Here is a 114269-nt window from a genome sequence, read left to right as displayed (position 1 = left end):
GCTCGCTACAGCGGTCGGCTCAACGCGCACCTGCCCCGGGCCACGCGCCTGCTCGTCGTCAAGGCCGACGGCAGCGTGCTCCTGCACTCCGACGGGGGTTCGTACAAGCCGCTGAACTGGATGAGCCCGCCGTGCACGCTCGCGGTGTCGGAGCCGTCCGCGGAGGCCCTGGTGGCCGGCGTCACGGCGGTGTGGACCGTCCAGCACCAGAAGTCGGACGACCGCCTGGAGATCGACCTGTTCGAGGTGCTGCACGACTCCGCGCACGAGCTGGGGGTGGACCCCGGGCTGGTCAAGGACGGCGTCGAGGCGCACCTGCAGGAGCTACTGGCGGCGCAGATCCTGCTGCTGGGCACCGGGCACACGCTGGTGCGTCGCGAGTACCCGACGGCCATCGGCCCGGTGGACATCCTGGCGAAGGACCCGGCGGGCGGCACCGTCGCCGTCGAGATCAAGCGGCGCGGCGACATCGACGGCGTCGAGCAGCTGACGCGCTACCTGGAGCTGCTCAACCGGGACCCGCACCTGGCGCCGGTCCGCGGCGTGTTCGCCGCGCAGGAGATCAAGCCCCAAGCCCGTGTGCTGGCCACGGACCGGGGGATCGGCTGCCTCGTGCTCGACTACGACACGATGCGCGGCGTGGACGACAGCAGCACCCGCCTCTTCTAGGACCCACCTCACACCGCGTGGCTCTTGAACGTGTTCAGTTGAACGTGTTCAACTAGGTGCATGAGCGACGACACCAAGGCCCTCGTCCGGTCCACGGCCCTCCGGTTGTTCCGCGAGCGCGGCTACGCGGCGACGACGATGCGGGCGATCGCGCAGGAGGCGGGGGTCGCCACAGGGAACGCGTACTACCACTTCGCATCGAAGGACCACCTGGTCCAGGAGCTGTACCTCGACGTGACGCGGGAGCAGGCGGCGGCCGCCCGCGTGGTCCTCGCGCAGGGCGGAGACCTGACGGCGCGCCTGCGCGGAGTGATGCTGGCTGCGGTCGACGCGTTCGCGGAGTACCACGCGTTCGGCGCCGAGTTCGTGACGGTCGCCATCAGGCCGGGATCGGCCGCGAGCCCCTTCTCGGCCGAGTCGAGCGAGTCGCGTGACCTGAGCCAGGCTGTCTTCCGCGAGCTGGTCGAGGGTGCGTCGCCCGCCGTCCCGACCGGCCTGCGCGAGGAGCTGCCCGAGCTCCTGTGGCTGGCGCAGCTCGGGGTCACGCTCTTCTGGGTCTACGACAGCTCACCGGGCCAGCGGCGGACGCGGACCCTGGTCGAGGGGATCACGCCGCTGATCGGCCGGCTGGTCAAGCTGTCGCGGCTGCCCGTGCTGCGCGGTGCGTCCGAGGACGTGCTGGCACTGGTCCGGGCGGTCAAGGCATGAGCGGGCCGCACCCGGCCGCCGCGCACGACCTGCCGGCGTTGCGGTCATGAGCGGGCTGTCGCCGGTCGCTGCCGACGTCGTGCGGGTGGTCGTGGGGCTGGGCACCGTCGTCGTCCTCCCGCTCGGGTTGCGGCTGCTCGGTGACCGGGCCGTGCCGCGGTCGCGGTCGCTGGTGTGGCCGACGGTCGGGGTGCTCGCGGCGGTGAGCGTGTGGCTCCCGGCGGGCGCGTTCGCCGCGCTGCTCGCGGTGCCGTTCGCGCTGGCCGGCGTCGTCCTGGCCGCGTGCGCGCTGCGCGTCCGGTCGTTCTCCACGGCGGTCGCGCTGGCGACGCCGCTGGTGGGCGCGGTCGCGCTGGTCGCGGAGCGCGCCGGGTGGGGGCTGCTCGGGTTCGACGGGGACTACCTGGCGCTCACGGTTCCGCACATGCTCTTCGCGGGATTCGGTGCGTGCCTGGTGGTCGGACTCGTCGCCCACGCAGCGAGCACCGTCCCGACCCGGGTCGCGGCGACGGCCGCCCCCGCCGGCGTGCTCCTCGTGCTGGTCGGCTACTTCGTCTCGGACGCCGCCGAGCTGGTGGGCGCGGTGGTCCTGACGGTCGGGCTCTGGTGCGCCGCGGCGGCGACGGTGGGGCTCGTCGGATCGCGTGCGGCGCGTGCGCTCCTGCGGGTGGGTGCGGTGACGATCGTCGTGTCGATGCTCCTCGCGCTCTGGTGGGCGGTCGGCGAGGCGACGGGGCTCGCGCACCCGAGCCTGTCGTGGATGGCCGCGACGCACGGTGTCGCGAACGCCCTCGGCTTCGTCCTGTGCACGCTGCTCGGCCTGCGGCTCCTGCCGAGGCCCACCGAGCCGTCCGGGCTGACGTACACCGAGGTCGGTGCCACGCAGGCAGGTCCGCTCCCGGACGGCTACCGGCACCTGCACGTGCGGCACCTGCTGATGCCGGGCGCGACGGCGCTCGACCTGGGAGCGGTCGGCGACGCGCTGCTGCGCTGGCAGGTGCACGAGGCGGCCCTCGTCGAGGTGTTCCCCGACGGTCCGGAGGCGGTCCCGGGGCTGCGGGTCCTGAGTCGTCCCGGGGCCGGTCCGGTGCACCTGTCGGTCCCGTGCGAGGTGGTCTGGGCCGAGCGCACCGCGGACCGCGTCGGCTTCGGCTACGGCACGTTGCCGGGCCATCCGTTCCGTGGCGAGGAGGCGTTCGCCATCGAGCGCGATGCCGCGGGGGACCTGTGGTTCGTCGTGACCGCCTTCTCCGTGCCGGACCGGTGGTGGGTGCGGCTGGCCGGCCCGTTGACGGTGGCCGGTCAGCACCTCTACCTGCGGGTGCTCGCGCGGGGCGCTCGTCGGATGACCGCCGTGCGGCACCTCGGGGCGGTGTCGTGAGCGCGTCGGACGTCCGGGGTGCGGGCGCGATCGCCGCGCTGTGCCTGCGCTGTCTGGTGGTGCTCGTGGCCGTCAACCCGCTCGCCCTGCTGGTCCTGCTCGCGGTCTCCGGGGACACCGAGACCGCGACGCACATCCTGGCGTACCTGCCGTACGTGCTCCTGGTGGCGGCCTTCCCGGTCGCGCTGGTCGGGTTCCCGGCGGGCCTGCTGACGGCGCACCTGCTGGCCGGCGTCCCGAAGGAGCGGGTCCACGTCCTGGTGTTCGCCCTGGTCGGCGGGATCCTGTCGCCCGCCCTCTGCGCGTGGTGGGGCCTGCTCGGCATGCCCGCGTGGGCCTGGATCGTCGCCGCAGCCGAGGGTGTCGTCGGAGCCGGTGGCGCCCGCTGGTGGACCGGGCGGGTGCGCGCCGGTCGGCAACGGTGGAGCGAGGAGCAGGGAGCGGCCCTGCCATGGGGAAGGATTGGCCCGTGAGCACCGACACCCCTCTTGTCCTGCGCGGTCGGATCGTCACCCCCCGCGGGGTGCTCGACGACGGGGTCGTGGTCGTCGACGGCGACACGATCGTCTGGGTCGGTCCGGCGGACCGCCTGCCGCGGGGCTGGGCCGCGCCCGAGCAGAGCGGCACCACGATCCTGCCGGGCCTGGTCGACCTGCACTGCCACGGGGGCGGCGGTGCGAGCTTCCCGGACGCGGTCGACGCCGCCGACGCCCAGCGCGCCGTCGACGAGCACCGTCGGCACGGCACCACGAGCCTGGTCGCGTCCCTGGTCACGGCCCCGCCGGAGGTCCTGCTCGCCCGGACCGCCGTGCTCGCGGGGCTGGCGGACGCGGGGGAGATCGTCGGCATCCACCTGGAGGGACCGTTCCTGTCGGCGCACCGGTGCGGCGCGCAGAACCCGGCCGACATGCTCGACGGCGACCCGGAGCTGGTCCGCAGCCTCGCGGAGGCGGCGCACGGGCACCTGGTCACCATGACGGTGGCGCCGGAGGTCCCGCGGGCCGACGAGGTCGTCGCGGCCCTGGTCGACGTCGGCGCGGTGCCGTCCGTCGGGCACACCGACGCGACGGCGGAGCAGGTCGACGAGGCCGTGGACCGCGGGTTCGACCTGCTGGCGTCCCGGTCCAACGGCCGGCTGACCGCGACGCACCTCTTCAACGGCATGCGGCCGCTGCACCACCGCGACCCGGGCCCGATCGCCGCGTGCCTCGCCGCCGCCGCGCGCGGGGAGCTGGTGGTCGAGCTCGTGGCGGACGGCACGCACCTGGCCGACGGGACGGTCCGGTCGGTGTTCGACCTGGTCGGTGCCGGCTCGATCGCTCTGGTCACGGATGCGATGGCGGCCGCCGGGATGCCCGACGGCGAGTACCGCCTAGGCCCGATGGCGGTGCGCGTGGCGGACGGGGTGGCGCGGATCGCCGACGAGACCGGCGCGATCGCCGGCGGGGTGGCGCACCTGCTCGACGTGGTGCGGAACGTCGTCGCTGCCGGGATCCCGCTCGAGGACGCCGTGCTCGCCGCGGCCACGGTGCCGGCCGACGTGCTGGGACGTCGTGACCTCGGCGCGCTCGCCGCGGGCCGACGCGCGGACCTCGTCGTCACCGACGCCGACCTGGCGCCGCTGCGCGTGCTGCGCGGGGGCGCCTGGGTCTAGCGGGGCTCGAGCACGACCACCGGAGTCACGGTCGTCCGCGTCGCGGCGTAGGCGTCGAGCTTCGGGTTGATCGCGGTCCAGACCGCCCACAGCCGGTCACGCTCCGCGCCCTCGGCAGCGCGGGCACGGACCGGCCGGGGCTCCTCGCCGTCGAGACGGACGACCGCCTCGGGCTGCGCCTGGAGGTTGAGCCACCACGCAGGGTGTCCTTCGATCCAGCCGTTCATCGCGAGCGTGACCAGGACGCCCTCGGTGCCGTCTTCCAGGTAGCCGAGGATGACGCTTCGCTCCTGCCCGGACGTCCGCCCGGTCGTGGTCAGGCGCAGGGCGCCGTAGCCGCGCTTGTTCGACGGAGCCCAGAGGAACCGGCCGCCGCTGATGCGGTAGAGACCGCGGTGCACGCGCCACGCCACCCGGATGAACCACTTCGGGGGGAGTGCCGGCGCGGGGGTCGTCATCGGCTCACGGTAGCGGCCGCCCCCGCAACGATCCGAGGCGGATCTCGCCGACCAGGACCAGGCGCACGTCGTGCACGCCCTCCGATGACGGCACGGCGAGCTCGACGCTCGACCAGTCGTACCGCCCTCCGCTCGGCGAGGACGCCGTCCCGAGCGACCGCCACCCGCGCCCGTCGCGCACCTCGGCCCGCACGGAACCGCCCTGCGCGACGGTCAGCTCGACGTGGCCGACCCCCGTGAGGTCGACGTCCCGGAACACCACCCAGCCGGTGCGTCGGCCCCGCGTGACCTCGAGGGCGTCGCCGGTCTCGCGGGTGTGCTCCGCGAACGTCACGTCCTCACGCTCGTCGTGGTCGATCGCCCGCACCCACGCGTCCAGCGTGCGGGGCGGGACGGGCTCCCCGGCGACCACCACCTCGACCACGAGGGGCAGGTCTGCCGACGACGGTCCCGCGTGCAGCTCGTACCGACCGGGCTCGACGACGAACCGGCCGCGGGTGACGTCCCAGACCGCGAACGCATCGGCGGCGACGTCGAGGGTCACCACCGCGGCCTGCGCGGGTTCCAGCCGGACCCGCCGGTGCGCGACGAGCCGGCGGTGCGGCACCGCGAGCCGGTGCCCCGGGGCGGCCGCGTACACCTGGACCAGCTCGTCGACGGGCCGGTCGCCGGTGTTCCGGACGGTCACGCGGACCGATCCGTCCGCGTGCTCGATCGCCTCGTAGACCACGGTGGTGTAGCTCCGTCCGTGCCCGAACGCCCACCGCGCGGGCCGTGGCGCGTACCAGTGCGTGAGCCCGGCGCCGATGACGTCGTAGTCGAGCAGGTCGCCGGCGTCCTGCTCGGTCTCCGGCCAGGCCTGTGCCAGGCGGCCGGTCGGCTCGGCGTCGCCGCGGAGCACGTCCGCGACCCCGTGCCCGAGCTCCTGCCCGCCGTGCGCGGTCCACACGACGGCGGCGGCGTCGTCGCCGAGCGCGCCGAGCACGTACGGGTACGACGAGACGACGACGAGGACCGTCGACGGGTTGGCCTCCAGCACCGCGCGCGCGAGCTCCGCCTGCGACTCGGGCAGCCGCAGGTGCGGGCGGTCCTCGGTCTCGCGGCCGAGCAGGTGGGGGTCGTTGCCGACCGCCAGCACGACGACGTCGGCGTCGCGCGCCGCGTCGACCGCGCGGGCGGTGCCGGACCGCACGGTGCGCAGCGTGAACCGCTCGGCCGTGGCCGCGGAGGGGGCGTCGGCCACGAGCACGCCGCCGTCGCGCTGCACCATCAGCCACCGGCCGGAGCCCGCGTGCTGCAGCGAGACGGAGCCGTCGTCGTGCCGGTGCGCCCGGAAGCTCTCCTGCGCGACCCACCCGTGCACGCTCGGGGCGTCGGCGCGCAGGATCCAGCCGGCGCCGGTCCACAGCAGTCCCGTGGTCGCGGCGCGCAGGGTCAGGATGCCCTCGCCCCAGTCGGTGAGGTCGTGGTGGGCCGCCGTGCGGGCGGTCGCGACGAGGGCGCCGTCGGCGCCCACGTCCACGTAGGCGCCGGTGGTGCGGGACCGCAGCGCGACGGTGTCCGCCCCGGTCACCACGTGGGCCGGGGCGAGCGCCTCGGCGATCGAGACCGTGTAGGGCGGGGTGCCCGAGTACCAGTCGGTGAGGACCTGGTCCGCGTGCGGTCCGATGACGGCCACGCGGGCGCCGGGCCGCAGGGGGAGCACCCCGTCGTTCTCCAGCACGACGACGCCACGCGCCGCGGCCTCGAGGGCGAGCGCGCGGCTGGTGGGCAGGTCGAGGTCGGACGCGGTGACAGACGCCCACGGGTCGAGGTCGGGGTCCAGCTCGCCGGTCGCCAGGCGCAGCTCGAGCTGGCGCAGCGCGGCGCGGTCGACGTCCGCCTGGTCGAGCAGCCCGCGCTCCAGGGCGGCGCTCAGGTGCGCGATCGTGCGGGAGGAGTCGGCGTCGTGGTCGGTGAACGAGTCCACCCCGGCACGGACGGCGGCGGCAGCGGCCTCGACGTGGTCGTCGTAGTACCGCTCGCCGACCACCAGGTTGGTGGGCGCGCCGGCGTCCGAGACGACGAGCAGTGACGCCGTCGTCCACCCGCGCACCTCGTCGAGCAGCTCGCGGGCGACGTGGTTCGGGCGGCCGTTGACGAGGTTGTACGAGGGCATCACCGCGCCGACGACGCCGGCCTCGATCGGTCCGCGGAACGCGGGCAGCTCGTACTCGTGCAGCACCCGGGGGGACAGCTGGGCGCTGGTGACGCTGCGGTCGGTCTCGTTCCCGTAGGCGACGAGGTGCTTCAGGGTCGGCACCGTGCGCCAGTAGGTCGGGTGGTCGCCGCGCAGGCCGCGGGCGTACGCGGTGGCGAGGTGCGCGGTGAGGTGCGGGTCCTCGGAGAACCCCTCCTCGTTGCGACCCCAGCGCGGGTGACGCAGCGGGTTGACCACCGGCGCCCACACGTTGAGCGAGACCGTGGGGTCGGCCGCGTGCTTGGCCCTGACCTCCGTGCCGACCACGGCGCCGACGCGTTCCAGCAGGTCCGCGTCCCAGGTGGCGGCGAGCCCGACGGGCTGCGGGAAGGTGGTCGCCGTCCCGAGCCACGCGACCCCGTGCAGCCCTTCGGTGCCCGTGCGGAACGGTCCCAGACCGACGCGGGGGACGGGGGCGGCGTGCTGGTGCAGCAGGGCGAGGCGCTCGGCGGGCGTGAGCTGGTCGAGCAGCTCCTGGGCGCGGGCGGCGAAGGGCCGGACGGGGTTCTGCTGGTCGGCCACGGGTTCCTCGTCGTCGAGTGGTGGGGGCAGGGCACGAAACGTTTAAGCCTGGAAACGTCGAACCGATTCGATGATGGTTCGACCGCGCGCGACCAGGCATCGTGCGGCATTCATGGTGCTTGACGGCCCTGTTTGTCGCAAGTGCCGATCCATGGCCCCCAGGTCTTGCCTCCCCCGGAGCATGGCCATAGAGTCTCGCCGTCGAACCGCTTCGACGCGATCTCCACGAGGAAGTGAAGGGACGCAGATGAACGCCACGCCTACTTTCGGCCGGCTGGGCGACCACGCGGTCGACCGCCGCCGGTTCCTGGGCCTGATCGCGACGGGCGCGGCCGTCGTCGGGATCCCCGGTCTCCTGACCGCCTGCTCGACCGCCCCGCCCCCGGCGGCGAGCAACTCCGCCGCGGCCGCGGGCGACGTGATCCCGAAGTACATCCCGGTCACCTACATCGACCCGGACTACCCGAGCGTCAACGGCTCGGTGCCGGGGTACGAGGCGATCCCGGACGAGCTCGTCCAGTCCGTCAAGGACGCGCCGGGCACCGGGGTCGTCTACACCGCGATGACCCCGCTGTGGGGCACCATCCCGCCCAGCAAGGGCAACAAGTACTACGAGGCCGTGAACGATCTGCTCGGCTCCGAGCTGCAGTTCCAGATCACCGACGGCAACGTCTATGGCGACAAGCTGGCCACCGTGCTCGCGTCCGCCAAGGACGTCCCCGACTGGGTGTGCGTCCCCACCTGGAACCTGCCGCCGCGGTTCGGCTCCGAGATCGTCGGCAACGTGTTCCAGGACCTCACGCCGTACCTCGCGGGCGACAAGGTCACGCCGTACCCGAACCTGGCCAACATCTCCTCGGACGCGTGGAAGTTCTGCGTCTTCAACGGCAAGCTCTACGGCCTGCCGTTCCCGGGTGAGGTCATCACCGACGCGATCTTCTACCGCCGCGACGTCCTCGACAGCCTCGGCATCACCCCGGACGTCAAGAACGGGCAGGACCTCCTGGACCTGGCGCTCGAGCTGACGGGCGGCAGCGTGTGGGGCGCCGAGGACCTGTGGAACTCGGCCGCGATCATCCACGCGGTCCCGCCGAAGTGGAAGCTCGACGGCGACAAGCTGGTGCACCGCGTCGAGACGGACGAGTACCGCGCCGCGCTCGAGTGGAACGCGGCGCTGTTCGCCAGCGGTGCCGTCCACCCCGATGCCGTCGCCGACCAGTCCGGCGAGGCGAAGGCGCGGTTCCAGTCCGGCAAGTCCCTCATCGCCAACGACGGTGTCGGCGGCTGGCACGAGGCCATGCGCGACAACCTGGCCAGCAACCCCGCGTACTGGCAGCAGCCGTTCGACCCGTTCGACGCCGACGGCGGCACGCCCGTCCTCTGGAAGGGCAACCCGGCCAACATCTTCTCGTTCATCAAGAAGACGGACGACGAGGCCAAGATCAAGGAGCTCCTCGCGATCGCCAACGTGCTCGCGGCGCCGTACGGCACCACCGAGTACGACACGATCAACAACGGCGTCGAGGGCGTGCACTACACCCGCGGCGACGACGGGCTCCCGGTGCCCACCGAGCTGGCGGCCACGGAGCTCCAGCCGACGTACATCTTCCTGGTCGACCCCCCGATCTCCGAGACGCACGTGCAGTACCCGGGGTACGTCAAGGCGGCGTCGGAGTGGAAGGCGAACGCGGCCCAGTACGCCACCGACCCGCTGTTCTACGCCCAGCAGATCGTCGAGCCGCAGCAGTACGCGTCGATCGGGCAGCCCTTCGTCGACCTGGAGAAGGACATCTCCCGCGGTCGCAAGGACATGAGCGACCTCGACGCGGCCGTCGAGACGTGGAAGGCGTCCGGCGGCGAGGAGCTCCGGGCGTTCTACCAGGACATCCTGGACCAGCAGAGCTGATGTCCTTGTCCGAGCTGGTCCGGCGCCGCCCCCCTGTGACTCCCGGGGAGGCGGCGCCTCCGGCGCCTCTGCCACCACGCAAGATCGGGTGGCGCGTCCGCCTGAAGCGCGACCGGTCGCTGCTGCTCATGGTCACGCCGGCCATCCTGCTGCTCGGCGTCTTCGCCTACGTCCCGATGCTCGGCAACGTCATCGCGTGGCAGAGCTACTCGCCGTACACGGGGTTCCTGCACAGCCCGTACGTCGGCTGGGTCAACTTCGAGCGGGTGTTCACCAACCCGGCGTTCCTCAACGCGGTCGAGAACACGCTCGTCATCACCGCGTTCCAGCTGGTGTTCTTCTTCCCGATCCCGATCTTCCTGGCGATGCTGCTCAACAGCGTGATCACGCCGCGGACGCGCACCACCATCCAGGCGATCGTCTACCTGCCGCACTTCTTCTCGTGGGTGCTGGTGGTGACCGTGTTCCAGCAGATCTTCGGCGGCGCGGGACTGATCAACCAGACCCTGCGCGACCACGGTCTGGGCAACGGGTTCGACATGATGACCAACCCCGACACGTTCCTCGTCCTGATCACCATGCAGTCGGTGTGGAAGGACGCGGGCTGGGGGATCATCATCTTCCTCGCCGCACTGAGCACGGTGCCGCCCGAGCAGTACGAGGCGGCCGCGGTGGACGGGGCGAGCCGGTGGCGCCGCATGTGGCACGTCTCGTTGCCCGCGCTGCGGCCGGTCATCATCCTGCTGCTCATCCTGCGGCTCGGCGACGCGCTGACCGTCGGGTTCGAGCAGCTCATCCTGCAACGCGGCGCGGTCGGCGCCGACGTCTCCGAGGTCATCGACACCTACGTCTACTACCAGGGCGTCGTCTACGGGGACTGGAGCTTCGCCGCCGCGGCGGGGCTGGTCAAGGGAGTGGTCAGCCTCGCGCTCGTGCTGGGCGCGAACAAGCTGGCGCACGTGTTCGGTGAGTCGGGGGTGTACAAGCGCGCATGAGTACCCAGACAACGGTGAGCTCCGCACCTGCTGCACGGCGGCCGCGCCGCTCGAAGCACCGCCCGGCGTGGGAGGGGCGCCCGTCCATCGGGGGCCAGACGCTCAAGACGATCGTGCTCACGTGCGTCGTGCTCGCGGTCCTCTTCCCGCTGTACACGGTCATCCTCACCAGCCTGTCGACGCAGGCCGAGACCATCCGCGTCGGCGGCCTGGTGACGGTTCCCGGTGAGCTGACGATCAACGCCTACACGCAGATCCTGGGCGGGGGGATCGTCACGCGCGCCGCCCTGGTGAGCACGTTCATCACCGTCATCGGCACCGTCCTGTCCACCACGGTGTCGGTCATGGGGGCGTACGGGCTCTCGCGGCCGGGCTCGTTCGGGCACCGCCCGATCCTGTTCATCTTCCTGATCACGATGTTCTTCGGCGCGGGCCTGATCCCCACGTACCTGCTGGTCAGCTCGCTGGGGCTCATCAACAGCTACTGGGCGCTGATCCTGCCCGGCGCGGTGTCGGCGTTCAACGTGCTGATCCTGCGCAACTTCTTCATGGGCATCGACATCGCCATCCTCGACGCCGCCCGCATCGACGGCGCGGGGGACTGGCGGATCCTGGGCCGGATCGTGCTGCCCATGTCCCGGGCCGTGATCGCGGTCGTCGCGCTGTTCTACGGCGTCGGCTACTGGAACGCGTTCTTCAACGCGATCCTCTACATCAACGACAACGCCAAGTGGCCGCTGCAGCTGGTGCTGCGCTCGTACGTGCTCCAGGGCGTGACGCTGCCGGGCAGCGGCGTGGGCCAGGTGGACGTCGCGACCGGCGCGGTGACCGGTCTACCCATCAAGATGGCGGTCATGGTCCTCGCGATCGTCCCGATCCTCATCGTGTACCCGTTCGTGCAGCGGCACTTCACCAAGGGCGTGATCTTCGGCGCGATCAAGGGATGACGTCGACCGTGAGCTCGTTCGAGGCACTGACCCGGGAGCGCGGTCTGCTCTACGGGGGCGACTACAACCCGGAGCAGTGGCCGCCCGAGGTGTGGCGCGAGGACGTGGCTCTCATGCGCGCGGCGGGCGTCAACCTGGTGACGGTCGGGGTCTTCTCGTGGGCGACGATCGAGCCGAGCCCGGGCGAGCTGCGCTGGGAGTGGCTCGACGAGGTGCTCGACCTGCTGCACGCGGGCGGGATCGCGGTCGACCTGGCGACGCCGTCCGCGTCACCGCCGCCGTGGCTCGCCCGCCTGGACCCGACGACGTCCGCCGTCGACGCCGCGGGCGCGCGGATGAGCGTGGGGTCGCGCAACCAGTTCTGCCCGGGGTCGGTGGTGTACCGCGAGCACGTGGCCTCGTTCGTCCGGGCGCTCGTGGACCGCTACGCCGGCCACCCCGCGGTCGCGATGTGGCACGTCGGCAACGAGTTCGGGCAGGCGTGCTTCTGCGACCTGTGCGCCGACCGGTTCCGCACCTGGTTGGAGGTCCGCTACGGCGACCTCGACGTCCTGAACCGAGCCTGGGGCACCGCGTTCTGGAGCCAGCGGTACGGCGACTGGCAGGAGATCGTGCCGCCGCGCGCCGCACCGTACGTGCACAACCCGACGCAGCTGCTCGACTTCCGCCGGTTCACCTCGGACCAGCTGCGGGACGTGTACCGCCTGCAGGCCGACATCATCCGCGCGTCGTCGTCGGCTCCCGTGACGACCAACGCGATGGGCTTCTTCCCGCTGGTCGACCAGTTCTCCTGGGCGGACGACCTCGACGTCGTGGCCGACGACCACTACGGCGACCCGGCTGACCCGTCGTCCCCGGCGCGGGCCGCGCTCACCCACGACCTGACCCGCGGCGTCGGCGGCGGCCGCCCGTGGGCGCTGCTCGAACAGGCGGCAGGGGCCGTGAGCTGGCGGCCGCACAACGTGCCCAAGCCCGCCGGCGGCATGCTGCGGGACTCGCTGCGCGCGGTCGCGCACGGGGCGGACGCGGTCTGCTACTTCCAGTGGCGGGCCTCCGCCCAGGGCTCCGAGCGGTTCCACTCCGCGATGCTCCCGCACGCCGGCCCGGACACCGACCTGCATCGCGCCGTCCGCGAGCAGGGTCGGGTGCTGGGCCGGCTGCGGTCGGTCGTCGGCACCCCGGTGGACGCGCGCGTCGCGCTGGTCTTCGACTGGCCGTCGCTCTGGGCGGGCGAGGCGGACTCGGTGCCGAGCACGCACCTGCGCGTCCCGGACCAGCTCGCGGCGTACCACGAGCCGTTCTGGCGGGCGGGCATCGCGACCGACGTCGTCCCGCCGGGGGCCGACCTCGACCGGTACGACCTGGTGGTCGTCCCGCTGCTGCACCTCGTCTCCGACGCCGACGCCGCGAACCTGGCGCGTGTGGCCTCGCGGGGCGGCACGCTGCTGGTCGGGCCGTTCAGCGGGATCGCCGACGAGGACCAGCGCGTGCGGCAGGGCCGCTTCCCGGTGCCGTGGGCGAGCGTGCTCGGGGTGTCTGGCGAGGAGCATCGTCCGCTGCCTCCGGCCGGCGTCCCGGTGCACTCCGAGCGCTACGGCACCTTCACCGCGTCCGTCTGGTCGGAGCACCTGACGACGGACGGTGCCGACGTTCTCGCCACCTACGCGGGCGCGGGCCTCGGCGGCCGCCCGGCGATCCTGCGGCACGGCAGCGCCTGGTACGTCTCGACCGTGCCGCCCGCACCCGTGCTCGCCGCGGTCGTGGCGGACTGCGTCGCGGCGGCGGGCGTGCTGCCGCCGGTCCCGACCGTGCCGGAGGGGGTCGAGGTCGCGCTGCGCGGAGACCTGCTCTTCGTGCTCAACCACGGGGACACCGAGGCCGAGCTGGCGTGGACGGGCCGCGACCTGCTGATGCAGAAGGACGTCGACGGGGTGCTGCGGCTGCCGGGGGGCGGCGCCGCCGTGCTAGTGAGGCGGGGGAGCGGTGCTGCTCCGCGTGGTCAGGACGGGCGCGAGGAGGCGGGTCTCGGCGGGCTGGTCGCCGGTGAGCCGGCCGATCGCCATGTCGACCGCGACGGCGCCGATGGTGTGCGCGGGCAGGTCGACGGCCGTCAGGGGGTCCGTCTGGCCGAGGGCGACGTCCTCCGGGCAGACGGCCACGACGGAGATGTCCCGGGGGACGTCCTTGCCGCGGGAGCGCAGGGTCTCGAGCACGGCGGGCAGGGCCACCTCGTTGTGCACGATGACGGCCGTGACGTCCGGCAGCGCCGCGAGCACCTGGTCGACGGCCTCGATGGCGCCGCTGTGAGAGGACTCGCAGGTCTCGAACACGGCGTCGAGACCGAGGCGCGCGGACTCCTGGGTGAAGCCGCGCACGAGGCGCGCGGCGTAGGTGGTCCGCCGGCTGAGCACCGCGCGCGGCGAGCCGATGAGGGCGATCTGGCGGTGCCCGAGCCCGGCGAGGTGGGCCACCGCGGCCCGGCCCGCGGCCTCGAAGTCGAGGTCGACGCAGGAGAACCCGGTGGCGTCGCGGGGCAGACCGATGAGCACGGCCGGCTGGCGCTGCTTGCGCAGGATGGGCAGCCGCGGGTCCTCGGCCTCGACGTCCATCATGATCACGGCGTCGACCATGGAGCCGGCCGCGACCCGCTCGATCCCGTCGTGGTCGTCCTGGGTGAGCAGCAGGACGTCGTGCTTGAACGACTGCGCGCGCGTGACGACGCCGGTGACGAACTGCATGATCACGCCGACGTTGACGTCGACGCGCAGCGGCGCCATGAGGGCGAGGACCTGGGTGCGCTGCGACGCGAGCGCCCGGGCGCCCGCGTGGGGTCGGTAGTCGAGCTCGCGGACGGCGCGCTCGACGCGGGCCCGGGTCTCGGCGGAGATCGGTCGCTTGCCGGAGAACGTGTAGGACACGGTCGACACCGAGACTCCCGCCACGCGTGCCACGTCGTCGATCGTCGCCATCTCGTCATCCCCTCGTCGACACCCGCCGGGGCCACCCTAGCGAGTCGAACCGCCGTCGAAACGACGGACGTGAGTACACCATCCTGGACAGTGTTCACGCTGCCCTTTAACGTAATACCAGCATCGAAACGCTTCGATGAAGGAACCGGTCCTCTGACCCACGACGCGAAGGCGCCACGATGAAGTTCACGGACGGCTACTGGCAGCACCTCCCCGGCGTCACGGTCCTGCGGCCGCGCGAGATCGCGGACGTGGTGGTGGGCGAGGAGTCCCTGACCGTGTACGCGTCGACGGTGCCGCTCACGTCCCGCGGGGACACGCTCAACAAGGCCCTCGTCACGGTGTCGTTCCACAGCCCGATGGACGACGTGATCGGCGTCCGCATCGAGCACCACCGCGGCAGCGTCGACCGGGGGCCGTCCTTCGCCCTCTCCACGACCCCCGCGGACGTCAAGGTGGTCGAGGCGGAGGACGTCGCGGACGGTGTCGCGACGTTCCGCGCCGGGGCCCTGACCGCGCGCATCTCCACCCGCGGCGCCTGGAACGTGGAGTTCGAGGCCGACGGCCGGGTGCTGACGTCGTCGACCGCCCGGTCCGTCGGTGTCGTCACGGACGCCCGCGGCGACGCGTACGTGCACGAGCAGCTCGGCCTCGGAGTCCGTGAGCACGTCTACGGCCTCGGCGAGCGCTTCGGTGCGTTCGTGAAGAACGGCCAGTCGGTCGACATCTGGAACGAGGACGGCGGTACCGCGAGCGAGCAGGCGTACAAGAACGTGCCGTTCTACCTGTCCGACGCGGGCTACGGGGTGTTCGTCGACCATCCCGGGCGCGTCTCGTTCGAGGTCGGCTCCGAGGCCGTGTCCCGGACGCAGTTCTCGGTCGCCGGGGAGTCGCTCCAGTACTACGTCATCCACGGCCCCACGCCCAAGGACGTGCTGCGCCGCTACACCGCGCTGACCGGCCGCCCGGCGCAGGTCCCGGCCTGGTCGTACGGCCTGTGGCTCTCGACGTCGTTCACCACGCAGTACGACGAGGCGACCGTGATGTCGTTCGTCGACGGCATGGCCGAGCGCGGGCTGCCGCTGAGCGTCTTCCACTTCGACTGCTTCTGGATGCGGGCCTACCACTGGACCGACTTCACGTGGGACCCGGCGACGTTCCCCGACCCCGAGGGGCTGCTGGCGCGTCTGCACGCCAAGGGTCTGAAGGTCTGCGTCTGGATCAACCCGTACATCGCGCAGCGGTCGGCCCTGTTCGACGAGGGCCGCGCGGCCGGCTACCTGGTGACCCGGGCCGACGGCACGGTCTGGCAGACGGACCAGTGGCAGTCCGGCATGGGGCTCGTCGACTTCACCAACCCCCACGCGGTCGCCTGGTACCAGAGCTACCTGCGGCGGCTGATGGCGCAGGGCGTCGACTCGTTCAAGACCGACTTCGGCGAGCGGATCCCGACGGACGTCGTCTGGCACGACGGCTCCGACCCCGAGCGGATGCACAACCACTACACGCACCTCTACAACCGCGCGGTCTTCGACGTGCTCGAGGCCGAGCGCGGCGAGGGCGAGGCCGTGCTGTTCGCCCGGTCGGCCACCGCGGGGGGTCAGCAGTTCCCGGTGCACTGGGGCGGCGACAGCGAGTCGACGTTCGTCTCGATGGCGGAGACCCTGCGCGGTGGGCTGTCGCTGGCGTCCTCGGGCTTCGGGTTCTGGAGCCACGACATCGGCGGCTTCGAGGGCGAGCCCGACGCGGCCGTGTTCAAGCGCTGGCTGGCGTTCGGGCTGCTCTCGTCGCACAGCCGCCTGCACGGCTCGGACTCCTACCGGGTGCCGTGGGCGTTCGACGAGGAGGCTGTCGACGTCGCGCGGCTGTTCACCCGACTCAAGCTCTCGCTCATGCCGTACCTCGCGCGGCTGGGCCAGGACGCCCACACGTCCGGGGTCCCCGTGATGCGACCGATGGTGCTGGAGTTCCCCGACGACCCGGGCGCGGCGACCGTCGACACCCAGTACATGCTCGGCGAGAGCCTGCTCGTCGCCCCCGTGTTCACCGCGGACGGCGACGTCGACGTGTACGTCCCGGAGGGCACGTGGACGTCGCTGCTCACGGGTGACCAGGTGACCGGTCCGCGCTGGGTCCGCGAGCGGCACGGCTACCTCTCGCTGCCGCTCTACGTCCGGCCGGACAGCGTCCTGCCGGTCGGCGCGCGGTCGGACCGGCCGGACTACGCCTGGGCCGACGGCGTCACGCTGCGCCTCGTCGAGCTCGCGGACGGGCACCGCTCGGTCACGCGGGTCGGGGACGCCAGCTTCGTCGTCACCCGCGAGGGGTCGGCGGTCCGCGTCGAGGCGCGAGGCACGGCCACGCCGTGGTCGGTCGCCGTCGCAGGCGGTCCGACGGTCGCGGCCGACGCGGGCCAGGACGTCGTGACGCTGACGATCGGGGAGTGAGCGCGGGGCGTTAGGGTGACCGCACTGTGAGTGCCCCTCCCCAGCGCCAGCGCATCCTCGACAACGCCCTGCGCATCCTCGCCGACAAGGGCACGACGGGGTTGACCGTCCGGGCCGTGGCCGCGGCCTCGGACTGCTCGACCACGGGCATCTACACGTACTTCGGCGGGAAGACCGGTCTGCTCGACGCGATGTACGCCGACGGCTTCGCGCTGTTCGGCGCGTACGTGGCCGAGCCGGACGCCCTGCCGGACCCGGTCGAGCGCCTGCTGGTGTCGTGCCGGCGGTACTGGGACTGGGCGCTGGCGCACCCGACGCAGTACCAGCTGATGTTCGTGACCGCGCAGGTGGGTCTCGTGCCGACGGAGCCCTCGCTCCGGATCGCGGAGGGGACCTTCGCGGACCTCGTCGCACGCGTCCGTCTCGTGCGTGCCGACCTCGCGGACGCGGACCTCGAGGACGCCGCCTACCAGCTGTGGGCGCTCCTGCACGGCTACGTGATGCTGCAGCTGTTCGCGTCGGGCTCCGATGCGGCAGCAGCGGCGCAGCGCCTCGACCGCGGCGTGCTCGCGCTGCTGCGCACCGACCGCCTCGGGGTCGCGCCGGGCTGACGTCAGCCGGCCGGGGCCTCGTACGCGTGGAACCCGGTGAGCTCCGCGGCCTCGATCACGTGACCGGCGCCCGCGGCCGTCAGCACGGTGCCCGCGGACGACTCCGGCACGTCGAGCACGGTGTCGAGCGCGTAGACGGTGAACCACAGCTCCCACCGCTCACCCTCCAGCGAGCAGGGCCCGAGCATGTTCACGGAGCCGACGCTGTTCTTGACCATCGTGCCGACCTCCGGGTTCTCGCCCGCGGGCAGGTCCTGCACGTCGGTGGGCAGGTTCGCGACCGCCCAGCGGTTGAGCGGGCCGCCGCCCTCCGCGGTGAACGTGACGACGACGCTCTTGGTCTCGGCCGGCAGCCCGTCCCAGTGCAGCTCCGGGCGGATGTTCGGGCCCGTGCAGCCGTGCCCGCTCAGCTCGATGCTGCGGGGGAGGTCGCCCCCGTCGGTGAAGTCGTCGCTGGCGAGCACGAGCTCGCCGTCCGTCTCCCGCGGCTCCCATCCCGGCCAGACGCGCGGCGGGTCGGCGGATGCGGAGGGCTCCGGGTCGACGGCGGCGGGCTGGCTGCAGGCGGCGAGGGCCAGCGCCGACGCGACGATCAGCAGGGCGGGTCGGGAGGTGCGCACGAGATCTCCAGGAGGTCGGGTCGACACGGCGTAACAATGTTACGGACTGTAGTGGCCGGGCTGTCGTGCCGGCACGGAACCGTGTATCGTATCGATTCGATCTTCTCCACCCCGACCGTTCGGTTCGCGCATGGTTGCGCTCCCACGGTCACCGTCGACCTCCGACCGACCGAAGGAACCACCCCATGACGACCTCGCGCCCCTCCGGACGCCAGTTCCCCTCCGACTTCCTCTGGGGCTCGGCCACCGCCTCGTACCAGATCGAGGGTGCGTTCGACGAGGACGGCCGCGGCCCGTCCATCTGGGACACGTTCTCCCGCACGCCCGGCAAGGTGCTCGACGGCGACACCGGCGACGTCGCGGCCGACCACTACCACCGCGTGCCGCAGGACGTCGCGATCATGAAGGACCTCGGCCTGCAGGCCTACCGGTTCTCGATCGCGTGGCCCCGGGTCCAGCCGAGCGGGTCGGGTGAGTTCAACCAGGCCGGTCTCGACTTCTACGTCGACCTCGCGGACCGTCTCATCGCCGCCGGCATCAAGCCCGTCGCGACGCTCTACCACTGGGACCTCCCGCAGCCGCTCGAGGACGAGGGCGGCTGGGCCAACCGGCAGACGGCTCTCCAGTTCGGGGAGTACGCGCGCAAGCTCGCCGAGGTCCTGGGGGACCGGATCCACCTCTGGACCACGCTCAACGAGCCGTGGTGCTCCGCGTTCCTGGGCTACGCGTCGGGCGTGCACGCCCCCGGTGTCACGGACGACGCGACCGCGCTCGCCGCGGTCCACCACCTCAACCTCGGTCACGGTCTGGCCGGCCGCGCGATCAAGGACGTCCTCGGCGAGGACACCCCGATCTCGGTGACCCTGAACCTGCACGTCACCCGCGCCGCGTCCGACGCCCCGCAGGACATCGAGGCCAAGCGCCGCATCGACACCATCGCCAACGAGGTCTTCCTCGGCCCGATGCTGGACGGCGAGTACCCGAAGGCCGTGTTCGCCGACACCGAGCACATCACCGACTGGTCCTTCGTGCAGGAGGGCGACCTCGAGATCATCAAGGTGCCGCTCGCGCTGCTCGGCGTGAACTACTACTCCACCGGTCGGGTGCAGCACGGCACGCCCGCCGGCGGTGACGGCACCCCGGGCCCCGACGGCCACCGGTCGTCGGCGAACAGCCCGTGGGTCGGCGCGACGAGCGTCGAGTGGCTCGCGCAGCCCGGCCCCCACACCGCGATGGGCTGGAACATCGAGCCGCAGGGCCTCGTGGACCTGCTCCTCGAGATCCGCGACCGCTACCCGAGCCTGCCGATGGCCATCACGGAGAACGGCGCCGCCTTCTACGACGAGGTCAGCGCCGACGGCCGCGTGCACGACGCCGACCGCGTCGCCTACCTGCACGACCACATCGACGCCGTCGGCGAGGCCATCGAGCGCGGTGCCGACGTGCGCGGCTACTTCGTGTGGTCGCTCATGGACAACTTCGAGTGGTCCTACGGGTACGACCGCCGCTTCGGCGTCGTCCGCGTCGACTACGACACGCTCGAGCGCACCGTGAAGGACTCGGGCCTCTGGTACCGCGAGCTCCTGCGCACGAAGACGATCCCGACCCCGGAGTCCGCAGCCCTCTGACCTCCACGCGACGGCCGAGCCCTCACCCGGGAGCTCGGCCGTCGCGCTGTCCCCACCCGTAGCGTCCGAGCACGTGGCTGCCGCAGCGCTCACTTCCTCGGACGCCCCCGCGACACTCCGCGAGCGTCCGAGCACCTGGTTGCTGTGGCGCTCACTTCCTCGGACGTCCGCACTCCCGCCGGTCCCAGTGCGCACGAGTGCGGACGTCCCGCGGGTGGTGGGGGAGGATGGTCGGGTGGGACGACGATCGACCAAGCGGCCGTACGGGGCCGAGCACGTCGAGCTCGACGTCGACCGGGCGACCGGCGGCCGACGCTCGGAGTCGGCGGGCGACGGCGAGTGGACCGTCCAGCAGGTCCGCGGCTCCGACCGGGAGTACCGGTGCCCGGGGTGCGACCAGCTGGTGAACGCCGGGACCGCCCACGTCGTCGCGTGGCGCACCGACGGGCTGTTCGGCGAGGCGCTCGACGACCGTCGCCACTGGCACTCCTCGTGCTGGCAGGCGCGCGCACGTCGCTCGCCGACGCGCCGATGAACGCCGGAGAGCGCGCGCCGCGGCTCGTCGCCACCGACCTGGACGGCACGCTCCTGCGACCGGACGGCACGGTCTCGGCGCGCACCGCGAGGGCGCTGGTCCGCGCGGCGGAGGCCGGCGTCGACGTCGTCTTCGTGACTGCTCGACCACCGCGCTGGCTGATGGACCTGGGCTCGCACGTCGCCGGCCACGGGGTCGCGATCTGCCTGAACGGGGCCGCCGTGCTCGAGGTGTCCACGGGACACGTGCTCTCCGAGCGCGGCATGTCGCCGGACCTCGTCGCCCGGATCGCCGACCGCGTCCGGTCTGCCTGGGGTGGTCCCGACGAGGTGCACCTCGCCACCGAGAGTGCCGCCGGGTTCGCCCACGAGACCCGGTTCCGGTCCCTCCACCCCGTTCCGGCCGGGAGCCCGTCGGCCGACCGGATCGAGGACGTCCTCGGCAGCTCGACGTGCAAGCTGCTGGTCCGCACCGCGAGACCGCCCGGTCCCCGCTACGCCGACGAGCTCGCTGCCGTCGTCGGTGACCTGGCGATCGTCGCGGACTCCGGGGCGCACGGGCTGGGGGAGGTCTCCGGCCCGGGGATCACCAAGTCCGCGACCCTCGCCGACTGGGCGGCGGCACGCGGGATCGACCCGGGGGACGTCTGGGCGGTCGGCGACGCACCGAACGACCTGTCGATGCTCGGCTGGGCCGGCACGTCGTTCGCCGTGGCCAACGCCCACCCGGCCGTCCTCGCGGCGGCGACCCGGCGGTGCGCCTCGAACGCCGATGACGGCGTCGCGGACGTGCTGGACCTCGCGCGTGCGCTGACCGACGGCGTCCTAGGCTCGTCCCGATGACCACACCCACGTCCGACCCCAGCCTCATCCGGTCGCTCACCGTCCTGCCGGCGGTGCGCCAGGACGTCGAGCTGCACACCGCGGACGGGCTCACGCTCGTCGGCGAGCTCGCGCGGCCCGCCGACGCCGCACCCGCAGCCACACTCGTGACGCTCCACCCGCTGCCGACGCACGGCGGCTACATGGACTCGCACGTCTATCGCAAGGCGGCGTGGCGGCTGCCGGCGCTCGCCGACCTCGCGGTGCTCCGGTTCAACACGCGCGGCACCGCCAGCCCGCGCGGGACCAGCGGCGGGGCGTTCGACGGGGGCGTCGCCGAGCGGTTCGACGTCCATGCCGCGATCGAGTTCGCCGAGTTCCACGACCTGCCGAACCGCTGGCTGGTCGGCTGGTCGTTCGGCACCGAGCTGGTCCTCATGCACGGCCGCGACCCGTCGATCGAGGGCGCGATCCTGCTCTCGCCGCCCCTGCACCGCGCCACGGACGCCGACCTGGACGCCTGGGCCGCGTTCGGCAAGCCGCTCGTGGTGCTGGTCCCGGAGCTCGACGACTACCTGCGCCCCGAGGAGGCCCGCCGCCGGTTCGCGCGCGTCCCGCAGGCCGAGGTCATCGGCGTCGACGGCGCGAAGCACCTGTGGGTCGGCGAGTCGGCGGTCCGACGGGTCCTCGACGAGATCGTCGCGCACGTGCTGCCGGACCACCCGGTCCCGCTGCCCACCACCTGGAACGGCCCGAGCACGACGGCGGAGGACGACGCATGAGCCTGCACACCTACCGCGCCGACGGCGACGGGCTGCCCCTGGTCCTCCTGCACGGGTTCCCGCTCGACCACCGCATGTGGGACGAGGTCGCGGACCTGCTGCCGCCCGGCCGCCCGGTGCACGCCGTGGACCTGCCGGGCACGCCGGGCCACGCGACCGACCTGCCCGAGCCCGCGCTGGAGGCCTCCGCCGACCTGGTCGCCGACGCGCTCGGCGCGGCCGGCGTCGAGCGCGCCGTGGTCGCCGGCCTCTCGATGGGCGGCTACGTCGCCCTGGCCCTCGTCGAGCGGCACCCGGACCTGGTCGCCGGGCTCGCGCTCGTCGACACCAAGTCGACGGCGGACGCTCCGGAGGCGCACGCCAACCGGTTGCGCATCGCGGACGAGGCGGAGTCGACGGGTTCGGTCGACCCGGTGCGGCCGATGGCCTCGTCGCTGCTGGGCGAGACGACGAGGGCTGCCCGACCGCAGCTCGCCGACGAGGTCGCCGCGTGGATCGACCAGCAGGAACCTGCGGGGATCGCCTGGTCGCAGCGCGCCATGGCCGCGCGCCCTGACCGTTCCGACGTGCTGAGAGGCTTCCGCGGACCCGTCGCCGTCGTCGTCGGCGACGAGGACACGGTCACCCCGGTCGAGGCGGCCGAGCACCTCGTCGCGACCGCCGTCGGCGCCCGTCTCGTCGTCGTGCCGCAGGCAGGTCACCTCTCCGCGGTCGAGCAGCCGGCCGCGGTCGCTGCCGCGCTGGCCGACCTCGCCGCCGCGACCGACCTCACCTGAGCGGACCGGCCGACGCCGGCACCGGAGCCCGGACGTGCAGGCGGCGCGTCAGCACGCGGGTGAGCGCCGACCGACACCACTGGAACGGCCGACCCGGTCGGGCGAGGTGCGACAGCCGCGGCGGCGCCCGAGCTCAGCGCTGGAGCACGCGCGCGAGCGCCTCCGACATGTCGAGCGACTCGCCGTCCTTGCCACCGGCACCGATCACGAGCGGGGGAGCGGACGGCTCCGGGGTGACGCCACGGAACCGGGCGGCGAGGCTCGACGGCGTCGTGAGGACGTAGAACTTCCCGTCGGTGTCGATCGCGACCGTCTCGTCGCGCCGCAGGTACCACCCGACCAGCGGCGTCTTGTAGCGGGACCGACCGTCGTAGCTGCGTGCCGAGAGAGGCTCGGGGCTCGGCCCGACCTTCAGCGCCCGGCGCAGGAACGCGTCGATCAGCTCCTGCGCCTGGGCGGACTCGGCCCGCTGCCTGCTGGCGAGCAGCTCTCCGTGCGCCTCCGCAGCCGCCCGCCGTTCCTCGCGCCAGCGGGCAGCCTTCTCGTCGGTCACGGTCGCCTCTGTGTCTGTCGGGCGGAGCCCGTCAGCGGCTCGACGCGGCGGCGTCGTCCTTGGCGGGCTGGTCGCCCTGGACATCGGCAGCCGGGCCGGCGTCCTTGACGTCGTCCTGCGCGGCAGCGGCGTCGTCCGTCGCCGGTGCGTCGTCCTTCGCGGGCTCCTCCGCCGGTGCCTCCGCGACGACCGGGATGGCGGCCGAGACGGGTGCGGGCCGCGACTTCGTCGGCCGCGTGGCCGGCCGGGCCGGCTTCCCCGCGGGCGCGACGGGCGCCTTCTCGCCCTCGGTGTCGGGCGTAGCCGCTGCCGGAGCCGGCTTTCGCTCCTGCGCGGGTGCACCCTCCGACGCAGCCGCCGGAGCGGACTTTGCTGCGGGAGCGGACTTCTCCGGCGCGGACTCCGTCTGCACCGGCGCGGACTTCTGCTCCTGCTCGAAGGCGGCCTCCGCGCGGCTGGCCCGCTCGAGCGTCGCCCGGTCCGGGTTGTGCCCGAGGAGGTTGCGCAGCTCGTCGAGGTAGGACGTGATCGACTCGCGCTGCCGGTTGAGGTCCTCGACCTGCCGCGTCGCGGTCGTGCGCTCGCGCTCCGACTCGATCATCGAGTCGGAGATCTGCTTCTCGGCGTGCTCGCGGGCCTCGGCGACGACGCGGTCGGCGTTCCGGCGCGCGTTGGAGAGGAGCTCCTTGGCGTGCTGCTCGGCGTCCGTCCGCACCTTGTCGGCCTGCGCCAGCGCCTTGGCCACCCGCTGCTCGGCCTCGGCCGCGTGCGCCTCGGCGTCGCGCACCAGGCGCTCCGTCTCGGCCCGCGCGGTCTCGTGCCGGTCGGCGTCCTCGCGCTCGGCGGCCTCGCGGCGCGACGCGATGCCCAGCTCGGCGTCGGCCAGCTGCTGCTCGGCGTCGCGGATCAGCTCGTCGGCGCGCGCCTTCGTCGAGGACGTCACCTCGGCCGCCGACCGGCGCGCCTCGGTGATCGCCCGCTCGACCTCGAGGCGCGCGCGCTCGCGCAGCTCGGCGGTCTCGCGCTCGGTCGCTGCCCGCAGCTCGGAGGTCTCCCGCTCGGTGACCTCCTGCAGCTCGGCCGCCTCGCGCGTCGTGAGGTCGCGCAGGTGCGACGTCTCCTGGGCGGCGCGCTCGCGCAGCTCGGTGGTCTCGCGCTCCGCCTGCGTGCGCAGGTCGGCGGCGTACCGCTCGGCGTCGCCGCGCAGGCCGAGGACGGTCTGCTCGGCGTCGGCCCGCTGGGCGGCGAGCTCGTCGGACGTCGTCGCGCGCAGCTCGCCGGTCTCCCGGTCGGCCTGCGCGCGGACGAACGCCGCGTACTGCTCGGCCTCGACGCGGAGGGCGGCGACCTCGGACGCCACCCGCTGCTGGAGCGCGGCGGAGTCGCGCTCGGCGGCGGCGCGCAGGCCGTCCGCGTACTCCTGGGTGTGCACCCGGAGCGAGGTGACGTCGTCGGCGGCCTGCTGGCGGGCTGCGGCCACCTCGGCCGCCACGTCGCTGCGCTGCTGGGCCACGTACCGGTCCACCTCGACCCGCGCGGCGGCGAGCTCGCCCTCGACCCGCTGGCGCAGCTCGGTGGTGTCCGCGTCGGCGCTCTGGCGCAGGTCCTGCGCGTACCGCTCGGCCTCCTCGCGCTGCGCGGTCGTCTCGGTCTCGGAGCGCGACCTGAGCTCGCTCGCGGTGCGCTCCGTCGCGATGCGCAGCTGCGTGGCCTCGTGCTCGACGCTCGCGCGCAGCGTGCCCAGCTCGCGCTCGAGCGAGCTGCGGCGCTCGCTCTCCTCGGTCGTGATCGCGCTCTGGATGCGTGCGGCTTCGCGCTCGGCCGAGCCGACGAGCTCCTCCGCGCGGCGCTGCGCGGCCAGGAGCGTGCTCTCGGCCTCGGCGGCGGCGGTCGTCTTGACCTCGTCGGCCTCCCGGCGTGCGGTGGCGACGACCTCGGCGACCTCGTTCTCCGCGCGGGCGCGCAGCTGCCCCGAGGCAAGCTTGGCGCGGGCCAGCGCGTCGGCCGCCTGCGCGTTCGCCTGGGAGACGACGTCCGACGACTGCTCCTCGGCGGACCGCAGGAGCTGCTCGATGCGCGAGCCCAGACCGGAGTACGTGGGCCGCTCGGCCTCCCGCAGCTGGCGGTGCGCCTCGGACAGCTCGCCGGCCACCTGCATGGCCCGTCCGTCGAGGGACTCCACCTGGGCGCGGGCGTCGGCGAGAGCCTTCTCCAGCCCGGCGATACGGGCGTCGACGGCCTCGCGTTCGTAGCCGCGGAAACTGACGACGGGGAAGGGGGTCCGGGCGTCGGGCACGAGCAGTCCTCCTGGGCACTGTGGCTCCGTGGAGCGGCCTCGGTCGAGGCGCTCGTCGACTTCCGGAGCCCGCCGGTCAGGATACGCGTGTTCACGGCACCGCGGACCTGCGCGTCCCCAGGTATGCACGCTCGGGCGGATCCGTCCATTCGCTCCCGGTTCGGCCGTGCGGAGCCCCTCTGCCTATCCTGGGGTCCCCCGCCCCTGGAGGATTCTGCGTGCTCAAGCGACTGACCACCGCCGCCGTCGGCGTCGTCGGACTGGTCGTCATCGGTCTCGGCATCGCGTCCGCGACGGTCTGGCGAGCTGACGACGTCCTCGTCGCGACGACGTCCGGCGGCTCGCACACCCTGGTGACCGATCCCGGCGTCCTGGAGCTCGGCGGCGACCCCGTGACCGTCAAGGTGAGCGTGCCGGACGGTGGCAACGTCGTCCTCGCGGTCGGTCGGGACACGGACGTGGCGGGGTGGGTCGGCAGCGACGCGCACGGCCAGGTCACCGGCCTGACGGGCTGGCACTCGCTCGCGGTCGACGACGTCGCCGCACCGGAGCCGACGGCGGCGCCCACGGACGCGGTCCCGACGGAGCCCGCCCCGGCGGACGCCGCGACCCCCGCCCCCACCGAGGAAGCCACCGACGCACCCGTGACCGTCGCCGACCCGACCGGGTCGGACCTCTGGGTGGCCGAGGTGACGGGGACGGGCTCGGCCGAGCTGGTCTGGCCCGCGCAGGAGGGCCGATGGAGCCTGCTCGCCGTCAGCACGGGGGAGTCCGCCCCGACCTTGGCGATGGAGTGGCCGCGCGTCGTGACGACGCCCTGGCTGTGGCCGTGCGTCGCCGTCGGGACGTTGCTGGTGCTCCTCTCGACCTGGCTGCTGCTGCGCGACATGCGTCGTCGCCGCGCGGGACTCGACGAGCCGCGCTGGCACCCGGTGAGCACCGGTGCGACCCCGGTGGTCGTCGTCGGCGGCAACGTCGACACCATCCCCGTCCTGACCCGGCGCCAGATGCGCGAGGCCGCGCAGGGGCACGCGCCCAGGCCGCGGTCGGGCCCTGTCCCGCTGGTCTCCGAGCCCGCACACACAGCCGCACCCGCGTCGTCCGCGCCGGCCCCCGCCCCCGCACCCGCGGAGCCGTCCCGCGCGCCGGTGCCGACGGCCGCGTCCGCGACCACCGCGGTGGGCGCCGGGACGAGCCGCCGTGCGCTGCGCCCGTCCACGGGGGCGATCCCGGTGACGCAGGCGAGCCCCGCCGCGCCGGGCTGGACACCTCCGCCCACGTCCACGTCGGGCGCCTACGCACCGGGCACCTCCACCTCCAGCCGCACACCGGGCACCCCCCCGCCGGCGCCCGGCGGACCGAGCGGCGTGCCCGCCGGTCCCGCCCGCCCGGGCAGCGCGCCGGGAGGGTACGGAGGCACTGCCGGTCGGCACTTCGGCGCACCTGGCGGAGCGAGCAGTGCCCCCGGTGGGCCGAGCAGTGCGCCCGGTGGGCCGAGCAACGCCCCCGGCGGGCAGCCCAGCGCGCCCGGCGGGCCGAGTGGTGCACCCGCAGGGCCCGGCCGCCCGACGGACCCCGTGTCGGCAGCGCCGCACGGCCGGCCGTCGTGGGTCCGGGGGACCGCAGGTCCGCCTCCTACCGCTGCACCCGTTGCTGCGCCGTCGCCCGTGACGGGACCGGAGCGCAGCGGTCCCGCCGGCTGGTCGGCGGTCCCGCCGCCTCCCGGCACCCGGGTGCGCCCCGGCTCGTCCGCCGGACCTGACTCGTCGGTGCACGCTGGCCGGCCCACGTGGGTGCGGCCGACGGCGCAGGAGCCGCCGTCGGCGGACGACCCGGCGACGGCGGGCTCTCGGGCGGACGCCTGGCGCCGCGCCTGGGGGTTGCCGCCGACCGAGGGCGCCACCGACGGGAACCACACGGACACGGACACGAGAGGAGAGCAGCGATGACGCGCACGCCACGCTCCCGCAGGCTCCTCGTCGGCGCCGGCAGCGCGCTCGTGCTCGTGCTGACCGCCTGCGCCACGCCGCTCCCGCAGGCCGAGCCCGAGCCGGTGCCGGCCGTCGCGCCGGCGGCCACGACGGTGGTCCAGTCCCAGGACGTGCTGACCGACGTCGGAGCCGTCCTCGCCTCCGCCGACGCGGCTCTCGACCCGGCCCAGCTGCCGCCGCGGGTGGAAGGTCCCGCGCTCGCGGTGCGGAGCGCGGAATACATCCGCGCGACGGCGACCGCCGGCGCGAAGCCGCCGACCGCGCTCCCCACGGACGAGCAGGCGCTGATCGTGCCGCAGACCGACGTCTGGCCGCGCACGCAGCTGGTCGTCACCAAGCAGCCCGACGACCTCCAGGCGCCCCGCATCCTCGTGATGCAGCAGAACGCCCCGCGCGAGCAGTACCGGTTGTGGGGCTGGGGGCGGATGGGTGCGGGCGTGCAGATGCCGCCGACGGCAGCGCCGGAGACCGGCAGCCCCGTGCTGGCCCCGGACGCGACCGGGCTCCTGGTGACCCCGGCTGAGGCGCTGCAGCAGTACGCGGACGTCCTGGCGAACGGCACGGCCTCTCCGTACGCGGCGACGTTCCAGGCGGACACGTTCCGGACCAGCATCGAGGCGGCGCGCGCGGCGACCGTGGCCGGGGTCCAGGCGGCGGGGTCGGCGACCGAGACCTACACGCCCGACGCGGCACCGGTGGTCACGCTCCAGACGGTCGACGGTGGCGCGATCGTGGTCGGCCAGCTCATCACGGTCTCCACGGTGACGCTGACGGTGGCGGGCGGGACGATCCCGATCTCCGACCCGTTCTACGCCGCGCTGACCGGCAAGCAGAGCGCTGGCAGCAACTTCGTCCGCGCGTTCACCGACGTGCTCGTCATGTACGTGCCCCCTGCCGGCAGCGGCGCTCTCGTCCAGCTGCTCGCGGCGGAGCACGCCGTCACGTCGGCGACCGCCGAGTGACCGACCGTCCGACTGCTCTCCCGACCCGCCGACCCTGACACAGGCCACGAAGGAAGAACGCCGCATGTCGCAGCCCACCGGACCCCGTCCCCGCCTCGACGTGCGAGGTGCGGTCGACCTGTCCACCCTGAACCGTCCCGCCACGCCCCCTCCGGGGAGCCCGGGCGGGCTGCCCTCGCCGGGCGCGTACGTGGTGGACGTCGACCAGACGACGTTCCCCGACCTGGTGCAGAGCTCGACCCAGCACCCGGTGGTCGTCGTGCTGTGGTCGCCACGCAGCGAGGCCAGCGCGACGGTGGCCGCCGACCTCGCGTCGCTCGCCGACGAGGACGCCGGCCGGTGGCTCCTGGCCCGCATCGACGCTGAGGCGAACCCGCAGATCGCCCAGGCGTTCCAGGCCCAGAGCGTGCCGACCGTGGTCGCGGTGCTCGCCGGCCAGCCGCTGCCGCTGTTCCAGGGGTCGTACCCGCGCGACCAGGTGCGCGCCGTCCTGGACCAGGTGCTCGCGGCCGCCGAGGCGAACGGGATCACCGGCCGCGCCGCGCCGAACGCGGATGCCGATGCCCCGGCCGAGCCCGAACCCGAGCCGGAGCTGCCGCCCCTGCACCAGGCGGCGTACGACGCGATCGAGCGCGACGACCTGGCGGCGGCGACCGCCGCGTACGAGCAGGCGCTCAAGGAGAACCCCCGCGACGCCTTCGCGCGCGCGGGCCTGGCACAGGTCGGTCTGCTCGACCGGACGCGTGACCTCGACCTGCAGGCGGCACGCACGGCAGCCGCCCAGGACCCTGCCGACGTCGACGCGCAGCTCGCGGTCGCGGACCTCGACATCCTCGGCGGCAAGGTGGAGGACGCGTTCGGCCGGCTGGTCGACGTCCTGCGCACGACGTTCGGCCCGGATCGCGAGCGGGTGCGCGTCCGCCTCGTCGACCTCTTCGAGGTCATCGGCGGCGAGGACCCCCGCGTGATCGCCGCGCGGCGTGCCATGGCGAGCGCGCTGTACTGACCGGTACGGGCAGCCCCGCATCTGCGCAGGTCGCAGCCCTGAACGGGACGTGACCCGCGTCACCGGGCGCGGATTTGCCCTTCCGGCCCAGGCCTGCGTAATCTTCTCGATGTCGCCCGGCAGGGAGGAACGGACACCGCGGATCGAACCGCAGTGGCTGGTCCCCCGGAGCGACATCCTCGGACTCTTCGACCGGCGGCCAGATCGTCGGTCTCCTGGAGTGTCCGGACGCGGAACTCAGGTTCCTGCCCAGCTGAATCTCCTCTGACCAGGAGGTTTGACGGGGAAGGGCTGCTCCGCTAAGTTAGAACGGTTGCCTCCGGACAGGTTGAAAGGCCTGGAGGGATGCGCGTCTGTTCCTTGAGAACTCAACAGTGTGCCAAATAGTCGATGCCATATGGCTCGCTATCTGATGATGCTTGCGCCCGTTTGGGTGGGGGTGTTGGAGGGTGGTGGGTCTTGGTTGAGATAGGTTCCGTTGTCTCCACCTCCGTGGGGTGGCGGGGCCAAAATTCAGCCGAATCTGAACGGTCCTTATCGGGACCATTTCGTGTGTCGGTTGCTTCGCTGCCTTTGGGTGGTGGGGTGCCATGTAGACATTTACGGAGAGTTTGATTCTGGCTCAGGACGAACGCTGGCGGCGTGCTTAACACATGCAAGTCGAACGGTGATGGCCAGCTTGCTGGTCTGATCAGTGGCGAACGGGTGAGTAACACGTGAGCAACCTACCCCAGACTCTGGAATAACCATGGGAAACGATGGCTAATACCGGATACGAGACACACACGCATGTGTGGTGTCTGGAAAGATTTATCGGTCTGGGATGGGCTCGCGGCCTATCAGCTTGTTGGTGGGGTAGTGGCCTACCAAGGCGACGACGGGTAGCCGGCCTGAGAGGGCGACCGGCCACACTGGGACTGAGATACGGCCCAGACTCCTACGGGAGGCAGCAGTGGGGAATATTGCACAATGGGCGCAAGCCTGATGCAGCGACGCCGCGTGAGGGATGACGGCCTTCGGGTTGTAAACCTCTTTCAGCAGGGAAGAAGCGAAAGTGACGGTACCTGCAGAAGAAGCGCCGGCTAACTACGTGCCAGCAGCCGCGGTAATACGTAGGGCGCAAGCGTTGTCCGGAATTATTGGGCGTAAAGAGCTCGTAGGCGGTTTGTCGCGTCTGCTGTGAAAACCTAAGGCTCAACCTTGGGCTTGCAGTGGGTACGGGCAGACTAGAGTGCGGTAGGGGTGACTGGAATTCCTGGTGTAGCGGTGGAATGCGCAGATATCAGGAGGAACACCGATGGCGAAGGCAGGTCACTGGGCCGCAACTGACGCTGAGGAGCGAAAGCATGGGGAGCGAACAGGATTAGATACCCTGGTAGTCCATGCCGTAAACGTTGGGCACTAGGTGTGGGGCTCATTCCACGAGTTCCGTGCCGCAGCAAACGCATTAAGTGCCCCGCCTGGGGAGTACGGCCGCAAGGCTAAAACTCAAAGAAATTGACGGGGGCCCGCACAAGCGGCGGAGCATGCGGATTAATTCGATGCAACGCGAAGAACCTTACCAAGGCTTGACATACACCGGAAACTTCCAGAGATGGTTGCCCCGCAAGGTCGGTGTACAGGTGGTGCATGGTTGTCGTCAGCTCGTGTCGTGAGATGTTGGGTTAAGTCCCGCAACGAGCGCAACCCTCGTCCCATGTTGCCAGCGGGTTATGCCGGGGACTCATGGGAGACTGCCGGGGTCAACTCGGAGGAAGGTGGGGATGACGTCAAATCATCATGCCCCTTATGTCTTGGGCTTCACGCATGCTACAATGGCCGGTACAAAGGGCTGCGATACCGCGAGGTGGAGCGAATCCCAAAAAGCCGGTCTCAGTTCGGATTGGGGTCTGCAACTCGACCCCATGAAGTCGGAGTCGCTAGTAATCGCAGATCAGCAACGCTGCGGTGAATACGTTCCCGGGCCTTGTACACACCGCCCGTCAAGTCACGAAAGTCGGTAACACCCGAAGCCAGTGGCCCAACTCGTAAGAGAGGGAGCTGTCGAAGGTGGGACTGGCGATTGGGACTAAGTCGTAACAAGGTAGCCGTACCGGAAGGTGCGGCTGGATCACCTCCTTTCTAAGGAGCATCTGGCAGCCACACGCACCTGTCATGGGTGGTGGAGGGTGTCCAGGCCCGTTGTCCCTGCCGAACGAGTGGGGGACGGTGCTCGAGGGTGGAACATCGACTGTGGCCGGCTTTCGAGCTGGTGGCGACTTAGTACGCCAGGGCCTTCGGGTTTCTGGGTGGGAACGGATCGTTGCTGGGGAGGGGTCGGCTGGGCACGCTGTTGGGTCCTGAGGGAACAGCCGAAAGGTTGCTTCATCAGGGTCGCTACGCACGCATGTCGCACCTGAGGGTGTGGGGTGGGTGCGGGTGGCTGCGGGCTGGTACCGCTCAGACGAACCACCCACGCACTGGTGCGCAAGCGCTGGGGTGTGGGTAGGCGCTGGGGTGAGGGTGCTTGTTCCGGTCGTAGCTTGAGAACTGCACAGTGGACGCGAGCATCTTTTTTGAATGATTTTTGTGGTCAAGTTTATAAGGGCACAGGGTGGATGCCTTGGCACTAGGAGCCGAAGAAGGACGTTGTAGCCTGCGATAAGCCTCGGGGAGTTGGCAAACGAACCGTGATCCGAGGATGTCCGAATGGGGAAACCCCGCACGAGTCATGTCGTGTGACCCGCACCTGAATATATAGGGTGTGTGGAGGGAACGGCGGGAAGTGAAACATCTCAGTACCGCCAGGAAGAGATATTCCGTGAGTAGTGGCGAGCGAAAGCGGATCAGGCCAAACCGTGTACGTGTTCAAGCCGGCAGGCGTTGCGTGCACGGGGTTGTGGGACCTTTCAGCTGGTTCTGCCGAATCAGCAGGGAGTCAGAAAGTCGCGTCATAGTCGAAGGGCATTGAAAGGCCCGGCACAGAGGGTGTGACCCCCGTAGACGAAATGGCGTGGCCTCCCGAAGGGGATCCCAAGTAGCTCCGGGCCCGAGAAACCTGGAGTGAATCTGCACAGACCACTGTGTAAGCCTAAATACTACCTAGTGACCGATAGCGGACAAGTACCGTGAGGGAAAGGTGAAAAGTACCCCGGGAGGGGAGTGAAATAGTACCTGAAACCGTGTGCCTACAATCCGTTGGAGCCTCCCTAGCAGGGGTGACAGCGTGCCTTTTGAAGAATGAGCCTGCGAGTTAGTGGTACGTGGCGAGGTTAACCCGTGTGGGGAAGCCGTAGCGAAAGCGAGTCCGAATAGGGCGATTCAGTCGCGTGCTCTAGACCCGAAGCGGAGTGATCTAGCCATGGGCAGGTTGAAGCGCGGGTAAGACCGCGTGGAGGACCGAACCCACCAGGGTTGAAAACCTGGGGGATGACCTGTGGTTAGGGGTGAAAGGCCAATCAAACTCCGTGATAGCTGGTTCTCCCCGAAATGCATTTAGGTGCAGCGTCACGTGTTTCTTGCCGGAGGTAGAGCTACTGGATAGCCGATGGGCCCCACCAGGTTACTGACGTTAGCCAAACTCCGAATGCCGGTAAGCCAGAGCGTGGCAGTGAGACTGCGGGGGATAAGCTCCGTAGTCGAGAGGGAAACAGCCCAGACCACCAGCTAAGGCCCCTAAGCGTATGCTAAGTGGGAAAGGATGTGGAGTTGCACAGACAACCAGGAGGTTGGCTTAGAAGCAGCCACCCTTGAAAGAGTGCGTAATAGCTCACTGGTCAAGTGATTCCGCGCCGACAATGTAGCGGGGCTCAAGTATACCGCCGAAGCTGTGGCATTCACATATCAGCTCAGCGCACCTTCGGGTGTGTTCAGGCGTGTGGATGGGTAGGGGAGCGTCGTGTGGCGAGTGAAGTCGCGGGGGAACCCAGCGGTGGACGCCACACGAGTGAGAATGCAGGCATGAGTAGCGAATGACGGGTGAGAAACCCGTCCGCCGAATGATCAAGGGTTCCAGGGCCAGGCTAATCCGCCCTGGGTAAGTCGGGACCTAAGGCGAGGCCGACAGGCGTAGTCGATGGACAACGGGTTGATATTCCCGTACCGGCGAAGAACCGCCCATACCGAGCCCGGTGATGCTAAACGCCCAAGACGTCGCACCGTCCCTTCGGGGACACCGTGGCGTGGAGCGCGTGACCCGAACCGGTAGTAGGTAAGCGTATTAACAGGGGTGACGCAGGAAGGTAGCCAAGCGTGGCGATGGTAGTCCACGTCCAAGGTCGTAGGGCGAGGTGTAGGCAAATCCGCACCTCATATAGCCTGAGAGCTGACGGTGACCGCGAATGCGGGAATCTGGTGATCCTATGCTGCCAAGAAAAGCCTCGACGCGAGGTTCTAGCCGCCCGTACCCCAAACCGACTCAGGTGATCAGGTAGAGAATACCAAGGCGATCGAGAGAATCGTGGTTAAGGAACTCGGCAAAATGCCCCCGTAACTTCGGGAGAAGGGGGGCCTGAAGCGTGAACCGACTTGCTCGGGGAGCGTGAAGGGCCGCAGAGACCAGGGAGAAGCGACTGTTTACTAAAAACACAGGTCCGTGCGAAGTCGCAAGACGATGTATACGGACTGACGCCTGCCCGGTGCTGGAAGGTTAAGAGGACGGGTCAGCCGCAAGGCGAAGCTCAGAATTTAAGCCCCAGTAAACGGCGGTGGTAACTATAACCATCCTAAGGTAGCGAAATTCCTTGTCGGGTAAGTTCCGACCTGCACGAATGGCGTAACGACTTCTCCGCTGTCTCAACCGCGAACTCGGCGAAATTGCACTACGAGTAAAGATGCTCGTTACGCGCAGCAGGACGGAAAGACCCCGGGACCTTTACTATAGTTTGGTATTGGTGTTCGGTGCGGCTTGTGTAGGATAGGTGGGAGACTGTGAAGCCGGCACGCCAGTGTCGGTGGAGTCAACGTTGAAATACCACTCTGGTCGCTCTGGATATCTAACCTCGGTCCGTGATCCGGATCAGGGACAGTGCCTGATGGGTAGTTTAACTGGGGCGGTTGCCTCCTAAAATGTAACGGAGGCGCTCAAAGGTTCCCTCAGCCTGGTTGGCAATCAGGTGGCGAGTGCAAGTGCACAAGGGAGCTTGACTGTGAGACTGACAGGTCGAGCAGGGACGAAAGTCGGAACTAGTGATCCGGCGGTGGCTTGTGGAAGCGCCGTCGCTCAACGGATAAAAGGTACCCCGGGGATAACAGGCTGATCTTGCCCAAGAGTCCATATCGACGGCATGGTTTGGCACCTCGATGTCGGCTCGTCGCATCCTGGGGCTGGAGTAGGTCCCAAGGGTTGGGCTGTTCGCCCATTAAAGCGGTACGCGAGCTGGGTTTAGAACGTCGTGAGACAGTTCGGTCCCTATCCGCTGCGCGCGCAGGAAACTTGAGAAGGGCTGTCCCTAGTACGAGAGGACCGGGACGGACGAACCTCTGGTGTGCCAGTTGTTCCGCCAGGAGCACGGCTGGTTAGCTACGTTCGGAAGGGATAACCGCTGAAAGCATCTAAGCGGGAAGCCTGCTTCAAGATGAGGTTTCCATGCCCCCTTGAGGGGTGAGAGGCTCCCAGCTAGACCACTGGGTAGATAGGCCGGATGTGGAAGAGGGGACTAAAGACCCTCGCAGCTGACCGGTACTAATAAGCCGACAACTTCACCACACCATTCAATGCGTGTACGCGTCCACTGTGCGGTTCCCGAGTAACGAACGGGAACCCGTTTGACAACTCGATAGCGTTACGGCGGTCATAGCGAAGGGGAAACGCCCGGTCCCATTCCGAACCCGGAAGCTAAGCCCTTCAGCGCCGATGGTACTGCACTCGCCAGGGTGTGGGAGAGTAGGACGCCGCCGGACATCATTCAGGAAGAGCCACCCCTACGGGGGTGGCTCTTTCTGTTTCCCCCAAAACACGTTTTGTGCGCGCAACGTCGGGCGTATTGATCACCAGGAATCACCGCAGTGTCGTCCCCGTTCCGCGTCGTCGGTGCGGCCGTTTGGTCGCCGTCCGGCGCCCGGGGCCGGGGATGAGACGATGGGGCGGTCGATCGCGACGAGGAGAGCACACAGATGAACAGCGAGAATCGTGCCGGGAGCACACCTGACGGCCGTGGCCGGTCGGGTGGGGCGGACCGTGGTCGACCCGACGGCAGCAACAGCTCAGCACGAGGCTCGCACGGCGGTGGCGGAGCCCCCCGAGGCGGATCGTCCGGGGGCAGCGGTCGTCCGCGGTCGTCCGGTTCGTCGCAGGGTGGTGGCCGCGCGTCGGGTTCCTCGTACAGCTCCGGCGGCGACCGGGGATACCGGCCCTCGTCCGGTGGTCGTCCGCCCGGTGACGACCGTGGCTTCCGTCCGTCGTCTGCCGGACGCGCTGGTGACTCGCGCGGTGGGGAGCGGTCTGCGTCGGGCGGCGACCGCCCGTCCTACGGCAACCGGTCCGGCGGAGACCGGCCGGGTGACGGGCGCAGCGAACGACCGGCCTACGGTGACCGCAGTGGTTCTGGCGACGGTCGTCGCGATGGCGCGCGTCCGTCCTCCGGGGATCGTGGCAGCTACGGCGCCGGCAGGTCGGGCGACCGTCCGTCGTACGGCGACCGCAGTGGTGGACGGGACCAGGGTCGCGGCGCTGAGCGTCCGTCGTACGGCGATCGGTCTGGTGCCCCTCGTTCGTCCTACGGCAACCGTCCCACCGGCGACCGTCCCTCGTACGGCAGTCGGCCTTCGGGTGACCGCCCCTCGTACGGCAGTCGGCCCGCCGGTGACCGGTCCTCGTACGGTGACCGTTCGGGCTCCGGTGAGCGTGGGCGCACCGATCGCCCGTCGTATGGAAGCCGCCCTGGTGGAGATCGTCCCTCTTCCGGCGGTCGCCCCGGCGGCGACCGTTCGGGCGGTGGTGGGCGTTCGTCCTACGGCAACCGTGGCGGCGGCGAGCGTCCGTCGTACGGCGACCGGTCCGGTGGCGGCGATCGTGGCCGTGGCGGCGACCGCTCGGCGCCGGGTGGCGACCGTCCGTCCTATGGCAGTCGTCCTTCTGGTGGGGACCGACCCTCCTACGGTGATCGCCCGAGCGGTGGGGACCGCGGTCGCGGCGGTGAGCGGCCGTCGTACGGCGACCGTTCCGGCGGTGAGCGGTCCGGCTACGGCACCCGTCCGTCTGGCGGTGACCGTCCGTCCAGCGGAGATCGCTCCGGAGCCGGCGATCGCCCCTCGTACGGCAACCGTTCGACCGGGGGTGAGCGGCCGACCTATCGCGACCGGTCGGGTCGCTCGTCTGGTGAGCGGCCGTCGTACGGCGACCGTTCCGGCGGTGCACGGTCCGGCTACGGTGACCGGCCGTCCGGCGGCGACAGGTCGTCGTCCGGGAACCGGCCGTCGGGCGGTGGCCGCCCGTCGGGCGACCGTCCCTCGTACGGTGACCGGTCCGGTGGCGAGCGTTCCGGCTACGGAGATCGCCCCGCGTACGGCGGCGACCGTGACCGTGGTGCCGCTCGTCCGTCCTACGGTGACCGCCCCGGCGGCGACCGTCCCGGTGGCGACCGCAACCGCGGCAGCGAGCGACCGTCGTACGGTGGTGGCGCCGGCGGGGGGCGTCCGGGTGAGGGCGACCGTCGCTCGTCCGGCGACCGGCCGAACCAGGGGAGTCGTCCGGCCGGTGAGCGCGGCTCGACGGAGCGGCGACCCTCGAGCGACCGGCCGTCGTCGAGCGGGCAGCGTCTCTCGTCGGCAGATCGTGGCGAGCGGAGCAGCTACTCTCGCCCGCCGGCCGGCGGCAATCGGGCCGATCGCCCGGCGACCGGTGATCGTCGGCCCCCGTCCGGCGGATCGGGCCGAGACGACCGGACCGGCTCGAGCCGGGGCCACAGCGCGGGCTCGGACCGTCGAGAGAGCGACGACCGTCGGCTCACGCGTCCGCCGCAGGACGAGCGCGCCGTCGCCCCCGAGATCCCGGATGACGTGGTCTTCAGCGACCTCGACCGTTCCGTGCGTGGGCGTCTGCGCACCCTGAGCAAGGACAACGCGGACGGCGTCGGTCGCCACCTGGTGATGGTGGGTCGGCTGCTCGACGTGGCGCCCGAGCTCGCGTACGAGCACGCCCAGGCTGCGGTCCGGCGGGCCGGACGCGTCGACGTCGTGCGTGAGGCGGCCGGCCTGGCTGCGTACCGCACGGGTCGGTACGCCGAGGCGCTGCGTGAGCTGCGCACCGTGCGGCGGCTGAACGGCTCGTCCGAGCACCTGGCGATCATGGCCGACTGCGAACGCGGCCTCGGCCGGCCCGAGCGTGCGCTCGCGCTGGCTCAGGAGCCGGAGGCCGAGACGCTCGACGCGGAGGCGAAGATCGAGCTGGCGATGGTCGTCAGCGGCGCACGCCTGGACCTCGGCCAGGCCGAGGCTGCCGTGGCGGCCCTGTCGACCCCCGCTGTGCGGGCGGGCACCGGGATCGTCTCGATCCGGGTGGCTCAGGCACGCGCGGCTGCCCTGGAGGCGGCCGGACGGTCCGCCGAAGCACTCGCCGAGCTCGCGCCCTACACGCAGGACCAGCTCGACGAGGCCGCCGGTGACGTCGAGCTGGAGGACGAGGTGGTCTCGTTCGACCTGAGCGAGTTCGACGCCGACGGCGAGTACGACGAGGAGGCGCCCGAGGCGGAAGACAGCGTCGACGTGGCGTCCGGCTCCGACGAGGAGTCCGACGCCGAGAGCGGCGACTCCGAGGATGACGGCGACGACGACTCTGACGAGGAGTCCGACGACGTCACCGACGACCTCGCCGGCGACGACCTCGACGAGCGCGGTGTCGCGATCGATCACGCTGCCGACGCGTCGGTCGTCGAGTCGGTCGATGCTGACACCAGCAATGACGTCGGTGGCGTCGACGAGTCGGTCGTCTCTGACGATGCGGATGTCGTCGACGAGTCGGTCGCGAGCCACGGTGCAGGCGATGCCGACGGTGCGGATGCGGTCGCCGACGTGGTGGACGACGCGGACGGGGACGACGCGCGCGTGCAGGTCGAGCCGGACGTGACTGGGTCGGACGAGGCGGAGGGCGGTCGGTGACGGGCGGTCTCGTCGGCTCGCAGACGCCGCTCGCAGACCGGTTCGACCTCGCGCTCGTCGACCTGGACGGGGTGGCCTACCGCGGACACGAGCCGATCGACGGCGCGGCCGAAGGTCTGACGGCGGCGCGGGTGCGCGGCATGCGGCTGGTGTTCGTCACGAACAACGCGTCTCGTGAGCCGGAGTCGGTGGCGGACCAGCTCACGGAGCTGGGGATCGCGGCGGAGCCGTCGGAGGTCATGACGGCCGCGCAGGCGGCGGCGCAGCTGTTGCTGACGCGGCTGCCGCGCGGGTCGAAGGTGCTGGTCGTCGGCGGTGCCGGTCTGGTCACGGCCGTGCGGAACGCGGGGTACGTGGTCGTGGAGTCCGCGGACGACGAGCCCGCGGCGGTCGCGCAGGGCTTCGCTCCGGAGGTGGGCTGGCCGCAGCTGGCGGAGGCGGCGTACGCCGTCGGGCGCGGTGCGTGGCACGTGGCGTCGAACCTCGACTTGAGCCTGCCGACGGCCCGCGGTTTCGCGCCCGGGAACGGGTCGCTGGTCGGCGCCGTGCAGGCTGCGACGGGCGTGGTGCCCGACAGTGCCGGCAAGCCGTCGCCGACGATGTACGACATGGCTGTGGAGCGGGTCGGGGCGCGGGAGACCCTCGTCATCGGCGACCGTCTGGACACGGACCTGGCCGGAGCGCGGGCGGGCGGCTACCTCGGCCTGCACGTGCTGACGGGCGTCAGCTCGGCGCGCGACGACGTCCTGGCCGTTCCGGGGGAGCGCCCGCACCTGATCGGCGCCGACCTGCGGTCCCTCCTCGTCGCCCACCCGGAGCCGCAGCAGGCCGCGGAGGGCTGGTGGACCGTGCGCGGTGCGTCGGCTCGCGTGCTCGACGGCAGGCTCGAGCTGGGTCGCGCGTCGTCGTCGGACGTCGAGGACGAGGTCGACGTCGTGCGGGCGGCGTGCGCGGCAGCCTGGGCTGCGGTCGATGCAGGCGTCGAGCTCGACCCGACCTCGGTCCCCGAGCTGGCGACCGGGCTTGACCACGGCTGACGCGGCGGTCCCTGTGTGTGGCGACAGGATGCTGTCCGCTGCGACAGGTAGCGTGGGCGCGTCCCGTGGCGCGATCAGCGCCCAACGGCTCGTGCGGTGATCGTTCCGCGGACCGTGCGGACACACGACCATGTCGGGAGGCGACGCAGTGAGCGAGACGGACATCACCGGGTCGACGTCGGACGACGCCGTCGACCAGGCGCTGTCGGCGCTGGCTGGCCTCGAGGACCAGCCGTTGCGTGACCACGTCGCGGTCTTTGACGCGGTCCACGGCGCCCTGCAGGACCGGCTCGCGGACGCGGAGGGCTGACCGGCGGTGACCACACGCCTCGACACGGAGCTGGTGCGTCGCGGTCTGGCCCGATCGCGTCGTCACGCCGGAGAGCTGATCGCGGCCGGCCGGGTGACCGTCGACGGCTCGGCCGTGGCCCGCAGTGCCGTGCAGGTCACGGACGACCGGCAGGTCTCGGTGGTGGCCGACGAGACCGACCCCGGCTACGCCTCGCGTGCCGGGCACAAGCTGGCGGGTGCGCTCGACGCGCTCGGTGCGGACGGGCCGGTCGTCGCCGGACGGACCTGCCTCGACGCCGGCGCGAGCACCGGGGGCTTCACCGACGTGCTGCTGCGTCGCGGTGCCACCCGGGTCGTGGCCGTCGACGTCGGGCACGACCAGCTGGTCGACGCGCTGCGCGACGACTCGCGGGTCGAGGTCCGGGAGGGCGTCAACGTCCGGACGCTGCGGCACGGGGACGTCTCGCCGGAGCCGAGCCTGGTCGTCGCCGATCTCTCCTTCATCTCGCTCACCCTCGTCCTCCCCGCCCTGGCTGCCGTCGCGGCCCCCGACGCCGACCTGCTGCTGATGGTCAAGCCCCAGTTCGAGGTCGGGCGCGAACGGCTCGGGGCCGGCGGGGTCGTGCGAGTTCCCGGACTGTGGGTCGACGCCGTCGTCGGCGTCGCCCGTGCGGCGGCCGAGCTCGGCCTCGCGGTGCGTGACGTGGTCCGTAGCCCGCTGCCGGGACCGAGCGGGAACATCGAGTTCTTCCTGTGGCTCGATCGACCGGCCGGGACCGGCCCGGTGCAGGTGCCCATCGATCGGATCACGGCCGCCGTGCTGGCCGACGGAGAGGTCGCCCCATGAGCCGGCGCGCTCTTGTGGTGACCCATGGGGGTCGCGAGGAGGCCGTCTCGGCCACCCGCGACGCCGTTCGCGAGCTGGAACGCGCGGGCGTCGAGGCTGTCCTGGCCGCGGAGGACGCCGACGCGTCGGACCTGCCGACGTTCGAGCTCGCCATCGTGCTCGGCGGCGACGGGACGATCCTGCGGGCGGCCGAGCTGACGCGCGGGACCTCCGTGCCGTTGCTGGGAGTGAACCTCGGGCACGTCGGGTTCCTCGCCGAGAGCGAGCGTGAGGACATCGGCGAGGCCGTGCGTCGGCTGACCGCGGGGGAGTTCGACATCGAGGAGCGCGGCACCCTGGACGTGCGGGTCAGCCGCCCCGACGGGAGCAGCGGAACCGGGTGGGCGCTGAACGAGGCGGCGCTGGAGAAGGTCGACCGGTCTCGCATGCTCGAGGTGCTGCTGGAGGTCGACGGCCATCCGCTGTCCTCGTTCGGGTGCGACGGGGTCGTCGCGGCGACAGCGACGGGCTCGACCGCGCACGCGTTCTCCGCCGGCGGACCGGTGGTGTGGCCCGACGTGGACGGCATGATCCTGGTCCCGATCTCCGCGCACGCGCTGTTCGCACGGCCGCTCGTCGTGGGCCCCCGCAGCAGGCTCGCGATCGAGGTGCTCGACCGGTCACCGGCTGCAGGACTGGTGACGCTCGACGGGCGGCGACGTCTCGAGGTGCCCCCGGGCTCGCGGGTGGAGGTCACGCGCAGCGACATTCCCGTACGGCTCGCGCGGCTGACGCCCGCGCCGTTCACCACCCGTCTGGTGAACAAGTTCGGGCTGCCGGTCGACGGGTGGCGCGGCCGCCCGAGCGCACCTCGACCGTCCGCACGACCTACGCCCCCGGAGGTGCCCGCGTGATCGAGGAGATCCGCATCGACAACCTCGGCGTCATCGGCCGGGCGCACGTCGAGCTGGGGCCGGGCCTGACGGTCCTGACGGGCGAGACGGGCGCCGGCAAGACGATGGTGCTCACGGCGCTGAACCTGCTGCTCGGCGGCAAGGCCGACCCGGCGACGGTGCGCGTCGGGTCGACGTCCGCGGCGGTCGAGGGACGCGTCGTGCTGGGCGCGGGTGGCGCGGCGCTCGAGCGTGCCGCGGAGGCCGGCGCCGAGCTGGACGACGACGGCAGCCTCGTCCTGCTGCGGACCGTCGGCGCCAGTTCCGACGGCACGGCCGGACGGTCGCGCGCGTACGTCGGTGGGCGGTCGGTGCCGCAGGGCCTGCTCGCCGAGCTCGCCGACGAGCTGGTCACCGTGCACGGCCAGGCCGACCAGGCTCGGCTGCGGTCGCCGGCGGTGCAGCGCGAGGCTTTGGACGAGTTCGTCGGGGCTGCGCATCGCGACGTGCTCGCGCGCTACCGCGCCGCCTGGGCGGAACGCGGACGTGTGGACGCGGAGCTCACGGAGCTCGTCGACCAGGCGCGGGACCGGACGCGCGAGGCCGAGCTCCTGCGGCTCGGGCTGGCCGAGGTGGAGCGGGTCGACCCCCAGCCTGCCGAGGACGTCACGCTGGCCGAGGAGGTCGACCGGCTCTCGCACGCGGAGGACCTGCGGACGGCCGCGGCGGGTGCGCACGCGGCGCTCGTGGGCGAGGACGGGGCGGACGAGGGTGCTGCGGCGGTCGGCACCATCGAGCAGGCACGCCGGCTGCTCGAGCACGAGGGCACGCACGATCCCGCGCTCGCCGCGCTGGCCACGCGGATCGCCGAGGCCGGGTACCTGCTGGCGGACGTCTCCACCGACCTGGCCGCCTACCTGGAGGACCTGCAGGCGGACCCGCTGCGCCTCGACGCCGCGCAGCGCCGTCGTGCCGAGCTGGGCACGCTCACGCGCAGCTACGGCAGCACGGTCACCGAGGTGCTGGCCTGGGCCGACACCGCGGGACGCCGCCTGCTCGACCTCGACGGTGGCGACGAGCGGATCGCGGAGCTGCGCGAGGCCCGCGGCCGGCTCGACGAGGAGCTGGGGACGCTCGCGGAGAAGCTGACGAACGGTCGGCGCGGCGGTGCCGAGCGGCTGTCCGCCGTGGTCTCCGAGGAGCTCTCGGGGCTGGCGATGGGCGGTGCCGAGCTGAGGGTCGTCGTCGACCCCGCGGACGAGCCGGGACCGCACGGTGCCGACCGGGTCGAGATGCTGCTCGTCCCGCACGCCGGTGCGCCCGCGCGACCGCTGGGCAAGGGCGCGTCCGGCGGTGAGCTGTCCCGCGTGATGCTCGCCATCGAGGTCGCGCTCGCCACGGCTCCCGGGGCCACGCGGCCGGGCACGTTCGTGTTCGACGAGGTCGACGCGGGCGTCGGTGGCCGCGCGGCGATCGAGGTCGGGCGGCGGTTGTCGGCCCTCGCGCAGGGCAGTCAGGTGCTCGTCGTGACCCACCTCGCGCAGGTCGCGGCGTTCGCCGACCACCACCTCGTGGTCACCAAGTCGACCGCGAACGGGGTCGACGTGGTCACCGAGTCGGACGTGCGATTGGTCACGCGCGACGAGCGTGTGCGCGAGCTCGCCCGCATGCTGTCGGGTCAGGAGGACTCCGACGCCGCGCGGACGCACGCCGCCGAACTGCTCGAGCTCTCGTCCGTGGGACGATGAGCGGCGATGAGAGCCTCCCTGCGCAAGCGCACCGCCCTGCCCGAAGCCGGCGTCGTCGCCGGTCCGGCACGTGTCGACCCTCGGACCAAGGGGCTGACCAAGCGGCTGCGACCCGGTGACATCGCGGTCATCGACCACCTCGACCTCGACCGGGTCTCCGCCGAGGCACTCGTGGCGTGCCAGCCGGCTGTCGTGCTCAACGCGGCGCGATCGACGTCAGGTCGCTATCCCAACCTCGGCCCGGAGATCCTCATCGAGGCGGGCATCCCGCTGATCGACGACCTCGGTGCAGACGTCATGGCCATCACCGAAGGGCATCGGCTCCGGATCGTCGAGGGCGCCGTGTACGACGGGGAGACGCTCGTCGCCGAGGGCGTGCTGCAGACCGAGGCGAGCGTGGCGGCGGCGATGGAGGAGGCCCGCGCCGGCCTCTCCGTGCAGCTCGAGTCGTTCGCGGCGAACACCATGGACTACCTGCGCCGCGAGCGGGACCTGCTCCTCGACGGCATCGGGGTGCCCGACATCTCGACCGAGATCGACGGTCGGCACGTGCTCATCGTCGTCCGCGGCTACCACTACAAGGAAGACCTCGTCACGCTGCGCCCGTACATCCGCGAGTACCGTCCGGTGCTCATCGGTGTCGACGGGGGAGCGGACGCGATCCTCGACGCCGGGTGGAAGCCCGACCTCATCGTCGGCGACATGGACTCCGTCTCCGACCGCGCCCTGATGTGCGGCGCGGAGGTCGTCGTGCACGCCTACCGCGACGGCCGCGCACCCGGGCTCGCGCGCGTGGAGCAGCTCGACGTCAAGCACGTCGTCTTCCCCGCGACGGGCACGAGCGAGGACGTCGCCATGCTCCTCGCCGACGACAAGGGCGCCGAGATCATCGTCGCCGTCGGCACGCACGCGACGCTCGTGGAGTTCCTGGACAAGGGGCGCTCCGGGATGGCGAGCACCTTCCTCACGCGCCTGCGGGTCGGCAGCAAGCTGGTCGACGCGAAGGGTGTGTCGCGGCTGTACCGGAACCGGATCTCGAACCTCCAGCTCACGCTCCTGGTCCTCGCGGGGCTCCTCGCCCTCGGCGTCGCGCTCGCCTCGACCGCGGCGGGGCAGACCCTCATCGGACTCCTGGGCGCCCGCATCGACGACATCACGTCGTGGGTGAGCGGTCTGTTCGGATGACCGCCCCCGCCCGCCCTCAGCACCTGGTCCCGGCCTCCGCCGGTGACGTACTCGACGGAGACCTCGCACAGTGATCGACTTCCGGTACCACATCGTCTCGCTCATCTCGGTGTTCCTCGCGCTCGCCGTCGGCATCGCCCTGGGCGCCGGCCCGCTCAAGGAGACGATCGGGGACACGCTCACCGGTCAGGTCGAGCAGCTGCGTGGGGAGAAGGACGCCCTGCGGGCCGAGCTCGACACGACGGCGGGCGCCCTGCAGGACGCCGAGACGTACATCGATGCCGCAGGACCCCAGCTCCTCGACGGCTCCCTCACCGACCGCCGCGTCGCGGTCATCGCGCTCGGCGAGGTCGACGAGTCGATCCGGACCGCGATCGACGAGCGGCTCGCGGAGTCGGGTGCGAGCGTCACCGCGCACGTGACCCTGACCGAGACCTGGGCCGACCCGGACGCGCGGACCTTCCGCCAGGCCCTCGTCGGTCAGCTGCTCACCTACCTCGACCCGGTCCCGGCCGACGACGCCGGCGTCGAGGGGGAGCTCGCCTCCGCCCTCGTGCAGGCGCTGATCACGTCCGACCCGAGCAACCCGGACGTGCTCTCGGACGACGCCTCCGTGCTGCTGCAGCTCCTGTCGTCGAGCGAGAGCGACAGCCCGCTGGTGATGGTGGCGGACCAGGTCACCGTGCCCGCCGACGCGATCGTCGTCATCGGGGTGCCCTTGAAGCCGCTCGCCGAGGACGCGACGCCGACGGCGGTGCCCGCCGAGTCGGTCGACGCCCAGCTCGCCGTGCTGAGCGCCGCCCAGGAGCTGTCGTCGGGCGCCGTGCTCGCCGACGGGCCTCGCGGAGAGGGCAGTCTCACCGACGCCGTGCTCGCCGACCAGGACCTGGCATCCACCCTGACGACGGTCTCGGGCACCGAGGTGGTCACCGGACAGGTCAACGTTCCGCTCGCCCTCGCAGGCCGGATCGCGGGCACCAACGGGCACTACGGCTTCGGCGAGGGCGAGACGCCGCTGCCCGCGGCCGTCCAGCTCGCTCCCGTCGACCGCACGCCGCGGGTGCCCGAGGGCACGGGTGCGACCGCCGGGACCGAGGGATGACGGTCGGTCTCCCGCGGCGCATCCTGTCCGGGGTCGTCGCGAGCGGGGTCACCGCGGTCGTGCGCGGCGTGCTCGACGCCCAGGCGCCGGGTGGCCAGGCGCGGTGGACCCGCACGAACCACCGGGGCGAGCCGATCAGCCTGCTCGAAGGGCCGGCGGTCGCCGCAGGGCTGCTCGCCGGAGGCCTCGTCGGGGCGCCCTCGACCCGCGGCGCGGTGGCACTGACCGTCGCGACCGCGTCGGGTGCTGCGTTCGGCCTCGTGGACGACCTCGGCGAGGACACGTCGACGCGACGCAAGGGGCTGCGCGGTCATCTCGGTGCTCTCGCGCGCGGCGAGCTCACCACGGGCGGCCTCAAGGTGCTGGGCATCGGCGCGGGCGCGCTGGTGGCGGCCGCGGCGGCGACACCCGTCCACCGACCCGACGGCACCCGCCGTTCGACGGTCGGCTGGCTGGCCGACGTCGCCGCGTCCGGCGCTCTCGTCGCCTCGAGCGCCAACCTGCTGAACCTGCTCGACCTGCGGCCGGGGCGTGCCCTCAAGGCGGCGACGCTCGTCGCGGCCCCGCTGGGCCTCGGACCCGGCGCTGGCGCCGGCGCAGGTGCCGCGGTGCTCGGCGTCGTGGGTGCCGCGATGGACCAGGACCTGGCCGAGGCGGACATGCTCGGTGACGGCGGCGCCAACGCGTTGGGCGCGACCCTGGGCACCGCGGTCGTGCTGAGCGCTCCCCGTCCGGTCCGGCTGGCGGCGCTCGCCGTCGTCGTGGCCCTGACGGTGGCGAGCGAGAAGGTCAGCTTCACGCGCGTGATCGAACGCACCCCGGGCCTGCGGGAGGTCGACAGCTGGGGGCGGCGTCCCGTCGACCCGCCGGCGGGCCGGTCCGCGTGAGCCCCGCGGCGCGGCGCACGCTCGCCGGCCTCGGGGGGGCCGCGGTCATGATCGCGGCCGTGACGGTCCTGAGCCGCGTGCTCGGGTTCGCGCGGTACCTGGTCCAGGCGTACGCGTTCGGCGGCGAGGGGAGCATCGGCGGCGTCTACAACGCGGCGAACACCCTGCCCAACGTGCTCTTCGAGGTCGCCGCCGGCGGTGCGCTGGCGGGTGCCCTCATCCCCGTCCTGGCGCTGCCCGTGTCGCGCGCCCTGCGCAAGGACGTCGACGCGATCACGTCGGCGACGTTCGGCTGGACGCTGCTCGTGCTGGTGCCGCTCGGAGCCGCGCTCGCGGCCTGCAGCGGGCTCATCGCCTCCGTGTGGCCGAAGCTCGACCCCACCGAGACGGAGCTCTTGCAGTACTTCGTCGCCGTCTTCGCCGTCCAGGTGCCGATGTACGGCATCGCTGTCCTGCTCTACGCGGTCCTCCAGGCCCACAAGCGGTTCTTCTGGCCGGCCTTCGCCCCGGTGCTGTCGTCGCTGGTCGTCATCGCGACCTACCTGGTCTACGCGGCGCTCGCCGACGGGGAGTTCGACGACCCGACGGCCGTGACGCGATCCGCCTTCGCCGTGCTGGGCTGGGGGACCACCCTCGGCGTCGCGGCGATGTGCTTCCCGATGTTCGTCCCGGTCCACCGGCTCGGCGTGCGGATCCGGCCGACTCTGCGGTTCCCGGCAGGGGTGGGTCGCCGGCTGGCCGTGCTGGCGTTCGCCGGCGTCGGCTCCCTCGTCGCGCAGCAGCTCTCCGTCCTGGTGGCGCTGATCGTCGCGTCCGCTCGCGGCAGCGTCGGCACGTGGTCGATCTACTTCTACGCCCAGCAGGTGTACCTCCTGCCGTACGCCGTGCTCGTCGTCCCGCTGGCCACGTCGACGTTCCCCCGGCTCGCCCAGCGCGCTGCCGCCCGGGAGCACGACGCGTTCGCCCGGATGGCGTCCGGCACCCTGCGCGCCGTCCTCGCCGCGGCCGCGCTCGGCGCCGCAGTCCTCGTCGCGGTCGCGCCGGCCGTGACCGACATCTTCCTCACGTTCGCGAGCGACGGCCCGGCCATGCAGGCGATGGCCACCACGATCACCTGGCTCGCACCCGGGCTGCTCGGGTTCGCGCTGATGTTCCACGCGTCGCGGGCGTTGTACGCGCTCGAGCGTGGCCGGTCGGCGATCACCGCCAACGTCGTGGGCTGGGGCACCGTCGTCGTCGCGACGCTCGTGCTCGCCGCGGTGCAGGCACCCGCGGGCGACGACCCCCCGGGGACCCTCCTCGCGCTCGCGCAGGCCAGCTCGCTCGGCATGCTCCTCGGCGGTCTGCTCGCGGTGGTCCTGCTGCGCCGTGCCGCGGGGCGGTCCGCGACGGCGGGCCTGGCGCGCACAGCGGTCGTGCTCGTCGTCGGTGCCGGGGTCGGCGCACTCGCCGGCCGGTGGGTCGTGGACGCCGTCGCGGAGCTGGCGGGGCACGGGCCGGTCACGGCGGTCGGCGCGGCGGCCGGTGGGGCGGTGATCGCGGCGTTCGTCGTCGCCGGCGCCGTGCTGGCCGGCGACCGCGCCACGCTCCGGGACTTCCGGACCATCGAGGCCCAGCCGAGGCCCCCGGAGTCCGTGCCCGTCACGGATCCGGCGAACCCCGGCGCGCCGCTGTCCTGACGGGCGACGTGTCCGGACTCACCCCGTCCGGCTCTCCGGCATCGGGCGTTCGTCGGGTAGGTTGGAATCCCGTGACAGAGCGCGCGCATCGACTCTCCGGGCGGTCGGAATCCACGACCCGGCACATCTTCGTCACCGGGGGTGTCGCCTCCTCCCTCGGCAAGGGTCTGACGGCGAGCAGCCTCGGCCGACTCCTTCGCTCCCGTGGCCTTCGCGTCACGATGCAGAAGCTCGACCCGTACCTGAACGTGGACCCGGGCACCATGAACCCGTTCCAGCACGGCGAGGTCTTCGTCACCGAGGACGGGGCCGAGACGGACCTGGACGTCGGGCACTACGAGCGGTTCCTCGACGTGAACCTGGTGGGCTCGGCCAACGTGACCACCGGCCAGGTCTACTCGCAGGTCATCGCCAAGGAGCGTCGCGGCGAGTACCTCGGGGACACCGTGCAGGTCATCCCGCACATCACCGACGAGATCAAGACCCGCATGCGTCAGCAGGCGGAGGACGACATCGACGTCATCATCACGGAGATCGGCGGCACCGTCGGCGACATCGAGTCGCTGCCGTTCCTCGAGGCGGCCCGTCAGGTGCGCCACGACCTCGGCCGCGACAACGTCTTCTTCCTGCACGTCTCGCTGGTGCCGTACATCGGCCCGTCGGGCGAGCTGAAGACGAAGCCGACGCAGCACTCCGTCGCCGCGCTGCGCAGCATCGGCATCCAGCCGGACGCCATCGTCCTGCGGGCCGACCGCGAGGTGCCCGAGGCCACGAAGCGCAAGATCGCGCTCATGTGCGACGTGGACGTCGAGGGAGTGGTCACGGCCAAGGACGCGCCGAGCATCTACGACATCCCGCGCGTGCTGCACTCGGAAGGGCTCGACGCGTACGTCGTGCAGCGGCTCAGCCTCCCGTTCCGGGACGTCGTCTGGAAGGGCTGGGACGACCTGCTGCACCGCGTGCACCAGCCTGCCCACCGCGTCGAGGTCGCTCTCGTCGGCAAGTACATCGACCTGCCCGACGCGTACCTGTCGGTGACCGAGGCCCTGCGCGCCGGCGGCTTCCACCACGACACCAAGGTCGTCATCCGCTGGGTGACCTCCGACGACTGCCAGACGCCCGAGGGTGCCCGGCTCGCGCTCGAGGGCGTCGACGCCGTGCTGGTCCCCGGGGGGTTCGGTGTCCGGGGCATCGAGGGCAAGCTCGGCGCGCTGCGCTGGGCCCGCGAGAACCTGGTCCCGACGCTCGGCATCTGCCTCGGCCTGCAGTGCATGGTCATCGAGTACTCCCGCACGATCCTCGGCCTCGACGGTGCGTCGTCGTCCGAGTTCGACGCGGACCCCGCGCACCCGGTCATCGCCACGATGGCCGAGCAGCTGGCGATCGTCGGCGGCGAGGGTGACCTCGGCGGCACCATGCGCCTGGGCGCCTACGAGGCGCTCCTCACGCCCGGGTCGGTCGTCGCCGGGGCGTACGGCGCGACCAAGGTCTCCGAGCGCCACCGGCACCGCTACGAGGTGAACAACGCGTACCGCGACAAGCTCGAGGAGGCCGGCCTGGTCATCTCCGGCGTCTCGCCGGACACCTCGCTGGTCGAGTTCGTCGAGCTGCCGCGCGACGTGCACCCGTACTACGTGTCCACGCAGGCGCATCCGGAGTTCAAGTCGCGGCCCACGCGGGCGCACCCCCTGTTCGCCGGGCTCATCGAGGCCGCTCTGGCCCAGCGCGGCGACGAGTCCTGATGGGGGAGCCGCTGGCTGACCTCGTTGCGCCGCGACCTGTCGTGTCGCACGAGGTCATCCACGGGGGCAGGATCTTCGACCTCGTCGGCGACGTGGTGGACCTGGGCGAGACGCAGGTGCTCCGCGAGTACGTGGCGCACCCCGGTGCCGTCGCAGTCATCGCGCTCGACGACGAGGACCGCGTGCTGCTGCTCTCGCAGTACCGGCACCCGGTGCGCTCCGTGCTGTGGGAGCCGCCCGCCGGCCTGCGTGACGTGCCGGACGAGGAGCTCGTCCTGGCGGCGGCACGGGAGCTCGCCGAGGAGGCCGACCTCGTCGCCGGCGCCTGGTGGCGGCTGGTCGACTTCTACACGACGCCGGGAGGCTCGGACGAGCGGATCCGGGTCTTCCTGGCGCGTGACCTGCGGCCGGTCGCGCACGGCGATCGGTTCACGCGGACGGACGAGGAAGCCACCATGGTGCCGGTGTGGGTGCCGCTCGACGACGCCGTGGACGCCGCGCTGTCCGGTCGCCTGCACAGCCCGACCGCGGTCACCGGCGTGCTGGCCGCGGCGGCCGCCCGCGCCCGCGGGTGGGCGACGCTGGAGCCTGTGACCCTCTGACCTCGGCCGCCGTCAGCGGCTCGTCGAGCGGCGGTACTGGTAGTTGGCCAGCGGGACGAACACCACGATGAAGATCGCCGACCAGATCAGCGTGTAGAGCTCGGCGTTCTGCAGGGGCCAGACGTCCGGCGTGGGCACCCCCTCGGGGATGTTGCCGAACAGCTCACGGGACGCCTGGGTCACCGCCGACACCGGGTTCCACTCGGCGAAGGTCTGCAACGCCGGCGGGAGCGTCTCCAGCGGGACGAAGGTGTTGGCCACGAACGTCAGCGGGAAGATCACGATGAACGTGGCGTTGTTGAACACCTCGACGCTGGGCACCAGCATGCCGAGCCACGCCATGATCCACGAGACCGAGTAGGCGAAGACCAGCAGGAGCAGGAAGCCGAGTGCCGCCTCGGCCGGCGAGCTGTGGATGGCCCAGCCGACCAGCAGCCCGGTCAGCGACATGACGATGAGCACGAGGACGTTGTTGGCGACGTCGGAGATCGTGCGGCCCGTCAGCACCGCCGAGGGGGCCATCGGGAGCGACCGGAACCGGTCGATGATGCCCTTCTTGATGTCCTCGGCGAGGCCGGCGCCCGTGATGGTGGCACCGAAGATGACGGTCTGGGCGAAGATCCCCGCCATGAGGAACTCCCGGTACGCGGCGGGGTCCGTCCCACCCGGCACCGCGATCGCCCCGCCGAACACGAACGCGAACAGCAGGACGAACATGATCGGCGACAGCGTGGTGAAGACCAGCAGGTCGGGGACGCGCTTGATCTTGATGATGTTGCGCTTGGCGACGACGTAGGAGTCCGAGAAGACGGTGGGCGCGGCCATCAGGCACCTCCGGTCGAGGAGCTGTCGGCCGCGGCGTGCCGACCGGGAGGGGGTGGCGTCTCGGTGGGAGCGTCCGGTGGGACCGGCTCTTCCTCGCTCGGGTGCCCCGTCAGGGACAGGAACACGTCGTCCAGGGTGGGCCGGCGCAGCCCGACGTCGTCGATGCCGATCTGCGCGTCGTCGAGGACGCGCAGCGCCTCGGTGAGCACCTGCGCGCCGCCGCTGATCGGCATGAGGAGCGTCCGCCGGCCCTCGTCCAGCGCAGCCTTGCCGACCCCGAGCGGTTCGAGCAGGTCCCGGGCGGCCAGCAGGGTCTCCGGGTCCCGGACGGTGAGCTCGAGCCGCTCGCCGCCCACCTGCGTCTTGAGCTGGTCGGCCGTGCCCTGCGCGATGATCCTGCCGTGGTCGATGACCACGATGTCGTCGGCCAGCAGGTCGGCCTCCTCGAGGTACTGGGTGGTCAGCAGGAGGGTGGTCCCGCCGGCGACGAGCCCTTGGATCACCTCCCACATCTCGGTGCGCCCCCGCGGGTCCAGGCCCGTCGTCGGCTCGTCGAGGAAGATGATCGGCGGGTCCGCCACGAGGGCACCCGCGAGGTCGAGCCTGCGGCGCATGCCGCCCGAGTACGTCTTGGACGGCCGGTCCGCGGCGTCCTCGAGCCGGAACGACGCGAGCAGCTCGCGCGCCCGCTCCCGGGAGCGCTTGGCGCCCAGGTGGTACAGCCGGCCGATCATGTCGAGGTTCTCGAAGCCGGTGAGGTACTCGTCGACGGCGGCGTACTGCCCGGACAGGCCGATGCGCCGGCGCACGTCCCGGGGCTTGGCCAGGACGTCCACGCCTGCGACGGTCGCGGAGCCCTCGTCGGGCCTCAGCAACGTGGTGAGGATGCGGACGATGGTGGTCTTGCCCGCGCCGTTGGGCCCGAGCAGGCCCAGCACGGAGCCGGTCGGCACGGCGAGGTCGACCCCGTCGAGGGCCGTGACGGTCTTGTAGCGCTTGACGAGTCCCGTTGCGGTGATCGCGTCTGCCATGGGTCGAGGCTAGGAGAGACCTCCGACACCCGACCAGGACATACCCAGAGAAGTCGCTACACGCTGTCGCGGGTGCGCAGGCTCCCGACGAAGAACGTGACCGCGGAGGCGAGCACCGCAGCGCCGAGCATGTGCAGGTTGACCAGGCCGATCGGCAGGCCGCTGAACAGCTGGACGTAGCCGATGGCGCCCTGGGCGAGCGTGACGGCGAGCAGCGTGTAGCCCATCGCCTCCGGACGACCGGTGACCCCGCGGCGGTGCAGGAGGACCAGCACGACGACGAGCACGGCGACGAACGCCCAGACGGAGGCGGCGTGCACCTTCGACATGGCCCACGGGTCGACGGCGAACCGGTAGCCGACCTCCTCGTCGCCCGAGTGGGGTCCGGCGCCCGTGACGACGACCCCGAGCACGAGCACCACGGCCGCCAGGACGCTGAGCACGCGCACCAGGAGCCGGGTCGTCCGGTCGACCAGCGGCACGGCCGGGCCGTCGCCCTCCCTCGTGCGCACGACCAGCCACGTGGAGAACGCGACGAGCGCCATCGAGATGAGCAGGTGGCCGCCGACGATCGCCGGGTGCAGGTCGACGAGCACGGTGATCCCGCCGATGACCGCCTGGATCAGCACCCCCACCACGGGGACCAGGCCGAGCCGGCGGTACGACCAGGGGCGGCGACGGTCGAGGACCACCAGCACCGCGACGACCGTGGCGACGGCCACGAGCAGGCCGCTGACCGTGCGGTTGCCGAACTCGATGAACGGGTGGATCGACGTCGCGTCGTGGAACCGCGGGGTGAACTCGCCCGGCTCGCACTGCGGCCACGTCGAGCAGCCCAGGCCGGAGCCCGTGAGCCGCACGGCGCCGCCCGTCACGATGATGAGGATCTGGCCGACGAGGTTGGCGACCACGGCGGTCCAGGTCCACCGGTCGCGGAACCGGTCCAGGGTCGACGGGCCGGTCTCGAGGGCGGGGGACGAGCTCACAGCGACCAGCCTACGGTCCGGTCCGTCGGCGCCCGACCGCCCGGCGCGCGAGGCTCGTCACAGCGGGAGGTCGAGCGTCCCCGTCGCCGCGAGCGCGGTCAGGGCGAGCCCGAGGACCACGGCGAACGCGCTCGGCACGAACACGTGGGGGAGCCACGCGACGTGCCGGCGCATCCGGCGGATCTCCTCGCTGGTCATCTCCCGCGGCGGCTCGGCGAGCGCGGCCGCGGGATCGGTCCGTCCGGCCGCCGTCCACGCGGCGTCGATGCGCGGCGCGGAGACCGGCAGGTCACCGAGCCGGAGGTCCCTCCCGACGGCGGACCACGCCTCGATCTGGCGCATCCGGGGGTAGTACCGCACCTGGTGACGCTTGGTCATCGCCTCGATCAGCCAGAACGCCGCACCCGTCGCGGCGGCGAGCGCGAACAGCGCGTAGTGCTCCTGCTGGAACCCGAGACCGATGCCCGCCAGGCTCAGGGTCACCGACCAGCTCTTGACGGTCAGCAGGCGTCCGTCGAACTCGGCGACGGTGCGTACGAGCGCGGCGTACTCGGCGGCCAGCGCCGCCTGGAACGAGGCGTCCTGCGCAGCGTCCATCGGCTCACGGTAGCGGTCAGTGCCAGCGGAACAGGCGGCTCGCGCCCCACCCGAGCGCGGCGGTCCAGCCGACGAGGACGACGACCGACCAGGGGGGCAGGACGCCGTGCAGCAACGTCTCGCGCATCGCCTCGCCCAGCGCTCCGGAGGGCAGCAGCAGGGCGATATGGGCCATCGGCCCGGGCAGCTGGCTCGCCGGGATGACGACGCCGCCCGCGACCGCCAGGACGAGCAGCAGCAGGTTCGCGACGGCGAGCACCGCCTCCGCGCGCAGGGTCCCGGCGACGAGCAGCGCGAGCGAGGTGAACGCGGCGGTGCCCAGGACGACCGCGACCAGGGCCAGCGGGATCCCGGCCGGGTCGGGGCGCCACCCGAGCAGCAGTGCGGTCAGGCCGATGACGACGACCTGGACGAGCTCCACGACCAGCACGCCGAGCACCTTGCCCGCGAGCAGCCCGCCGCGACCGAGCGGGGTGGTGGAGAGCAGCCGCAGGACACCGTTGCGGCGGTCGAACGACGAGGCGATCGCCTGCGACGTGAAGGAGGTCGTCATCACGGCCAGGGCCAGGACACCGGGCGTGAGGAAGTCGATCCGGCTGGCGCCGCCGGTGTCGAGGTCGATCCCGGTGGCCTTCGTCAGCCCGACGAGGACGAGCACCGGCACGATGATCGTCACGAGCAGCTGCTCGCCGTTGCGCAGGATGGCGCGTGCCTCGAACGTGGTCTGTGCGACGACCCGCTGGCGGGTGCTCGCGGGCGCGTTCATCGCAGGTTCCGTCCGGTCAGGTCGAGGAAGACGTCCTCGAGGGTGCGTCGTCCGACGGTCAACCGCGTGGCCAGCGCGCCCTGCGCGGCGAGCCAGGCGGTGACCGCGGCGACCGCGGCGGGGTCGACGGCGCCGGTGACGGTGTAGGACCCGTCGCGCGGCTCGGTCACGAGGAAGTCCGCACCGAGCGCGGCGCGCAGGTCGAGCCCGGGCGCCGTCTCGAGCCGGAGCGTCCGGTCCTCGGCCGAGGACACGAGCGACCCGACGGAGCCCTGCGCGATGACACGGCCGTGGTCGACGACGACGACCTGGTCGGCGAGGTCCTCGGCCTCGTCCATGAGGTGCGTCGTGAGCACCACCGCGACGCCCTCGTCGCGGAGCTCGCGCACCAGGTCCCAGACCGCGTGCCGGGTCTGCGGGTCCATCCCGGCACTCGGCTCGTCGAGGAACACGACCTCGGGCCGGCCGACGATCGCCGCCGCGAGCGCGAGCCGCTGTCGCTGTCCGCCGGAGAGCCGCCGGACGGTGGTCCGGGCGAACGACCCGAGCCCGAGCCGCTCGGTCAGCTCGCCCAGGTCCCGCGGGTCGGCGTACATCCGGGCGACGTGCGCGAGCATCTCGTGCGCCTTGACGCCCGTCGGGAGCCCGCCGTCCTGGAGCATCACGCCCACGCGGGGGCGCAGGTCGCGAGCCTGCGTCAGCGGGTCGAGGCCCAGCACGCGCACGCTGCCGCCGTCGGGTTCCCGCAGGCCCTCGCAGCACTCGACGGTCGTCGTCTTGCCGGCGCCGTTCGGGCCGAGGACCGCGGTCACCTGGCCGTGCTGGGCGACCAGGTCGAGCCCGTCGACGACGGCGCGGCCGCCGTAGCGCTTGACGAGCCCGGAGATCTCGAGCGCGGGGGAGTCGGGCACGAGAGGGAAGTCTAGGGCGCCCGCAGTCGTCTTCCGGTGTGAGGGACGCGACGTCGGCGAAGGGTCACCTTGCTTGCGGGGATGGATATTGACAACAAGGATGTTGCCAATATCGCGGCCCTGTTCTGTGCGCTCCCGTGCGCGGCCGTTGACACGTGGTGGACGACCCGGCCGAGACCCGACGGAGGTGTGCATGAACGCGACGCTGCCCGCGATCGACCGCACCCTCGCGGACACCACCACGCCGGACTCCGACGCCGGGACCCGCCAGCGCGTGCTGCAGATCGTCGCGACCGCCGGCCCGGTGTCCGCCGCCGAGCTCGCCGCGCAGCTCGACCTCGCACCTGCCGGGATCCGTCGGCACCTCGGGGTCCTCGAGGCCACGGACCAGATCACCGTGCACGACGGGACGAGTGGTCCGAAGGGCCGCGGACGGCCCGCCCGGCGGTACGTCGTGAGCAGCCGCGGCCAGGCCGCGCTCTCCCACCGCTACTCCGAGCTGGCCAGCCAGGCGCTGCGCTTCCTCGCGGAGACCGCCGGACCGCAGGCCGTGCAGGGCTTCGCGGAGCAGCGCGTCCGCGACCTGGAGGAGCGGCACGCCCAGGCCGTCGCCGCCGCCGGGGACGACGTCGCCGAGCGCGTCCGCGTGCTGGCCGACGGGCTCACCGCCGACGGGTACGCCGCCTCCGCGCGGCCGGTCCCCGGCGGCATGGCCATGCAGCTGTGCCAGGGCCACTGCCCGGTCCAGGACGTCGCGCACGAGTTCCCGGCACTGTGCGAGGCCGAGGCGCGTGCGTTCTCGCGGCTCCTCGGCGTGCACGTGCAGCGCCTCGCGACGCTGGCCGGTGGCGGCCACGTCTGCACCACGAGCATCCCTCTGACGACCAGCTCGACCCCCCACGCCCCTGCCCACCCCGTGCTCTCCGTGGAAGGACAATCAGCATGAGTGCACAGACCGACAGCACTGCGGCCGCAGCAGCGCCGCAGATGACCCAGGACGAGGCCATCGCCTCCATCGGGAACTACAACTACGGCTGGCACGACGCCGACACCGCCGGGTCCGTTGCGACCCGCGGCCTGTCCGAGGCCAAGGTCCGGGAGATCTCCGCGCTCAAGAACGAGCCCGAGTGGATGCTCAAGACGCGCCTGAAGTCGTTGCGCCTGTTCGACAAGAAGCCCATGCCCTGGTGGGGCTCGGACCTGTCGGGCATCGACTTCGACAACATCAAGTACTTCGTGCGGTCCACGGAGAAGCAGGCCACCAGCTGGGAGGACCTGCCCGAGGACATCAAGAGCACGTACGACCGCCTCGGCATCCCGGAGGCCGAGAAGCAGCGTCTTGTCGCCGGCGTCGCCGCGCAGTACGAGTCCGAGGTGGTCTACCACCAGATCCAGGAGTCGCTCGAGGAGCAGGGCGTCATCTTCCTCGACACGGACACCGCGCTGCGCGAGCACCCGGAGATCTTCGAGCAGTACTTCGGCTCGGTCATCCCGCCCGGGGACAACAAGTTCGCGTCGCTCAACACGGCCGTCTGGTCGGGCGGCTCGTTCGTCTACGTCCCGCCGGGCGTGCACGTCGAGATCCCGCTGCAGGCCTACTTCCGGATCAACACCGAGAACATGGGCCAGTTCGAGCGGACGCTGATCATCGCCGACGAGGGCTCGTACGTGCACTACGTCGAGGGCTGCACCGCGCCGGTGTACTCCAGCGACTCGCTGCACTCCGCGGTCGTCGAGATCATCGTCAAGAAGAACGCCCGCGTGCGGTACACGACCATCCAGAACTGGTCGAACAACGTCTACAACCTCGTCACCAAGCGGGCGACCGCGGCCGAGGGCGCGACGATGGAGTGGGTCGACGGCAACATCGGCTCCAAGGTGACCATGAAGTACCCGGCCATCTACCTGCTCGGTGAGCACGCGCGCGGCGAGACGCTGTCCATCGCGTTCGCCGGTGCGGGCCAGCACCAGGACGCCGGCGCCAAGATGGTGCACGCCGCGCCGCACACCTCCAGCTCGATCGTCTCCAAGTCGGTCGCGCGCGGCGGTGGCCGCACGTCCTACCGCGGTCTGGTGCAGGTGCTCGAGGGCGCCCACCACTCCGCGTCGAACGTGCTGTGCGACGCACTCCTGGTCGACCAGATCTCCCGCTCCGACACCTACCCGTACGTGGACGTCCGCGAGGACGACGTGTCGATGGGCCACGAGGCGACCGTGTCGCGCGTGAGCGAGGACCAGCTGTTCTACCTGATGTCCCGAGGCATGGCCGAGACCGAGGCCATGGCGATGATCGTGCGCGGGTTCGTCGAGCCCATCGCGCGTGAGCTGCCCATGGAGTACGCCCTCGAGCTGAACCGCCTCATCGAGCTGCAGATGGAAGGGGCCGTCGGCTGATGACGACCACCACAGACTCCTTGTCGACGGACCACACCAAGGCAACCGCCGACGGGAGCCACTCGCACGGGGTCGGGCCGCTGCCCGAGGCGTCCCGCGCATCGCGTCCCACGTCGTTCGACGTCGCCGACTTCCCGGTCCCGAACGGCCGCGAGGAGGAGTGGCGCTTCGCACCGGTCGCCCGGCTCGCGCCGCTCTTCGCCGCGGACACCGACGGCGTGCTGAACGGCCACGGCGTGCTGACGACGGTCGTCGAGGCGCCCGAGGTGCAGGTCGAGATCGTGGACCGCGACGACGTGCGGCTCGGCAAGGCCGGCGAGCCCGGTGACCGGGCCGCCGCCGTCGCGTGGGCCTCGTTCCCGCGCGCCACGATCGTCACGGTCCCGAAGGAGGCCGTCGCCTCCGAGGTGACGTCGATCCGCATCGAGGGCGTCGAGGGCGCCGGCACGCACGAGGCGTCGCTGGAGCCGAGCGCGACCCACCTGCTGATCCACGCCGAGCCGCTCTCGCAGGCCGTGGTCGTCATCGACCACGTCGGTCACGCCGCGCTCACCGAGACGGTCGAGATCGTCGCCGACGAGGGTGCGCACCTGACCGTCGTCACGGTGCACGACTGGGCCGACGGCTCGGTCCACGCGTCCTCGCACCGGCTGCGGATCGGCCGCGACGCCACCGTCAAGCACATCGCGGTGACGCTCGGCGGCGACGTCGTGCGGATCACGCCCGACGCCGAGTTCGTCGGCGAGGGCGCCAGCGTGAAGATGCTCGGCCTGTACTTCGCCGACGCGGGCCAGCACCAGGAGCAGCGCCTCTTCGTCGACCACGCGGTGCCCAACTGCATCTCGCGGGTCACGTACAAGGGCGCCCTCCAGGGCGAGGGCGCGCACACGGTGTGGGTCGGTGACGTGCTCATCCGCGCGGCTGCCGAGGGCACCGACACGTACGAGCTCAACCGCAACCTGGTGCTGTCCGACGGCGCGCGCGCCGACTCGGTGCCGAACCTCGAGATCGAGACCGGTCTCATCGAGGGTGCCGGCCACGCCAGCGCGACCGGCCGGTTCGACGACGAGCAGCTCTTCTACCTGCGCGCCCGGGGCATCCCGGAGTCCGACGCGCGTCGGCTCGTGGTGCGCGGCTTCTTCGCGGAGCTCATCCACGAGATCGGCGTCCCCGACATCGAGGAGCGCCTCATCGGGGCCATCGAGCGCGAGCTCGAGAAGTCGATGAGCGTGCTCGACTCGCTGTCCGAGGACACGGCGGGCACCGCTCACGTCGAGGGTTCCGAGGTGTCTCTCACGACGGAGCGTGCATGAGCGCCCAGCTGGCCTGCTACGACGAGGACGTGCCCGTCGAGGGCACGCTCCGCGTCGAGCTGGAGGCCGAGCACGGCACGGTCGAGGTCGCGCTGGTGCGCGACTCCGCCGGTGAGCTGCACGCCATCAGCGACATCTGCTCGCACGGTGCCGTCTCGCTGTCGGACGGCGAGGTGGAGGACTGCACGATCGAGTGCTGGCTCCACGGCTCGCGGTTCGACCTGCGCACCGGCAAGCCCACCGGGCCGCCCGCCGTGCAGCCCGTCCCCGTCTACCCCGTGACCGTCGACGGCCAGCGCGTGCTGGTCGACGTCGACGCCCCGCTCTGAACTGACTCTCTGAACTGCCCTGGAAGGAACAGCATGTCCACCCTGGAGATCCGCGACCTGCACGTCAGCGTCGAGACGAAGGAGGGCGCCAAGCCCATCCTGCGTGGCGTCGACCTGACCGTCGCCAGCGGCGAGACCCACGCCATCATGGGCCCGAACGGCTCCGGCAAGTCGACGCTGGCGTACTCGCTGGCCGGCCACCCGAAGTACCAGATCACGTCCGGCACCGTGACGCTCGACGGTGAGGACGTCCTCGCCCTGTCGGTCGACGAGCGCGCCCGCGCCGGCCTGTTCCTCGCCATGCAGTACCCGGTCGAGGTCCCCGGCGTCAGCGTGTCGAACTTCCTGCGCACCGCCAAGACGGCGATCGACGGCTCCGCGCCGCCGCTGCGTTCGTGGGTCAAGGACGTCCGCACCGCCATGGACAACCTGCGCATGGACCCGACGTTCGCCGAGCGCTCGGTCAACGAGGGCTTCTCGGGTGGTGAGAAGAAGCGCCACGAGATCCTCCAGATGGAGCTCCTCAAGCCGCGCTTCGCCATCCTCGACGAGACCGACTCCGGCCTGGACGTCGACGCCCTGCGCGTCGTGTCCGAGGGTGTGAACCGCGTCAAGGCCGGCGGCGACGTGGGCGTGCTGCTCATCACGCACTACACGCGGATCCTGCGCTACATCACGCCGGACTACGTGCACGTGTTCGTCGACGGCAAGGTCGCCGAGGAGGGCGGGCCCGAGCTGGCCGAGCGCCTCGAGAACGAGGGCTACGACCGCTTCCTGACGAGCGCCACCATCCTCTGAGGACGACAGTGACCAGCACCCTCGACGACGCAGCCCGGACGCTCGACGCGACCGAGCTCGCGGCCGTGCGCGCGGACTTCCCGCTGCTGTCGCGGACCCTGCGCGGCGGGCGGCCGCTGGTGTACCTCGACTCGGGGGCCACCTCGCAGAAGCCCGAGGTCGTCCTCGACGCCGAGCAGGACTTCTACGCGCAGCGGAACGCCGCGGTGCACCGGGGAGCCCACCAGCTCGCCGAGGAGGCCACCGAGGCGTTCGAGGACGCCCGGGACCGGGTCGCGTCGTTCGTCGGGGTGTCGCCGGGGTCGCTGGTGTGGACGTCGAACGCGACGGCCGGGATCAACCTCGTCGCGTACGCGATGTCGAACGCCTCGCTGGGACGCGGGGGAGCGGCCGCACGGCGGTTCGCGCTCGCGCCCGGCGACGAGATCGTCGTCACCGAGGCGGAGCACCACGCGAACCTCGTGCCGTGGCAGGAGCTCGCGATCCGCACCGGCGCCACCTTGCGGTGGCTCGGGGTGGACGACGACGGGCGCATCCGCGTCGACGAGCTCGACACGGTCGTGACCGAGCGCACGAAGGTGCTGGCGTTCACGCACGCGTCGAACGTCACCGGGGCGATCACGCCGGTCGAGGCGTTCGTCGAGCGGGCCCGCGCGGTAGGCGCTCTGACGGTGCTGGACGCCTGCCAGTCGGTCCCGCACCTGCCGGTGGACCTCACGGCCCTGGGCGTCGACTTCGCGGCGTTCTCGGGGCACAAGATGCTCGGCCCCACGGGCGTCGGTGCGCTGTACGGGCGGCGTGAGCTGCTCGAGGCCATGCCGCCGGTGACCACCGGTGGGTCGATGGTCGAGGTCGTCACCATGGAGTCGACGACGTACGCGCCGCCGCCGCAGCGGTTCGAGGCCGGCACGCAGATGGTGTCGCAGGCCGTCGGGATGGGCGCCGCCGCGTCGTACCTGCAGGAGCTCGGCATGGGCGCGGTCGCCGCGCACGAGGCGCACCTGGCCCGGCTGCTGCTGGACGCGGTCGCGTCGGTGCCCGGCGTGCGGGTGATCGGCCCGACCGACACGCGCGACCGCCTGGCGACCGTCTCGTTCGTCGTCGACGGCGTGCACGCGCACGACGTGGGCCAGGTGCTCGACGACGCCGGGGTGGCCGTGCGGGTGGGCCACCACTGCGCGCAGCCCCTGCACCGCCGGTTCGGCGTAGCGTCGACCTCGCGCGCGAGCGCGGCGGTCTACACGACCGACGAGGAGATCGAGGTCTTCCGGGAAGCACTGACGGGGGTCCGGGCGTTCTTCGGTCTGGAGGTGTCATGAGCACGGGATCGATGGAGCAGCTGTACCAGCAGGTCATCCTCGACCACGCGAAGTTCCCGCACGGCAAGGGACTGGGCGCGGCGGGGGACCTGCACCTGCACACAGGCGAGTCGCACCAGGTGAACCCCACCTGCGGCGACGAGGTGACCCTGCAGGTGGACATCGACAGCACAGGCGAGCACGGCGTGATCATTCGTGACGTGCGCTGGGACGGGCAGGGCTGCAGCATCTCGCAGGCCTCCGTCTCCGTGCTGCACGACCTGGTGGTCGGCAACGACCTCGCCACGGTGGACCAGATCGGCGGCACGTTCCGCGCGCTCATGCAGACGCGCGGCGCGGGCCTCGACGACGACGCCGAGGAGACCCTCGGCGACGCGACCGCCTTCACGGGCGTCGCCAAGTACCCCGCACGGATCAAGTGCGCCCTGCTCGGCTGGGCGGCGCTGACCGACGCACTCATCAAGACCGGCGCACGGGAGAGCTCATGAGCACCGACACCCCCACACCGACCACGGTGGCCGACGTCGAGGAGGCCCTCCGCGACGTCATCGACCCCGAGCTCGGCATCAACGTCGTCGACCTCGGCCTGATCTACGGCGTCGTCATCGACCAGACGAACACCGCGGTCATCGACATGACGCTGACGTCCGCGGCCTGCCCGCTGACCGACGTCATCGAGGACCAGTCGGCGTCCGCCCTCGACGGCATCGTCGACGGCTTCCGCATCAACTGGGTGTGGATGCCGCCGTGGGGCCCGGAGAAGATCACGCCCGACGGTCGCGAGCAGATGCGGGCGCTCGGCTTCAACATCTGAGTCAGCCTCATCCGAAGGCCCCGGTCAGGACACTGACCGGGGCCTTTCGGCTGTCTGTTTCGGCCATGCGCGGGCATCCGCCGTTGTAGCGTTCGAGCGCGCGCCACCGTGTGACCGAGGCACCTGGTCGTGGGGCGGCACCTCGACTCGCCGCATCCCGCGCGGACCCCGCGACCCATGATGGGAATCACGTGAAGCTCACCGCCCGCTCCGCCTCGGCTGTCGCAGCCGTCGTCCTTGCGTCGTCGATCGCCCTGACAGGTGCGTCCGCCACGCAGGCCGCCGACGAGGTGCAGGCCGCTGACACGCCCCCGGTCTTCACCCTCTCGGCGCCGACGGTCCAGGCCGGCAAGAAGGTCGTCCTCTCCAGCGACGGGTGGAGTGACCTGACGGGTGAGGACCTCCAGCCGACCGACATCTACCTCATCTCGGCTGCCGAGGGGGCGATCGCGTCGAAGGTCACCTCCACCGGCGCAGGGCCGTGGTCCTACACGCTGACGATCCCGGGGGAGAGGCGCGACTACGAGTACGACGGGTGGCCGCAGGAGTGGGACGTCTGTGTGAGCCGCAGGTCGGAGGGCTCCACCGTCTCCGGCGGGTGCCGCACGCTCACTGTCACGGCTCCGCCCATCCGGCTCGTGGACGTGTACCGGTTCTGGAGCCCCGTCCACGGGAACGCCCACATCTACACGACGAACACCGACGAGGTGGCGCACATCCGTGCCACCGACCCGAGCTGGGTCTACGAGGGTCAGGCGTTCTCCACGGTGGCGGTGTCCGCGGACGGCTGGTGCACCGTCGGCCCGCCCGTCTACCGGTTCTACTCCCCGGTGGTCCAGTCGCACTTCTACACGCAGAGCTTCGAGGAGAAGCAGCACCTCGTGACGTCCGACCCCAACTGGACCTACGAGGGCATCGCCTACTGTGCTCCGGACTCGCCGAAGCAGGGTTCGGTCCCGCTCTACCGCTTCTGGTCGTCGGCGTTCGGCAAGCACTTCTACACGGCGAACCAGGCCGAGGCCGATCACCTGAAGGCTGTCGACCGGAACTGGTCGTACGAGGGCATCGCGTACTACGTGTGGCCGCTGGGGACCGGGGGACGCGTCTAGCAGCTGGTCGTCAGAGCTGGTCGGTGGCGAACGTGTCGCAGGCCTCGAGAGTGCCCTGCTCGTAGCCGGTGGTGAACCAGCGCTCCCGCTGCTCGCTGGAGCCGTGGGTCCACGAGTCGGGGTTCACCCCGCCGCCGGACTGCTCCTGGATGTTGTCGTCGCCGACGGCGGCCGCTGCGGCGAGCGCGTTCTGGAGCTGCTGCTGGGTGATCGGCGCGAGGTAGGCGACGCCGGTGTCGGGGTCGACGGTGGACGCGGCCTGGCCGGCCCACATGCCGGCGTAGCAGTCCGCCTGCAGCTCGACGCGGACGGAGTCGGAGTCCGCGCCGGTGCCCTGCCGGTTCGCCTCGTCCATGACGCCGGTGATGTTCTGGATGTGGTGCCCGTACTCGTGGGCGATGACGTACTGCTCGGCCAGGGGGCCGTCCTCGGCGCCGAGCTGGGCGAGCTGGTCGAAGAACGAGACGTCGACGTAGATCGTGGCGTCGGGCGGGCAGTAGAACGGCCCCGTCGAGCTGGACGCGTTGCCGCAGCCGGTGGCCACGGCGTCGGTGAACGTCACGGCGTCCGGCTGGCTGAACTGGCCGCCGGCGGCCGCGAGGGTTGCGCTCCAGACCGTGTCGAGCGAGTCGAGGGTTCCGCTGTAGAGGCAGTTGCGGTCGGTGTTCGCCTGCTCCGCGGAGCACACGCCGACGGTCTCGCCCGTCTGGCCCGCGGGGTCCTGGACCGCACCGGTGCTCCCGGAGAGGTCGACGCCGGTGAACAGGTAGATGGCGAGGACGAGGAGCCCGACCGCACCGCCGCCGACCGCCACCTTGCCGCCGCCGCCGCCCTTGCGGACGCGACCGCCACCGAAGCTGCCACCCTCCTGGAATGTCACCGGGGAACCGTAGCGGCGCGAGGGCGTGCGCGCGCGCCGAGCGTCAGTTTTCGCCCAGTCCCCGGGCCGCGAGGGCGTCGCCGGTGGCACGGGCGTGCGCGACCATCCGCACGGCGGCCGGCACGAGGATCGCGCGCGGCTCGCGGTCCAGACCCCTGGCGCGGGCGGCGTCGCGGGTCTCCAGCGACATGCGCGCCAGGACCGGGATGGTGCGCAGGAACAGGCCGACCGCCAGGGCGAACGTGTCGGGGGACAGGCCGATGTGCCGCAGCGGCCGGGCCAGGCGAGCGAGGGCGTCGAGCAGGGTGTCGGCGCGCGTCGTGGCCGTGACGACGGCGGCGAGCAGGACGAGGGCGACGAGGTCGACGGCGACCTCGACGGCGGTCGCCCAGCCGCGCGCCCACCACTGGTAGGTACCGATCAGTGCGGCGGTGACCAGGGCGGGGACCAGGCCGCGCGTCGTGCGGTGCCACGGGATGCGGGCGACCAGCTGGGCCAGCAGGGCGACGCCGAGGAACACGAGGGCGGAGGCGGGACCGCGCACCGCGACGACCGCGATGGCGAACCCCGCCAGGAATGCGAGCTTGAGGCCTGCCGGTGCGCGGTGGATGACGGTCGTGCCGGGGTGGTACAGCCCGAGGGGGCCTGCCCACGGCGGCCGGATCGGCCCGCTCACGCGCCAACCTGCATGAGTGCGCGGTAGTGGGCGACGGCGTCCCCGGGATCGCCGTCGAAGACCACCGCACCGTCGTCGACGACCAGCACCCGGTCGGCCCGCACGGCGGCGTCGAGGTCGTGGGTGACCACGACGACCTGCTGCTCCAGGTCGGCCAGGAGCGCGTCGACCACACCACGCCACCGCAGGTCGAGGAGCGTCGTGGGCTCGTCGCACACGAGGATCGCCGGCTCGGTCGCGAGCACCGACGCCAGCGCGAGCAGCTGCCGCTGCCCCCCGGACAGGGCGTGCACGGGGACCTCCGCGCGGTCGGCCAGCCCGAAGCGGGCGAGCGCCGCCCGTGCGGCGACGTCCCGCTCCGCCGGCGTCATCGGCAGGCGGCGCAGGGACAGGGCGACGTCCTCGACCGGAGTCGGCATGACCAGCTGGGCGTCGGGGTCGGTGAACATGAACCCGACCGTGCGGCGCACCGCGGCCCCGTCCCGCGCGGTGTCCAGTCCGTCCACGCGGACGGTGCCGGACGACGGCAGGACGAGGCCGTTGATGAGCCGGGCGAGCGTGGACTTGCCCGACCCGTTGGCGCCGACGATCGCGACCCGGTGCTCGACGAGCTCGAGGGTCACCGGCCCGAGCAGCCGGACGACGCGGTCCGCGCCGCCGGCCGGGTCAGGGCTGTAGGCGGTGACGAGGACGTCGTCGAGCGCGATCATCGAGGTCAGCGGCGTGAGCGGAGCATGTCGGGGAACGCCTTGAAGATCGCGACGGCGACGGCGGCGGCGGCGAGGTTCTTCAGGACGTCGCCGGGCCAGTAGACGACGTCGATGGCGACGGCCTCGCTTAGCGTGATGCCCAGGCGCACCATGAGACCGGTGATGCCGGCCGGGTGGATCGTGAGGAAGCTCGCGCCGAGCCCGGCCACGACCAGCAGGGGGTACCGCCAGGCCGACGGCGCGCGACCGACACCCTCACCGAACCGTGCGGACAGCCAGTCGGCCAGCGCCGACGACCGCAGCCGGTCGGCGCTCCGGACGGCCAGTCCGGCGAAGACCCCGGCGAGCGCGGCGCCGAACGGGAAGGCGAGGAGGTACCCGACGGACGGCCCGGCGAGCACCGCGACCCCGCCGACGCCCCCGGAGAAGATGGGCAGCCCCGCCAGCCCGAGTGCCACGTAGAGCAGGGCAGCCAGGCCACCGCGGCGCCAGCCGAGCACCAGCCCCGCGAGGATCACCGCGAAGGTCTGCAGGGTGATCGGGACGCCCGACGGCGTCGGGATGCCGGGCAGGATCGCGCACACCGCGATGAACGCGGCGAACGTCGAGATCAGCGCGACGTCGGTGGCGACCGACGAGCGCGCGATCGGGGCCGGCAGAGCGAGAGCGGGTGCTGCGGCGGTCTCGTTGTCAGGTGCGCTGGTCATGGCTACCCCTTGATCGTCGTGGCTGGCGCGGGCGATCCCGCTGGATCGGGGGTGCACCTGTTGCGAGCGGCTGCACCGTGCGACCGGACGCCACGCTAGCCGGAAGTAGACTTGCTGGCGTTTGTGCCCGCGGCCAACGCCAGCGCGGCGAACTCGGAGGAAACCGTCAAGTGATCACTGCCCAGGCTGTCGAGCTGCGCATCGGCGCACGAGTGCTGCTCGAGGAGTCGTCGTTCCGCATCGCGGGCGGCGACCGGATCGGTCTGGTCGGTCGCAACGGCGCCGGCAAGACCACGCTCACCAAGACCCTGGCGGGGGAGACGCAGCCCACGGGCGGCCAGATCGTCCGCTCGGGCGACGTCGGCTACCTGCCGCAGGACCCCCGCACGGGTGACCTCGAGCAGCTCGCCATGGACCGGGTGCTGTCGGCCCGTGGGCTCGACGAGGTCGTGCGTGCCATGCGCGCCACCGAGACGGCGATGGCCAGCGAGGACGACGCCGTCCGGGAGAAGGCGATGGACCGCTACTCCCGGCTCGACTCGCGGTTCAACGCGGCCGGCGGGTACGCCGCCGAGAGCGAGGCGCACCGCATCGCGTCGAACCTCGGCCTGGACGAGCGCGTGCTCGGCCAGACCATCGGGACCCTCTCCGGTGGTCAGCGCCGTCGCGTCGAGCTCGCCCGCATCCTGTTCTCCGGCGTCGAGACGTTGCTGCTCGACGAGCCGACCAACCACCTCGACGCCGACTCGATCATGTGGCTGCGCGACTACCTGAAGACGTACTCGGGCGGGCTGATCGTGATCTCGCACGACGCCGACCTGCTGCGTGCGGTCGTGAACAAGGTCTTCCACCTGGACGCCAACCGCTCGCAGCTCGACCAGTACGCCCTCGGCTGGGACGCGTACCTGCAGCAGCGCGAGACGGACGAGAAGCGCCGCCGCCGCGAGCGGGCCAACGCCGAGAAGAAGGCCTCCGCCCTCATGGCGCAGGCCGACAAGATGCGCGCCAAGGCCACCAAGACGGTCGCCGCGCAGAACATGGCCCGCCGTGCCGAGCGTCTGCTGTCCGGGCTCGAGGAGGTCCGCGCCTCCGACAAGGTCGCGCGGCTGCGGTTCCCCGAGCCGGCCGCCTGCGGCAAGACCCCGCTGACCGCCGCAGGGCTGTCCAAGACGTACGGGTCGCAGGAGGTCTTCACGGACGTCGACCTGGCGATCGACCGGGGGAGCAAGGTCGTGGTGCTCGGCCTCAACGGCGCCGGCAAGACCACCCTGCTGCGGATCCTGGGCGGCGTCGAGAAGTCCGACACGGGCGAGGTCCGCCCGGGGCACGGGCTCAAGCTCGGGTACTACGCGCAGGAGCACGAGACGCTCGACCTCGAGCGGACCGTGGTGGAGAACCTGAAGTCCTCGGCCCCCGATCTCACCGAGACCCAGGTGCGGTCCGTGCTCGGGTCGTTCCTGTTCTCGGGCGACGACGCCGACAAGCCCGCCCGGGTGCTGTCCGGCGGCGAGAAGACCCGTCTGGCGCTCGCGTCGCTCGTCGTGTCCAGCGCCAACGTGCTGCTGCTCGACGAGCCGACGAACAACCTCGACCCGGCGTCGCGCGAGGAGATCCTCGCGGCCCTGCGCGGCTACGCCGGGGCCGTGGTCCTGGTGTCGCACGACGAGGGCGCCGTCGCGGCGCTCGACCCGGAGCGGGTGCTGCTGCTGCCCGACGGCGACGAGGACCTGTGGAGCCCGGCCTACCTGGACCTGATCGCGCTGGCCTAGCGGCCGTCCTGATCGCCCAGCTGGGCGTCGATGAGTGCGTCCTCCGCGTCCTCGTCGCGACCACCGCGGCGCCGCGGCACGTCCGGCGCCGCCGGCGCGCGACGAGGTCGCGGCGTGTCCCGGGTGGGCCACAGCTCGACGCCGTCCACCGACACGGGTGCCGGCGCAGGTTCCGGTGGCTCGGCGTCGGACGCGATGCGGGCGTCCTGCAGCTCGCGACGCGCACCGAGGCTGAACGCGACGAGCCCGCCGAGCGCGAACGTCCACCACTGGAACGCGTACGACAGGTGCGACCCGGGGTCCGTGCTCGGCGCGGCCAGGGTGCCGGGGACCGGGACGACCGCCGGGTCCTCCGCGGTCATCGCGACGTACGCCCCGTAGGTCTCGCCCTCGACGCCGCCGGCCGCCAGGACCTGCTCGGCGGAGATCGCCTGGACCTGCCTCGCGGGGGCGTCCCGGTCCGACGCCGGCTCGTCGTGACGCAGCCTGGCGGTGAGGGTGATCGTGCCCTCCGGCGCGGCCGGTGGGGTGACGTCGACGCTGCCGTCCGAGCCGGGCGGGACCCAGCCCCGGTCGACGACGAGCACGGAGCCCGCCTGCGTCGGGTCGGCGGCGGTCCCGGCGGACGCGTCCTCGACGACGAACGGCACCAGCACGTGGTACGCCGGGGTGCCGTCCACCGGCCGGTTGCGCAGCAGGACCGTGCCGTCCGTCGCGTAGTGCCCGACGACGGTCACGCGCTGCCACAGGTCGTCGTCGGTGAGCGGCGCGTCCGGGGTGGGCAGGACCGTGTCGAGGGGCACCGGGTCGGCCGACCAGTTGGTCTCCACGACGGCGATCGCGCCGTCGCGCCACACGTGCCGACCCCACTGCCAGAAGCCCAGGAACGTGCACACGACCGCCAGGGCGACTCCCACGAGCACCAGCAGCGTGGCGCGACGAGCAGCCGGGCTCATGACCGGGGTGCGGACTCGAGCTCCGCCGCAGGGACCACGCTCTGCAGGAACCCGCGCACGTCGAGGAACTGGCTCAGGTGCTCACGGTGCTCGTCACAGGCCAACCACACCTTGCGCCGGTCCGCGGTGTGCAGCTTCGGGTTGTTCCAGAGCAGTCCCCACGTCGCCTCCGCCCGGCAGCCGCGGCTGCTGCAGACGAGCTCGTCCACGGCATCCGGGACGGGGCCGAACAGGCTCACTCTCGATCGTCCGAGCTGTCGGAGGAGCCGATGCCGCCGGCGGTACCGCTGCCCGGACCGATCTCGCGCGGCGTCATGAACGTCCCGTCCGAGTCGCGGCGCTCGCGGCCGGCGTTGGCGAACAGCACCGCGGAGTACGGCAGGACGACCGCCGCGACGATGAGCAAGAGCGACGCCCACATCGGGATCCGGCCCCAGGACAGCACCGCACCGGCGAAGCAGACGATGCGGACGCCCATCTGCACCAGGTAGCGCTTCTGCCGGCGGGCCAGGTCGTCGGTGAGCGGTTCGGGTGCGCTCGTGATGCTGTGGACCTCCTCCGCAGGGAGGTCCGGACGCCGACGGATGCTGCTCACCACGTGATTCTAGTCCGCCCCGGCTGTGGTGACGCTGAGGAGCCGTGTTGTGCAGGTCCCACAACGCGGCGCGACGAACATGGGCGCGGACCCTGCCGCGACGCACGGAGGACGTCGGATAGCGTCGTGTCCCGTGCCTGAGACTTCCGACAACACAGCCCAACCCCGCAGCGTCCTGGTGACGGGTGCCAACCGTGGCATCGGGCGTGCCATCGCCGAGCGGTTCGTGGCGAACGGCGACAAGGTCGCGACCATCTACCGCGCCGGCGACCTGCCGGACGGAGTCCTGGGTGTGGTCGGTGACGTGCGCGACACCGCCAGCGTCGACGCGGCGTTCGCCCAGATCGAGGCCGCGCACGGGCCGGTCGAGGTGCTCGTCGCCAATGCCGGCGTCACCCGCGACCAGCTGCTGATGCGGATGACCGACGAGGAGTTCTCCGAGGTCCTCGACGTCAACCTCACCGGCGCCTTCCGGTGCGCGCGCCGCGCCAGCAAGGGCATGATCAGGCTGCGCCGCGGACGCATCATCTTCATCTCCTCGGTCGTCGGCCTGTACGGGTCGGCCGGCCAGGTCAACTACGCGGCGTCCAAGTCGGCACTCGTCGGCATGGCCCGCTCGATCACCCGCGAGCTGGGCGGACGCGCGATCACGGCGAACGTCGTCGCCCCCGGGTTCATCGACACCGACATGACGCGCGCCCTGCCGGAGGACAAGCAGAAGGCGTACCGCGAGTCCATCCCGCTCGGCCGGTTCGCCCTGCCCGACGAGGTGGCCGGCGTCGTCGAGTTCGTCGCGTCGGACGCGGCGGGCTACATCTCCGGGGCGGTCATCCCGGTCGACGGCGGCCTCGGCATGGGCCACTGACACTGACTTCGTACGGCGACACACAGAACGGAACACTCATGGGTCTGCTCGACGGCAAGAAGCTCCTGGTCACCGGCGTCCTCACGGACGGCTCGATCGCCTTCCACGTGGCGCGCCTCGCGCAGCAGGAGGGCGCCGAGGTGCTGCTCACCTCCTTCGGCCGCCAGTTCCGGCTGACGCAGGCGATCTCGCGACGCCTCCCGAAGGAGGCGACCGTCCTCCAGCTCGACGTCACCGACGCCGACGACCTCGCGGCGCTCGCGGACCGGGTGCGTGAGGCGGGCTTCGAGTCGCTCGACGGCGTCGTGCACTCCATCGGGTTCGCGCCGCAGTCCGTGATGGGTGGCAACTTCCTGGCCGGGGAGTGGGACGACGTCGCGACCGCGCTGCAGGTCAGCGCGTACTCGCTGAAGTCGCTCGCGGTCGCCACCCAGCCGCTGCTGAGCTCGGGCGGCGCGATCGTCGGCCTCACGTTCGACGCCCGCTACGCGTGGCCGGTCTACGACTGGATGGGCGTCGCCAAGGCGGCGTTCGAGTCGACCTCGCGCTACCTGGCCCGTGACCTCGGTCCGCACGGCATCCGCGTGAACCTGGTCTCCGCCGGCCCGATCCGCACCACGGCCGCCAAGTCGATCCCCGGCTTCGAGGCCATGGAGGGCGGCTGGCCCGAGCGCGCGCCGCTGGGCTGGGACGCGTTCGACCCCGAGCCGACGGCCCGCGCGGTCGCGGCCCTGCTGTCCGACTGGTTCCCCGCGACGACCGGCGAGATCGTGCACGTCGACGGCGGGTACCACGCGATGGGGCTGTGACGCTCTCGCAGGGGCGAAGGTCACGACGGAGTGGGACGCTGAGCCGGTGACGTCCGAGACCGGCCCCCGGCGACTCCTGCTCCTGCGCCATGCCAAGGCGGAGCACCCGGACGCGATCCCGGACATCCAGCGCCCGCTGTCGCTCGTCGGCCGCAAGCAGTCCACCACGGTCGGCGCCGCCGTGGCTGCCGACGACCTCGTGCCCGACCTCGTGCTCTGCTCGAGCAGCGTGCGAACCCGGCAGACGTGGGACCTGGTGCGCTCGACGCTCGGCGCCGAGCCCGACGTCCGGTACCTCGACGACCTGTACTACGCGGGATCGAGCGCCCTGGTCGAGCTGGTGCGGGCCGTCCCGGCGGACGTGTGGACGGTGCTCGTCGTCGGTCACGAGCCGACCATGTCGCAGGCGGCCGTCCTGCTCGCCGGGCCGGACTCGGACCCGGGGACGCTCGAGCGCGTCCGGCACGGCGTACCGACGGCCAGCTGGTCGCTGCTGGAGGTCGGCGCCTGGGACGCCGTCGCGGCCGGGACGGCTGCCCTGCGCAGGCTCGCGGTCCCTCAGTAGAGGCGGCGTACGACCTCGGTCCGGTCGAGGTCGCCGGCGAGGTCCGTGCTGGCCGTGACCAGGTCGATGCCGCCGACGAGCGGCCGCTCGACCAGGCGGCGGACCTCGGGGTCGGCGACGGTCTGCGTGAGCCGACGGGCGATCGCCGCACCGTCGACCACCTCGAACGGGCGACCGTGGAACGCGGCCGTGCGCTCGGGCGCCGGCGCGGTCACGCCGAGGGCGTTGTGCCGACGGACGAGCTCGACGAGCACGTCGCCGAGCCGACTCTGCCGCTCCTGCCAGTCCGGCGCCGCGAGCGTGGCGGCCAGCGCGGACCGCAGCGGCCCGGTCGAGGCGAGCCGGGCCAGCGCGGTCCCGAGCCACTTGTCGTAGGGCGCGTAGCGACGCTCCTGCAGGAACGCGAGCTGGACGGCCGTGCGGCACACGCGAGCGGTCACCAGGCGGGACCCGAGGTCGTCGCCGGCCATCCCCGCGCGTGGCGCCAGGTGCTCGTCCTGCCCGATCGCGGTCCAGGCCGCGGCCTGCTGGTACAGCCAGACGTCCTGCGGGTAGTAGTGCAGCCGGTCGCGCACCGCCTCGAGGCCGAGGTCGTCGTGGAAGACGGCGCCGGCGGTGAGCGAGAGGAGACGCTGCTGCGGGACGACCAGCCAGTCCGCCGCCGTCATCGGGCCCCGCGGGTCCACCGGGCCGAGGAGCCGGCGCAGCAGCGCATCGAGCGTGAGGATCTCGACCCGGTGGTCCACCGGACCGGTCGCGACCGCGTCGCCGAGCCCGCGGGTGCCGTCGACGGCGGCCGGGGCGGCGCGGGTGGACCAGCCGCCGACCTCGTGGGGGAGCCGGTGCCGCAGCTCCTCGTGCAGGTCGGCTGCCTGGTCGCGGTGGTCGTCGGGGGACAGGAGCACCTGCAGGCGAGGTCCCCAGTCGTGGTCGGTCGATGTCGCGTCGTCGAGACCGAGCACGTCCGAACCGGGGCCGACGAGGGCAGCGGTGTGTGCGAGCCCGCGCTCGGCCAGGACCGGGCGGACGTCGTCGTAGAGCATCCGCGCCAGCTCGAGGCCGGGCACGAACGCGGTCACGGCAAGAAGACCGGCAGGTCGAGGACGGCGTCGAGACGGTCGCGGACGACGGCGTCGGCGGCCTCGCACAGCAAGGGCTTGGCGTTGAAGGCGATCCCGAACCCGGCCGCCACGACCATGTCGATGTCGTTCGCGCCGTCCCCGATGGCGATCGTGCGCTCCATCGGGATCCCGACGGAGGCGGCGTACTCGCGCAGCACCACGGCCTTGGCCGCGCGGTCGACCACCGGGCCGCTGACCTTGCCCGTGAGGCGGCCGTCGACGACCTCCAGCGCGTTCGCACGCGTCAGGGTGATGCCGAAGGACGCGGCCAGAGGCCGGACGATCTCGATGAAGCCGCCGGAGACGAGCCCCACGGGCCAGCCTCGGGCGTCCAGCTCCGCGACCAGCTCCCGGGCACCGGGGGACGGCTCCACGGCGGCGAGGACGTCGGCCAGGACCGACTCGGGCAGGCCGGCGAGCGTCGCGACGCGCTCGTGCAGGGACGCCGCGAAGTCGATCTCGCCGCGCATCGCCCGCTCGGTGATCTCGGTGACCAGCACCTCGGAACCGGCGTGCGCCGCGAGCAGCTCGACGACCTCCCCGGTGATGAACGTCGAGTCGACGTCCATGACGACGAGGTGGGGCTGGTAGGTGCTCACGAGACGGGAGGGTAGTGCCGCACGCGGGGCGCGCGTCACGACCGCTCACTCCGCGATGACGGTCCCCTTCGGCACGACGGTGATGCCGGACTCGGTGACCGTGAAGCCGCGGGCGCGGTCATGGTCGTGGTCGAGGCCGATCCGGACGCGTTCCGGGACGCTGACGTTCTTGTCGATGATCGCGCGGTGGACCTGCGCGTAGCGGCCGATGTGCACGTCGTCGAAGAGCACCGAGTCCGTGACCTGCGCCCACGAGTGCAGCCGGACGCCCGGCGAGAGGACCGAGCCGGACACCGTCGCACCCGAGACGAGCACACCCGGTGAGACGACCGAGTCCACGGCGTGCCCGAGCCTGCCCGCACCGGCGTGGATGAACTTGGCGGGAGCCAGGCTCGTGTACCCGCTGTAGAGCGGCCACTCGTCGTTGTAGAGGTTGAACACCGGCTCGATGGAGATCAGGTCGATGTTCGCCTCGTAGAACGCGTCGATCGTCCCGACGTCGCGCCAGTAGTCGCGGTCGCGCGGCGTGGAGCCGGGCACGTCGTTGCGCAGGAAGTCGTAGACACCGGCGGTGCCGCGCTCGACGAAGTAGGGCGCGATGTCGCCACCCATGTCGTGGCGCGAGCCCACGTTCTCGGCGTCGGCGGTCACGGCGGCCACGAGGGCGTCCGCGTTCGCCACGTAGTTGCCCATGGACGCGAGGATCTCGCCGGGGGAGTCGGCCAGGCCGACGGGGTCGGTCGGCTTCTCGAGGAACGCCTTGATACGGGTGGGGTCCGTCGGGTCGACCTCGATGACGCCGAACTGGTCGGCCTCCTCGATCGGCTGCCGGATCGCGGCGACGGTGAACTCGGCACCGGAGGCGATGTGGGCGTCGACCATCTGGGAGAAGTCCATGCGGTACACGTGGTCGGCGCCGACCACGACGACGATGTCGGGACGCTCGTCCTCGATGATGTTGAGGCACTGGTAGATCGCGTCGGCGCTGCCCAGGTACCAGTGCTTGCCGACGCGCTGCTGCGCCGGGACGGCCGCGACGTAGTTGCCCAGCAGCGGCGACATGCGCCACGTCTTGGACACGTGCCGGTCGAGGCTGTGCGACTTGTACTGGGTCAGCACGATGACGTGCAGGTACCGCGAGTTGATGACGTTCGACAGGGCGAAGTCGATCAGCCGGTACAGACCCCCGAAGGGCACCGCCGGCTTGGCACGGTCGGCGGTGAGGGGCATCAGTCGTTTGCCCTCCCCACCTGCGAGGACGATAGCGAGGACGCGCGGCGCTGCCATGGGACGACCCTAGGCCCCCGACGCGGTCCCAGCGAGGCGTGCGGCCGCTCAGGCGCTAGCGTGTCGGCGGGAGAACCGGTCGTCCGTGCCGGTCGGCGAGGGGATGGTTGAAGTGCGTGTCGACCTGCTGACCAGGGAGTACCCGCCGCACGTCTACGGCGGGGCCGGAGTGCACGTCGCGGGGCTGACCCGTGTGCTCGAGCGGACGATCGACGTGCGCGTGCACTGCTTCGACGGTCCGCGCGACGCCCCGGGGGTGCTCGGGTACTCGGTGCCCACCGAGCTCGCCGGGGCGAACGCCGCGCTGCAGACGTTCGGGATCGACCTCGAGATGGCCGACGCGGTCGGCGCGGTCGGGACCGACGGAATCGCGTCGGACCTGGTGCACTCGCACACCTGGTACGCGAACCTGGGCGGTCACCTGGCGGGTCTGCTGCACGGGCTGCCGCACGTCGTGAGCGCCCATAGCCTCGAGCCGTTGCGTCCATGGAAGGCCGAGCAGCTGGGCGGCGGCTACGCCCTGTCCAGCTGGGCGGAGAAGACCGCGTACGAGGGCGCTGCGGCGGTCATCGCGGTCAGCGGCGGCATGCGCGAGGACATCCTGCGCGCCTACCCGGAGGTCGACCCCGCGCTGGTCAAGGTCGTGCACAACGGCATCGACCTGGACCAGTGGCAGCGGCCGACCAGCGACGAGGCCGTGGCCGCGGCGGACGCCACCGTGCGCCGGCTCGGCATCGACCCGTCGCGGCCGAGCGTGGTGTTCGTCGGCCGGATCACCCGGCAGAAGGGGCTGCCCTACTTCCTGCGCGCGGTCGAGCTCCTGCCTCCCGACGTCCAGGTGGTGCTGTGCGCGGGGGCGCCGGACACGCCGCAGATCATGGCCGAGGTCACCGGGCTGGTGGAGCAGCTGCGCACCAAGCGCTCGGGGATCGTCTGGATCGAGCAGATGCTGCCGCGCGACGAGCTCATCGCGGTCCTCATGCACGGGACCGTGTTCGCGTGCCCGTCGGTCTACGAGCCGCTCGGCATCGTCAACCTCGAGGCCATGGCGGTCGGGCTGCCGGTGGTGGGGACCGCGACCGGTGGCATCCCGGAGGTCATCGACGACGGGGTCACGGGCCGGCTCGTCCCGATCGACCAGCTGCAGGACGGCACCGGCACTCCGGTGGACCCGGAGGGCTTCGTGCACGACCTGGCCGACGCGCTGACCGACGTGGTCGGGAACACCGCCCGGACGGCGCAGTGGGGCGTGGCCTCGCGGCGGCGGGTCGAGGACCACTTCACGTGGGAGGCGATCGCCGACCGGACGATCGAGGTCTACCGGGCGGCGTTGGCCTGACGGCCCCAGCGGCGTTGGCCTGACGGCCCCAGCGGCGTTGGCCTGAGGTCAGGCGGTCAGCCGCGACGCGGCCGCGGCCATCGCGCGGCGGGCCATCCGGTCGACCTCGCGCAGCGCCGTGGACCGCTGGTCGGCCTGCCACAGGTTGACCGCGGCGCCGTCGTCCTGCGTGGCGAGCGCGACGATCGCCCGCAGACGGGCTGCGCTGGCCAGCACGCGCGCGCGGCGGCCGTCGAGCCGGTCCGGGAGACGCCACGCGGGCAGCTCGAGGTCGCGCAGCGCGGCGACGGACTCGGCCGCGTCGGGGCGCCAGCGCGCAACGTCGAGCCGTACGAGGGCCTCCGTCGCCTGGAGCAGCCCCTGGCGCAGCTCGCGCTCGGCGTCCTGGAGCGAGCCGGTCTGCGCGTGCACGGCGTGCCGCCAGTCGGGGACGTCCGAGAGCTCCCACGTCACCAGGTGCCCCGGCTCGAGCGCGGACCCGAACCGCTGCACCACCGGCACCGCGACGAGGCACGCCTGCGGGGTCCGCACCAGGACGGCCTCACCGGCCTCGGTGGCCGCCGAGCTGACGGAGGCGGGCGTCGCTCCCGGGTCGCCCGGCACGGGCAGGACCGTCGCGACGTCCCGGGGCGACCCGTCGCAGGCGTCGAGCAGGGTGCTCAGCGGCTCGTCGGACACGTCGTCGCGCAGCGGCTCGTCCGATGCCGGCCGGCGCTGCACGAAGTGCGGCTCGTCGTCGGACTGGACGGCACCGAGCAGCACCGAGCGGTCGGTGGTGTCGTCGGCGAGCCACAGGGCGAGCAGGACCGAGCGCGGCAGCTCCAGGGTCAGGTCCACCCGCCCACGGTAGGACGTGACCCAGCCCACCGGCGACCGGCCCGCCCACCTGCGGATCGCCGGTTAGGGTCATGCCCATGACCGACGTGCTCGACCTGCAGGCCGTGACGATCCGCCGGGGAACGACGACGATCCTCGACGAGGTGACGTGGACGGTCCGGGACGGTGAGCGGTGGGTGGTCCTCGGTCGCAACGGTGCCGGCAAGACCACGCTGCTGCAGGTCGCGTCCGGTCGGATGCACCCCACGGCCGGCACCGCCGACCTGCTGGGCTCGCGCCTCGGACGGGTCGACGTCTTCGAGCTGCGCCCGCGGATCGGCCTGTCCAGCGCGTCGCTGGCGGACCGGATCCCCGCGGGGGAGACGGTCCGCGACGTGGTGCTGACGGCGGCGTACGGGGTCACGGGTCGGTGGCGGGAGACATACGAGTCGCTCGACGAGTCGCGCGCGGCCGACCTGCTGGCCGCGTTCGGCGTCGCGCACCTGTCCGACCGCTACTTCGGCACCCTGAGCGAGGGTGAGCGCAAGCGCGTCCAGATCGCCCGGTCGCTCATGACCGACCCGGAGCTGCTGCTGCTCGACGAGCCCGCCGCGGGACTGGACCTGGGCGGGCGCGAGGAGCTGGTGGCGGCGCTGTCGGAGCTGGCCGCCGACCACAAGTCACCGGTCCTGGTGCTGGTCACGCACCACGTCGAGGAGATCCCGCCCGGCTTCACCCACCTGCTGCTGCTGCGCCAGGGCAAGGCCTTCGCGGCGGGTCCGATCGACCAGGTGCTCACCGCCGAGACCCTCTCCGGCGCGTTCGACCTCCCGCTGACGGTGGACCACGCCGACGGCCGGTGGTCCGCCCGCGCGTCTTCCGCCCAGGGCTGAGCGTTATCCCACAGATTCGCAAAGAGATCGTCTAGGATCGGTTGGACCGCAGGGTCCGCCGTCGGAACCTGCTCGATCGAGGGAGTGGCCCGATGGGCTGGCTGTGGTGGATCGGTGCGGCGCTCGCGCTGGGCATCCTGGAGATGCTCTCGCTCGACCTCGTGCTCGCGATGTTCGCCGGTGGAGCCATCGCCGGCGCGATCGCCTACCTGTTCGGGGCCACCGTGCCCGTGCAGTTCGTCGTCGCGGCGCTGACCTCGGTCCTGCTGCTCTTCACGCTGCGCCCGTGGCTCCTGCGGCACCTGCGCGCGCGGATGCCGCTGGTGGAGACCAATGCCGCGGCGCTCGTCGGCCGCGACGCGGTGGTCGTCTCGACCGTGACCGGTGAGGGTGGACGCGTCAAGCTCGCCGGCGAGGTGTGGAGCGCCCGCGGGGAGGCCGCCCAGACGATCCCGCCCGGGACCGAGGTCCGCGTGTCGCGGATCGAGGGAGCCACGGCGATCGTCGCGCCCGTCCCCGGGCTCTGAGCCCACCGTCTCGTTTGACCGCGCGGGCAGCTCGCCCGCGCACGACCCTCTGGAGGATCCATGGACGACACGAACGGTGGGCAGATCGCCCTCTTCATCGTGCTCGGGCTCGTGCTGCTCTTCGTCATCATCGCGCTCGTGCGGGCGGTCAAGATCGTCCCGCAGGCCGTCGCGATCATCGTCGAGCGGCTCGGGCGCTACTCCCGCACGCTGGATGCCGGGCTGCACCTGCTCATCCCGTTCGTGGACCGGGTGCGCGCCGGCGTCGACCTGCGTGAGCAGGTGGTCTCCTTCCCGCCGCAGCCCGTGATCACGTCCGACAACCTCGTCGTGAGCATCGACACCGTCATCTACTTCCAGGTGACCGAGCCCAAGTCGGCGGTCTACGAGATCGCCAACTACATCCAGGGCATCGAGCAGCTGACGGTGACCACGCTGCGCAACGTCGTCGGGTCGATGGACCTCGAGCAGACGCTGACCAGCCGCGACCAGATCAACGGCCAGCTGCGTGGCGTGCTCGACGAGGCGACCGGGCGCTGGGGCGTGCGCGTGAACCGCGTCGAGCTCAAGTCGATCGACCCGCCGGACAGCATCAAGGGCTCGATGGAGCAGCAGATGCGCGCCGAGCGTGACCGTCGAGCGGCGATCCTCACGGCTGAGGGCTTCAAGCAGTCGCAGATCCTCACGGCCGAGGGCGAGAAGCAGGCGGCGATCCTGCGGGCCGAGGGAGGCGCGCAGGCCGCGATCCTGACGGCTGAGGGTGAGGCGCGGGCGATCCTGCAGGTGTTCGACGCGGTGCACCGCGGCGACGCCGACCCGAAGCTGCTGGCGTACCAGTACCTGCAGACGCTGCCGAAGATCGCCGCGAGCCCGTCGAACAAGATGTGGTTCCTGCCCTCGGAGCTGACCAGCGCCCTGGGGGTGTTCGCCAAGGGGTTCGGCGGACCGTTCTCCGACGACGGCGGCGTGCCGGACTCGGGTCGTGCCGCGGGGACGTCGCCGCTCGGTGACGACCTGCCGCCCACGACGCTGACGGACCCGGCCGAGGCGCTGGCCGAGGCACGACGCGAGTCGGCAGCGGCGACCGCGGACGCGACGGCCTCCGGCACGTTGAGCGGCCTGCCGTTCGACCCGTCCGTGGAGCTCGGGCAGCGGCCCGGCGGGGGAGCGGTGCCGCCGCGGGCGCCCGAGCCGCCCCCGCAGGACGCGTCTCCCGCCTGATCGACGCGAGGGCCGGACCCGACGGGGGTCCGGCCCTTCGTCGTGTTCGCTCACAGCGAACGGAATGCGCTTGTCGGAGTGAGCGCTCACTCAGTTACCATCGCGGCGTGGAGACGATCATCGGTCCCGGGCGCGGTCGGGCCACCCCCCTGCCGCCCGACGAGCGCCGCGCCGCGATCCTGCTCGCCGTGCGGCCGGTGATCCTGGCGCGCGGCGCCGCCGTCACGTCCCGCGAGCTTGCCGAGGCCGCCGGGGTGGCGGAGGGCACGCTCTTCCGGGTGTTCACCGACAAGGTCACGCTCGTCCGCGAGGCCGTGCTGGCCGCGGTCGACCCGGCGGACGCGATCCCGGAGATCGAGGCGATCGACCGGACCCTGCCGCTGCGGGACAAGCTGCTGCTCCTGATGACGCAGGCCCAGGCGCACGTGACCGAGTCGATGCGGTGGATGAGCCTCCTGCACGAGGTCGGTCGCCTCGAGCCGGCCGGGCCGACGGGGGAGCAGCGCGAGGCGGCGATGCGCCAGTGGGGTCGCCGCCAGCAGGCCGGGACCGCCGCGGTGACCGTCGCCGTCTCCGAGCTGCTGGACCTCGACGCGCACCAGCTGCGGCTGCCCCTCGCCGACGTCATCGAGCTGTTCAACACCGTGCTCCTGGGCGCCACCATCCGGACGGTCGACGCGTCGCGCCGCGGGCTCGACACGGGCCCCCCGGACCCCGAGCAGCTGGTCGACCTGATCCTCCACGGCGTCCTCGCCCCCACTTCGTCCGACAGGAGCTCGTGATGCTGGTCAAGCTGCTCAAGGAGCACCTCAAGCCGTACCAGGGGGCGGTCGTCGCGGTGATCGTGCTGCAGCTGGTGCAGACGATCGCGACGCTGTTCCTGCCCAGCCTCAACGCCCGGATCATCGACGACGGCGTGGCGAAGGGTGACACCGCGGAGATCATGCGGCTCGGCGGCATCATGCTCGGCGTCAGCCTGGTGCAGGTGCTGGCCGCGGTGGTCGCCGTCTACTTCGGCGCGAGGACGGCCATGGCGTTCGGTCGGGACGTGCGCAAGCGGCTGTTCGGCCACGTGCAGACGTTCTCCGCGCAGGAGGTCGCCACGTTCGGCGCGCCGACGCTGATCACGCGCACGACGAACGACGTGCAGCAGGTGCAGATGGTGGTGCTGCTGACGTTCACCATGATGATCATGGCGCCGATCCTGCTCGTCGGCGGCGTCATCATGGCGATGCGCGAGGACGTCGGGCTGTCCGCCGTGCTCCTGGTCTCGGTGCCGGTGCTCGCGCTCGTCGTCGGCCTGATCGTCACGCGGATGATCCCGTACTTCCGGTCCATGCAGAAGCGGATCGACGCCATCAACCGGGTGCTGCGCGAGCAGATCGCGGGTGTCCGGGTGGTGCGCGCGTTCGTGCGCGAGCGCCGGGAGTCCGAGCGGTTCGCCGGCACCAACACCGACCTCTACGACACCTCGCTGCGCGTCGGCAAGCTCATGGCGCTGATGTTCCCGATGGTCATGCTCGTGCTCAACGCGACGACCGTGGCCGTGCTGTGGTTCGGCGCCCAGCGCATCGACGCAGGCGCCCTGATGATCGGGCAGCTCACGGCGTTCCTGTCCTACATCGCCTACATCCTCATGGCCGTGATGATGTCGACGATGATGTTCGTGATGGTCCCGCGGGCCGTCGTCTCCTCCGAGCGCATCGGCGAGGTGCTGGACACCCGGACCTCCGTGGTCCCACCCGACCAGCCCGCCCAGCTGCGCACCGGAGCCGACTCGCGGCCCGGCCTGCTCGAGCTGCGGGGCGTCGAGTTCCGCTACCCGGGCGCCGAGCGCGCGGTCCTGCACGGGGTCGACCTGGTGGCCGAGCCGGGGAAGACCACGGCGATCATCGGCTCCACCGGCGCCGGCAAGACGACGCTGCTCAACCTCGTCCCGCGGCTGTTCGACGTGACGGGCGGCGAGGTCCTCATCGACGGCGTCGACGTGCGCGCGCTCAGCCCCGACCAGCTGTGGGGCCAGATCGGGCTCATCCCGCAGAAGCCCTACCTGTTCGCCGGCACGGTGCGCTCGAACCTCGAGTACGGCCGGACGGGCGCGACCGACGAGGAGCTGTGGCACGCGCTGGAGGTCGCCCAGGCACGCGACTTCGTCGAGGCGCTCGAGGAGGGCCTCGACGCACCCATCGCACAGGGCGGGACCAACGTGTCCGGTGGGCAGCGACAACGGCTGGCCATCGCGAGAGCCCTGGTCAGACGGCCGAACATCTACCTGTTCGACGACTCGTTCTCCGCGCTCGACTACGCGACCGACTCCCGGCTGCGCGCCGCGCTCGCCCCCGAGACGCGCGAGGCGACCGTGCTGGTGATCGCGCAGCGGGTGGCCACCATCCGGCACGCGGACAGCATCGTCGTGATGGAGGACGGGCTCGTGGTCGGCGTCGGGACGCACGCCGAGCTGCTGGCGTCCTCGGAGACGTACCAGGAGATCGTGTACTCGCAGGTCAGCGTGGAGGAGGCGGCATGAGCACCGAGACGAAGCGCCTCCCGCCGCAGGCCCGTCGCGGCCCCGGCCCCATGATGAACATGGGCATGCCGGGCGAGAAGTCGATGAACTTCCGCGGGTCCGCGGTGCGGTTCCTGCGGGAGATGCGGTCCGAGCGGGCGCCGATGGCCGTCATCGTCGTGCTCGCCATCGCCTCGGTCGTGCTCGCCGTGATCGGCCCGAAGCTCCTGGGCGACGCGACGAACATCATCTTCGACGGCGTCATCGGCACCCAGCTGGGCTCGGCGTTCCCCGCCGGGACCACCACGGACCAGGCCGTCACGGCGCTGCGCGCGAGCGGGCAGGGCACGCTTGCCGACGTCGTCGCCGGCAGCGGGGCGGTCCCGGGCGTGGGGATCGACTTCGACCGGCTGTGGCAGCTCCTCATGATCGTGCTGGCCATCTACGTGGGGTCGTTCCTCTTCGGCTGGCTGCAGGGGCGGCTCACCGCGGTCGTCGTCCAGCGGACCGTCTACACGATGCGCCAGGACGTCGAGGCGAAGTTGTCGCGGCTGCCGCTGCGGTACATCGACTCCCAGCCGCGCGGCGAGCTGCTCAGCCGCGTCACCAACGACATCGACAACGTCGCGCAGACCCTCCAGCAGACGCTGTCGCAGCTCATCACCTCCGTGCTCACCGTGATCGGCGTGCTGGTGATGATGTTCTGGATCTCCCCGTTGCTGGCGGTGATCGCGCTGGTCACCGTGCCGTTGTCGATCGCGATCGCCGGGGCCATCGCCAAGCGGTCCCGCCCGCAGTTCATGGAGCAGTGGGCCTGGACCGGGAAGCTCAACGCCCACATCGAGGAGATGTACACCGGGCACTCGCTGGTGACCGTGTTCGGGCGGCAGGCCGAGGCAGCCGAGGTGTTCGCGGAGCGCAACGACAAGCTCTACGACTCCAGCTTCCGGGCGCAGTTCATCTCCGGGATCATCCAGCCGGCGCTCGGCTTCGTCGCCAACCTCAACTACGTGATCGTCGCCGTCGTCGGTGGACTGCGCGTGGCGTCGGGGACCATGACGCTCGGCGACGTGCAGGCGTTCATCCAGTACAGCCGGCAGTTCACGCAGCCGATCACGCAGATCGCGTCGATGGCCAACCTGCTGCAGTCCGGCGTCGCGTCCGTGGAGCGGGTGTTCGAGCTCCTCGACGCCGAGGAGCAGTCACCCGACCCCACCGACGCGACCCCGCCGGTCCAGCCGACCCGAGGACGCGTGGCGTTCGAGCACGTGGCCTTCAGCTACTCGCCCGACAAGCCGCTCATCCAGGACCTGTCGCTCGTGGCCGAACCGGGTCAGACCATCGCGATCGTCGGGCCCACGGGAGCCGGCAAGACGACGCTGGTGAACCTGCTCATGCGGTTCTACGAGGTCGACGGCGGACGGATCACCCTCGACGGGATCGACACCCGGGACCTCACCCGGGACGCGCTGCGCTCGCAGATGGGCATGGTGCTGCAGGACACCTGGTTGTTCGGCGGCACCCTCGCGGAGAACATCGCGTACGGCGCGGACGGTGCGACGCAGGAGGAGATCGTCGCCGCCGCGGAGGCCACCCACGTCGACCGGTTCGTGCGCACGCTGCCCGACGGGTACGCCACCGTGGTCGACGACGAGGGCGCCAACGTCTCGGCGGGGGAGAAGCAGCTGCTCACGATCGCCCGCGCGTTCCTGGCGGACCCGCCGATCCTCATCCTCGACGAGGCGACATCCTCGGTGGACACCCGCACGGAGGTGCTGGTCCAGCAGGCGATGAACGCGCTGCGCCACGGTCGGACGTCGTTCGTCATCGCCCACCGGCTGTCCACGATCCGCGATGCCGACGCGATTCTGGTCATGGAGGACGGCGCGATCGTGGAGCAGGGGTCGCACGACGAGCTGCTCGCCGCGGGCGGCGCGTACGCGCGGCTGTACGCGAGCCAGTTCGCCGCCGCGGTGGCGCCCGTGGACTGACGGTTCCACCCGGTGGGCTCCGCGGGCCGTGACCTGCGGAGCCGTACTCTCGGCCCATGTCCAGCCCCACCACCACCGGGTTCCCCCGCGACCGGATGACGGTCGCGTTCTACGGGAGCTTCGTCGTGTGGGGCTGGCTGCTCTACAGCTTCAACCCGAGCGTGCCGCTGCTCGCCGACGAGCTCGGCATCAGCGACGCGCAGGCCGGGCTGCACGGGACCGCGATGGCCGCCGGTGGCATCCTCGCCGCGTTCGTCACGCCGCGGTTCGTGCGCAGCCACGGTCGGCGCACGGCGATCCTGGTCGCCTGCGGGCTCATCGCCGTCGGGGCGTCCGGCCTGGTCGCGGCCCCGTCGCTGGCCTGGAGCCTGCCCGCGATGGTGGTCCTGGCGCTCGGCGGCAACATCTCGATCAGCGCCGCACAGGCGGGAGTCGCGCTGCGGCACGGGAGCAAGGCGTCGGCGGCGCTGACCGAGGGCAACGGGATCGGTTCCTCGATCGGGCTCGTCGGCCCGCTGGCGGTCGGCGTCTGCGTGGCGATCGGCTGGGGCTGGCGGCCCGCCGTCGCCGTGACCGTCGTGCTCGCCCTCGTCGCCGCGCTCGTCGTGTCCCGCATCCCGGTCGGGGGTGCGATGACACCTCCGCACGTCGCCGACGCGAGCGTCGCCCCCGTGGTCCGTGCGCGCACCACCGTGCCTGGCTGGTGCTTCCTCGCGACGATGGTCGCCGCCATCGCGATGGAGTTCGCCACCACGTACTGGGCCACCGGGCTCGTGCTCGAGCGGACCGGCGCGGGACCCGGCATCGCGGCGGCGACGACAGCGGGCCTGGTGGCCGGGATGTCGGCGATCCGGTTCGTCGTCGGGCCGCTGTCGCTGCGGGTCGCACCGGTCCTGCTGCTCGCCGTCGCGTTCGTCGTCGCCATCGGCGGCTGGGCGATCCTGTGGACCGCGACCACCCCCACGGTCGCCATCGTCGGCCTGTTCGTCGCCGGGCTCGGGTACGGCGCGCAGTACCCGCTGTCGGTCGCGCTCCTGCTGGCCACGGCACCGGGCCGCACGGACGCGACCCAGGCGCGCGCGACGCTCGCCGGCGGGCTCGCGATCGGTGTCGCACCGTTCGCCCTCGGGGCCCTGTCGGACGCCGTCGGGACGCATCAGGCGTTCCTCGTCGTCCCCGTGGTGGCCCTGCTCGGTGCGACGGCCGCCGTGCTGGGTGGACGGGCAGCGCGACGCGGACGGGGCTCGGCGGTCGACCTGGAGACCGGCGTGGCGGCGGACCGATAACGTTTTCCAGCGTGGCAGGCTGGTCCGATGCCCACCCTGCAGCACCGGCGCGCCGACGCCGTCGTCACGGTCCTCGATCCCCGCGGACGGCCCCTCGCCGACACCGACGTCGTCGTCGCCCAGCAGCGGCACGCGTTCCTGTTCGGCAACATCGGGTTCGACTTCATCGCGCTCGCCAACCAGGAGGGCGACACCGCCGAGCCACCGGCGTTCGGCGGGGCGTCCGTCCAGACCGCGACCGCGCTGGCCGACCTCTGGCTCGACGTGTTCAACTCCGCGACGCTCCCGTTCTACTGGGGCAACTTCGAGCGGGTACGTGGCCGCCCGGACACGACGCGGATGCTCACGGCGGCTCGCTGGTTCGCGGAGCGGGGCGTCGCCGTCAAGGGACACCCGCTCGCCTGGCACACCGTCTGCGCGCCGTGGCTGCTCGACCTGAGCACCGACGAGATCGCCGACGCGCAGGACGCCCGGATCCGTCGGGACGTCGCGGACTTCGCCGGGGTCGTCGACACCTGGGACGTGATCAACGAGGTCGTGATCATGCCCGTGTTCGACAAGGAGCCCAACGGTCTGACCCGGCTCGCGTGGGACCGCGGACGCATCCCGACCGTCCGGCTCGCGTTCGACGCCGCCCGGCAGACCAACCCGTCGGCCACCCTGCTGCTCAACGACTTCGACATGTCGACCGCGTACGAGTGCCTGATCGAGGGCGTCCTGGAGGCCGGGATCCAGGTCGATGCGATCGGCCTGCAGAGCCACATGCACCAGGGCTACTGGGGTGAGGACAAGACGCTGGCCGTCCTCGACCGGTTCGCGCGCTTCGGGCTGCCGCTGCACCTGACCGAGACGACGCTGCTGTCCGGCGACCTCATGCCCGCGCACATCGAGGACCTCAACGACCACCAGGTCTCCTCGTGGCCGTCGACGCCCGAGGGGGAGGCGCGGCAGGCCGACGAGCTCGAGCGGCACTACCGGACCCTGCTCGGGCACCCGGCCGTGCAGGCGGCGACGTACTGGGGGATCACCGACGACGGCGCGTGGCTCGGAGCGCCCGCCGGGCTCGTCCGCGCCGACGGCACCCCCAAGCCCGCGTACGACGCGCTGCGCCGGCTGGTCAAGGACGAGTGGTGGCTGGCGCCGACGACCCTGCGCACCTCCGCCACGGGCCGCGTGCCCGTCAGCGGGTTCCGCGGGACCTACACCGTCGACGGGACGGCGTTCGAGCTCGCGCACGACGGTGAGGTCGTCGTCCGGCTGGAAGGATGACCCGGTGCCCGTCGCCTCCCGCCAGCCCGTGACCGACCCCTTCCGACGATGCAGGTCGCCGCGATGATCGAACGAGTCTCGGACCCTGCCGACCCGCGCCTGAGCGACTACGTCGACCTCACGGACGTCAGGCTCCGCCGCGTGCTCGAGCCCGCCGAGGGGCTGTACATGGCGGAGAGCTCCAAGGTGATCTCGCGCGCGCTCGAGGTCGGCCACCGGCCGCGGTCGATGCTGATGACCGAGCGGTGGTTGCCCGTCCTGGGCGGGCTGATCGAGGAGGCCGAGGCCCGGTTCGGTCCGCTGCCGGTCTACGTCGGGGCCGAGGAGGTGGTCGAGCAGCTCACCGGGTTCCACCTGCACCGCGGCGCGCTGGCCGCCATGCACCGGCCCTCGCTCCCGTCGATGGTCGACCTGGCGGCGGGCACGACCCGGCTCGCCGTCCTCGACGGGCTGGTCGACCACACCAACGTCGGAGCGGTGTTCCGCAGCGCGGCCGCCCTGGGCGTGGAGGGTGTCGTCCTGTCTCCCGACTGTGCGGACCCGCTGTATCGGCGTTCCGTGCGGGTCTCCATGGGCGCCGCGCTCACGCTGCCCCACACGCGCGCGCAGTCGTGGCCGGACGACCTCCACCAGCTGCAGGCCCAGGGCTTCGCGCTCGCCGCCCTCGCGCTGACCGACGACTCCGTGGACCTGGCCGACTTCGCCGACGCGTTGCCCGACCGCGTCGCGTGGATGCTCGGGTCCGAGGGCCACGGGCTGTCGGCTGTGGCGCTGGACGCGGCGGACGTGGTGGTGCGGATCCCCATGCAGCTCGGCATCGACTCGCTCAACGTCGCCGCGGCCAGCGCGGTCGCCTTCTGGGCGTCACGTCCGGTCGCGCGGCCCTGACGGCCGACGAGGACCTCGCGTCCGCTCGGAGGCGAGTGCCGCCTCGGTGCGTCGAGCGAGGTGAGACCACCCGCGGGCCGGGCCACAGTGACCCTCGGCAGTGGCCGCGTCAGGCTCGCTGTGCGTCGTCGCGGGGCAGTGTGTAGCGCAGGAAGCCGATGCTGCGCGACCACGTCTCCGCTCGGGCGTGCTGGGTGAGCACCGGGTCGCCGCCGAACCGGAACGTCACCCCGGGGCCCGGACCCTCGCTGGCCGTCGAGCCACCGGGTGGGCCCGCGACCATGTGCCCGACGGAGTCGAGGACGACGTTCGCCCACGGGTACGGATGGTCGGCCAGACGGTCGGCGGCGACGCGGTGGTACGCGGGGGAGTCCCACATCTGGTCGTGGCCCCCTGCAACGAGCAGCACCCCGCCGCGGATGCGCTCCACCGGGATGCTCACGAGGTCCAGCGCAGCAGGATCCGTCGGCAGTGCGGCGAAGGCGTCACGCAGTGCCACCGGTTCGCCCCGCTCGATGGTCTCCAGGAGCTCGGGGGCGACCTCGTACGGCAGGAACGGCAGCGGCTCTCCGCCGACGGTCCAGGCCGGTCCGGACGACTGCAGGATCGCGTCCAGCCGTCCCGCCCCGTAGTCGATGCCCTGCGTGACCACCCCGCTGCCGACGACGCTGACCACGGACCCGACCCGCTCGTCACGGCTGCCGACGAGCAGCGCCGCCTCGCCGCCGCGGGACCCGCCGAGCAGCCCGATCGAGCCCGGGGCGAACCCCTGCGCCTCGAGCAGGTCGAGCGCCCGCGTGAAGTACTCCAGAGGCAAGTCGACGAGGTCGGACGGCACCCCGGGGGCACCGAAGTAGGCCAGGGCGAGGGCCGCGAACCCCGCCTCGGCGAGCGCGACGGCGTCCCGCTCGTGCAGCCCGCCCTCGGACCCGCCGATCACGACGACCGCGCAGTCGGCCCCCGACGCGGGCCGCACCAGCACGCCCGCGATCCCGTGCGCGCGGCACACCGCGCGGTCCCTGATGACGCGCTGGGTCGTCCGGCTCATGACGCGGCCCCTACGGGAGCGCGAGCCCGTCGACGACCTCGACCCCGGGTGCTCCCGCCAGGAGAGCCCCGGGCAGCGCGATCTTCGAGCGGCGCACCCCGCTGCCGATGATGACGGTCGGCCCCGCGCCGGAGTCGTCGACAGCGACGCGGGCGTCCACCAGCACGCGGTAGCGAGCCGGGAGGCCGAGCGGGGTGATGCCCCCGTACTCCATCCCGGACTCCTCGACCGCGCGGTCCATCGGCAGGAACGACGCCTTGCGGACGTCGAGCAGCCGCTTGACCGTGGCGTTCACGTCGGCGCGTGTCGTGGCCCGCACGACGGCCGCGGCCACCCGCTCGTCACCCTCGCGGCGACCCGCGACCAGCACGCAGTTGGCGGACGCCTCGGGCGGCAGGCTGAACGCCTCGGTGAGCGCGGCCGTGTCCGCCAGGTCGGGGTCGATCTCCGTCACCAGGACGGCGTCGGCCACCCTCGGGTCCAGGGCGGACCAGGCCTCGATCGCGGCGAGCGTGGAGACGGCGAGCAGGTCGGGGCGGTCGAGCGCGCGGACCCACGTGAGCGTGCCGAGCGTCACGACCGGTCGGTCCCGACGAGCGGCCGCGGTGCGCTGGTGCGGACGACGGAGAGGAGGGCGAGGTTCACGGGCATGGCGACATCATGGCGCGCCGACGAGCGGATCGGGTGACCGGGTCGCGCACCGAGCGGAGGGAGCGAGCCGAACGGGCGGGGTCCACTAGCATCCCGCCATGACGAGCCCCGCCGCCGGCATCCCGGACGACCCCGACCTGGTCGCTGCTGTCGAGGACGCCCTGGCGACGGGTGAGTCGGCCAGGCCGTCCCTGCTGACGATGGCGCGCGACGCGGCGAGCAACGTCGGGGAGCTCGTCGTGAACGTCGCCGGGGTCGCCGGGGACGCGGTCGAGGTGCTGGACGCGCTGGCGCCGGTGGTCGCGGTGGTCGGGCGCACGGCGGGTGCGGTCGGCGACGCGGCGGGGGCCGTAGGTGAGGCTGTCGGCACGGTGGCCGGCGCGATCGGCGACGTGCTGTCCAGCATCGATCTCTAGCGGCAGTCTCCCGATCCCGGTGGGCCGGGGCGGTCGCCGAGGGTCACCGCTGGTAGGTCCCCACGAGGACCGCCCGGGCGAGCGTGTGGAAGAGCACGGCCGTGTTCGCGGCGCCCGGCATCGTGTCCGGTCCGAGCCCGAGCGACGGCACGTCGAGGGCGTGCACGACGAAGAAGTACCGGTGCACCTGGTCGCCGGGCGGGGGAGCGGCCCCCACGTACCGGGCCTCCCCGTCGTCGCCGCGCAGCGCGAACGCCCCGGCGGGCAGGTCCGCACCGGTGGCCAGCGAGGTGGTGGACGCGGGGACGTCGACCACGGTCCAGTGCCACCAGCCGGCGGGACCGGGGGCGTCCGGGTCGAAGCAGCTCACCAGGAACGACCGGGTGGCGTCGGGGAAGCCCTCCCACGACAGCTGGGGCGAGACGTTGCTCCCCGCGTCGGTGTTGGTGTGCACGTCGGGCAGGCGCTCGCCGTGCGCGAAGTCCGCGCTGGTCAGTGCGAAGTCGGGGACCGACGGGAGCAGCGAGTAGGGGTCGGGGGCGACGGGACGGGTGAGGTTCACGGCCATCGGGCCATCATGGCGCGGGGACCATCGGCTCGCTCGGGGTGGTCTCGGCCGCTGGGCTCCCGACGAGCGGCCGGGCGGGCAGGAGCCGGTCGAGGCCGACCAGGGCCAGGCCCAGCACGAAGAAGCCGACGCCGTAGATCAGCACGTTGAGCAGCAGCCCGCCGTAGCCCAGCTCGGAGACGTCGATGAAGCCGTACGGGTAGTCGCTGCCCGGGCTCAGCACGCCCCGGACCGTGGTGAACGCGCAGTACGCCACCGGGTAGAGCAGCCAGTACGCGGCGTTCCGGATGCGCAGGCTCCGGTGCGGGACCATCAGCGCGAAGTGCACGAACGCCGCGATCGGGGTCAGCCGGTGCACGATCTGGTCCCGGGTCAGGCCGAGCGCGACGATCTCCTCACCGGGAGGTGCCGGGTCCAGGATGAGGTAGGACACCAGCCCGGTGATGAGGATGAAGAGCGTCACCGCACCGAACAGCCAGGGTGCCGGCTCCTTGCGTCCGGCGAGCACCGCGACGCCGCCCCAGAGCATCACCAGCGCCAGCAGCAGGTTCGACTGGTTTGTGAAGTAGACGTAGTCCTCGAGGTCGAATGTCAGCCCGGTGCTGGGTGCCCAGAACAGGGCGAGCAGGCCGATCGCCGCCAGGGCGAGGCGGTAGATCCCGACGACGACGCGCATGACGTGCCTCTCTGCAGACGTTGTCCCGCGCCCGGCCACGCTGCCGGGCGACGTGAAACATAGCCGAGACCTGCGACGTCACGGTCGCTGGCACGCCGACGACCCGTGCTGTGCCCCCGACCGGGCGACCCCGGATTGACAGTGTCCGGAGTGTCAGCGTGTACTGAGATACTTCGAACAGATGTTCGATGAGGTCTCCGGGAGCACCCTCTCATCGGCTGATCGGGAGGAGGGTCGCATGGCCGTCGGCACCATGTCGCGCGAGGACCGGGCTGCGCTCGCGCGTGCTGCGCTCGCGCGCGCCGAGCAGCGCACGGGAGCGCGCAGCGTGCTGCGGCTCGGTGCCACCGCGGCCCCGGCAGAGCTCATCGGCCTGCCGGTCGCCGCCTCGGGAGAGGGGGTCGCCGCTCCCGCGCTGGTGGTCCTGCCGCACCCGCCCGAGGCCCCCGTCGAGCAGCCGACCACCGGGATCATCACCAGCGAACGCCCGCCGATGGCCGTCCCGCCGCCGCTGGCCCCGATCCTGCCCGAGGGGCTGCGCCGCGGCGGCACCACGGTGGTCACCGGGTCGACGTCCCTGGTGCTGGCCATGCTCGCGCACGCGTGCGCAGGCGGGGCGTGGGCGAGCGTCGTCGGCCAGCCCACCATCGGTCTGCTCGCGGCCGCCCAGGCGGGGGTGGCGCTCGACCGGCTGGCCGTCGTGCCGCGCCCCGGTCTCGAGGCGCCGACCGTGGTGGCTGCGCTGCTCGACGGCATGGACGTGGTGGTGGTCGGGCCCGAGGTCGTCCTGACCGACGCCGAGCGCCGCAAGCTGTCCGCGCGTGCCCGGGACCGGGGGTCCGTGCTGCTGTCGACCGTCGACTGGCCCGGCGCGGGTGTGGTGCTCACGGTGGAGTCGGGCCGGTGGACGGGGGTCGACGCGGGCGAGGGGCGGCTGCGCACGCACGAGATCCGGCTGGTCCGCACCGGCCGGGGCAGCGCCGCGGTGCCGCGCTCGCTCGACCTGACCCTGCCCCTCGGGTCCGCACCGGTGCCCGTCCCCGCGCAGCAGCAGGCGCCCGCACCGGGTCTGAGGCTCGTCGGATGAGCACCCGCACGACCGTCCTGTGGGTCCCGGACTGGCCGGTGGTGGCCGCCGCGACCTCCGAGGAGGTGCCGCCGCACGTGCCCACCGCGGTGCACGACGGCCGGCAGCTCACCGCCGTGTCCGCCGTCGCCCGGGCGGAGGGCGTGCGCCGGGGGATGCGGCGCCGCCAGGCGCAGGGGGTCTGCCCCGAGCTGGTGCTGCTGCCCGCCGACGACGCCCGGGACGTGCGGCTGTTCGAGCCGGTCGCGGCGGCAGCCGAGACCGTGGTGGCAGGCATCGAGGTGGTCCGCGCCGGGATGCTGCTGCTGCCCGCCGGCGGTGCCAGCCGGTACCACGGCTCCGAGGACGCCCTGGCGGAGAAGCTCATCGACGCGGTCGCCGCCGGCTCGGGCCACGAGTGCGCGGTCGGGACCGCGGACGGGCTCCTGGCGGCGGTGCTGGCCGCCCGGACCGGCGCGGTGGTCCCCCCGGGGTCGTCGGCCGCGTACCTGGCACCGCGGGCGATGGGTGAGCTGGTGCACGCGGCGGTCACCGACGACGCGGCCTCCGCGGTGGCCCAGCTGGTGGACCTGCTGCACCGCCTGGGGCTGCGGCAGCTGGGCCACCTCGCCGCACTGCCCCCCACGGACGTGCAGGCACGGTTCGGACGGCTCGGTGCGTGGGCGCAGCTGCTCGCGCGCGGCCAGGACGAGCGTCCGCCCGCGCGTCGTCGGCCCGAGGCGGACCTCGAGGTGGCCGCGGACCTGGACCCGCCGCTCGACCGGGTCGACTCGGCGACGTTCGCCGGGCGCCGGCTGGCGGAGGAGCTGCACGCGCTGCTCGTGCAGCACGCGGTGACCTGCGGCCGGCTGCAGATCGCCGCCCGCACCGACGAGGGCACCGACCTGGTGCGGACCTGGCGCACCGACCTCGGCGGCTGGGGCGGGCTGACCCCGGCACGGATCACCGACCGGATCCGCTGGCAGCTGGAGGGGTGGCTGGCCACGAGCGCGGTCGAGACGGCCCGGGCGCGCGTCGCCGACGACCCTGCCGCCCGCGCGCGCTCGAGGGTGGCTCGCGACGCCGTCGCGTCGGGCCGGGACCCCTGGGCGCACGACGACCTGCCGACCGACCCCTGGCCCGACGAGGACTCCCGCGCGGTCACCCTGGTGCACCTCGCGGTCACCGCCCTCGACGTCGCCCCGGCCGGTGCCGAGCAGGGGCGGCTGTGGGGTGGGCCGTCCGGCGGGGACCTGCGCGCGCACCGGGCGCTGGACCGGGTGCAGGGGATCGTCGGCGGGTCGGGGATCCTCGTCGCGACGCTGCAGGGCGGGCGCGACGTGCGCGACCAGGTGCACCTGCAGCCGTGGGGTGAGCAGACCGAGCCCGCGCGTCCCGTGGACCGGCCCTGGCCGGGCCGGTTGCCCGACCCCGCACCCGCGACGGTGCTGGACCCGCCCGAGCGGGTCGACGTGCGGGACGCGTCGGGGGCGCCGGTGGTCCTCGACGTGCGCAGCGGGATGTGCGGGGAGCCTGCATGGGTGTGGACGGCCGACGGCGGACGGCGTGCCGTCGTCGGGTGGGCCGGGCCGTGGCTGCTGAGCGAACGGTGGTGGGTCGCGGCCGACGACCGGCCGGGCCTGCGCGCGCACGTGCAGGTGACGTTCGACGACGGCCGCGCGGTGCTCCTGGCCTGCACGGCGGGCGGCTGGACGTGCGAGGCGACGTATGACTGAGCGACCGGCACCGTTCCCCCCGCGGTACGCCGAGCTGCACGCGCACTCCGCGTTCAGCTTCCTCGACGGCGCCAGCCAGCCCGAGGAGCTCGCCGCGGAGGCGTCCCGGCTCGGGCTGCGCGCGCTCGGGCTCACCGACCACGACGGGCTCTACGGCGTCGTGCGGTTCGCGCAGGCGGCCAGGGCGGTGGGGCTGCCGACCGTGTTCGGGGCGGAGCTGCACCTGCCTGCCCCCGACGGTCGCCGGCACCCTCGGGAGAAGGGCCAGGCCACCCCGGGACCGCCGGTGCTGGACCTGCCGACGGGCATCCCGGACCCGCGGGCGTCGCACCTGCTCGTCCTCGCCCGCGGGCCTGACGGCTACCGGGCCCTGTCCCGCGCGATCGCGGAGGCGCACCTGCGCACGGGCCGGAAGGGGGCGGCGGACTACCGGCTGGACGAGCTGGCGGCGACGGCGGCCGGGCAGTGGCTGGTGCTCACCGGCTGCCGCAAGGGGGCGGTCCGGCGCGCGCTCGCGGGCGGGGACCCGTCCGGGGTCGCCGGGGTGAGCGCGTCGGGGGTCGAGGCTGCGCGGACCGAGCTCGACCGGCTCGTCGCACTGTTCGGCCGTGACAACGTGGCCGTCGAGGTCACCGCAGCGGGCGACCCCTACGACACCGACCGTGCCGACGCCCTCGCGCACCTCGCGGCCGACGCCGGGCTCCCGCTCGTCGCCACCGGGAACGTGCACTACGCCACCCCGCGCGACGCCGACCTGGCGGCCGCGCTCGCCGCGGTCCGGGCCCGGTCGTCGCTGGAGGACCTGGACGGCTGGCTGCCCGCCGGACCGATGGCGCACCTGCGGTCGGCCACCGAGATGCTCGCGCTGCACCGCCGGCACCCGTCGGCCGTGGTGACCGCGGCGGACCTGGCCGACGAGTGCGCGTTCGACCTGTCCCTCGTCGCCCCGCAGCTCCCGCCCTACCCGGTGCCGACCGGCCACAGCGAGGCCACGTGGCTGCGTGAGCTGGTCCGGCGCGGCGCGCTGGAGCTGTACGGACCGCCGGAGGCGGAGAAGGTGCCCGGCGCGTACGCGCAGCTGGCGCACGAGCTCGACGTCATCGAGGACCTCGGGTTCCCGGGGTACTTCCTGGTGGTCTACGACCTGGTCGACTTCTGCCGGCGCAACGGGATCATGGCGCAGGGCCGCGGCTCGGCCGCCAACTCCGCGGTCTGCTACGCGCTGCGGGTCACCGCCGTGGACGCGGTGCGGCACGGTCTGCTGTTCGAGCGGTTCCTGGCGCCCGAGCGCGACGGGCCGCCGGACATCGACGTGGACATCGAGTCGGCACGCCGCGAGGAGGTCATCCAGTACGTCTACGAGAAGCACGGCCGGATGCACGCCGCGCAGGTGGCCAACGTCATCTCCTACCGGCCGCGGTCGGCGGTCCGGGACGCCGCGCGGGCGCTCGGCTACGACGCGGGGCAGCAGGACGCCTGGGCGCAGTCGATCGAGCGGTGGGGGAGCCTGCGACCGAACGTGCCCCCACCGCCGCCCGAGAAGCCGTCCTCCGGTCGTCGCCCGCGACCGCATGTCGGGCACACGGGTCCGCCGCCCGAGCCTCCGGCCACCGCGCGGGACGAGCGGCGTCGCCACCAGGCGTCGATGTGGGGGAACACGTGGGAGCCGCCGTCGGTGCTGCGTGCCCCGAAGGGTGTCGACACCCCGGGTCTGGTCACCGCGGACGGGCACGACGTCGTCCCGACGGTCCTGCCGCCGTCGGCCAGCGACCTCGACGAGATCCCCGAGCACGTCATCGACCTGGCGGACCGGTTCCTGCGCCTGCCCCGGCACCTCGGCATCCACTCGGGCGGGATGGTCATGTGCGACCGGCCGGTGATCGAGGTGTGCCCGGTGGAGTGGGCGCGGATGCCGGGTCGCACGGTGCTGCAGTGGGACAAGGAGGACTGCGCGGACGCGGGGCTGGTCAAGTTCGACCTGCTCGGCCTGGGCATGCTCACCGCGCTGCGTATCGGGTTCGGGTTCGTGCACGAGCACGAGGGCAAGGAGCTGGACCTGCACGGGCTGCCCGCGGAGGACGTGCAGGTGTACGACCTGCTCAGCGCCGCCGACACCGTCGGGGTGTTCCAGGTGGAGTCCCGCGCCCAGATGGGCACCCTGCCGCGACTGCAGCCGCGGACGTTCTACGACATCGTCATCGAGGTCGCCCTCATCCGCCCCGGTCCCATCCAGGGCGGCTCCGTCCACCCGTACATCGAGCGCGCGCACGGCCGTCAGCCCGTCACGTACCTGCACCCGCTCCTGGAGAAGTCGCTGGCCAAGACCAAGGGCGTGCCGCTGTTCCAGGAGCAGCTCATGCAGATGGCCATCGACGTCGCCGACTTCACACCCGCCGAGGCCGACCAGCTGCGCCGCGCGATGGGCTCGAAGCGGTCGACGGAGCGGATGGAGGCGATGCGGGGGCGGCTGATGTCCGGCATGGCGGGGCACGGGATCGACGAGAGGACCGGGCAGGAGATCTTCGAGAAGCTCCGGGCGTTCGCCGACTTCGGCTTCCCCGAGTCGCACGCGTACTCGTTCGCGTTCCTGGTCTACGCCAGCGCGTGGCTGAAGGTGTACCACCCGGCGGCGTTCTACGCGGGGCTGCTCGCGGCGCAGCCGATGGGCTTCTACTCGCCGCAGAGCCTGGCCGCGGACGCACGTCGGCACGGCCTGGAGGTGCTGCGCCCCGACGTGCAGGCGTCCGACGTGCAGGCGTGCGTGGAACGTCTTGGGCCGACGCCGGCCGGCGGGGAGCCGCAGCTGGTGCCGACGCCGAGCGGGACCGGTCCGGCCATCCCTGCGGGGGTGCGCACGGGGGACGGAGGGCGCTCCCTCGCCGTCCGGCTGGGGCTCTCGTCGGTCCGGTCGGTCGGGGAGGACGTCGCGCAGCGGGTCGTCGACGAACGCCGTGCGCACGGGCCGTTCTCCGACCTGCGCCAGCTGGTGCGGCGGGTGCAGCTCTCGACCACCCAGCTCGAGGCGCTCGCCACCGCCGGTGCGCTGGACAGCCTGGGGGTCACCCGTCGCGAGGCGCTGTGGGCGGCCGGGGCGCTCGCGCAGGAGGGACCCGACACCCTCCCGGGGGTGTCCGTCGGGGTCACCGCGCCGATGCTGCCCGGTCTGGACGACGTCGAGGTCGCGACCGCGGACGTGTGGGCCACGGGTGTCTCGGTCGACTCCTACCCGACCCAGTTCGTCCGCGACGGTCTCGACGCCGCCGGGGTGCTGCGGGTGGAGCAGGCGTTCCGCCACGAGATCGGGCGGCGGGTGGCCGTCGCCGGGGTCGTCACGCACCGGCAGCGGCCCGGCACGGCGGGCGGGGTCACGTTCCTGTCCCTGGAGGACGAGACCGGACTCCTCAACGTCATCTGCTCTGCCGGCCTGTGGCAGAAGTTCCGCAAGGTCGCCCGCACGTCCCGCGCCCTGGTGGTCCGCGGTCGGCTGGAACGGGCGGACGGTGCGACCAACCTGGTCGCGGAGCACCTGACCCCGATGTCCCTGAAGGTCAGGTCGGCGTCGCGGGACTTCCGGTGAGGTTCAGGACTGCTTGACGACCTCGTCGTCGTCGATCTCCTCGACGTCCTCGACCGGTTCGACGTCGTCGTCCGACTCGTCCTCGTCCATCGGCGGGTCCAGGGTGCGCAGCCGGGAGAAGATCGCCCAGCACACCGCCACCAGCGGCACGGAGATGACGGCGCCGAGGATGCCCGCGGTCAGGGTTCCGGCGGTGACCGCCAGCGCGATGACCACCGGGTGGATCGCCACCTGCTTGCCCATCACGATCGGCTGCAGGATGTGCCCCTCGAACTGACCGATCAGCGCGATGCCGATACCGACGATCGCCGCCGACAGCAGACCGTTCGCGGCCAGGGCCACGATCATCGCGATGACCATCGCCAGCGGGGCGCCGATCAGCGGGATGAACGCACCGATGAACACCAGCACGGCGAGCGGGGCGGACAACGGGACGCGCAGGACGCTCAGCAGGATGAAGGCCAGGGCGCCGTCGGTGACGGCGATGATCACCGTGCCGCGCGTGTACCCGGAGAACGTGTACCACCCGGCCCCACCGGCGGTCTTCCAGCTGTCCCGCACGCGCGTGGGGAGCTGGTTGAGGAACCAGGTCCACATCTCGCGGCCACGGGCCAGGAAGAACACCGTGCAGAAGATGGCCAGGGCCAGCGCCGTGAACACCTCGACCACCGAGCCGGCCCCCGCGGCAGCCTGACCGGCCAGGTCGCCCGCGTGCTCCTGCACCCACTTCTGACCGTTGCTGATCCACTCGGCGATCTGCTCGTTGGTGATGCTGAAGGGCAGCGACCCGTTCTCCAGGAAGTCGGTGATCTGGCCGATGCCGTCGCTGAACTGCTCGGTGAGGTCCGCCCATTGGTTGGCGATCGAGTAGCCCACGTACGTCAGCAGGCCGAGGAAGAACACGATCCCGCCGAGCAGCGCCAGCGCCGTGGCCAGCCCTCGCGGCAACCAGCGCGCCAGGAAGTCGACGACCGGCCGCAGGACCGCGGTGAACACGAACGCGAGGAACACCGCCACGAACAGCAGCTGGACCCGACCCGTGACGTAGAAGATCAGCGCCACCATCGCGATGACGACGAGCAGCCGCCACGAGGTGCCCGCCGCGCTGCGCAACCACCGCGGTGCCGTGTGCTCGGTGCCGTAGACGCTCGGGTTGCGCCGCGCACCGGCGACCTTCCGGGCCGTCGGGCTGGCCGGCGAACGGCCCGTCGAGCTGCTCGCGTCGGTCATCTGGCTCCCTGCATCACGGCCGAGGACGCCCGGGTCCCGGCGCCTGCGGCCAGTCTGCCCCCGGGGGCCGATGCGTGCCCGCCCGCCGCGCCGTGCTATCTTTTCTGCCGCACCTGAGGGCGCCTCCGGGTGCCCTGCGGTCCACCTGTCCGGGTGGCGGAATGGCAGACGCGCTAGCTTGAGGTGCTAGTGCCCGAAAGGGCGTGGGGGTTCAAGTCCCCCTCCGGACACTCGTTGAGACAGCGACGAAGATGCCCCTGATCTGCGGAGACGCAGACCGGGGGCATTCTTCGTCGGAGGACCGACAAGCACACGGGCACAGTCCGGAGCACCTCGCTGTTCCCGAGCGCACTTCAGAGGGATCGCATGATCCCGGCGAACTCCGTGAACCCGGTGGCGCCGTAGCTCGTCATGTTGACCGCACCGACCCGGACGGGTCCACCGTTCAGGGGAGCGTACGGACGCACGAGGCGGCCTTCCGTGGTGGCCTGCGTGAGGACCGCGTCGGCGCTGTACCCACCGCCGCCGACGGGCCAGAGCCGGTCCACCCTGTCGACCCCGGCGAGCGAGGTGGCGCGGATCACGACGCCGTCCTGGGACGGGTTCTCGAAGGCGAGGCCGGCGAGGTAGTTGGCCGCTGCCGTGTAGCCGACGCGAGGCCCGGCCGGTCCGAGCGAGACCCGTGGACGCCAGGATCCGCCGACCTTCTCGATGACGTAGTAGGTGGCCGAGTCGGCAGCCCCGGCGGGCCACTCCGCGTAGGCGACGGCGGGCAGGTCGGGACCAGGACGGACGTAGAAGAGCCGACGCTCGGTGGCCGGGCCGGTGTCGGGCAGGAGCGGGGCGAGCGCCTCGGTGAGGGGGAAGTTCGCTCCCGTGCCGGCCATCGTGGCGACCATCCCGGGGTTCTGGTCCGAGGTGATGGCGCCCGTGACGACGTCGATGTCGAAGACGCGGACTGCGTTGCTGACCGCGTCGGGGTTGAAGCCGAACGCGACCCGGATCACCTGGTTGCCCCCTGCGGCGACATGTCCGGGTGCGGTGATCGCGTAGCACTTCTTGCCGGGCGTGGTGAAGATGCCGCGGCGGGTGCCGAACGCGAGGGCGCCGGTGGCGTGCGTGACGGTGACGGGCAGGAACGACCAGGACGTGGAGCTGTACCGGAAGAACACCCAGTAGACGTCCGACGCCGCCGAGGACAGGTGTGCGATGTGGTGGATCTGCGTGTAGGACGTCGGCCTGGTCGCGTCGAACGTGACCTCCGGAGCGTTCACCAGCGACGCGAGGTCGCCGGACCTTGCGCCGACCTTGAACCGCAGCAGGGCGTCCCCGTCATGGTTCGTCCACGCGATGAGCGGACGACGGCCCGCGGCGAGCACGAGGGCGGGGGCGTTGTGGTCGTCGACCCCGGCCGCCGCCACCTCGTAGCGCCGGGTGATCCCCGTGCCGTGGGTGAGCTCGCACGCGAGGATCGTCCCGGTCGAGGAGATGGCACCGAACACGGTCCGCTGGAACGGCGACGCGACGTAGGTGGCGACGGGGTAGCACCACCACTCGGTCACGGCGTCGGCGACGGCGGGGCTCGTGAGGGCGAACGGCGTCGCGACCGTGGCTCCCGCCGGCGTACCGGTGTCCGTGCCGCGGGTGCTGACGGCACCGTCAACGGGCACCACCGACGCCTGGACTCCGTCGGGCAGCGGCATGGTGGCCTCCGAACGTGACGGGCGGATCAGCCGAGGTCGGCGTCGACGGTCGGTGTCGTGCCGTGCGAGGGGGAGTCGCGCAGCCGTCGTCCGACGTCGTCGATGACGACGATCGAGCCTAGCGGCGCAGCGTGTTCCACCACGAGGGTGCGCGAGAGCATGGGGCGTCCCTGCCCGCGCGCGACGACCGGAAAGCAGCCGCACTCGTGACCGAACGCTCCTACGTGGTGACCGGTGGGAACCGAGGTGTCGGCCGGGCGATCGCGAGCCGGCTGGCGCAGGGCGGCCACGTCGTCGTCCTGGACGTCGTCGACGCGCTCGACTGGCAGGATCCCCGGGTCACCCTGGTCTCCGGCGACGCGCGCGAGGCGCACGTGGCCCAGCGAGCCGCGGCGCGCGCGGAGTCGCGGGCCCCGCTCGTCGGGTGGGTCAACAACGCGGCGCTCTTCCGGGACACCACGCTCGATGCCTCGACGAGCGACGAGGTGCTCGCGATGGTCACGGCCAACGTCGCGCTCGCGGTCACGGGCTGCCACACGGCGGTGAACCACTTCCTGGCGTGTTCCCGACCGGGCGCGATCGTGAACGTGTCCTCCCACCAGGCCCTCCGGCCGGTCCGCGGCGCCTTGCCCTACTCGACGGCCAAGGCGGCCGTGGAGGGCCTGACCCGGGCCGTCGCCGTCGACCACGGCCCGGCCGGGATCCGCACCAACGCCGTCGCGCTCGGGTCGGTCAGCACGGCGCGCTACGAGGCCTACCGGGAGCAGCACCCGCGGGTCGACGCGCAGATGGCGGCCCTGCACCCGCTCGGCCGCGTCGGCGCAGCGCACGAGGTCGCGGACGCGGTCGCCTTCCTGCTGTCCGACGAGGCGAGCTTCGTCAACGGCGTCGTGCTCCCCGTCGACGGCGGACGGGCGGCCCAGGGATCCGACCCGGAGGCGGGCTAGCTGTCGGCGCCCGGCACCTTGTCAGTGACGTCGTCGTAGGTCTGGGTGCCGGGCAGCTCGCTGGGTGCGTAGACGAGGTGCACGACGCCCGTCGGGAAGACGTCGGAGCGCAGCAGCCGCAGGGGGTAGATGGAGTCGCCCTCGTCGAACAGCCGCTCGCCGTGGCGGGCCGCGACGGGGTGGACCAGGAGGCTGAGCTGGTCCACGAGCCCGGCACCGAGCAGCTGACGGACGACGGAGAGGGACCCCGCGATCAGGATCTTGCCGACGGTCGGGTCGGCCTTGAGCGCCGTGACGGCCTCGACGAGGTCGCCCTGGACGGCTTCGGCGTTCCGCCAGCCGAGGTCGTGGCTGCCGCGCGTGGCGACGACCTTGCGCATGTCCCCGAGCGACGCCGCGAACGTGGCGTCCTCCCCGCCGGCGGTCTCGCGGTCGGGCCAGGCGCCCGCGAAGCTGTCGTAGGTCACGCGTCCGAGCAGGAGGACGTCGACGTCCTCGTAGTCCCCGCCGACGGCGGCGCCCATGTTCGCGTCGAAGTAGGGGAAGTGCCACGCCGGGTCGATCTCGGCCACGCCGTCGAGCGAGATGAACAGGGTGGAGACGATCGTCGCCATCGGGGTCCTCCAGGGGTCGTGGCCGCGCACGCGCCGCGCGGCTGCTGGACACGATCAGACCGCATGCCACCCACATCCGACCACCGCTGTCTCACCCCACCGGCACGGACCGGGCGCCGGAACTGCCCCCTGTCTGCGGCTGGAGACCTGGTCTACGGTCGATAGCGCACCACGGACATCGACTCTCTGCAGATCAAGGAGCTCTTCATGTCGGACGACCAGCCCACCGACGTCGTCGCCGCCCTCTCGGACGGCGCCTACACCCTCTTCGTGGCCGACTTCGCGGACACGGACACGGCCCTGGCCGCGTACGAGGCGCTCAAGTCGATCGAGGACGGCCGGACGCTCGAGATCGACGGCGTCATCGTCGTCTCCCGCGCGCAGGACGGCACCCTGGAGATCCAGAAGGCGACCGACCACAGCACCCGGCACGGGCTGAAGTGGGGTGTCGTCGGAGGCGTCGCGCTGGGTCTGATCTTCCCGCCGTCGATCATCGGGAGCGCCGCGGTCCTGGGTGCGGTCGGCGCGGCGACGGGCAAGGCCCGTGAGCTGAGCCACCGCAAGGGGCTGGCCGAGGAGCTCCAGGACGCGATCCAGCCGGGGCACTCGGGCCTCCTGGCGCTCGTCTCCGACCCGGGCGCCGTCGAGATCCGCAAGGCGCTGGAGAAGGCGGACGCCATCGTCGAGAAGGCGATCGACAAGGTCGAGGCCGACGAGATCAAGGCCGCCGCGGAGGCGGCCAAGTCCGAGGCCGGCTGAGCCTAGGCCGCGGTCTCGAAGTCCGTCCTCGGCGGCCGGCGACGGTCGCCGAGGACGACGTCGCGGTCGGCGATGCGGGCGTCGTGGGCGACCCGGGCGCCGGGGGCGACGACCGCTCGCGCGCCGATCCGGGCGTTCACACCGATCCGGGCGCCGTCGCCCACCCGGGAGTCGGCGCCGAGGTGCACGTTCTGACCGACCGTGACGTCGGCGCCGAGGGTCACGCCGGACTCGATCCAGCAGCCGGGGCCCACCCGGGTGCCGTCGCCGACCACCGAGCCGGCTTCGACGTACGCGGATGCGTGCACCGCGGCACCGTCGGCCACGGTCGCGTCGATGTCGACCAGCCCGCCGCCGTTCGGGTGGCGCCGGTACACGCGGACCTCGCCGTCGATGCCCTCGATCGCGATGGCTCGGCCTCGCACGTCGTCGTCTCTCACGTCACGCTCCTGGTCTGCGGATTGTCCGGTCCTGCCATCATCCGAGGCGATCAGGCGCTCGACCACGGACCTAAGGCCCAGTGGCGACGGTGCGTCCGGCGGGTGACGATCGTCGGGACGCCGAGACGGGGGTGAGCCCGTGCCCAAGACCACACGATCCGGGGCCGCGAAGCAGAGCGAGCTGCCGAGCACGCTGCAGCGCTCCGACGAGCTGGCACAGCGAACGTTCGCGCACGCGTACGACGCGGCGATCGAGCAGTACGACGGCGACGAGGAGCGCGCGCACCGTGTCGCCTTCGCCGCCCTGAAGCACTCCCACGAGAAGGTCGGCGACAGCTGGCGCCCGAAGGCGGAGCACGGGCCGTCCGACCAGCACGCCGAGGAGGGGTACGGCTCGGACGCGCCGACGGCAGGCGGGGTCGACGCCAACGCGAGCAAGGCGCATCTGTACGACGTCGCCACCGAGCTCGGCATCGTCGGGCGCTCGCGGATGCGCAAGGGCGAGCTGGTCGAGGCGATCGAGAAGGAGAACGACCGCCGCAGCAGGCAGGCGCTCCGGTGACGGAGCGGATGGTCGACGTGGCCGACGGCGTGCGGCTGTGCGTCGACGCGAGCGGTGCCGGGGAGCCGTTGCTGCTCGTGCACGGTGCAGGCTGCTCGCTGGTCGCGTGGCCGGACGGGCTGGTCGACCGGCTCGCACGGCACCACCGGGTGCTCCGCTACGACGCGCGGGACCAGGGCCGGTCGACCACGTGGCCGGTGGGGGAGCCGGGCTACGGGACGGGCGACGTGGTGGGCGACGCGCTCGCGGTCCTGGACGACGAGGGCGTCGACCGCGCGCACGTGCTGGGGGTCTCGGGCGGTGGCGTGGTCGGCCAGCTCCTGACGCTCGACCACCCGGCCCGGGTGGCGACCCTGACGCTGGTGAGCAGCACCCCCGGTGCGGCGGGGCTGCCGGGGATGTCCGACGACCTGCGCGCGTTCTTCGACGGCGGGGCCGGCGAGCCCGACTGGGACGACCGGGACGAGGTCGTCGCGTACCTGACCGAGCTCGAGCGGCCGTTCCAGCGCGGCGGGTACGACGAGGCGCTCCAGCGGGTGATCGCGCAGCGGACGGTAGACCGCTCGAACGACCTGCGGGCGGCGACCACCAACCCGTTCCTCGTCGACCCCGGCCCGCCCTGGGACGACCGGCTCGGGGAGATCGCGGTCCCCACGCTCGTGGTGCACGGCGACGACGACCCGCTGTTCCCCTTGGCGCACGGCGAGGCGCTCGCACGGGAGATCCCGCGTGCAGAGCTCGTGGTGATCGCCGGTGCAGGCCACGGTGTGCCGCCGCAGCGGTCGTGGCCGGAGGTGGTTGCCCGGGTCGAGGCGCTCACGCAGCCGTCACGATAAGGTGACACCAGACCCATGTAACGATAGTGTGTCTCAAACAGAGATGACACGATATCCGCACATGGAGGACCGATGGAGGCTCCCACAGCCTGGGCATGGGTCACCCGCCCCACCGACCTCGGCGACTTCCTGCGCGACCGACGGCTCCAGCGCGGGCTGACCCAGGCCGAGCTCGCCGAGGAGCTCGGCATCTCCCGCCGCTACGTCGTCGAGATCGAGCAGGGAAAGCCGAGCCTGTACACCGACCGGCTCTTCGCCCTGCTGCGCGAGCTCGACATCGTGCTCAAGGCCGAGCAGCGATGAGCCGCGCACTCGACGTCTGGCTCTACGGCACCCGAGCAGCGACCGTCACCAGCCGCGACGACCGCCTCCACCTCACGTGGAGCGACGCCGCCGTCGAGCGCTGGGGAACCGGGTCGCGCGTCGCCTCGCACCTCCTCCCGCTCGACACCACTGACGGGACACACTCCGCACGGGTCAGGGCGTGGCTGGAGGGCCTTCTCCCCGAGGGGCGCACCCGCACCGCGATGGCCGTCGAGCACCGCATCGACCCGGACGACACCCTCGGCATCCTGAGCGTCTACGGCAAGGACACCGCCGGCGCGCTCGTCTTCGTCGACGAAGGAGCCCCCGACCCCGCGACCACCGCTCACCTCGAACCGGTCGACAGGGCGCAGGTCGCCGCGATGCTGCGCCAGTCCGCGTCCTACGGGACGGTGGACAGCCGGCTCGACTCGCTGACCTCGCTCGCCGGCATGGAGCCCAAGGTGGCCCTCGCCTGGCACGACGGCGGGTGGGCGAGGGTCCGCGCAGGTGCCGCGTCGACACACATCATCAAGCTGTCGCGGTCCGCGCAGTCCCCGACCCGCGACCTCATCGACACCGAGGCCGCATCGCTCGACCTCGCCCGACGCCTCGGCCTGACCAGCGTCGACGCCCACATCGAGCAGTTCGACGACGTGCGCGCGATCGTCGTGTCGCGGTACGACAGAGTGCCCGACGCGACCTCCACCGGCCGCATCCACCAGGAGGACCTCGCCCAGGCGCTCGGGATCAACACGTCCGACCCCGAGCGCAAGTTCCAGCGCGGCCGCGCCCTGCCGTCGTACGCCGCCGCAGCGCGCGTCCTGACCGACGGCGGTGCCCGGACGGACGACCTCCTGCGCCTGGTCGCCTTCACCGTCGTCATCGGCAACACCGACGCGCACGCCAAGAACCACGCGTTCGTCCGCCACCCCGACGGCGCCCGGCTGAACCTCGCGCCGGCCTACGACATCTCGATGCACGAGCACACGACGGTCTCCTCCGGGCGGCTCGCGCTCGAGGTGGCCGGCAAGGACGCCATCGCGTCGATCACGGCCGACGACCTCGCCGACGAGGGGCGAGCCTGGGGGATGGCGCCACGGCGTGCCCAGCGGACCGTCGCGCAGACCCTGCACGAGATCGAGGACGCGCTCGCGGTCGTCGAGCGAGACGCGCACCCCGGGGTGTCGCCCGCGGCGTGGGAGAACGTGGCGGAGCGGGTCGCACGGCTAGCCGGGCAGCTCCCGCACCTCTGACGTCAGGGCGCCGCCGGCATCGCCCGTGTTCCGCGTCCCGGCCAGCTCCACCAGCAGCGCCGAGACCTCTTCGTCGGCCCTCGGGCAGTGCTCGACGCCGCGCGGGACCACGTAGACGTCCTGCGGGCCGAGCACCACGTCGCCGTCGCGCAGCTGGATGGTCAGGGACCCCGCGACGACGACGAACATCTCGTCGGTGTCGGGATGGGTGTGCCAGACGAACTCGCCGTGCAGCTTGACCACCTTGACCTCGTGGTCGTTGAACCGGGCGAGGAGGTGGGGCTGCCAGGGTGCAGGCACCTGGTCCAGCGCGGTCTGGATGTTGCGCACGGTCATCCGTCGAGCGTAGGAGGCAACGGCGGTACGAGCAGCAGCGGGTCCGCGTCCAGGTCCACCACCTGGGAACGGGCCGGCGGGGTGTCGACGCTCTCGAACCGCACCGTCGCCTGCCGTCCCCGGACGTGCACCACCCACCCGCGGCCGAGCGTGTCGTGCTCGACGTCGAGGCCGGGACGCGCGTTCTCCTCGGTGAGCAGACCGAGCACCACCTGTCCGTCCGAGGGTTCCTCCAGGACGAGCGGCACGGGCTCGTCGTCGTCGTCCCACGGCAGGGTGAGCTGCGCGTGCGCGGACAGGTTGTGGAACGAGACGCCCAGCAGCCGGACGGAGTCGCTGATGCCCGCGGCGCGCGCGGCCTGGTGCGCGGCGGCGCGCAGCTCGGTGGGCTCGGCGGTCGGCTGCGGGAGGGTCACGGACCGCGTCAGCGTCGTGAAGTCGGCGAACCGCACCTTGGCCACCACCGTCCGGGCGCCACCCCCGTGGGCGGTCAGGCGACGCAGCGCCTCGTCGGTGACGCGGTCGACGGCGGCGGTGATGAGGTCGGTCCCGAAGATGTCCTGCGCGAACGTGCGCTCCGCCCCCACCGACTTGCGCTCACCGCTGGGCGCGACGGGCCGGGGGTCGATGCCGCGGGCGAGCCGGAACAGGTTGACGCCGGACGACTCGCCCACGGTCATGGTGAGGATGTCGAGCGGCTGCCGGCGCAGGTCCGCGACCGTGCGCACGTCGAGCCGCTCGAGGGCCGCCGCCGTCGCCGGTCCGATGCCGGGCACGGCGCGCACCGGCAGGGGCAGCAGGAAGTCGTCCTCGTCGGCGGGCTCGACCACGAGGAGCCCGTCCGGCTTGCCGGCGTCGGAGGCCAGCTTGGCGACCAGCTTGGTCCGGCCGATGCCGATGGAGACCGCCAGCCCGGTGAGCTCGCGGATCCGAGCCCGGACGTCGGTGGCCGCACCGGCGGGGTCGTCGGCGAACGGGCCGGCCTCCAGGTCGACGAAGGCCTCGTCGATGCTCAGCGGCTCCACCAGCTCCGACAGCGTCCCGAGGGTGGCCATGATGAGGCGCGAGTACGCCGAGTACGCCTCGAAGCGGGGGAAGAGGACGGCCGCCGCGGGACTGAGCCGACGGGCGCGGCTCATCGACATCGCGGAGCGTGCTCCCGCGCGGCGGGCCTCGTAGGACGCGGTCGAGACGACGCCGCGCGGGCCGGTCCCGCCCACCAGCACCGGTCGGCCGCGCAGGGACGGCTTGTCACGCTGCTCGACGGCGGCGAAGAACGAGTCCGCGTCGGCGTGCAGCACGGTCGCTCGGGTCCGCAGCCGGGAGGCGTCGGCGAGCTGCGCGGGGTCCACGCCCCTACTGTGCCTCGCCGAGCACGCGTCTCACGCGAGGGCGACGCCGCCGCGGTGGCGCAGCTCGTGCAGGGCGTCGAAGAGAATGCGGTTGAAGGCGACCGGAGCGTGAGCGTTCACATCGTGACCGGCGTTCGGGACGACCGTCAGCCGCGTCCCCGGTCGCGCCTCGAGATAGCGGCGCTCGTCCAGCCGGAGCGGGTCCCGCCGACCGTTCACCAGCCACACCGGGACCGCGGTACGGCGCAGGTCCGCCAGCGGCGAGTAGCCCGCGAGCGCCCGGAGCATGTCGGTCACGACGTGCCAGTCGGGGCCGCCCAGCCGCAGCGTCCGCGCGAGCATCCCGGACGCGCGCCGGTACGCCGCGAGCGGCTTGCCCTTGATCTCCGTCGAGCAGCCCGCCAGCAGGACGCCGGCGATCTTGTGCTCGTGCTGCCGCGCGTAGGCGAGGCTCGTGTAGCCGCCGAGGGAGAGCCCGACCAGCAGCGGGGGCGCGGGGCAGGACTCGACGGCGTCGTCGATGGCCGCCAGGGCGCCGTCGAGGCTGAAGCGTTCGTGCGAGCGGCGACCGTGTCCCGGCAGGTCGATGGCCACCGTGTGGTGGCCCGAGCGCTCGAGAGCCTCCACCTGCCGACGCCAGATCACGGACGAGGTCCGGGTGCCGTGCACGAGCACGATCGGGCGAGGGTGGATGACGGGCTCCTCAGAGGCGGAGGGTGACGACGCGGGCCGTGGCGAGAGTACGCAACGGACCTGGGAGTTCCGTGAGAGGTCGTGCGGACCGCGTGTGAAGGGTTCGGTCAGACGTCCGGCGCGCACTCGCCCGTGCCGAGCGCCGCGAGCCCCGCCAGGTCGCCGGCGCCGAAGCTGGACCGGATGACGCTCGTGCTCGGGTACATGAGCTGCGTCGGGTCGTCGACGTGGTCGAGGCCGACGAGGTGGGCGAGCTCGTGGGTGATGACGCCGAGCGCGGTCGCCCGGGTGGCCGGTGCCGCGGCGAGCGCGCCGATGTCCTGGCTGTCGAGCGTGACGGAGCCGGTGACGTAGACGGTCCGGCCGGCACGTGTCACGGAGGCGGACCCGGCGATCCCGGCGACCTCGTCAGCCAGCTCGGGTGACTCCTCAGCCGTCGACCAGGCGATGAGCACGGGTGCCCAGCGGGACCCGTACAGGTCGGGCTGGTACGCCTGCCGGTCCGTGCTGGGTGCCTCCTGCGTGGGACCGTCCTCCACGAACTGCAGCCCGGTCGCGACGGACACCCGGGCGACCGCCGTCCGGAGGAGCTCCGCGCCGTCGGCGGGTGCGCCGTCCGGTCGGACGACGTAGTGGATCGGGCGGCACGGGCTGTACGCGACAGGTCCGTCGCCGTCGGGCTGCACGGCGGTGAACGCGAAGCCGCCCGACCCCAGGCTGCCCGACGGCGGTGCCCCCAGGGGGAACGCCGCCTCCTCCAGACCCGCCGGGGGGCCGAGAGCCGCCGAGGACATCCACCACCGGCCGCCGACCGCGACGAGACCCGCCAGGAGGAGGGCGACCAGGAGCACGGCGGGCCGCGGGCCGCGACGGACGCGCACCGGAGGGCCGTGGAAGCGCACCACGTCCTCCTCGACGGGGTTGGTGCGCGGGTGCGGCAGGAGCAGGGGGTGCGGGTGGTGACCGCGGGCGTCGACCCAGGGGTTCAGGCCCTGCGGGTCTCCTGCGTGCACTCCGTCACCTCCTCGTCCGACGTCGGTCGCCGCAGGATCGCATACGGCGACCTCGATACTGGAACGAACGAGCGAAGGTGCAGGCGGACGGGGGAACGGTTGTCGGGCGTCGAGGTACCCGGGATCCTGCGCGGCGGTGTCGGTCGGACACCCGCCGGCGCCGAGTGGGTCGGGCGGCTGCCTGACCTGGTGGCCCGGGCGTGCGCACGGTGGGCGCTGCGCCTCGCGCACCCGTTCACCGACGGGGCGGCGTCGTGGTGCGCACCGGCCACCTGCGCGGACGGCCGGTCGGTGGTCCTCAAGCTCTCGTTCCCGCACGACGAGGCGCGCCACGAGGCGGTGGCGCTGCGCGCGTGGCACGGGCACGGCGTCCCGCAGCTGCTCGACGCGCACGAGGACGACTGGGCGCTGCTCCTCGAGCGCGTCGAGCCCGGCACCCCGCTGTCGCGCGCGCCGGGGAGCGCGCACGAGCGGCTGGCCGCGGCTGCCGGTGTCGCTCGGTCGCTGTGGTCCGTCGCGGGTGACGCAGCCGTCCCGGCGATGGTCGACGTCTGCGCCGGCTGGGCGGACCTGCTGGAGGAGCGAGGCCGACGACTGGGGGTCGACGTCGCGGACGCGGCCGACCTGCTGCGCGCCCTGCCCGGACCGTCGGGCGCGCTCGTGCACGGTGATCTCAACCCCGGGAACATCCTGGCCGCCGGGGAGCGCGCCTGGCTCGCCATCGACCCCAAGCCCCTGCGCGGCGACCCGGCGTACGACCTGTGGCCACTGCTCGAGCAGATCGACGACCCGTTCGCGCATCCCGACGCGGGTGCCGTGCTGCGCGACCGGGTGGCGCTGCTCGCAGGGCTGCTCGACCTCGACCCCGACCGGGTGGCCGCCTGGGCGTTCGCGCGGTGCACCGAGTCCGCCCTCTGGGTCTGGGACCAGCTGGGCGACGAGCCCGGCGCGCGGGAGATCCTCGGTCGGGCCGGCGTCTGGGCCCGGGTGGCCGGCTGATCAGATGGACGCGGTGCCCGGGGCGTGCACGTGCTCGAACACCAGGCTGGTCTGCGTGTGGGCGACCTCCGGGCGGGTGCTCAGGTGCTCCAGAACGAATGCCCGCAGCTCGGGGGAGTCACGCACCGCCACGTGCACCAGCACGTCGTCGACGCCCGCGAGCAGGTACACGTCCCGCACCTCGGGCCGCTGCGCCAGCCGGTGCGCCACCTCGGTGAGCCGGGCCCGAGCGGACGGCTGCAGCCGCACCGCGATCATCGCCTGCAGCCCGCGACCGACCGCCTCCGGGTCCACCTGCGCGTGGAAGCCGCGCAGCACGCCCGACTCGCGCAGGGCCCGCACCCGGGCGTGGCACGTCGAGGGGGCGATCCCCGCGAGCGCCGCCAGCTCCTTGTTCGAGATCCGCCCGTCGCGCTCCAGCTCGCTCAGCAGACGCCGGTCGACGTCGTCGAGCTCGACGGCGCCGAACGCGGTTCGGTGCGGACCGGCAGGCGAGGATCTGGACGAATCAACGACGGACATGAAGCGAATCTAGCGAATCTTCGGGCATAGTCATCTGATCGCAACACAGGAAGTTCAGAATGGTGAGAACTGCCGAGGACCAGTCCGGACGGAGACCACCATGAAGGTCGGCATCCCCAGCGAGGTCAAGAACCACGAGTACCGCGTCGCGCTCACGCCCGCGGGCGTGCACCAGCTGGTCGGCTCAGGTCACCAGGTGCTGGTGCAGGCGGGCGCCGGGGCGGGGTCGGCCATCACCGACGAGCAGTTCGCCTCCGCCGGTGCCACGATCCTGACCGATGCCGCCGAGGTCTGGGGGAGCGCCGACCTCGTCTGCAAGGTCAAGGAGCCCGTCCCGTCGGAGTACGGCCACCTGCGCGAGGACCTCGTCCTGTTCACGTACCTGCACCTCGCCGCGGACCGCCCGGCCACCGACGCGCTGCTCGCGGCCGGGACCACGTCCATCGCGTACGAGACCGTGCAGCTTCCCGACGGCTCCCTGCCGCTCCTGGCCCCGATGAGCGAGGTCGCCGGACGGCTCTCCACCCAGGTCGGCGCCTACCACCTGATGAAGAACGAGGGCGGCGCCGGTGTCCTGCTCGGCGGGGTCCCCGGCGTGGACGCCGCGAAGGTGGTCGTGCTCGGCGGCGGGGTGGTCGGCCGGCACGCGGCCGAGATCGCCGTCGGCATGCGCGCCGACGTCGCGGTCCTCGACCTGTCGATGCCGCGGCTGCGGGACACGGACTCCGCCTTCGGTGGGCGCGTCCGCACCATCGCGTCCAGCGCCTACGCGATCGAGCGCGAGCTCCTCGACGCCGACCTCGTCATCGGCGCGGTCCTGGTGCCGGGCGCCCGCGCACCGCACCTCGTCACCAACGAGCTGGTCTCCCGCATGCGGCCGGGCTCCGTCCTGGTCGACGTCGCGGTGGACCAGGGCGGCTGCTTCGAGGACACCCGCGCCACCACGCACGACGACCCGACCTTCCGGGTGCACGGCTCCGTCTTCTACTGCGTCGCCAACATGCCCGGGGCTGTCCCGGTCACCTCCACCCGTGCGCTGACCAACGTGACCCTGCCGTACCTGAGCGCCCTCGCGGACCTCGGCTGGCCCGCCGCGACGGCCGCGGACCCGGCGCTCGGCGCAGGACTGACCACGCACGGCGGCCAGCTCTACAACGCCGCGGTCGGGCAGGCGCACGGCTACCCGACGCACGCAGCCCCGGCGGGGGCGTTCGCCTAGCCTCGGTCCATGGCGACGGCACTGGTGATCGGTGGCACGGGGCAGATCGGCCGGGCGGTCGTGCCCGCGCTGCTCGCGGACGGCTGGGACGTGCGGGTCCTGGCCCGGCACGCGGCGGACGCAGGCGACGCCCGGCTCGTGCGGGGCGACCGCGAGGATCCCGGGGCTCTCGACGAGGCCCTGTCCGGCGGTGTCGACGTGCTGGTCGACGTGGTCGCCTACGACGACCGGCAGGCCACCCCGCTGATCGAGCGGGCCGACCGGATCGGGTCGGCGGTCGTCGTCTCCAGCGCGGCCGTGTACGTCGACGACGCGGGCGACGGCCTCGAGTCCGACGAGTTCGGGTCGTTCCCCGTGCCGATCTCGGAGGACCAGCCGACCGTCGGCCCGGGACGCGACTCGTACGCCACCGGGAAGGTCGCCCTCGAGCAGGCCTGGTCGGCGTCGTCCGTCCCCACCACGATCCTGCGCCCCGGCGCCATCCACGGTCCCGGGTGCCTCCAGCCGCGCGAGTGGACGTTCGTGAAGCGGGTGCTCGACGGCCGCGACGTCCGGGTGCTCGCCCACGACGGGCTCAGCAGGTTCCACACGACCTCGACCGCGGTGCTGGGCGAGCTGGTGCGGCTGTCGGCGCAGCAGCCCGGCGACCGGGTGCTGAACGCCGCCGACCCGCAGGCGCTGACGGTCGCCGAGATCGCCGCGGCGGTCGACGCGGCCATGGGCGTCACGTCGCGCCTGGTGACCGTCGCGGGCGACCCGGTGGACGGGGTCGGGCTCACGCCCTGGTCCGTGCCACGGCCGCTCGTGCTCGACCTGCGTCGGGCGGCGGACGAGCTCGGGTACGTCGCGCCCGGCGGCTACGCGGACACCGTCGGCGCCTGCGTCGCGTGGCTGGCCGAGGCCGCGGCGGACGGTGACTGGCGCGAGGCGTTCCCGGGCTTCGTCCGGATGGGGGCGATGGGCGACTTCTTCGCGTACGCCGCGGAGGACGCGTTCCTCGCCCGCACGTCCTGACGGGCGGCGGACGTCGGACCCGTCGGCAATGATGAGCGCCATGCAGCCGACCGACCTCGCCGCCGACAATCCGTTCGGCATCCCGTCCACCCTTCCCTACGGGCTCCCCGACTTCACGCGGATCCGCGAGGAGCACTACCGCCCGGCCCTGCTCGCCGGCATGGCCGAGCAGCGCGCGGAGGTCGAGGCGATCGCGTCCGACCCCGCCACGCCGACGATCGAGAACACGCTCGAGGCGCTCGAACGCTCCGGCCGGCTCCTGCACCGGGCGGTCGAGGCGTTCTACAACCAGTCCAGCGCCGACTCGAGCCCCGGGCTGGACGCGATCGAGGAGGAGCTCGCCCCGCAGTTCTCCGCCCATCTCGACGCGATCTACCTCGACCCGCGCCTGTTCGCCCGGGTCGCCGCGCTGCAGGCGGACGTCGACTCCGGTGCGCTCGAGCTCGAGCCCGACACCGCATGGCTGCTGCACCGCACGCACACGAAGTTCGTGCGCTCCGGCGTCGGGCTCGACGAGGCGTCGCAGGACCGTCTGCGGGCCTTGAACGCCGAGATCATGAGCCTCGAGGCCGAGTTCGGCCGCCTCCTGCTGGCCGCCACCAACGCGGCCGGGGTCCTGGTCACCGACGAGCACGAGCTCGACGGCCTGCCCGACGACGCCCGCGACGCCGCGGGTGCGGCCGCCCGCGCCCGCGGCCACGAGGACGGCTGGTTCCTCGAGCT

The 114269-nt window shown here is 72.4% G+C and carries 103 protein-coding genes, 1 tRNA gene, 3 rRNA genes and 2 pseudogenes (1 of these 109 running past the window's edge); 72 read left to right on the top strand and 37 right to left on the bottom strand.

Going from position 1 to position 114269, the window contains the following annotated elements; genetic code table 11:
• The 5 genes in view from nucS to nagA are tightly spaced (at most 60 nt apart) and all read left to right on the top strand, a layout consistent with a single transcriptional unit that may run on beyond the window.
• Nucleotides 1-669, top strand: the 3' portion of a protein-coding gene (gene nucS / locus ACXJKF_RS06600) for an endonuclease NucS (RefSeq protein WP_456786935.1). The gene continues 27 nt to the left of window position 1, outside the view; 669 of the gene's 696 nt are visible here — the last part of the coding sequence; its start codon lies off the left edge, out of view; the stop codon is at nt 667-669.
• 60 nt (nt 670-729) lie between these two features.
• Nucleotides 730-1377, top strand: a complete 648-nt coding sequence (locus tag ACXJKF_RS06595) for a TetR family transcriptional regulator (protein WP_456786934.1) — start codon at nt 730-732, stop codon at nt 1375-1377.
• A gap of 46 nt (nt 1378-1423) precedes the next feature.
• The gene (locus ACXJKF_RS06590) at nt 1424-2758 is read left to right on the top strand and encodes a YndJ family transporter (RefSeq protein ID WP_456786933.1); all 1335 of its coding nucleotides are present in this window, start codon (nt 1424-1426) and stop codon (nt 2756-2758) included.
• A complete protein-coding gene (locus ACXJKF_RS06585) occupies nt 2755-3231 on the top strand; it encodes a hypothetical protein (RefSeq protein WP_456786932.1) in 477 nt (158 codons plus the stop codon). The genes ACXJKF_RS06590 and ACXJKF_RS06585 overlap by 4 nt, the downstream gene beginning before the upstream one ends.
• Nucleotides 3210-4412 carry an N-acetylglucosamine-6-phosphate deacetylase gene (gene nagA / locus ACXJKF_RS06580; RefSeq protein ID WP_456786931.1) on the top strand — a complete coding sequence of 401 codons (1203 nt, stop codon included), beginning with the start codon at nt 3210-3212 and terminating at the stop codon, nt 4410-4412. Before ACXJKF_RS06585 ends, nagA begins: the two co-directional genes overlap by 22 nt.
• Here the strand turns inward: nagA and ACXJKF_RS06575 are convergent.
• The gene (locus ACXJKF_RS06575; RefSeq protein ID WP_456786930.1) at nt 4409-4870 is read right to left on the bottom strand and encodes a nitroreductase/quinone reductase family protein; all 462 of its coding nucleotides are present in this window, start codon (nt 4868-4870) and stop codon (nt 4409-4411) included. The two genes, nagA and ACXJKF_RS06575, sit on opposite strands and share 4 nt — an antisense overlap.
• Nucleotides 4871-4874: 4 nt before the next feature.
• Nucleotides 4875-7631: a glycoside hydrolase family 3 C-terminal domain-containing protein gene (locus tag ACXJKF_RS06570; RefSeq protein ID WP_456786929.1), complete on the bottom strand. Its 2757-nt coding sequence runs from the start codon at nt 7629-7631 to the stop codon at nt 4875-4877.
• A gap of 247 nt (nt 7632-7878) precedes the next feature.
• Here ACXJKF_RS06570 and ACXJKF_RS06565 point away from each other — a divergent pair, with 247 nt between their 5' ends.
• From ACXJKF_RS06565 to ACXJKF_RS06550, 4 genes and pseudogenes are all read left to right on the top strand, one after another.
• Nucleotides 7879-9537 (top strand): sugar ABC transporter substrate-binding protein, encoded by a 1659-nt coding sequence (locus ACXJKF_RS06565; protein WP_456786928.1) that lies wholly within the window; start codon nt 7879-7881, stop codon nt 9535-9537.
• Nucleotides 9537-10532: an ABC transporter permease gene (locus ACXJKF_RS06560; protein WP_456786927.1), complete on the top strand. Its 996-nt coding sequence runs from the start codon at nt 9537-9539 to the stop codon at nt 10530-10532. Before ACXJKF_RS06565 ends, ACXJKF_RS06560 begins: the two co-directional genes overlap by 1 nt.
• Entirely contained in the window at nt 10529-11479 is a 951-nt protein-coding gene (locus tag ACXJKF_RS06555; RefSeq protein WP_456786926.1) for a carbohydrate ABC transporter permease, read from the top strand. The genes ACXJKF_RS06560 and ACXJKF_RS06555 overlap by 4 nt, the downstream gene beginning before the upstream one ends.
• A pseudogene (locus ACXJKF_RS06550) lies at nt 11476-13389 on the top strand (beta-galactosidase); the annotation flags it as partial. The gene ACXJKF_RS06555 and the pseudogene ACXJKF_RS06550, both read left to right, overlap by 4 nt.
• A 54-nt stretch (nt 13390-13443) precedes the next feature.
• On the opposite strand, the gene ACXJKF_RS06545 reads toward ACXJKF_RS06550, so the two are convergent.
• Nucleotides 13444-14448 (bottom strand): LacI family DNA-binding transcriptional regulator, encoded by a 1005-nt coding sequence (locus ACXJKF_RS06545; RefSeq protein WP_456787033.1) that lies wholly within the window; start codon nt 14446-14448, stop codon nt 13444-13446.
• Between the two features lie 179 nt (nt 14449-14627).
• On the opposite strand from ACXJKF_RS06545, the gene yicI reads away from it, so the two are divergent.
• The gene (gene yicI / locus ACXJKF_RS06540; RefSeq protein ID WP_456786925.1) at nt 14628-16895 is read left to right on the top strand and encodes an alpha-xylosidase; all 2268 of its coding nucleotides are present in this window, start codon (nt 14628-14630) and stop codon (nt 16893-16895) included.
• A 26-nt stretch (nt 16896-16921) separates the two neighbouring features.
• Complete coding sequence (locus ACXJKF_RS06535) at nt 16922-17506, top strand: TetR/AcrR family transcriptional regulator (protein WP_456786924.1); 585 nt, start codon at nt 16922-16924, stop codon at nt 17504-17506.
• A 2-nt stretch (nt 17507-17508) separates the two neighbouring features.
• Here the strand turns inward: ACXJKF_RS06535 and ACXJKF_RS06530 are convergent, their stop codons facing one another.
• The gene (locus ACXJKF_RS06530) at nt 17509-18126 is read right to left on the bottom strand and encodes a YbhB/YbcL family Raf kinase inhibitor-like protein (protein WP_456786923.1); all 618 of its coding nucleotides are present in this window, start codon (nt 18124-18126) and stop codon (nt 17509-17511) included.
• Between the two features lie 185 nt (nt 18127-18311).
• Between ACXJKF_RS06530 and ACXJKF_RS06525 the strand changes: the two genes are divergently transcribed.
• The 5 genes from ACXJKF_RS06525 (at nt 18312) to ACXJKF_RS06505 (ending at nt 22668) form a co-directional block, all read left to right on the top strand.
• Nucleotides 18312-19754 (top strand): GH1 family beta-glucosidase, encoded by a 1443-nt coding sequence (locus ACXJKF_RS06525; RefSeq protein WP_456786922.1) that lies wholly within the window; start codon nt 18312-18314, stop codon nt 19752-19754.
• Between the two features lie 235 nt (nt 19755-19989).
• On the top strand, nt 19990-20289 hold the full coding sequence (locus tag ACXJKF_RS06520) for a hypothetical protein (RefSeq protein WP_456786921.1): 300 nt from the start codon (nt 19990-19992) through the stop codon (nt 20287-20289).
• Nucleotides 20286-21131, top strand: a complete 846-nt coding sequence (locus ACXJKF_RS06515; protein WP_456786920.1) for an HAD family hydrolase — start codon at nt 20286-20288, stop codon at nt 21129-21131. Before ACXJKF_RS06520 ends, ACXJKF_RS06515 begins: the two co-directional genes overlap by 4 nt.
• Complete coding sequence (locus ACXJKF_RS06510) at nt 21128-21892, top strand: alpha/beta hydrolase (RefSeq protein ID WP_456786919.1); 765 nt, start codon at nt 21128-21130, stop codon at nt 21890-21892. Before ACXJKF_RS06515 ends, ACXJKF_RS06510 begins: the two co-directional genes overlap by 4 nt.
• Entirely contained in the window at nt 21889-22668 is a 780-nt protein-coding gene (locus ACXJKF_RS06505; protein ID WP_456786918.1) for an alpha/beta fold hydrolase, read from the top strand. The genes ACXJKF_RS06510 and ACXJKF_RS06505 overlap by 4 nt, the downstream gene beginning before the upstream one ends.
• A gap of 133 nt (nt 22669-22801) precedes the next feature.
• On the opposite strand, the gene ACXJKF_RS06500 is transcribed toward ACXJKF_RS06505, so the two are convergent.
• Both ACXJKF_RS06500 and ACXJKF_RS06495 read right to left on the bottom strand, forming a co-directional pair.
• Complete coding sequence (locus ACXJKF_RS06500; RefSeq protein WP_456786917.1) at nt 22802-23221, bottom strand: hypothetical protein; 420 nt, start codon at nt 23219-23221, stop codon at nt 22802-22804.
• 31 nt (nt 23222-23252) lie between these two features.
• Nucleotides 23253-25517, bottom strand: coding sequence for a hypothetical protein (locus tag ACXJKF_RS06495; RefSeq protein ID WP_456786916.1), 2265 nt, complete (start codon nt 25515-25517; stop codon nt 23253-23255).
• 218 nt (nt 25518-25735) lie between these two features.
• Between ACXJKF_RS06495 and ACXJKF_RS06490 the strand changes: the two genes are divergently transcribed.
• The 18 genes from ACXJKF_RS06490 to ACXJKF_RS06405 all read left to right on the top strand — a co-directional run bounded on the left by ACXJKF_RS06490 (nt 25736) and on the right by ACXJKF_RS06405 (nt 50543).
• A complete protein-coding gene (locus ACXJKF_RS06490) occupies nt 25736-27466 on the top strand; it encodes a hypothetical protein (RefSeq protein ID WP_456786915.1) in 1731 nt (576 codons plus the stop codon).
• Nucleotides 27463-28470, top strand: a complete 1008-nt coding sequence (locus tag ACXJKF_RS06485) for a hypothetical protein (protein ID WP_456786914.1) — start codon at nt 27463-27465, stop codon at nt 28468-28470. Before ACXJKF_RS06490 ends, ACXJKF_RS06485 begins: the two co-directional genes overlap by 4 nt.
• Before the next feature lie 64 nt (nt 28471-28534).
• Nucleotides 28535-29476, top strand: a complete 942-nt coding sequence (locus tag ACXJKF_RS06480) for a co-chaperone YbbN (protein WP_456786913.1) — start codon at nt 28535-28537, stop codon at nt 29474-29476.
• Nucleotides 29477-30075: 599 nt separating this feature from the next.
• Nucleotides 30076-31597: ribosomal RNA gene (locus tag ACXJKF_RS06475) — 16S ribosomal RNA — on the top strand.
• A 449-nt stretch (nt 31598-32046) separates the two neighbouring features.
• Nucleotides 32047-35162 (top strand): 23S ribosomal RNA (locus tag ACXJKF_RS06470).
• 77 nt (nt 35163-35239) lie between these two features.
• Nucleotides 35240-35356: ribosomal RNA gene (gene rrf, locus ACXJKF_RS06465) — 5S ribosomal RNA — on the top strand.
• The 16S, 23S and 5S rRNA genes sit together here, the layout of an rRNA operon.
• A 2097-nt stretch (nt 35357-37453) precedes the next feature.
• Entirely contained in the window at nt 37454-38551 is a 1098-nt protein-coding gene (locus tag ACXJKF_RS06460) for a hypothetical protein (RefSeq protein WP_456786912.1), read from the top strand.
• The gene (locus tag ACXJKF_RS06455) at nt 38548-39588 is read left to right on the top strand and encodes an HAD-IIA family hydrolase (protein ID WP_456786911.1); all 1041 of its coding nucleotides are present in this window, start codon (nt 38548-38550) and stop codon (nt 39586-39588) included. The genes ACXJKF_RS06460 and ACXJKF_RS06455 overlap by 4 nt, the downstream gene beginning before the upstream one ends.
• Before the next feature lie 148 nt (nt 39589-39736).
• Nucleotides 39737-39898, top strand: a complete 162-nt coding sequence (locus ACXJKF_RS06450; protein WP_456786910.1) for a hypothetical protein — start codon at nt 39737-39739, stop codon at nt 39896-39898.
• A 6-nt stretch (nt 39899-39904) separates the two neighbouring features.
• Nucleotides 39905-40726, top strand: a complete 822-nt coding sequence (locus ACXJKF_RS06445) for a TlyA family RNA methyltransferase (RefSeq protein ID WP_456786909.1) — start codon at nt 39905-39907, stop codon at nt 40724-40726.
• On the top strand, nt 40723-41619 hold the full coding sequence (locus ACXJKF_RS06440; RefSeq protein ID WP_456786908.1) for an NAD kinase: 897 nt from the start codon (nt 40723-40725) through the stop codon (nt 41617-41619). Before ACXJKF_RS06445 ends, ACXJKF_RS06440 begins: the two co-directional genes overlap by 4 nt.
• On the top strand, nt 41616-43346 hold the full coding sequence (gene recN, locus ACXJKF_RS06435; RefSeq protein WP_456786907.1) for a DNA repair protein RecN: 1731 nt from the start codon (nt 41616-41618) through the stop codon (nt 43344-43346). Before ACXJKF_RS06440 ends, recN begins: the two co-directional genes overlap by 4 nt.
• Nucleotides 43347-43352: 6 nt before the next feature.
• Nucleotides 43353-44531 carry a putative cytokinetic ring protein SteA gene (gene steA, locus ACXJKF_RS06430; RefSeq protein WP_456786906.1) on the top strand — a complete coding sequence of 393 codons (1179 nt, stop codon included), beginning with the start codon at nt 43353-43355 and terminating at the stop codon, nt 44529-44531.
• A gap of 70 nt (nt 44532-44601) precedes the next feature.
• The gene (locus tag ACXJKF_RS06425; protein ID WP_456786905.1) at nt 44602-45633 is read left to right on the top strand and encodes a copper transporter; all 1032 of its coding nucleotides are present in this window, start codon (nt 44602-44604) and stop codon (nt 45631-45633) included.
• Nucleotides 45630-46520 (top strand): hypothetical protein, encoded by an 891-nt coding sequence (locus tag ACXJKF_RS06420; protein ID WP_456786904.1) that lies wholly within the window; start codon nt 45630-45632, stop codon nt 46518-46520. The genes ACXJKF_RS06425 and ACXJKF_RS06420 overlap by 4 nt, the downstream gene beginning before the upstream one ends.
• 59 nt (nt 46521-46579) lie before the next feature.
• On the top strand, nt 46580-48199 hold the full coding sequence (gene murJ / locus ACXJKF_RS06415; protein WP_456786903.1) for a murein biosynthesis integral membrane protein MurJ: 1620 nt from the start codon (nt 46580-46582) through the stop codon (nt 48197-48199).
• A gap of 71 nt (nt 48200-48270) precedes the next feature.
• Entirely contained in the window at nt 48271-49941 is a 1671-nt protein-coding gene (locus ACXJKF_RS06410) for a CTP synthase (RefSeq protein ID WP_456786902.1), read from the top strand.
• On the top strand, nt 49941-50543 hold the full coding sequence (locus tag ACXJKF_RS06405; RefSeq protein ID WP_456786901.1) for an NUDIX domain-containing protein: 603 nt from the start codon (nt 49941-49943) through the stop codon (nt 50541-50543). Before ACXJKF_RS06410 ends, ACXJKF_RS06405 begins: the two co-directional genes overlap by 1 nt.
• 12 nt (nt 50544-50555) lie before the next feature.
• On the opposite strand, the gene ACXJKF_RS06400 is transcribed toward ACXJKF_RS06405, so the two are convergent.
• The 6 genes from ACXJKF_RS06400 to ACXJKF_RS06375 are packed head-to-tail and all read right to left on the bottom strand — an operon-like array spanning nt 50556 to nt 55659.
• Entirely contained in the window at nt 50556-51368 is an 813-nt protein-coding gene (locus ACXJKF_RS06400) for an ABC transporter permease (protein ID WP_456786900.1), read from the bottom strand.
• Nucleotides 51368-52399 (bottom strand): ATP-binding cassette domain-containing protein, encoded by a 1032-nt coding sequence (locus ACXJKF_RS06395; RefSeq protein ID WP_456786899.1) that lies wholly within the window; start codon nt 52397-52399, stop codon nt 51368-51370. Before ACXJKF_RS06395 ends, ACXJKF_RS06400 begins: the two co-directional genes overlap by 1 nt.
• A gap of 56 nt (nt 52400-52455) precedes the next feature.
• Complete coding sequence (locus ACXJKF_RS06390) at nt 52456-53385, bottom strand: COX15/CtaA family protein (protein WP_456786898.1); 930 nt, start codon at nt 53383-53385, stop codon at nt 52456-52458.
• Nucleotides 53386-53442: 57 nt separating this feature from the next.
• Nucleotides 53443-53982 carry a hypothetical protein gene (locus ACXJKF_RS06385; RefSeq protein WP_456786897.1) on the bottom strand — a complete coding sequence of 180 codons (540 nt, stop codon included), beginning with the start codon at nt 53980-53982 and terminating at the stop codon, nt 53443-53445.
• 16 nt (nt 53983-53998) lie between these two features.
• The gene (locus tag ACXJKF_RS06380; protein WP_456786896.1) at nt 53999-54748 is read right to left on the bottom strand and encodes an ABC transporter permease; all 750 of its coding nucleotides are present in this window, start codon (nt 54746-54748) and stop codon (nt 53999-54001) included.
• Nucleotides 54745-55659 carry an ABC transporter ATP-binding protein gene (locus ACXJKF_RS06375; protein ID WP_456786895.1) on the bottom strand — a complete coding sequence of 305 codons (915 nt, stop codon included), beginning with the start codon at nt 55657-55659 and terminating at the stop codon, nt 54745-54747. Before ACXJKF_RS06375 ends, ACXJKF_RS06380 begins: the two co-directional genes overlap by 4 nt.
• A 193-nt stretch (nt 55660-55852) precedes the next feature.
• Between ACXJKF_RS06375 and ACXJKF_RS06370 the strand changes: the two genes are divergently transcribed.
• From ACXJKF_RS06370 to ACXJKF_RS06330, 9 genes are all read left to right on the top strand, one after another.
• Nucleotides 55853-56605 carry a helix-turn-helix transcriptional regulator gene (locus ACXJKF_RS06370; protein ID WP_456786894.1) on the top strand — a complete coding sequence of 251 codons (753 nt, stop codon included), beginning with the start codon at nt 55853-55855 and terminating at the stop codon, nt 56603-56605.
• Nucleotides 56602-58053 carry a Fe-S cluster assembly protein SufB gene (sufB, locus tag ACXJKF_RS06365; RefSeq protein ID WP_456786893.1) on the top strand — a complete coding sequence of 484 codons (1452 nt, stop codon included), beginning with the start codon at nt 56602-56604 and terminating at the stop codon, nt 58051-58053. The genes ACXJKF_RS06370 and sufB overlap by 4 nt, the downstream gene beginning before the upstream one ends.
• A complete protein-coding gene (sufD, locus tag ACXJKF_RS06360) occupies nt 58053-59366 on the top strand; it encodes a Fe-S cluster assembly protein SufD (protein WP_456786892.1) in 1314 nt (437 codons plus the stop codon). The genes sufB and sufD overlap by 1 nt, the downstream gene beginning before the upstream one ends.
• Entirely contained in the window at nt 59363-59695 is a 333-nt protein-coding gene (locus tag ACXJKF_RS06355) for a non-heme iron oxygenase ferredoxin subunit (protein WP_056093842.1), read from the top strand. Before sufD ends, ACXJKF_RS06355 begins: the two co-directional genes overlap by 4 nt.
• Nucleotides 59696-59728: 33 nt before the next feature.
• Nucleotides 59729-60493, top strand: a complete 765-nt coding sequence (gene sufC, locus ACXJKF_RS06350; RefSeq protein WP_456786891.1) for a Fe-S cluster assembly ATPase SufC — start codon at nt 59729-59731, stop codon at nt 60491-60493.
• Nucleotides 60494-60501: 8 nt separating this feature from the next.
• Nucleotides 60502-61812, top strand: coding sequence for a cysteine desulfurase (locus tag ACXJKF_RS06345; RefSeq protein ID WP_456786890.1), 1311 nt, complete (start codon nt 60502-60504; stop codon nt 61810-61812).
• Complete coding sequence (gene sufU / locus ACXJKF_RS06340; RefSeq protein ID WP_456786889.1) at nt 61809-62300, top strand: Fe-S cluster assembly sulfur transfer protein SufU; 492 nt, start codon at nt 61809-61811, stop codon at nt 62298-62300. The genes ACXJKF_RS06345 and sufU overlap by 4 nt, the downstream gene beginning before the upstream one ends.
• Nucleotides 62297-62626: a metal-sulfur cluster assembly factor gene (locus ACXJKF_RS06335; protein ID WP_056594466.1), complete on the top strand. Its 330-nt coding sequence runs from the start codon at nt 62297-62299 to the stop codon at nt 62624-62626. Before sufU ends, ACXJKF_RS06335 begins: the two co-directional genes overlap by 4 nt.
• A gap of 191 nt (nt 62627-62817) precedes the next feature.
• Nucleotides 62818-63735 carry a hypothetical protein gene (locus ACXJKF_RS06330; protein ID WP_456786888.1) on the top strand — a complete coding sequence of 306 codons (918 nt, stop codon included), beginning with the start codon at nt 62818-62820 and terminating at the stop codon, nt 63733-63735.
• A gap of 10 nt (nt 63736-63745) precedes the next feature.
• Here ACXJKF_RS06330 and ypfJ read toward each other — a convergent pair whose 3' ends face one another.
• From ypfJ to ACXJKF_RS06310, 4 genes are read right to left on the bottom strand one after another with little or no spacing between them, the layout of a single operon-like run.
• The gene (gene ypfJ, locus ACXJKF_RS06325) at nt 63746-64615 is read right to left on the bottom strand and encodes a KPN_02809 family neutral zinc metallopeptidase (RefSeq protein ID WP_456786887.1); all 870 of its coding nucleotides are present in this window, start codon (nt 64613-64615) and stop codon (nt 63746-63748) included.
• 43 nt (nt 64616-64658) lie between these two features.
• On the bottom strand, nt 64659-65291 hold the full coding sequence (locus tag ACXJKF_RS06320) for an energy-coupling factor transporter transmembrane component T family protein (protein ID WP_456786886.1): 633 nt from the start codon (nt 65289-65291) through the stop codon (nt 64659-64661).
• On the bottom strand, nt 65288-66001 hold the full coding sequence (locus ACXJKF_RS06315; protein ID WP_456786885.1) for an energy-coupling factor ABC transporter ATP-binding protein: 714 nt from the start codon (nt 65999-66001) through the stop codon (nt 65288-65290). The genes ACXJKF_RS06320 and ACXJKF_RS06315 overlap by 4 nt, the downstream gene beginning before the upstream one ends.
• A 5-nt stretch (nt 66002-66006) precedes the next feature.
• Nucleotides 66007-66708: a biotin transporter BioY gene (locus tag ACXJKF_RS06310; protein WP_456786884.1), complete on the bottom strand. Its 702-nt coding sequence runs from the start codon at nt 66706-66708 to the stop codon at nt 66007-66009.
• A gap of 170 nt (nt 66709-66878) precedes the next feature.
• Here ACXJKF_RS06310 and abc-f point away from each other — a divergent pair, with 170 nt between their 5' ends.
• Complete coding sequence (gene abc-f / locus ACXJKF_RS06305) at nt 66879-68477, top strand: ribosomal protection-like ABC-F family protein (RefSeq protein WP_456786883.1); 1599 nt, start codon at nt 66879-66881, stop codon at nt 68475-68477.
• Here abc-f and ACXJKF_RS06300 read toward each other — a convergent pair.
• From ACXJKF_RS06300 to ACXJKF_RS06290, 3 genes are read right to left on the bottom strand one after another with little or no spacing between them, the layout of a single operon-like run.
• On the bottom strand, nt 68474-69433 hold the full coding sequence (locus ACXJKF_RS06300) for an SURF1 family cytochrome oxidase biogenesis protein (protein WP_456786882.1): 960 nt from the start codon (nt 69431-69433) through the stop codon (nt 68474-68476). The genes abc-f and ACXJKF_RS06300 overlap by 4 nt on opposite strands.
• Nucleotides 69430-69672, bottom strand: coding sequence for a hypothetical protein (locus ACXJKF_RS06295; protein WP_456786881.1), 243 nt, complete (start codon nt 69670-69672; stop codon nt 69430-69432). Before ACXJKF_RS06295 ends, ACXJKF_RS06300 begins: the two co-directional genes overlap by 4 nt.
• On the bottom strand, nt 69669-70028 hold the full coding sequence (locus tag ACXJKF_RS06290) for a DUF3099 domain-containing protein (protein WP_456786880.1): 360 nt from the start codon (nt 70026-70028) through the stop codon (nt 69669-69671). The genes ACXJKF_RS06295 and ACXJKF_RS06290 overlap by 4 nt, the downstream gene beginning before the upstream one ends.
• 133 nt (nt 70029-70161) lie before the next feature.
• Here ACXJKF_RS06290 and fabG point away from each other — a divergent pair, with 133 nt between their 5' ends.
• The 3 genes from fabG to ACXJKF_RS06275 are packed head-to-tail and all read left to right on the top strand — an operon-like array spanning nt 70162 to nt 72267.
• Nucleotides 70162-70893 (top strand): 3-oxoacyl-ACP reductase FabG, encoded by a 732-nt coding sequence (gene fabG / locus ACXJKF_RS06285; protein ID WP_456786879.1) that lies wholly within the window; start codon nt 70162-70164, stop codon nt 70891-70893.
• A gap of 38 nt (nt 70894-70931) precedes the next feature.
• A complete protein-coding gene (gene fabI / locus ACXJKF_RS06280; RefSeq protein ID WP_456786878.1) occupies nt 70932-71702 on the top strand; it encodes an enoyl-ACP reductase FabI in 771 nt (256 codons plus the stop codon).
• A 46-nt stretch (nt 71703-71748) separates the two neighbouring features.
• Nucleotides 71749-72267 carry a SixA phosphatase family protein gene (locus ACXJKF_RS06275; protein WP_456786877.1) on the top strand — a complete coding sequence of 173 codons (519 nt, stop codon included), beginning with the start codon at nt 71749-71751 and terminating at the stop codon, nt 72265-72267.
• Here the strand turns inward: ACXJKF_RS06275 and ACXJKF_RS06270 are convergent.
• The 3 genes from ACXJKF_RS06270 to glgC are packed head-to-tail and all read right to left on the bottom strand — an operon-like array spanning nt 72261 to nt 75274.
• Nucleotides 72261-73346 (bottom strand): DUF4037 domain-containing protein, encoded by a 1086-nt coding sequence (locus ACXJKF_RS06270; RefSeq protein ID WP_456786876.1) that lies wholly within the window; start codon nt 73344-73346, stop codon nt 72261-72263. The two genes, ACXJKF_RS06275 and ACXJKF_RS06270, sit on opposite strands and share 7 nt — an antisense overlap.
• On the bottom strand, nt 73343-73987 hold the full coding sequence (serB, locus tag ACXJKF_RS06265; RefSeq protein ID WP_456786875.1) for a phosphoserine phosphatase SerB: 645 nt from the start codon (nt 73985-73987) through the stop codon (nt 73343-73345). The genes ACXJKF_RS06270 and serB overlap by 4 nt, the downstream gene beginning before the upstream one ends.
• 45 nt (nt 73988-74032) lie before the next feature.
• Nucleotides 74033-75274, bottom strand: a complete 1242-nt coding sequence (gene glgC, locus ACXJKF_RS06260) for a glucose-1-phosphate adenylyltransferase (RefSeq protein WP_456786874.1) — start codon at nt 75272-75274, stop codon at nt 74033-74035.
• 112 nt (nt 75275-75386) lie between these two features.
• Between glgC and glgA the strand changes: the two genes are divergently transcribed.
• A complete protein-coding gene (gene glgA / locus ACXJKF_RS06255) occupies nt 75387-76613 on the top strand; it encodes a glycogen synthase (protein ID WP_456787032.1) in 1227 nt (408 codons plus the stop codon).
• 48 nt (nt 76614-76661) lie between these two features.
• Here the strand turns inward: glgA and ACXJKF_RS06250 are convergent, their stop codons facing one another.
• Nucleotides 76662-77450 (bottom strand): hypothetical protein, encoded by a 789-nt coding sequence (locus ACXJKF_RS06250; RefSeq protein ID WP_456786873.1) that lies wholly within the window; start codon nt 77448-77450, stop codon nt 76662-76664.
• 77 nt (nt 77451-77527) lie between these two features.
• Here ACXJKF_RS06250 and ACXJKF_RS06245 point away from each other — a divergent pair, with 77 nt between their 5' ends.
• From ACXJKF_RS06245 to ACXJKF_RS06205, 9 genes are all read left to right on the top strand, one after another.
• Entirely contained in the window at nt 77528-78322 is a 795-nt protein-coding gene (locus tag ACXJKF_RS06245) for an ABC transporter ATP-binding protein (protein ID WP_456786872.1), read from the top strand.
• A 92-nt stretch (nt 78323-78414) separates the two neighbouring features.
• A complete protein-coding gene (locus ACXJKF_RS06240) occupies nt 78415-78849 on the top strand; it encodes an NfeD family protein (protein ID WP_456786871.1) in 435 nt (144 codons plus the stop codon).
• Between the two features lie 60 nt (nt 78850-78909).
• Nucleotides 78910-80070, top strand: a complete 1161-nt coding sequence (locus ACXJKF_RS06235; RefSeq protein WP_456786870.1) for an SPFH domain-containing protein — start codon at nt 78910-78912, stop codon at nt 80068-80070.
• 107 nt (nt 80071-80177) lie between these two features.
• Nucleotides 80178-80852: a TetR/AcrR family transcriptional regulator gene (locus tag ACXJKF_RS06230; protein ID WP_456786869.1), complete on the top strand. Its 675-nt coding sequence runs from the start codon at nt 80178-80180 to the stop codon at nt 80850-80852.
• Complete coding sequence (locus tag ACXJKF_RS06225; protein ID WP_456786868.1) at nt 80852-82597, top strand: ABC transporter ATP-binding protein; 1746 nt, start codon at nt 80852-80854, stop codon at nt 82595-82597. The genes ACXJKF_RS06230 and ACXJKF_RS06225 overlap by 1 nt, the downstream gene beginning before the upstream one ends.
• A complete protein-coding gene (locus tag ACXJKF_RS06220; protein WP_456786867.1) occupies nt 82594-84567 on the top strand; it encodes an ABC transporter ATP-binding protein in 1974 nt (657 codons plus the stop codon). The genes ACXJKF_RS06225 and ACXJKF_RS06220 overlap by 4 nt, the downstream gene beginning before the upstream one ends.
• Before the next feature lie 56 nt (nt 84568-84623).
• Entirely contained in the window at nt 84624-85853 is a 1230-nt protein-coding gene (locus ACXJKF_RS06215; RefSeq protein ID WP_456786866.1) for an MFS transporter, read from the top strand.
• 27 nt (nt 85854-85880) lie between these two features.
• The gene (locus ACXJKF_RS06210) at nt 85881-87122 is read left to right on the top strand and encodes an endo-1,4-beta-xylanase (RefSeq protein ID WP_456786865.1); all 1242 of its coding nucleotides are present in this window, start codon (nt 85881-85883) and stop codon (nt 87120-87122) included.
• A 63-nt stretch (nt 87123-87185) separates the two neighbouring features.
• Nucleotides 87186-88010, top strand: a complete 825-nt coding sequence (locus ACXJKF_RS06205; protein WP_456786864.1) for a TrmH family RNA methyltransferase — start codon at nt 87186-87188, stop codon at nt 88008-88010.
• Nucleotides 88011-88119: 109 nt separating this feature from the next.
• On the opposite strand, the gene ACXJKF_RS06200 is transcribed toward ACXJKF_RS06205, so the two are convergent.
• Both ACXJKF_RS06200 and ACXJKF_RS06195 read right to left on the bottom strand, forming a co-directional pair.
• Nucleotides 88120-89058, bottom strand: a complete 939-nt coding sequence (locus tag ACXJKF_RS06200; protein ID WP_456786863.1) for an alpha/beta hydrolase — start codon at nt 89056-89058, stop codon at nt 88120-88122.
• A gap of 10 nt (nt 89059-89068) precedes the next feature.
• Complete coding sequence (locus tag ACXJKF_RS06195; RefSeq protein WP_456786862.1) at nt 89069-89635, bottom strand: YbaK/EbsC family protein; 567 nt, start codon at nt 89633-89635, stop codon at nt 89069-89071.
• 172 nt (nt 89636-89807) lie between these two features.
• On the opposite strand from ACXJKF_RS06195, the gene ACXJKF_RS06190 reads away from it, so the two are divergent.
• On the top strand, nt 89808-90125 hold the full coding sequence (locus ACXJKF_RS06190; RefSeq protein ID WP_456786861.1) for a hypothetical protein: 318 nt from the start codon (nt 89808-89810) through the stop codon (nt 90123-90125).
• Nucleotides 90126-90168: 43 nt separating this feature from the next.
• Here the strand turns inward: ACXJKF_RS06190 and ACXJKF_RS06185 are convergent, their stop codons facing one another.
• Together ACXJKF_RS06185 and ACXJKF_RS06180 are read right to left on the bottom strand one after the other, a co-directional pair.
• On the bottom strand, nt 90169-90693 hold the full coding sequence (locus tag ACXJKF_RS06185) for a YbhB/YbcL family Raf kinase inhibitor-like protein (protein ID WP_456786860.1): 525 nt from the start codon (nt 90691-90693) through the stop codon (nt 90169-90171).
• A gap of 7 nt (nt 90694-90700) precedes the next feature.
• Entirely contained in the window at nt 90701-91369 is a 669-nt protein-coding gene (locus tag ACXJKF_RS06180) for a Pr6Pr family membrane protein (protein ID WP_456786859.1), read from the bottom strand.
• Between the two features lie 238 nt (nt 91370-91607).
• Here ACXJKF_RS06180 and ACXJKF_RS06175 point away from each other — a divergent pair, with 238 nt between their 5' ends.
• From ACXJKF_RS06175 to ACXJKF_RS06165, 3 genes are read left to right on the top strand one after another with little or no spacing between them, the layout of a single operon-like run.
• Nucleotides 91608-92456, top strand: a complete 849-nt coding sequence (locus ACXJKF_RS06175; protein WP_456786858.1) for a hypothetical protein — start codon at nt 91608-91610, stop codon at nt 92454-92456.
• Nucleotides 92453-94171 carry a DNA polymerase Y family protein gene (locus ACXJKF_RS06170; RefSeq protein ID WP_456786857.1) on the top strand — a complete coding sequence of 573 codons (1719 nt, stop codon included), beginning with the start codon at nt 92453-92455 and terminating at the stop codon, nt 94169-94171. Before ACXJKF_RS06175 ends, ACXJKF_RS06170 begins: the two co-directional genes overlap by 4 nt.
• Entirely contained in the window at nt 94164-97748 is a 3585-nt protein-coding gene (locus ACXJKF_RS06165; protein WP_456786856.1) for an error-prone DNA polymerase, read from the top strand. Before ACXJKF_RS06170 ends, ACXJKF_RS06165 begins: the two co-directional genes overlap by 8 nt.
• Before the next feature lie 3 nt (nt 97749-97751).
• Here ACXJKF_RS06165 and ACXJKF_RS06160 read toward each other — a convergent pair whose 3' ends face one another.
• Nucleotides 97752-98978 (bottom strand): AI-2E family transporter, encoded by a 1227-nt coding sequence (locus tag ACXJKF_RS06160; protein WP_456786855.1) that lies wholly within the window; start codon nt 98976-98978, stop codon nt 97752-97754.
• Between the two features lie 147 nt (nt 98979-99125).
• On the opposite strand from ACXJKF_RS06160, the gene ACXJKF_RS06155 reads away from it, so the two are divergent.
• Nucleotides 99126-99208: transfer RNA gene (locus tag ACXJKF_RS06155), tRNA-Leu, on the top strand.
• A gap of 123 nt (nt 99209-99331) precedes the next feature.
• Here the strand turns inward: ACXJKF_RS06155 and ACXJKF_RS06150 are convergent.
• Together ACXJKF_RS06150 and ACXJKF_RS06145 are read right to left on the bottom strand one after the other, a co-directional pair.
• Complete coding sequence (locus tag ACXJKF_RS06150; RefSeq protein WP_456786854.1) at nt 99332-100681, bottom strand: hypothetical protein; 1350 nt, start codon at nt 100679-100681, stop codon at nt 99332-99334.
• Between the two features lie 26 nt (nt 100682-100707).
• Nucleotides 100708-100842 carry a hypothetical protein gene (locus ACXJKF_RS06145; RefSeq protein WP_456786853.1) on the bottom strand — a complete coding sequence of 45 codons (135 nt, stop codon included), beginning with the start codon at nt 100840-100842 and terminating at the stop codon, nt 100708-100710.
• 45 nt (nt 100843-100887) lie between these two features.
• Here ACXJKF_RS06145 and ACXJKF_RS06140 point away from each other — a divergent pair, with 45 nt between their 5' ends.
• On the top strand, nt 100888-101628 hold the full coding sequence (locus ACXJKF_RS06140) for an SDR family NAD(P)-dependent oxidoreductase (protein ID WP_456786852.1): 741 nt from the start codon (nt 100888-100890) through the stop codon (nt 101626-101628).
• On the opposite strand, the gene ACXJKF_RS06135 is transcribed toward ACXJKF_RS06140, so the two are convergent.
• Nucleotides 101625-102242, bottom strand: coding sequence for a dihydrofolate reductase family protein (locus tag ACXJKF_RS06135; protein ID WP_456786851.1), 618 nt, complete (start codon nt 102240-102242; stop codon nt 101625-101627). The genes ACXJKF_RS06140 and ACXJKF_RS06135 overlap by 4 nt on opposite strands.
• A 207-nt stretch (nt 102243-102449) precedes the next feature.
• Between ACXJKF_RS06135 and ACXJKF_RS06130 the strand changes: the two genes are divergently transcribed.
• Entirely contained in the window at nt 102450-103001 is a 552-nt protein-coding gene (locus ACXJKF_RS06130) for a DUF1269 domain-containing protein (RefSeq protein ID WP_456786850.1), read from the top strand.
• Nucleotides 103002-103003: 2 nt separating this feature from the next.
• Here ACXJKF_RS06130 and ACXJKF_RS06125 read toward each other — a convergent pair whose 3' ends face one another.
• Nucleotides 103004-103441, bottom strand: coding sequence for a DapH/DapD/GlmU-related protein (locus ACXJKF_RS06125; protein ID WP_456786849.1), 438 nt, complete (start codon nt 103439-103441; stop codon nt 103004-103006).
• A 139-nt stretch (nt 103442-103580) separates the two neighbouring features.
• On the opposite strand from ACXJKF_RS06125, the gene ACXJKF_RS06120 reads away from it, so the two are divergent.
• The 4 genes from ACXJKF_RS06120 to ACXJKF_RS06105 all read left to right on the top strand — a co-directional run bounded on the left by ACXJKF_RS06120 (nt 103581) and on the right by ACXJKF_RS06105 (nt 106398).
• A complete protein-coding gene (locus ACXJKF_RS06120) occupies nt 103581-104003 on the top strand; it encodes a ChaB family protein (RefSeq protein WP_456786848.1) in 423 nt (140 codons plus the stop codon).
• Nucleotides 104000-104839, top strand: a complete 840-nt coding sequence (locus tag ACXJKF_RS06115) for an alpha/beta fold hydrolase (RefSeq protein ID WP_456786847.1) — start codon at nt 104000-104002, stop codon at nt 104837-104839. The genes ACXJKF_RS06120 and ACXJKF_RS06115 overlap by 4 nt, the downstream gene beginning before the upstream one ends.
• A gap of 72 nt (nt 104840-104911) precedes the next feature.
• Nucleotides 104912-105142: a helix-turn-helix domain-containing protein gene (locus ACXJKF_RS06110; RefSeq protein ID WP_456786846.1), complete on the top strand. Its 231-nt coding sequence runs from the start codon at nt 104912-104914 to the stop codon at nt 105140-105142.
• Nucleotides 105139-106398, top strand: coding sequence for a HipA domain-containing protein (locus ACXJKF_RS06105; RefSeq protein WP_456786845.1), 1260 nt, complete (start codon nt 105139-105141; stop codon nt 106396-106398). Before ACXJKF_RS06110 ends, ACXJKF_RS06105 begins: the two co-directional genes overlap by 4 nt.
• Here ACXJKF_RS06105 and ACXJKF_RS06100 read toward each other — a convergent pair.
• From ACXJKF_RS06100 to ACXJKF_RS06085, 4 genes are all read right to left on the bottom strand, one after another.
• Nucleotides 106372-106734, bottom strand: coding sequence for a cupin domain-containing protein (locus ACXJKF_RS06100; RefSeq protein ID WP_456786844.1), 363 nt, complete (start codon nt 106732-106734; stop codon nt 106372-106374). The two genes, ACXJKF_RS06105 and ACXJKF_RS06100, sit on opposite strands and share 27 nt — an antisense overlap.
• Entirely contained in the window at nt 106731-108086 is a 1356-nt protein-coding gene (locus ACXJKF_RS06095; RefSeq protein ID WP_456786843.1) for a DNA polymerase IV, read from the bottom strand. The genes ACXJKF_RS06100 and ACXJKF_RS06095 overlap by 4 nt, the downstream gene beginning before the upstream one ends.
• Nucleotides 108087-108116: 30 nt before the next feature.
• Nucleotides 108117-108761, bottom strand: coding sequence for an alpha/beta fold hydrolase (locus tag ACXJKF_RS06090; RefSeq protein WP_456786842.1), 645 nt, complete (start codon nt 108759-108761; stop codon nt 108117-108119).
• 125 nt (nt 108762-108886) lie between these two features.
• Nucleotides 108887-109792: a matrixin family metalloprotease gene (locus tag ACXJKF_RS06085; RefSeq protein ID WP_456786841.1), complete on the bottom strand. Its 906-nt coding sequence runs from the start codon at nt 109790-109792 to the stop codon at nt 108887-108889.
• Between the two features lie 99 nt (nt 109793-109891).
• Here ACXJKF_RS06085 and ACXJKF_RS06080 point away from each other — a divergent pair, with 99 nt between their 5' ends.
• Nucleotides 109892-110791, top strand: coding sequence for an aminoglycoside phosphotransferase family protein (locus ACXJKF_RS06080; RefSeq protein ID WP_456786840.1), 900 nt, complete (start codon nt 109892-109894; stop codon nt 110789-110791).
• On the opposite strand, the gene ACXJKF_RS06075 is transcribed toward ACXJKF_RS06080, so the two are convergent.
• Nucleotides 110792-111313 carry an Lrp/AsnC family transcriptional regulator gene (locus ACXJKF_RS06075; RefSeq protein WP_456786839.1) on the bottom strand — a complete coding sequence of 174 codons (522 nt, stop codon included), beginning with the start codon at nt 111311-111313 and terminating at the stop codon, nt 110792-110794. It lies immediately after the preceding gene.
• A 100-nt stretch (nt 111314-111413) separates the two neighbouring features.
• Here ACXJKF_RS06075 and ald point away from each other — a divergent pair, with 100 nt between their 5' ends.
• The 3 genes and pseudogenes from ald to ACXJKF_RS06060 form a co-directional block, all read left to right on the top strand.
• Nucleotides 111414-112532 carry an alanine dehydrogenase gene (gene ald / locus ACXJKF_RS06070; RefSeq protein ID WP_456786838.1) on the top strand — a complete coding sequence of 373 codons (1119 nt, stop codon included), beginning with the start codon at nt 111414-111416 and terminating at the stop codon, nt 112530-112532.
• Nucleotides 112533-112541: 9 nt separating this feature from the next.
• Nucleotides 112542-113546, top strand: coding sequence for an NAD-dependent epimerase/dehydratase family protein (locus tag ACXJKF_RS06065; RefSeq protein WP_456786837.1), 1005 nt, complete (start codon nt 112542-112544; stop codon nt 113544-113546).
• 40 nt (nt 113547-113586) lie between these two features.
• Nucleotides 113587-114269 (top strand): annotated as a pseudogene (locus tag ACXJKF_RS06060) (M3 family metallopeptidase); the annotation flags it as partial.

It is taken from the genome of Cellulomonas sp. P5_C5, from assembly GCF_054049655.1.
Note: the sequence above shows the minus strand (reverse complement) of the source record. Positions and strands in the feature narration are given on the sequence as shown.

Coding starts and splice junctions, on each gene's coding strand:
- ACXJKF_RS06135 (WP_456786851.1), bottom strand. CDS start 102,242: ATGGCGACGATCGTCTCCACCCTGTTCATCTCGCTCGACGGCGTGGCC.
- fabI (WP_456786878.1), top strand. CDS start 70,932: ATGGGTCTGCTCGACGGCAAGAAGCTCCTGGTCACCGGCGTCCTCACG.
- ACXJKF_RS06185 (WP_456786860.1), bottom strand. CDS start 90,693: ATGGCCGTGAACCTCACCCGTCCCGTCGCCCCCGACCCCTACTCGCTG.
- ACXJKF_RS06065 (WP_456786837.1), top strand. CDS start 112,542: ATGGCGACGGCACTGGTGATCGGTGGCACGGGGCAGATCGGCCGGGCG.
- ACXJKF_RS06315 (WP_456786885.1), bottom strand. CDS start 66,001: ATGATCGCGCTCGACGACGTCCTCGTCACCGCCTACAGCCCTGACCCG.
- ACXJKF_RS06565 (WP_456786928.1), top strand. CDS start 7,879: ATGAACGCCACGCCTACTTTCGGCCGGCTGGGCGACCACGCGGTCGAC.
- ACXJKF_RS06205 (WP_456786864.1), top strand. CDS start 87,186: ATGATCGAACGAGTCTCGGACCCTGCCGACCCGCGCCTGAGCGACTAC.
- ACXJKF_RS06130 (WP_456786850.1), top strand. CDS start 102,450: ATGTCGGACGACCAGCCCACCGACGTCGTCGCCGCCCTCTCGGACGGC.
- ACXJKF_RS06355 (WP_056093842.1), top strand. CDS start 59,363: ATGAGCGCCCAGCTGGCCTGCTACGACGAGGACGTGCCCGTCGAGGGC.
- ACXJKF_RS06110 (WP_456786846.1), top strand. CDS start 104,912: ATGGAGGCTCCCACAGCCTGGGCATGGGTCACCCGCCCCACCGACCTC.
- ACXJKF_RS06380 (WP_456786896.1), bottom strand. CDS start 54,748: ATGAACGCGCCCGCGAGCACCCGCCAGCGGGTCGTCGCACAGACCACG.
- sufD (WP_456786892.1), top strand. CDS start 58,053: ATGACGACCACCACAGACTCCTTGTCGACGGACCACACCAAGGCAACC.
- ACXJKF_RS06170 (WP_456786857.1), top strand. CDS start 92,453: ATGAGCACCCGCACGACCGTCCTGTGGGTCCCGGACTGGCCGGTGGTG.
- ACXJKF_RS06400 (WP_456786900.1), bottom strand. CDS start 51,368: ATGGCCGCGCCCACCGTCTTCTCGGACTCCTACGTCGTCGCCAAGCGC.
- ACXJKF_RS06215 (WP_456786866.1), top strand. CDS start 84,624: ATGTCCAGCCCCACCACCACCGGGTTCCCCCGCGACCGGATGACGGTC.
- ACXJKF_RS06335 (WP_056594466.1), top strand. CDS start 62,297: ATGAGCACCGACACCCCCACACCGACCACGGTGGCCGACGTCGAGGAG.
- ACXJKF_RS06100 (WP_456786844.1), bottom strand. CDS start 106,734: ATGACCGTGCGCAACATCCAGACCGCGCTGGACCAGGTGCCTGCACCC.
- ACXJKF_RS06440 (WP_456786908.1), top strand. CDS start 40,723: ATGAGCCGGCGCGCTCTTGTGGTGACCCATGGGGGTCGCGAGGAGGCC.
- ACXJKF_RS06075 (WP_456786839.1), bottom strand. CDS start 111,313: ATGTCCGTCGTTGATTCGTCCAGATCCTCGCCTGCCGGTCCGCACCGA.
- ACXJKF_RS06225 (WP_456786868.1), top strand. CDS start 80,852: ATGCTGGTCAAGCTGCTCAAGGAGCACCTCAAGCCGTACCAGGGGGCG.
- ACXJKF_RS06555 (WP_456786926.1), top strand. CDS start 10,529: ATGAGTACCCAGACAACGGTGAGCTCCGCACCTGCTGCACGGCGGCCG.
- ACXJKF_RS06150 (WP_456786854.1), bottom strand. CDS start 100,681: ATGCCGCTGCCCGACGGAGTCCAGGCGTCGGTGGTGCCCGTTGACGGT.
- ACXJKF_RS06590 (WP_456786933.1), top strand. CDS start 1,424: ATGAGCGGGCTGTCGCCGGTCGCTGCCGACGTCGTGCGGGTGGTCGTG.
- ACXJKF_RS06240 (WP_456786871.1), top strand. CDS start 78,415: ATGGGCTGGCTGTGGTGGATCGGTGCGGCGCTCGCGCTGGGCATCCTG.
- ACXJKF_RS06190 (WP_456786861.1), top strand. CDS start 89,808: ATGACGAGCCCCGCCGCCGGCATCCCGGACGACCCCGACCTGGTCGCT.
- ACXJKF_RS06405 (WP_456786901.1), top strand. CDS start 49,941: ATGGGGGAGCCGCTGGCTGACCTCGTTGCGCCGCGACCTGTCGTGTCG.
- glgC (WP_456786874.1), bottom strand. CDS start 75,274: ATGGCAGCGCCGCGCGTCCTCGCTATCGTCCTCGCAGGTGGGGAGGGC.
- ACXJKF_RS06485 (WP_456786914.1), top strand. CDS start 27,463: ATGACGCGCACGCCACGCTCCCGCAGGCTCCTCGTCGGCGCCGGCAGC.
- sufC (WP_456786891.1), top strand. CDS start 59,729: ATGTCCACCCTGGAGATCCGCGACCTGCACGTCAGCGTCGAGACGAAG.
- sufU (WP_456786889.1), top strand. CDS start 61,809: ATGAGCACGGGATCGATGGAGCAGCTGTACCAGCAGGTCATCCTCGAC.
- ACXJKF_RS06545 (WP_456787033.1), bottom strand. CDS start 14,448: ATGGCGACGATCGACGACGTGGCACGCGTGGCGGGAGTCTCGGTGTCG.
- ACXJKF_RS06525 (WP_456786922.1), top strand. CDS start 18,312: ATGACGACCTCGCGCCCCTCCGGACGCCAGTTCCCCTCCGACTTCCTC.
- ACXJKF_RS06210 (WP_456786865.1), top strand. CDS start 85,881: ATGCCCACCCTGCAGCACCGGCGCGCCGACGCCGTCGTCACGGTCCTC.
- ACXJKF_RS06105 (WP_456786845.1), top strand. CDS start 105,139: ATGAGCCGCGCACTCGACGTCTGGCTCTACGGCACCCGAGCAGCGACC.
- ACXJKF_RS06245 (WP_456786872.1), top strand. CDS start 77,528: ATGACCGACGTGCTCGACCTGCAGGCCGTGACGATCCGCCGGGGAACG.
- ACXJKF_RS06175 (WP_456786858.1), top strand. CDS start 91,608: ATGGCCGTCGGCACCATGTCGCGCGAGGACCGGGCTGCGCTCGCGCGT.
- nagA (WP_456786931.1), top strand. CDS start 3,210: ATGGGGAAGGATTGGCCCGTGAGCACCGACACCCCTCTTGTCCTGCGC.
- ACXJKF_RS06575 (WP_456786930.1), bottom strand. CDS start 4,870: ATGACGACCCCCGCGCCGGCACTCCCCCCGAAGTGGTTCATCCGGGTG.
- ACXJKF_RS06370 (WP_456786894.1), top strand. CDS start 55,853: ATGAACGCGACGCTGCCCGCGATCGACCGCACCCTCGCGGACACCACC.
- sufB (WP_456786893.1), top strand. CDS start 56,602: ATGAGTGCACAGACCGACAGCACTGCGGCCGCAGCAGCGCCGCAGATG.
- ACXJKF_RS06505 (WP_456786918.1), top strand. CDS start 21,889: ATGAGCCTGCACACCTACCGCGCCGACGGCGACGGGCTGCCCCTGGTC.
- ald (WP_456786838.1), top strand. CDS start 111,414: ATGAAGGTCGGCATCCCCAGCGAGGTCAAGAACCACGAGTACCGCGTC.
- ACXJKF_RS06145 (WP_456786853.1), bottom strand. CDS start 100,842: ATGCTCTCGCGCACCCTCGTGGTGGAACACGCTGCGCCGCTAGGCTCG.
- ACXJKF_RS06160 (WP_456786855.1), bottom strand. CDS start 98,978: ATGACCGACGCGAGCAGCTCGACGGGCCGTTCGCCGGCCAGCCCGACG.
- ACXJKF_RS06200 (WP_456786863.1), bottom strand. CDS start 89,058: ATGAGCCGGACGACCCAGCGCGTCATCAGGGACCGCGCGGTGTGCCGC.
- ACXJKF_RS06395 (WP_456786899.1), bottom strand. CDS start 52,399: ATGGCAGACGCGATCACCGCAACGGGACTCGTCAAGCGCTACAAGACC.
- ACXJKF_RS06560 (WP_456786927.1), top strand. CDS start 9,537: ATGTCCTTGTCCGAGCTGGTCCGGCGCCGCCCCCCTGTGACTCCCGGG.
- ACXJKF_RS06480 (WP_456786913.1), top strand. CDS start 28,535: ATGTCGCAGCCCACCGGACCCCGTCCCCGCCTCGACGTGCGAGGTGCG.
- ACXJKF_RS06310 (WP_456786884.1), bottom strand. CDS start 66,708: ATGACCAGCGCACCTGACAACGAGACCGCCGCAGCACCCGCTCTCGCT.
- ACXJKF_RS06300 (WP_456786882.1), bottom strand. CDS start 69,433: ATGAGCCCGGCTGCTCGTCGCGCCACGCTGCTGGTGCTCGTGGGAGTC.
- steA (WP_456786906.1), top strand. CDS start 43,353: ATGAGAGCCTCCCTGCGCAAGCGCACCGCCCTGCCCGAAGCCGGCGTC.
- ACXJKF_RS06165 (WP_456786856.1), top strand. CDS start 94,164: ATGACTGAGCGACCGGCACCGTTCCCCCCGCGGTACGCCGAGCTGCAC.
- ACXJKF_RS06510 (WP_456786919.1), top strand. CDS start 21,128: ATGACCACACCCACGTCCGACCCCAGCCTCATCCGGTCGCTCACCGTC.
- yicI (WP_456786925.1), top strand. CDS start 14,628: ATGAAGTTCACGGACGGCTACTGGCAGCACCTCCCCGGCGTCACGGTC.
- ACXJKF_RS06515 (WP_456786920.1), top strand. CDS start 20,286: ATGAACGCCGGAGAGCGCGCGCCGCGGCTCGTCGCCACCGACCTGGAC.
- ACXJKF_RS06235 (WP_456786870.1), top strand. CDS start 78,910: ATGGACGACACGAACGGTGGGCAGATCGCCCTCTTCATCGTGCTCGGG.
- ACXJKF_RS06385 (WP_456786897.1), bottom strand. CDS start 53,982: ATGGACGCTGCGCAGGACGCCTCGTTCCAGGCGGCGCTGGCCGCCGAG.
- ACXJKF_RS06420 (WP_456786904.1), top strand. CDS start 45,630: ATGACGGTCGGTCTCCCGCGGCGCATCCTGTCCGGGGTCGTCGCGAGC.
- ACXJKF_RS06220 (WP_456786867.1), top strand. CDS start 82,594: ATGAGCACCGAGACGAAGCGCCTCCCGCCGCAGGCCCGTCGCGGCCCC.
- ACXJKF_RS06180 (WP_456786859.1), bottom strand. CDS start 91,369: ATGCGCGTCGTCGTCGGGATCTACCGCCTCGCCCTGGCGGCGATCGGC.
- ACXJKF_RS06595 (WP_456786934.1), top strand. CDS start 730: ATGAGCGACGACACCAAGGCCCTCGTCCGGTCCACGGCCCTCCGGTTG.